Annotated in this window: 98 protein-coding genes and 1 tRNA gene (1 of these 99 cut by a window edge); 51 read left to right on the forward strand and 48 right to left on the reverse strand. The window is 73.4% G+C overall.

From position 1 onward, the window contains the following. Together OG435_RS11235 and OG435_RS11240 are read left to right on the forward strand one after the other, a co-directional pair. Window positions 1-656: the 3' portion of an aldo/keto reductase gene (locus OG435_RS11235; RefSeq protein WP_266876676.1), read on the forward strand. Its footprint begins 337 nt before the window's first position; the window shows 656 of its 993 coding nt (coding positions 338-993); its start codon lies off the left edge, out of view; the stop codon is at window positions 654-656. Beyond that, window positions 653-3,202: a helix-hairpin-helix domain-containing protein gene (locus tag OG435_RS11240; RefSeq protein WP_266876677.1), complete on the forward strand. Its 2,550-nt coding sequence runs from the start codon at window positions 653-655 to the stop codon at window positions 3,200-3,202. The genes OG435_RS11235 and OG435_RS11240 overlap by 4 nt, the downstream gene beginning before the upstream one ends. Window positions 3,203-3,278: 76 nt before the next feature. On the opposite strand, the gene OG435_RS11245 is transcribed toward OG435_RS11240, so the two are convergent. Further along, window positions 3,279-3,965 (reverse strand): hypothetical protein, encoded by a 687-nt coding sequence (locus tag OG435_RS11245; RefSeq protein ID WP_266876678.1) that lies wholly within the window; start codon window positions 3,963-3,965, stop codon window positions 3,279-3,281. Between the two features lie 47 nt (window positions 3,966-4,012). On the opposite strand from OG435_RS11245, the gene OG435_RS11250 reads away from it, so the two are divergent. Then, entirely contained in the window at window positions 4,013-4,201 is a 189-nt protein-coding gene (locus tag OG435_RS11250; RefSeq protein ID WP_266876679.1) for a DUF5703 family protein, read from the forward strand. Window positions 4,202-4,398: 197 nt separating this feature from the next. On the opposite strand, the gene chpH is transcribed toward OG435_RS11250, so the two are convergent. Both chpH and OG435_RS11260 read right to left on the reverse strand, forming a co-directional pair. Then, window positions 4,399-4,632, reverse strand: coding sequence for a chaplin ChpH (chpH, locus tag OG435_RS11255; RefSeq protein WP_266876680.1), 234 nt, complete (start codon window positions 4,630-4,632; stop codon window positions 4,399-4,401). Window positions 4,633-4,801: 169 nt separating this feature from the next. Next, entirely contained in the window at window positions 4,802-6,127 is a 1,326-nt protein-coding gene (locus OG435_RS11260) for a M20/M25/M40 family metallo-hydrolase (RefSeq protein ID WP_266876681.1), read from the reverse strand. A 168-nt stretch (window positions 6,128-6,295) separates the two neighbouring features. On the opposite strand from OG435_RS11260, the gene OG435_RS11265 reads away from it, so the two are divergent. Then, window positions 6,296-6,383 (forward strand) — tRNA-Leu (locus OG435_RS11265). A 92-nt stretch (window positions 6,384-6,475) separates the two neighbouring features. Then, complete coding sequence (locus OG435_RS11270) at window positions 6,476-6,835, forward strand: zinc ribbon domain-containing protein YjdM (RefSeq protein WP_266876682.1); 360 nt, start codon at window positions 6,476-6,478, stop codon at window positions 6,833-6,835. A gap of 79 nt (window positions 6,836-6,914) precedes the next feature. Here OG435_RS11270 and OG435_RS11275 read toward each other — a convergent pair whose 3' ends face one another. Then, window positions 6,915-8,486, reverse strand: a complete 1,572-nt coding sequence (locus tag OG435_RS11275) for an APC family permease (protein WP_266876683.1) — start codon at window positions 8,484-8,486, stop codon at window positions 6,915-6,917. Window positions 8,487-8,636: 150 nt separating this feature from the next. Further along, window positions 8,637-9,584 carry a hypothetical protein gene (locus OG435_RS11280; protein ID WP_266876684.1) on the reverse strand — a complete coding sequence of 316 codons (948 nt, stop codon included), beginning with the start codon at window positions 9,582-9,584 and terminating at the stop codon, window positions 8,637-8,639. Window positions 9,585-9,812: 228 nt separating this feature from the next. Here OG435_RS11280 and OG435_RS11285 point away from each other — a divergent pair, with 228 nt between their 5' ends. Continuing rightward, complete coding sequence (locus tag OG435_RS11285) at window positions 9,813-10,238, forward strand: ASCH domain-containing protein (RefSeq protein ID WP_266876685.1); 426 nt, start codon at window positions 9,813-9,815, stop codon at window positions 10,236-10,238. Window positions 10,239-10,328: 90 nt separating this feature from the next. Here the strand turns inward: OG435_RS11285 and OG435_RS11290 are convergent, their stop codons facing one another. Beyond that, complete coding sequence (locus OG435_RS11290; protein ID WP_266876686.1) at window positions 10,329-10,553, reverse strand: DUF6243 family protein; 225 nt, start codon at window positions 10,551-10,553, stop codon at window positions 10,329-10,331. 130 nt (window positions 10,554-10,683) lie between these two features. Beyond that, window positions 10,684-12,339 (reverse strand): FAD-binding dehydrogenase, encoded by a 1,656-nt coding sequence (locus tag OG435_RS11295; RefSeq protein ID WP_266876687.1) that lies wholly within the window; start codon window positions 12,337-12,339, stop codon window positions 10,684-10,686. A gap of 82 nt (window positions 12,340-12,421) precedes the next feature. Here OG435_RS11295 and OG435_RS11300 point away from each other — a divergent pair, with 82 nt between their 5' ends. The 8 genes from OG435_RS11300 (at window position 12,422) to OG435_RS11335 (ending at window position 20,241) form a co-directional block, all read left to right on the forward strand. After that, window positions 12,422-12,943, forward strand: a complete 522-nt coding sequence (locus OG435_RS11300) for an NUDIX domain-containing protein (protein ID WP_266876688.1) — start codon at window positions 12,422-12,424, stop codon at window positions 12,941-12,943. Window positions 12,944-14,115: 1,172 nt separating this feature from the next. Further along, window positions 14,116-14,514 (forward strand): YidH family protein, encoded by a 399-nt coding sequence (locus OG435_RS11305; protein ID WP_266876689.1) that lies wholly within the window; start codon window positions 14,116-14,118, stop codon window positions 14,512-14,514. Window positions 14,515-14,521: 7 nt separating this feature from the next. Continuing rightward, window positions 14,522-14,866 carry a DUF202 domain-containing protein gene (locus OG435_RS11310; RefSeq protein ID WP_266876690.1) on the forward strand — a complete coding sequence of 115 codons (345 nt, stop codon included), beginning with the start codon at window positions 14,522-14,524 and terminating at the stop codon, window positions 14,864-14,866. Between the two features lie 775 nt (window positions 14,867-15,641). Then, window positions 15,642-15,938 (forward strand): hypothetical protein, encoded by a 297-nt coding sequence (locus OG435_RS11315; RefSeq protein ID WP_266876691.1) that lies wholly within the window; start codon window positions 15,642-15,644, stop codon window positions 15,936-15,938. An 83-nt stretch (window positions 15,939-16,021) separates the two neighbouring features. Then, complete coding sequence (locus OG435_RS11320) at window positions 16,022-16,933, forward strand: MBL fold metallo-hydrolase (RefSeq protein ID WP_266876692.1); 912 nt, start codon at window positions 16,022-16,024, stop codon at window positions 16,931-16,933. A 139-nt stretch (window positions 16,934-17,072) separates the two neighbouring features. After that, complete coding sequence (locus OG435_RS11325) at window positions 17,073-18,146, forward strand: phosphotransferase family protein (RefSeq protein ID WP_266876693.1); 1,074 nt, start codon at window positions 17,073-17,075, stop codon at window positions 18,144-18,146. Between the two features lie 10 nt (window positions 18,147-18,156). Beyond that, the gene (locus OG435_RS11330; protein WP_266876694.1) at window positions 18,157-19,377 is read left to right on the forward strand and encodes an acyl-CoA dehydrogenase family protein; all 1,221 of its coding nucleotides are present in this window, start codon (window positions 18,157-18,159) and stop codon (window positions 19,375-19,377) included. Window positions 19,378-19,614: 237 nt separating this feature from the next. Beyond that, window positions 19,615-20,241 carry an acetate uptake transporter gene (locus OG435_RS11335; protein WP_266876695.1) on the forward strand — a complete coding sequence of 209 codons (627 nt, stop codon included), beginning with the start codon at window positions 19,615-19,617 and terminating at the stop codon, window positions 20,239-20,241. Here OG435_RS11335 and OG435_RS11340 read toward each other — a convergent pair. Continuing rightward, window positions 20,238-20,636 (reverse strand): MerR family transcriptional regulator, encoded by a 399-nt coding sequence (locus OG435_RS11340; RefSeq protein ID WP_266876696.1) that lies wholly within the window; start codon window positions 20,634-20,636, stop codon window positions 20,238-20,240. The genes OG435_RS11335 and OG435_RS11340 overlap by 4 nt on opposite strands. Window positions 20,637-20,731: 95 nt before the next feature. On the opposite strand from OG435_RS11340, the gene OG435_RS11345 reads away from it, so the two are divergent. Then, entirely contained in the window at window positions 20,732-21,910 is a 1,179-nt protein-coding gene (locus OG435_RS11345) for an alkene reductase (RefSeq protein ID WP_266876697.1), read from the forward strand. Here the strand turns inward: OG435_RS11345 and OG435_RS11350 are convergent. The 3 genes from OG435_RS11350 to OG435_RS11360 all read right to left on the reverse strand — a co-directional run bounded on the left by OG435_RS11350 (window position 21,849) and on the right by OG435_RS11360 (window position 25,171). Then, a complete protein-coding gene (locus OG435_RS11350; RefSeq protein WP_266876698.1) occupies window positions 21,849-22,457 on the reverse strand; it encodes a TetR/AcrR family transcriptional regulator in 609 nt (202 codons plus the stop codon). The two genes, OG435_RS11345 and OG435_RS11350, sit on opposite strands and share 62 nt — an antisense overlap. Before the next feature lie 63 nt (window positions 22,458-22,520). Next, on the reverse strand, window positions 22,521-24,410 hold the full coding sequence (locus OG435_RS11355; protein ID WP_430625608.1) for an AMP-binding protein: 1,890 nt from the start codon (window positions 24,408-24,410) through the stop codon (window positions 22,521-22,523). Further along, window positions 24,407-25,171 (reverse strand): SDR family oxidoreductase, encoded by a 765-nt coding sequence (locus OG435_RS11360; protein WP_266876699.1) that lies wholly within the window; start codon window positions 25,169-25,171, stop codon window positions 24,407-24,409. Before OG435_RS11360 ends, OG435_RS11355 begins: the two co-directional genes overlap by 4 nt. Before the next feature lie 123 nt (window positions 25,172-25,294). On the opposite strand from OG435_RS11360, the gene OG435_RS11365 reads away from it, so the two are divergent. The 4 genes from OG435_RS11365 (at window position 25,295) to OG435_RS11380 (ending at window position 29,951) form a co-directional block, all read left to right on the forward strand. Next, window positions 25,295-26,677 carry an exo-beta-N-acetylmuramidase NamZ family protein gene (locus OG435_RS11365; protein WP_266876700.1) on the forward strand — a complete coding sequence of 461 codons (1,383 nt, stop codon included), beginning with the start codon at window positions 25,295-25,297 and terminating at the stop codon, window positions 26,675-26,677. Window positions 26,678-26,743: 66 nt separating this feature from the next. Continuing rightward, window positions 26,744-28,120: a serine-threonine protein kinase gene (locus tag OG435_RS11370; protein WP_266876701.1), complete on the forward strand. Its 1,377-nt coding sequence runs from the start codon at window positions 26,744-26,746 to the stop codon at window positions 28,118-28,120. A 152-nt stretch (window positions 28,121-28,272) separates the two neighbouring features. Further along, window positions 28,273-28,950, forward strand: a complete 678-nt coding sequence (locus OG435_RS11375) for a hypothetical protein (protein ID WP_266876702.1) — start codon at window positions 28,273-28,275, stop codon at window positions 28,948-28,950. A 197-nt stretch (window positions 28,951-29,147) separates the two neighbouring features. Next, entirely contained in the window at window positions 29,148-29,951 is an 804-nt protein-coding gene (locus OG435_RS11380; RefSeq protein ID WP_323187816.1) for a 3-keto-5-aminohexanoate cleavage protein, read from the forward strand. Here the strand turns inward: OG435_RS11380 and soxR are convergent. Next, window positions 29,929-30,375, reverse strand: a complete 447-nt coding sequence (gene soxR, locus OG435_RS11385) for a redox-sensitive transcriptional activator SoxR (RefSeq protein ID WP_266876704.1) — start codon at window positions 30,373-30,375, stop codon at window positions 29,929-29,931. The two genes, OG435_RS11380 and soxR, sit on opposite strands and share 23 nt — an antisense overlap. 163 nt (window positions 30,376-30,538) lie before the next feature. On the opposite strand from soxR, the gene OG435_RS11390 reads away from it, so the two are divergent. Next, window positions 30,539-31,000 (forward strand): MaoC family dehydratase, encoded by a 462-nt coding sequence (locus OG435_RS11390; protein ID WP_266876705.1) that lies wholly within the window; start codon window positions 30,539-30,541, stop codon window positions 30,998-31,000. 41 nt (window positions 31,001-31,041) lie between these two features. Here OG435_RS11390 and OG435_RS11395 read toward each other — a convergent pair whose 3' ends face one another. The 3 genes from OG435_RS11395 to OG435_RS11405 form a co-directional block, all read right to left on the reverse strand. After that, the gene (locus OG435_RS11395; protein WP_266876706.1) at window positions 31,042-31,680 is read right to left on the reverse strand and encodes a TetR/AcrR family transcriptional regulator; all 639 of its coding nucleotides are present in this window, start codon (window positions 31,678-31,680) and stop codon (window positions 31,042-31,044) included. Window positions 31,681-31,742: 62 nt separating this feature from the next. Beyond that, a complete protein-coding gene (locus tag OG435_RS11400) occupies window positions 31,743-32,054 on the reverse strand; it encodes a YiaA/YiaB family inner membrane protein (RefSeq protein WP_266876707.1) in 312 nt (103 codons plus the stop codon). A 70-nt stretch (window positions 32,055-32,124) separates the two neighbouring features. Beyond that, window positions 32,125-33,276, reverse strand: a complete 1,152-nt coding sequence (locus OG435_RS11405; protein ID WP_266876708.1) for an acyl-CoA dehydrogenase family protein — start codon at window positions 33,274-33,276, stop codon at window positions 32,125-32,127. 77 nt (window positions 33,277-33,353) lie between these two features. Between OG435_RS11405 and OG435_RS11410 the strand changes: the two genes are divergently transcribed. Further along, a complete protein-coding gene (locus OG435_RS11410) occupies window positions 33,354-34,010 on the forward strand; it encodes a TetR/AcrR family transcriptional regulator (RefSeq protein WP_266876709.1) in 657 nt (218 codons plus the stop codon). A gap of 228 nt (window positions 34,011-34,238) precedes the next feature. Here the strand turns inward: OG435_RS11410 and OG435_RS11415 are convergent, their stop codons facing one another. The 4 genes from OG435_RS11415 to OG435_RS11430 form a co-directional block, all read right to left on the reverse strand. Beyond that, window positions 34,239-35,318, reverse strand: coding sequence for a Zn-dependent alcohol dehydrogenase (locus OG435_RS11415; RefSeq protein ID WP_266876710.1), 1,080 nt, complete (start codon window positions 35,316-35,318; stop codon window positions 34,239-34,241). Window positions 35,319-35,359: 41 nt separating this feature from the next. After that, on the reverse strand, window positions 35,360-36,772 hold the full coding sequence (locus OG435_RS11420) for an aldehyde dehydrogenase family protein (protein ID WP_266876711.1): 1,413 nt from the start codon (window positions 36,770-36,772) through the stop codon (window positions 35,360-35,362). A 90-nt stretch (window positions 36,773-36,862) separates the two neighbouring features. Beyond that, a complete protein-coding gene (locus tag OG435_RS11425) occupies window positions 36,863-38,314 on the reverse strand; it encodes a CitMHS family transporter (protein WP_266876712.1) in 1,452 nt (483 codons plus the stop codon). 74 nt (window positions 38,315-38,388) lie between these two features. Next, window positions 38,389-40,788, reverse strand: coding sequence for a molybdopterin oxidoreductase family protein (locus OG435_RS11430; RefSeq protein ID WP_266876713.1), 2,400 nt, complete (start codon window positions 40,786-40,788; stop codon window positions 38,389-38,391). Between the two features lie 672 nt (window positions 40,789-41,460). Here OG435_RS11430 and OG435_RS11435 point away from each other — a divergent pair. Beyond that, complete coding sequence (locus OG435_RS11435; RefSeq protein ID WP_266876714.1) at window positions 41,461-42,825, forward strand: AMP-binding protein; 1,365 nt, start codon at window positions 41,461-41,463, stop codon at window positions 42,823-42,825. On the opposite strand, the gene OG435_RS11440 is transcribed toward OG435_RS11435, so the two are convergent. The 4 genes from OG435_RS11440 to OG435_RS11455 form a co-directional block, all read right to left on the reverse strand. Beyond that, window positions 42,826-43,446, reverse strand: a complete 621-nt coding sequence (locus OG435_RS11440; RefSeq protein WP_266881634.1) for a TetR/AcrR family transcriptional regulator — start codon at window positions 43,444-43,446, stop codon at window positions 42,826-42,828. Between the two features lie 49 nt (window positions 43,447-43,495). Next, window positions 43,496-44,953: a hypothetical protein gene (locus tag OG435_RS11445; RefSeq protein WP_266881636.1), complete on the reverse strand. Its 1,458-nt coding sequence runs from the start codon at window positions 44,951-44,953 to the stop codon at window positions 43,496-43,498. A gap of 505 nt (window positions 44,954-45,458) precedes the next feature. After that, on the reverse strand, window positions 45,459-46,679 hold the full coding sequence (locus tag OG435_RS11450; RefSeq protein ID WP_430625609.1) for a hypothetical protein: 1,221 nt from the start codon (window positions 46,677-46,679) through the stop codon (window positions 45,459-45,461). Then, complete coding sequence (locus OG435_RS11455) at window positions 46,676-48,862, reverse strand: right-handed parallel beta-helix repeat-containing protein (protein WP_266876715.1); 2,187 nt, start codon at window positions 48,860-48,862, stop codon at window positions 46,676-46,678. The genes OG435_RS11450 and OG435_RS11455 overlap by 4 nt, the downstream gene beginning before the upstream one ends. 161 nt (window positions 48,863-49,023) lie before the next feature. Here OG435_RS11455 and hmgA point away from each other — a divergent pair, with 161 nt between their 5' ends. Beyond that, window positions 49,024-50,349, forward strand: coding sequence for a homogentisate 1,2-dioxygenase (gene hmgA / locus OG435_RS11460; RefSeq protein WP_266876716.1), 1,326 nt, complete (start codon window positions 49,024-49,026; stop codon window positions 50,347-50,349). Window positions 50,350-50,359: 10 nt separating this feature from the next. Beyond that, window positions 50,360-51,160 (forward strand): GntR family transcriptional regulator, encoded by an 801-nt coding sequence (locus tag OG435_RS11465; RefSeq protein ID WP_266876717.1) that lies wholly within the window; start codon window positions 50,360-50,362, stop codon window positions 51,158-51,160. 30 nt (window positions 51,161-51,190) lie between these two features. Here the strand turns inward: OG435_RS11465 and OG435_RS11470 are convergent, their stop codons facing one another. Beyond that, a complete protein-coding gene (locus tag OG435_RS11470; RefSeq protein ID WP_266876718.1) occupies window positions 51,191-51,352 on the reverse strand; it encodes a hypothetical protein in 162 nt (53 codons plus the stop codon). A 176-nt stretch (window positions 51,353-51,528) separates the two neighbouring features. Between OG435_RS11470 and OG435_RS11475 the strand changes: the two genes are divergently transcribed. Further along, window positions 51,529-52,662 carry a type ISP restriction/modification enzyme gene (locus OG435_RS11475; protein ID WP_266881640.1) on the forward strand — a complete coding sequence of 378 codons (1,134 nt, stop codon included), beginning with the start codon at window positions 51,529-51,531 and terminating at the stop codon, window positions 52,660-52,662. 280 nt (window positions 52,663-52,942) lie between these two features. Here the strand turns inward: OG435_RS11475 and OG435_RS11480 are convergent, their stop codons facing one another. Next, the gene (locus tag OG435_RS11480; RefSeq protein ID WP_266876719.1) at window positions 52,943-53,668 is read right to left on the reverse strand and encodes a TetR/AcrR family transcriptional regulator; all 726 of its coding nucleotides are present in this window, start codon (window positions 53,666-53,668) and stop codon (window positions 52,943-52,945) included. Between the two features lie 70 nt (window positions 53,669-53,738). Here OG435_RS11480 and OG435_RS11485 point away from each other — a divergent pair, with 70 nt between their 5' ends. The 3 genes from OG435_RS11485 to OG435_RS11495 are packed head-to-tail and all read left to right on the forward strand — an operon-like array spanning window position 53,739 to window position 56,787. Beyond that, entirely contained in the window at window positions 53,739-54,773 is a 1,035-nt protein-coding gene (locus OG435_RS11485; protein WP_266876720.1) for an ATP-binding cassette domain-containing protein, read from the forward strand. Continuing rightward, a complete protein-coding gene (locus tag OG435_RS11490; protein ID WP_266876721.1) occupies window positions 54,770-55,558 on the forward strand; it encodes an ABC transporter permease in 789 nt (262 codons plus the stop codon). Before OG435_RS11485 ends, OG435_RS11490 begins: the two co-directional genes overlap by 4 nt. Window positions 55,559-55,590: 32 nt before the next feature. Next, window positions 55,591-56,787: a CaiB/BaiF CoA transferase family protein gene (locus OG435_RS11495; protein WP_266876722.1), complete on the forward strand. Its 1,197-nt coding sequence runs from the start codon at window positions 55,591-55,593 to the stop codon at window positions 56,785-56,787. A gap of 74 nt (window positions 56,788-56,861) precedes the next feature. On the opposite strand, the gene OG435_RS11500 is transcribed toward OG435_RS11495, so the two are convergent. Next, window positions 56,862-57,131 (reverse strand): hypothetical protein, encoded by a 270-nt coding sequence (locus OG435_RS11500; protein WP_266876723.1) that lies wholly within the window; start codon window positions 57,129-57,131, stop codon window positions 56,862-56,864. Window positions 57,132-57,431: 300 nt separating this feature from the next. On the opposite strand from OG435_RS11500, the gene OG435_RS11505 reads away from it, so the two are divergent. Next, on the forward strand, window positions 57,432-59,126 hold the full coding sequence (locus OG435_RS11505; RefSeq protein ID WP_430625610.1) for a serine/threonine-protein kinase: 1,695 nt from the start codon (window positions 57,432-57,434) through the stop codon (window positions 59,124-59,126). A gap of 5 nt (window positions 59,127-59,131) precedes the next feature. On the opposite strand, the gene OG435_RS11510 is transcribed toward OG435_RS11505, so the two are convergent. Continuing rightward, the gene (locus tag OG435_RS11510; RefSeq protein WP_323187817.1) at window positions 59,132-59,938 is read right to left on the reverse strand and encodes an SGNH/GDSL hydrolase family protein; all 807 of its coding nucleotides are present in this window, start codon (window positions 59,936-59,938) and stop codon (window positions 59,132-59,134) included. Window positions 59,939-60,150: 212 nt separating this feature from the next. On the opposite strand from OG435_RS11510, the gene OG435_RS11515 reads away from it, so the two are divergent. Both OG435_RS11515 and OG435_RS11520 read left to right on the forward strand, forming a co-directional pair. Continuing rightward, window positions 60,151-61,251 carry a DUF5925 domain-containing protein gene (locus OG435_RS11515; RefSeq protein WP_266876725.1) on the forward strand — a complete coding sequence of 367 codons (1,101 nt, stop codon included), beginning with the start codon at window positions 60,151-60,153 and terminating at the stop codon, window positions 61,249-61,251. A 96-nt stretch (window positions 61,252-61,347) separates the two neighbouring features. Next, complete coding sequence (locus OG435_RS11520; protein ID WP_266876726.1) at window positions 61,348-61,944, forward strand: FABP family protein; 597 nt, start codon at window positions 61,348-61,350, stop codon at window positions 61,942-61,944. Between the two features lie 100 nt (window positions 61,945-62,044). On the opposite strand, the gene OG435_RS11525 is transcribed toward OG435_RS11520, so the two are convergent. Beyond that, on the reverse strand, window positions 62,045-62,437 hold the full coding sequence (locus OG435_RS11525) for a GntR family transcriptional regulator (RefSeq protein WP_266876727.1): 393 nt from the start codon (window positions 62,435-62,437) through the stop codon (window positions 62,045-62,047). Between the two features lie 71 nt (window positions 62,438-62,508). On the opposite strand from OG435_RS11525, the gene OG435_RS11530 reads away from it, so the two are divergent. The 3 genes from OG435_RS11530 to OG435_RS11540 all read left to right on the forward strand — a co-directional run bounded on the left by OG435_RS11530 (window position 62,509) and on the right by OG435_RS11540 (window position 65,245). Further along, a complete protein-coding gene (locus OG435_RS11530; protein WP_266876728.1) occupies window positions 62,509-63,441 on the forward strand; it encodes a GNAT family N-acetyltransferase in 933 nt (310 codons plus the stop codon). A gap of 17 nt (window positions 63,442-63,458) precedes the next feature. Next, window positions 63,459-63,941 carry a DUF402 domain-containing protein gene (locus tag OG435_RS11535; protein ID WP_266876729.1) on the forward strand — a complete coding sequence of 161 codons (483 nt, stop codon included), beginning with the start codon at window positions 63,459-63,461 and terminating at the stop codon, window positions 63,939-63,941. A gap of 251 nt (window positions 63,942-64,192) precedes the next feature. Then, window positions 64,193-65,245: a lytic polysaccharide monooxygenase auxiliary activity family 9 protein gene (locus tag OG435_RS11540; RefSeq protein ID WP_266876731.1), complete on the forward strand. Its 1,053-nt coding sequence runs from the start codon at window positions 64,193-64,195 to the stop codon at window positions 65,243-65,245. A gap of 67 nt (window positions 65,246-65,312) precedes the next feature. Here the strand turns inward: OG435_RS11540 and OG435_RS11545 are convergent, their stop codons facing one another. Continuing rightward, window positions 65,313-66,173 (reverse strand): esterase/lipase family protein, encoded by an 861-nt coding sequence (locus tag OG435_RS11545; protein WP_266876733.1) that lies wholly within the window; start codon window positions 66,171-66,173, stop codon window positions 65,313-65,315. Between the two features lie 245 nt (window positions 66,174-66,418). Between OG435_RS11545 and OG435_RS11550 the strand changes: the two genes are divergently transcribed. The 3 genes from OG435_RS11550 to OG435_RS11560 are packed head-to-tail and all read left to right on the forward strand — an operon-like array spanning window position 66,419 to window position 69,376. Next, entirely contained in the window at window positions 66,419-67,522 is a 1,104-nt protein-coding gene (locus tag OG435_RS11550; RefSeq protein ID WP_266876734.1) for a DUF3533 domain-containing protein, read from the forward strand. After that, window positions 67,519-68,184, forward strand: a complete 666-nt coding sequence (locus OG435_RS11555) for an acetate uptake transporter (protein WP_266876735.1) — start codon at window positions 67,519-67,521, stop codon at window positions 68,182-68,184. The genes OG435_RS11550 and OG435_RS11555 overlap by 4 nt, the downstream gene beginning before the upstream one ends. A 7-nt stretch (window positions 68,185-68,191) precedes the next feature. Next, window positions 68,192-69,376, forward strand: a complete 1,185-nt coding sequence (locus OG435_RS11560; RefSeq protein ID WP_266876737.1) for an AAA family ATPase — start codon at window positions 68,192-68,194, stop codon at window positions 69,374-69,376. Between the two features lie 36 nt (window positions 69,377-69,412). Here the strand turns inward: OG435_RS11560 and OG435_RS11565 are convergent, their stop codons facing one another. The 4 genes from OG435_RS11565 to OG435_RS11580 all read right to left on the reverse strand — a co-directional run bounded on the left by OG435_RS11565 (window position 69,413) and on the right by OG435_RS11580 (window position 74,131). Then, window positions 69,413-70,672 carry a vWA domain-containing protein gene (locus OG435_RS11565; RefSeq protein ID WP_266876739.1) on the reverse strand — a complete coding sequence of 420 codons (1,260 nt, stop codon included), beginning with the start codon at window positions 70,670-70,672 and terminating at the stop codon, window positions 69,413-69,415. Then, window positions 70,669-71,931 (reverse strand): AAA family ATPase, encoded by a 1,263-nt coding sequence (locus tag OG435_RS11570; RefSeq protein ID WP_266876741.1) that lies wholly within the window; start codon window positions 71,929-71,931, stop codon window positions 70,669-70,671. The genes OG435_RS11565 and OG435_RS11570 overlap by 4 nt, the downstream gene beginning before the upstream one ends. Window positions 71,932-71,997: 66 nt before the next feature. Then, window positions 71,998-73,434, reverse strand: coding sequence for a hypothetical protein (locus tag OG435_RS11575; RefSeq protein ID WP_266876743.1), 1,437 nt, complete (start codon window positions 73,432-73,434; stop codon window positions 71,998-72,000). Window positions 73,435-73,603: 169 nt separating this feature from the next. Next, the gene (locus OG435_RS11580) at window positions 73,604-74,131 is read right to left on the reverse strand and encodes a MarR family winged helix-turn-helix transcriptional regulator (protein WP_266876744.1); all 528 of its coding nucleotides are present in this window, start codon (window positions 74,129-74,131) and stop codon (window positions 73,604-73,606) included. A 97-nt stretch (window positions 74,132-74,228) separates the two neighbouring features. On the opposite strand from OG435_RS11580, the gene OG435_RS11585 reads away from it, so the two are divergent. Further along, entirely contained in the window at window positions 74,229-75,746 is a 1,518-nt protein-coding gene (locus tag OG435_RS11585; RefSeq protein WP_430625611.1) for an MFS transporter, read from the forward strand. 105 nt (window positions 75,747-75,851) lie between these two features. On the opposite strand, the gene OG435_RS11590 is transcribed toward OG435_RS11585, so the two are convergent. Together OG435_RS11590 and OG435_RS11595 are read right to left on the reverse strand one after the other, a co-directional pair. Continuing rightward, complete coding sequence (locus OG435_RS11590; RefSeq protein ID WP_266876746.1) at window positions 75,852-77,504, reverse strand: amidohydrolase; 1,653 nt, start codon at window positions 77,502-77,504, stop codon at window positions 75,852-75,854. A gap of 135 nt (window positions 77,505-77,639) precedes the next feature. Then, the gene (locus tag OG435_RS11595; protein ID WP_266876747.1) at window positions 77,640-79,037 is read right to left on the reverse strand and encodes a purine-cytosine permease family protein; all 1,398 of its coding nucleotides are present in this window, start codon (window positions 79,035-79,037) and stop codon (window positions 77,640-77,642) included. Between the two features lie 215 nt (window positions 79,038-79,252). Here OG435_RS11595 and OG435_RS11600 point away from each other — a divergent pair, with 215 nt between their 5' ends. Beyond that, window positions 79,253-79,810 carry a TetR/AcrR family transcriptional regulator gene (locus OG435_RS11600; RefSeq protein ID WP_266881644.1) on the forward strand — a complete coding sequence of 186 codons (558 nt, stop codon included), beginning with the start codon at window positions 79,253-79,255 and terminating at the stop codon, window positions 79,808-79,810. Window positions 79,811-79,946: 136 nt separating this feature from the next. Here OG435_RS11600 and adhE read toward each other — a convergent pair whose 3' ends face one another. Further along, complete coding sequence (adhE, locus tag OG435_RS11605; RefSeq protein ID WP_266876748.1) at window positions 79,947-82,583, reverse strand: bifunctional acetaldehyde-CoA/alcohol dehydrogenase; 2,637 nt, start codon at window positions 82,581-82,583, stop codon at window positions 79,947-79,949. Window positions 82,584-82,883: 300 nt separating this feature from the next. Between adhE and OG435_RS11610 the strand changes: the two genes are divergently transcribed. The 7 genes from OG435_RS11610 (at window position 82,884) to OG435_RS11640 (ending at window position 94,140) form a co-directional block, all read left to right on the forward strand. Then, window positions 82,884-83,786 (forward strand): alpha/beta fold hydrolase, encoded by a 903-nt coding sequence (locus tag OG435_RS11610; RefSeq protein WP_266876749.1) that lies wholly within the window; start codon window positions 82,884-82,886, stop codon window positions 83,784-83,786. 569 nt (window positions 83,787-84,355) lie between these two features. Beyond that, the gene (gene fxsA, locus OG435_RS11615; RefSeq protein WP_254384685.1) at window positions 84,356-84,520 is read left to right on the forward strand and encodes an FxSxx-COOH cyclophane-containing RiPP peptide; all 165 of its coding nucleotides are present in this window, start codon (window positions 84,356-84,358) and stop codon (window positions 84,518-84,520) included. A gap of 29 nt (window positions 84,521-84,549) precedes the next feature. Next, the gene (fxsBH, locus tag OG435_RS11620) at window positions 84,550-86,832 is read left to right on the forward strand and encodes a radical SAM/SPASM protein FxsBH, inactivated beta-hydroxylase extension form (protein WP_266876750.1); all 2,283 of its coding nucleotides are present in this window, start codon (window positions 84,550-84,552) and stop codon (window positions 86,830-86,832) included. Continuing rightward, entirely contained in the window at window positions 86,829-87,680 is an 852-nt protein-coding gene (locus OG435_RS11625; RefSeq protein WP_266876751.1) for an aminoglycoside N(3)-acetyltransferase, read from the forward strand. Before fxsBH ends, OG435_RS11625 begins: the two co-directional genes overlap by 4 nt. A gap of 43 nt (window positions 87,681-87,723) precedes the next feature. Next, window positions 87,724-89,151 (forward strand): TIR-like protein FxsC, encoded by a 1,428-nt coding sequence (locus OG435_RS11630; protein ID WP_266881646.1) that lies wholly within the window; start codon window positions 87,724-87,726, stop codon window positions 89,149-89,151. After that, window positions 89,135-93,151 carry an FxSxx-COOH system tetratricopeptide repeat protein gene (gene fxsT, locus OG435_RS11635; RefSeq protein ID WP_266876752.1) on the forward strand — a complete coding sequence of 1,339 codons (4,017 nt, stop codon included), beginning with the start codon at window positions 89,135-89,137 and terminating at the stop codon, window positions 93,149-93,151. The genes OG435_RS11630 and fxsT overlap by 17 nt, the downstream gene beginning before the upstream one ends. Before the next feature lie 92 nt (window positions 93,152-93,243). After that, entirely contained in the window at window positions 93,244-94,140 is an 897-nt protein-coding gene (locus OG435_RS11640) for a DUF4231 domain-containing protein (protein WP_266876753.1), read from the forward strand. Between the two features lie 19 nt (window positions 94,141-94,159). On the opposite strand, the gene OG435_RS11645 is transcribed toward OG435_RS11640, so the two are convergent. From OG435_RS11645 to OG435_RS11665, 5 genes are all read right to left on the reverse strand, one after another. Next, window positions 94,160-94,639: a hypothetical protein gene (locus OG435_RS11645; RefSeq protein ID WP_266876754.1), complete on the reverse strand. Its 480-nt coding sequence runs from the start codon at window positions 94,637-94,639 to the stop codon at window positions 94,160-94,162. A 117-nt stretch (window positions 94,640-94,756) separates the two neighbouring features. Then, a complete protein-coding gene (locus OG435_RS11650) occupies window positions 94,757-95,581 on the reverse strand; it encodes a S1 family peptidase (RefSeq protein WP_266881648.1) in 825 nt (274 codons plus the stop codon). 198 nt (window positions 95,582-95,779) lie between these two features. Beyond that, complete coding sequence (locus OG435_RS11655) at window positions 95,780-96,649, reverse strand: DUF1684 domain-containing protein (protein WP_266876755.1); 870 nt, start codon at window positions 96,647-96,649, stop codon at window positions 95,780-95,782. A 187-nt stretch (window positions 96,650-96,836) separates the two neighbouring features. Continuing rightward, window positions 96,837-97,721, reverse strand: coding sequence for a S1 family peptidase (locus OG435_RS11660; RefSeq protein ID WP_266876756.1), 885 nt, complete (start codon window positions 97,719-97,721; stop codon window positions 96,837-96,839). A 374-nt stretch (window positions 97,722-98,095) separates the two neighbouring features. Continuing rightward, window positions 98,096-99,265, reverse strand: coding sequence for a DUF5685 family protein (locus OG435_RS11665; RefSeq protein WP_266876757.1), 1,170 nt, complete (start codon window positions 99,263-99,265; stop codon window positions 98,096-98,098). 282 nt (window positions 99,266-99,547) lie between these two features. On the opposite strand from OG435_RS11665, the gene OG435_RS11670 reads away from it, so the two are divergent. Beyond that, on the forward strand, window positions 99,548-100,000 hold the full coding sequence (locus OG435_RS11670) for a cell division protein SepF (RefSeq protein ID WP_214947996.1): 453 nt from the start codon (window positions 99,548-99,550) through the stop codon (window positions 99,998-100,000). Window positions 100,001-100,069: 69 nt separating this feature from the next. Here the strand turns inward: OG435_RS11670 and OG435_RS11675 are convergent, their stop codons facing one another. Beyond that, window positions 100,070-101,239, reverse strand: a complete 1,170-nt coding sequence (locus OG435_RS11675) for an acyl-CoA dehydrogenase family protein (RefSeq protein ID WP_266876758.1) — start codon at window positions 101,237-101,239, stop codon at window positions 100,070-100,072. A 142-nt stretch (window positions 101,240-101,381) separates the two neighbouring features. On the opposite strand from OG435_RS11675, the gene OG435_RS11680 reads away from it, so the two are divergent. Beyond that, a complete protein-coding gene (locus OG435_RS11680; protein WP_266876759.1) occupies window positions 101,382-102,374 on the forward strand; it encodes a helix-turn-helix transcriptional regulator in 993 nt (330 codons plus the stop codon). A 335-nt stretch (window positions 102,375-102,709) separates the two neighbouring features. On the opposite strand, the gene OG435_RS11685 is transcribed toward OG435_RS11680, so the two are convergent. Together OG435_RS11685 and OG435_RS11690 are read right to left on the reverse strand one after the other, a co-directional pair. Beyond that, the gene (locus OG435_RS11685; protein ID WP_266876760.1) at window positions 102,710-103,912 is read right to left on the reverse strand and encodes a phosphatase PAP2 family protein; all 1,203 of its coding nucleotides are present in this window, start codon (window positions 103,910-103,912) and stop codon (window positions 102,710-102,712) included. A 271-nt stretch (window positions 103,913-104,183) separates the two neighbouring features. Further along, complete coding sequence (locus OG435_RS11690; RefSeq protein WP_266876761.1) at window positions 104,184-105,308, reverse strand: hypothetical protein; 1,125 nt, start codon at window positions 105,306-105,308, stop codon at window positions 104,184-104,186. 243 nt (window positions 105,309-105,551) lie between these two features. Between OG435_RS11690 and OG435_RS11695 the strand changes: the two genes are divergently transcribed. Beyond that, entirely contained in the window at window positions 105,552-107,252 is a 1,701-nt protein-coding gene (locus tag OG435_RS11695) for an MFS transporter (protein ID WP_266876762.1), read from the forward strand. Between the two features lie 378 nt (window positions 107,253-107,630). On the opposite strand, the gene OG435_RS50110 is transcribed toward OG435_RS11695, so the two are convergent. Next, window positions 107,631-108,386 (reverse strand): transglycosylase family protein, encoded by a 756-nt coding sequence (locus OG435_RS50110; protein WP_323187818.1) that lies wholly within the window; start codon window positions 108,384-108,386, stop codon window positions 107,631-107,633. Window positions 108,387-108,672: 286 nt separating this feature from the next. Here OG435_RS50110 and OG435_RS11710 point away from each other — a divergent pair, with 286 nt between their 5' ends. Together OG435_RS11710 and OG435_RS11715 are read left to right on the forward strand one after the other, a co-directional pair. Continuing rightward, entirely contained in the window at window positions 108,673-109,467 is a 795-nt protein-coding gene (locus tag OG435_RS11710; protein ID WP_266876763.1) for a hypothetical protein, read from the forward strand. Between the two features lie 233 nt (window positions 109,468-109,700). Further along, window positions 109,701-110,195, forward strand: coding sequence for a hypothetical protein (locus OG435_RS11715; RefSeq protein ID WP_430625612.1), 495 nt, complete (start codon window positions 109,701-109,703; stop codon window positions 110,193-110,195). Window positions 110,196-110,221: 26 nt separating this feature from the next. On the opposite strand, the gene der is transcribed toward OG435_RS11715, so the two are convergent. The 3 genes from der to cmk all read right to left on the reverse strand — a co-directional run bounded on the left by der (window position 110,222) and on the right by cmk (window position 113,109). Then, a complete protein-coding gene (gene der, locus OG435_RS11720) occupies window positions 110,222-111,682 on the reverse strand; it encodes a ribosome biogenesis GTPase Der (protein ID WP_266876765.1) in 1,461 nt (486 codons plus the stop codon). Between the two features lie 75 nt (window positions 111,683-111,757). After that, window positions 111,758-112,405 carry a lysophospholipid acyltransferase family protein gene (locus tag OG435_RS11725; RefSeq protein WP_266876766.1) on the reverse strand — a complete coding sequence of 216 codons (648 nt, stop codon included), beginning with the start codon at window positions 112,403-112,405 and terminating at the stop codon, window positions 111,758-111,760. Continuing rightward, the gene (gene cmk, locus OG435_RS11730) at window positions 112,402-113,109 is read right to left on the reverse strand and encodes a (d)CMP kinase (protein ID WP_266876767.1); all 708 of its coding nucleotides are present in this window, start codon (window positions 113,107-113,109) and stop codon (window positions 112,402-112,404) included. The genes OG435_RS11725 and cmk overlap by 4 nt, the downstream gene beginning before the upstream one ends. Window positions 113,110-113,186: the final 77 nt, after the last annotated feature.

Consider the following 113,186-nt stretch of genomic DNA (forward strand, 5'->3'; position numbering starts at 1 on the left):
ACACGGACTACGTCGACCTCTGGCAGGTCCACGCCTTCGACCCCTGGACCCCGCTGGAGGAGACCCTCCAGGCGCTGGACATCGCGGTGAGCAGCGGCCGGGCCCGGTACGCGGGCGTGTCGAACTTCAGCGGCTGGCAGCTCGCGAAGGCGGCGACCTGGCAGCTCGCGGCGCCGGGGGTACGGACCCGGCTGGCGTCGACGCAGATGGAGTACTCCCTGCTCCAGCGCGGCGTGGAACGGGAGGTGGTCCCGGCCGCGCTGGACCTGGGCCTGTCCCTCCTCCCCTCCTCCCCCCTGGGCCGGGGCGTCCTGACGGGCAAGTACCGGGCGGGCACCCCGGCGGACTCCCGGGGTGCCTCGGAGACCCTGGCCGCGTTCGTGGACCCCTACCTGGACGAGGCGGCGAGCAGGATCGTGGACGCGGTGGCGACGGCCGCGCACGGCCTCGCGGTGACCCCGCTGCAGGTGTCCCTGGCCTGGGTCCGCGACCGCCCCGGGGTGGCCGCGCCGATCGTCGGAGCGCGTACGTCGGCGCAGCTCGGGGCGGCCCTGTCGGTGGAGGCCCTTAGTCTTCCGGAAGAGATCCGCCAAGCGCTGGACGACGTCTCGGCGCCCGTCCACCGCTATCCCGATCAGGACTGGAGCACCTTGTGAGCGACCCCGCTGCCGCGGCAGAACCGGCCGACCCGGCCCGGGAGCACACCCCCGCCGCCGCGGAAGCCGCCCCGACCCCGGAGCCCGGCGAGCCCAACGCCACGGACGCCCCCCAGCCCGCCGAACCCGAACCCGGCACCCCGCAACCGGAGGCAGCACCCTCCGGCGACGCGGAAGATGGCAAGGCGGAGGAGGCCGACGCGGAAGACGGCGACGCGGAGGACGGCGACGCGGACGCCGAAGCCGCGCCGCCGGGCGAAGCCGAGGACGAGGACGGCGACGCGCAGCCGGTAGCCGCACCGTCCGGCGAAGCCGAGGACGGCAACGCGGGCCCGGAAGCCGCACCGTCCGGCGAAGCCGGGAGCGGGGACGGGGGGCCGGGGGCGGAGCCCCCGGTTTCGGGAAGGGGCGGGGTGGGGGAAAGCCCCGCAGGGCCCACCACCGGCGACGCTGATGCCGAGACGGACTCGACGGACGCGGAAGCGGAAGCGGAAGCCGCTGACGGGACCGGCGCACACGCCGCCGCGGGCAGGGCCGCCGAGGCCGTGCCCCAACTCAGCGAGGCCGCCGCGGAACTGGCGGCCCAGAAGATCGAGCGGGAGCGCATCGCCCGCCGCAAGGCGGAGCGCGAGGCCCCCGTGGAGGCCGGCGCCAAGCTCAGCGGCACGGCCGCCGACCTGCTGGCCGCCGTACGGGCCGTGGAGAGCGGCGGCAAGCCCCCCGCCCGGTTCGACGCGCCCCCGGCGCCCCGCCGGCCGGAGCCCGCCAAGGCGCCCGCCCCGGCGCGCACACCCGCCCCCGCGCCGCAGACGCAGACGCAGGCGCAGGCGCAGGCGCAGGCCACCGCCCCCTCCCCCGACGCCGTCCAGGCGATCCGCGCCGTCCTGGCCAGGGGCGGAGCCCCCGAGGCCCTCGCCCCGCAGGCCGCCGCCGCCCTCGGCGAGGACGCCGCCGCGCAGCTGGCCGAGTCGCCCTGGCGGCTGCTGGCCGTCGCCGGGGTCCGGCCGACCCAGGCCGACGGGTTCGCTCGCGCCCTGCTCGGCGCCGAGACGACCGGCCCGGGGGACGAGCGGCGCGCCGCCGCCCTGGTGGGCTGGCTGCTGGCGCAGGCCGCCGCCAAGGGCCACACCGTGCTGGAGGCGCCCACCCTGGAGTCGGCCCTCGCCCAGTACGGCGTACCGGATCCCGCGGAGGCCCTGGAGGCGGCCGTCGGCGAGGGCGCCGCGCTGGCCTTCGAGGAGCCGGTCGGGCCGCCCGTAGCGGAGGACGAAGAGCAGCCCCCGGGGGCACCCCCGGGCGGAGCCTGGGGGAGGGTCCTGGTGGGCCTGGAGGGCTCCGCCATGGCCGAGGAGAGCCTCGCCGAGGGCCTGGCCCGGCTCGCCAACACCTTCACGGACCCCGCCGACTGGGACAAGGCCGCCACCGGCCCCGGCGCCGAGCTGATCCGCGCCGCCGCCGGGCACGGCCTGGTCACCCACACCGGCGGCGAGGCCGCCCGCGCCGAGCCCCGGGCCCTGCTCACGGCCGCCCGGGAGTTCGGCCTGCGGGCGGTCCTGGCCGCGCACGCCCCCGCCGAGGACGCCGTCACCGTGGCAGGCCTGCTGGCCGGCGCCGAGGGCCCGGGCCGGGACGCGGACGGGCAGTTCGCGCTGGACCTGCTCATCGTGCTGGACGCCCCGCAGCTGGACGTGGAGACGGCCGCCGCGCTGGTGGAGTCCGTCCCCGACGGGGCCCGCCTGGTGCTGTCCGGCGACCCCGCGGTGCTCGGCTCCGCCGGGCCCGGCCGGGTCTTCGGCGACGTGCTCGCGGCCCGTGCCTGCCCGCAGCTCGTCTCCCGGATCCCTGACCCGGGTCCGATCGGCGAGTTGGTCTCGGGGATCGGCGTCGGGGAGCTGTACCAGGTCGACGCCCCCGGCAAGGAGGTCGTCATCGTCCCGGTCCGCGACGCCGGGGAGGCGGTGCACCGCACGGTGCAGCTGGTGGCCGAGTCGGTGCCCCGCGCCTTCGGCATCCCGGCGGACGCCGTCCAGGTGATCACCCCCGGGCACGGCGGCCCGGCGGGCACCCGCGCGCTCAACGCGGCCCTCAAGGAGCGGCTGAACCCGGGCCCCGGCCGGTTCGGCGGCTTCGACCCCGGTGACCGGGTGGTCCACGTGCCCTCCGCCGGGCGGGCGCTGCCGGCCCGGGTGGTGTCGGCCGATGCGCAGGGGCTGCACCTGGCCGGAGCCGCGGGCGCGCGGATCGTCGTACCGAAGGAGCGGGTGGAGTCACAGGTGCGGCACGGCTGGGCCGTGACGGCGCACCAGGCCGTCGGCTCGCGCTGGCCCGCGGCGGTCGTGGTGCTGCCCGGGGACGCGGCTCAGGCCCTGTCCCGGGACTGGGTGTACACGGCCTTCGGCCGGGCCGAGCGGCACCTTTCGGTGGTGCACGGGGTGGACCAGGCCCTGCCGCGCGCGGTCGCGGAGGTCCCGGCGAAGCCCCGTATGACCCGGCTGACGGGTCTGCTGCGGGCGCTCGTGCAGTCGGCGTCCGCGCAGTCCGAGTAGCGGACGTGCCGCGGCCCCCGTCCCGGGTGGGACGGGGGCCGCGGTGCGTTCCGTACGAGGTGTCGGTCGGGTCGGGTCAGGCGGTGGTCAGGCCGCGCTCGGCCGGCCGGGCGTCCCCGGCCTCCTCGTCGTCACTCTCGTCGGCTTCGTCGCCGTCGTCGCCCTCGTCCTCGTCGAAGACCGAGCTGACGTCGAACCGGTGCATGACGTCCTGCGGATCGATGTGCCCGAAGGGCGAACCGAGCCACTCCCCCGGTTCCGCGACCTCCTCCGAAGCGGCGATCCACAGGGTGGAATCGCCCTCCTCCAGACCGAAGTCCTTGGCCCGGGAGGCGATTTCGTCGGGCTCGTACTCGCCGAAGAGCACGCCGAGCGCGTCGGCGGTGCCGCCGTCGTGGTCGAGTTCGGCCTCGCGGTCGTGCGCGACGACGCGTTCGGCCTGGGCGATCAGGCGCGCCGGCTCGACGACGGCGTAGTCGCGGCGGATGAGCACGCTGAAGGCGGCGGGTTCGGCGGGGCCGGTGTACGGGAGCCCGTCCTCGGGAGTGGGGATCTCGAACGGGGTGACCTCGTCGTAGCGGTCGTAGAGGAGCTCGTCGTACTCCTCGGCGGCGGCGGCGAGTTCGTTGAACGCGGCGTAGACGTCCGGGTCATCGTCCCCGATCCTGCTCTCGACCGCGGCGAGGTGACGGTCGAGCGCGGCCTTGACCGCCTCGGCGGCGGCGCGTACCTCGGCAACAGTGGGCAGAGCGGCATCAGACATAGTGCAGACGCTATCCGTAGCGGGGCTCTCGCGGCACAATAGATGCGATGCCGGAATACGAATTTGTCGACTTGTACGTGCCCCGCGGGGTTCCACGTCAGGAAACGACCCGCCTGCTGACCGAACACGCCGAGTACGGGCACTGGGAGCTCGACCGGCTGTCGCTGTTTCGGGACGGCAGTCGCCGCGTGCGACTGCGCCGCCGGATCATCCGCCAGGTCCGCGCGACCTGGTGACGCGGGCCCCTGGGGCGGGGCTCGTGTCGTGAGGAACCGTCAGGCCGCGTCCCGCGCCCGGCGGTGGAGCGAGGCGCCGGTCTGCGGCATGCCCGCGGCCAGATGCCCGGGCTCCGGCGAGGACATCGCCGGAGCCCGTGAAACCCGACGGCCCCGGAGCGCTGGAAAGCGCTCCGGGGCCGCGGACTTCAGATACGTCAGGCGTTGACGCAGGTGTTGCCGAAAGCCGGGTTCAGCAGGCCGATCACGGAGATCGTGTTGCCGCAGACGTTCCCCTGAACGTGGACCGGAACCTGGACGACGTTGCCGGACAGGACGCCGGGGGAGCCGATGGCCGCACCCTGGGCACCCGCGTCGGCGACAGCCATACCCGCACCCGCGAGAACCAGACCACCGGTGACAGCCGCAGCAGCGGCAACCTTCTTGAACATTGTTCCTCCTAGTAGGCAAGCGCGGTCCCAGCCGCGGACCGCACCACCTGTAACGAGAAGGGATCACCGGGGCTACGAGCGTATGAGCGCATTCACTCTTCTCAGTGCTTTCCGCACACCTTCCCGATTCTCGTGCGTTAGCTACGCCCGGCTCTGAGCGCCACCCGCCTCAGGACTCGTCGATGAACCGGTCGAGCACCCGGACGCCGAACTTCAGACCCTCCACCGGCACCCGCTCGTCCACGCCGTGGAACATCCCGGCGAAGTCCAGCTCCGGCGGAAGCTGGAGCGGGGCGAAGCCGAAGCAGCGGATGCCGAGGTCGTCGAAGGACTTCGCGTCCGTACCGCCGGAGAGCATGTACGGGACCGCGCGGGCGATCGGGTCGTGCGCCTTCAGGGCGGTCTGCATGGCGTCCACGAGCTTGCCGTCGAAGCCCGTCTCCAGGGCCTTGTCCGCATGGACGTCCTCGCGCTTCACGCGCGGCCCGAGGATCCGGTCGAGGTCGGCGAAGAACTCCTCCTCGTAGCCCGGCAGGAAACGGCCGTCCACGTGGGCGGTGGCCTGGCCGGGGATGACGTTGACCTTGTAGCCGGCGCCGAGCATGGTCGGGGCGGCGGAGTTGCGCAGGGTCGCGCCGACCATCTTGGCGATGCCGCCGAGCTTGGCGAGGGTGGCGTCCATGTCGTCCGGGTCGAGCGGGGTGCCCAGCGCGTCCGAGAGCTCGTCCAGGAAGTGCCGGACGGTCTTGGTGACCCGTACGGGCCACGTGTGGCGGCCCAGGCGCCCCACGGCCTCGCAGAGCTCCGTGATGGCGTTGTCGTTGTTGGTCATGGAACCGTGGCCGGCGGTGCCCTCCACCGTCAGGCGCATCCAGTGCATGCCCTTCTGGGCGGTCTCCACCAGGTACAGCCGCAGGTTCTCGTTCACGGTGAAGGAGAAGCCGCCGACCTCGCCGATCGCCTCCGTCACCCCCTCGAAGAGGTCGGGGTGCTTGTCGACGAGGTAGCGGGCGCCGAAGGTGCCGCCCGCCTCCTCGTCGGCGAGGAAGGCCAGCACGATGTCGCGCGGGGGCTTGCGCCCGCTGCGCATGCGGTCGCGTACGACGGCCAGCGTCATCGCGTCCATGTCCTTCATGTCGACCGCGCCGCGGCCCCACACGCAGCCGTCGGCGATCTCGCCCGCGAAGGGGTCGTAGGTCCAGTCGGCGGCATTGGCCGGGACCACGTCGGTATGCCCGTGGATCAGCAGCGCCGGCCGCGAGGGGTCCTCGCCCTCGATCCGCGCCACGGTCGAGGCGCGCCCCTTGTGCGATTCGAAGATCTGCGGCTCCAGCCCGACCTCGGCGAGCTGCTCGGCGACCCACTCGGCCGCCTTGCGCTCGCCGGGCCCGGAGTGGTCCCCGTAGTTGCTGGTGTCGATCCGGATGAGGTCCCGGCAGAGGTCGACGACCTCGTCCTCGCCGGAGACGGTCCTGCCCGCGCCCGATTCGCTCACGCTGCTTCCTCCCACTGATCAGTACCGAACTGACTCCATCCTCACCCCCCGGGCCGCTTCCCCCAAGGGCGATCCTCGGCCGCCGGGGGGTGTGATCGAGGACCCCGGAATGTTTGGTAATGTTTTCCACGTCGGAACGGCCCGCGAGGGACGCGAGACAGACACCTTGTCCGGGTGGCGGAATGGCAGACGCGCTAGCTTGAGGTGCTAGTGCCCTTTATCGGGCGTGGGGGTTCAAGTCCCCCCTCGGACACCAAGCGAAAACCCCACTTCACGTGGGGTTTTCTGCGTTTGGCGGCACCTTCGGCGCGGAGCGGCCCGGTGGGCGGTTCGGTCTATTCTGTCCGGGTGAACGAGAATCTTCCCCCTTGCCCCAAATGCTCCTGCGCGTACACCTACGAGATGAACGCGCTCGTGGTGTGCCCCGAGTGCGGTCACGAGTGGGTGCCCGCCGAGAGTGACGCCGAGGGCGGCGCGGACGCCGGTGCGCAGGTCGTGAAGGACGCCGTCGGGAACGTCCTGAACGACGGGGACACCGTGACCGTCGTGAAGGCGCTCAAGGTCAAGGGCAGCCCCTCGGGGATCAAGGCCGGTACCAAGGTGCGCAACATCCGGCTGATCGACGGGGTCGACGGGCACGACATCGACTGCAAGATCGACGGATTCGGGGCCATGCAGCTGAAGTCCAGCGTGGTCAAGAAGGCCTGAGCCGCCGCCTGGTCGAAGACGGAGAAGAGGGGCCCCGCCGTGGCGGGTCCCCTCTTCCTTTTCGTACGTGCGGTACGGGTCAGCCGCGCGGGGCCGGGGCCGCGTCGTCGGCCGACTCCGCCGCCTGGTCGAGGCGGAAGGCCTCGTTGCCCAGGCCGATGCGGGCGTGCACCGCGGGGCGGCCGGAGCGCAGGAAGAGCCCGTACGCCAGGCCCACGACCGCGGCGGCGCCGATGATGCCGGGCAGGGCCCAGCTCAGCGCGGACCCCTCCGCGGCGCCGACCAGGACGCCGAAGTCCTTGACCGTGTAGACGGCGATGGCGAGCAGGGCGAGGCCGGCGAGACCCGCCGCGCCGAGCCGCCAGACCTGGGCGCCGGCGGTGCCGCGGCGGACGAAGAAGGCGATGACCGCGAAGGAGGCGGTGGCCATGAGGAGGGTCACGCCGAGGGCGCCGACGCTGCCCATCCAGGTGAACAGGTGCAGGACGGGCACGGTGGGGTCGCCGGCCGGCGTGTCGTCGGTGAGGGCGAAGGCCAGGACGACCACGACGGAGATCACGGTCTGCAGCAGCGAGCCGGTGGCGGGGGCGCCGGTGCCCGCGTTGGTGCGGCCGAAGGCGGCCGGGAGCAGGCCCTCGCGGCCCATGGCGAAGGCGTAGCGGGAGACGACGTTGTGGAAGCTGAGCATCGCCGCGAACATGCCGGTCACGAAGAGGACGTGCAGGACGTCGGTGAAGGTCGTGCCCAGGCGGCTCTCCGTGAGCTGGAAGAGCAGGCCGGGGCCGGCCTCGGCGGAGGCCTTGACCACCTCGCCGGGGCCGGTGGCGACGGAGAGGGCCCAGGCGCTGAGGGCGAAGAAGAGGGCGACGAAGCCGACGGCGAGGAACATCACCCGGGAGACGACGATGTGGGGCCTGCTGGTCTCCTCGGCGTACACCGGGGACTGCTCGAAGCCGACGAAGGCGGCGATGCAGAAGCACAGGGCGGTGCCGAGGCCCGCGCCGGTGAGGGTCTCGGGGTTGAAGGCGTGCAGGGAGAGGCCCTCCGGGCCGGGCTTGCCGAGGGCGGCGACGTCGAAGACCACGACGAGGAGGACCTCGATGAGCAGGAGGACTCCGAGGACCTTGGCGTTGAGGTCGATCTTCAGCCAGCCGAGTGCGCCGGTGAGGACGACGGCCGCCAGGGCCGGTATCCACCAGGCGAGTTCGGTGTCGAGGTAGGTGGCGAAGAGGCCGGAGATCTCGAAGCCGAGGATGCCGTACACGCCGACCTGCATGGCGCTGTAGGCGACGAGGGCGACGAACGAGGCGCCGGCGCCCGCGGTGGGGCCCAGTCCGCGCGCGATGTAGGCGTAGAAGGCGCCGGCGTTGTGGACGTGCCGGCTCATCTCGGCGTATCCGACGCTGAAGAGGGCGAGGACGGCGCCGAGGATCACGAACAGCAGGGGCTGTCCGACGATGCCCATGACCCCGAAGGTGGTGGGCATGACGCCCGCGACGACCATCAGGGGGGCGCTCGCGGCGAGCACGGAGAGGAGCAGGCCCGCGGTGCCGAGGCGGTCGGCGCGCAGGGCGCGGTCCTGGCCCTTGTACGTGGGGATCTCGGCCTGGCCGGCCGGGTCGGTGAGCGTGGTGGATCTGCCCGTCGGCATGGCGGGGTGTCCTTTCGGGGTGGGGACTGAGCGGCACGTTCTGAGCGGTACTGGCGGGGTGGTACTGACTGAGCGGGACGTGCTGGGCGGGGCAAGTCGAGCGGGGCGAGCTGGGCGGGACGGGCGCGGTACCGGTCGGGTCCGGCCGGGTCAGGCGGTGCCGAGCGCGGCGCTGCGTGCGGCGAGGAAGGCCTTGTGCGGGTCGCGGTCGGGGTAGGACCACGGGGCCTGGGTGGCGTGGCTGCCGATGCGCTGGAAGAGCGCGGCGGCCTCGGCGGAGCGGCCCTCGCAGAGCTTGGCGTGGGCGAGGAAGTTGAGGTCCACCCGGTTGCGGGGGTGGTCCTCGCGCTCCCACTCCAGCCACCAGTCGAAGGCGGCGCGCAGCACCTGGCGGGCCCGGCGGCCGGACCAGTGCTCGGCTCCGGCGTCCGGGCCGTGGCCCTGCCCGGCGGCGAGGACGCGGTAGCGCTCGGCGTGGGCGATGACGGGGAGGACGGCGAGCGGGGAGTCGGCCGGGGACTCCTCGGCGGCCCAGGCGGCGAAGTCGTAGACCTCGTGGAGCGGGTCGTGGCCGGCGGCCGGGGACCGTTCGGCCAGTCGGGAGACCATCAGGTGGTGGGCGTGGTGGTGTTCGCGGTGGCGGGCCCGGACCTGGTCGAAGTGGCGGCTGAACTCCTCTTCGGTGCCGAAGACCCGGGTGAGGAGCAGCAGGCCGAGCCAGGGGGTGGGGTCGGCCGGGAGCAGGGCCGCGGCGCGGCGGCAGGCCTCCTCGGCGGCCTCGGGGGTGCCCTTGCGGCGCAGGGCGCCGAAGACGGACGCACAGGCGAAGAGGGTGACGGCGTCGGCGCTCTCCGGTTCGGCGAGGAGCCATTCGCGGGCCCACGCGGTCGCGGCCGGGGTTTCGGCGAGGACCACGAGCCGGTGCCCGCGGCGGTCCCAGTCGTCTCCCGTGGCGACGAGGAGGGAGCGGGCCTTGACCCAGCGGCCCTGGGTGAACTGGGCGCGGACGTCGACGAGTTCCGTGTCGCAGAGGGCGGGGTCGAAGAGCTGTGCGTCCCGCTTGCGGGCGCGGCCGAGGGGCGGCGGAGGGGGCGACATCCGCGGGTTTCCCTCCAGGACGCGGGCGGTTGGACGGTGTGGCCGGAAGATCACGCACAGCAAAGCGGTACGCACAGCTCCGAGTCAAGGTCCAGTCCACCGCGTGGCTCGTTTCAACTGGTCTTTCACACGGGCGAGTTGATGGGGTTGTTCCGGTTCGCGGCAGGTTGTCGGCAGGGCGCGTCCCGGTTCGGGCCGGATCGCGCGCAGGGCCGTAGGCTGACCGGCATGACGGGCTACGAAGATCTTCCTCCCATCGAGTTCGCCTTCCCGGGGCCGCTGCGCGACAGCCTGGTGGCGGCCGTCCTGAGCGGCGCCAAGACCACGACCACGGCCGTCCTGGCCGACTACGAGGCGGCGGGGGACCCGCTGCCCGTGGCGGGCGAGCGGATGGTGATCGTGGACTCCGGCGGGCGTCCGGTGGGTGTCCTGGAGGTGACGGACGTACGGGTCCTGCGGCTGGCGGACGTGGACCTGCGGCACGCGCTGGACGAGGGCGAGGGGTTCACGTCAGTGGCCGAATGGCGCTCCGGCCACGAGGCTTTCTGGCACGGTCCGCAGATGCGCGAGGCCGTCGGCGACCCGGACTTCACGGTCGACGACGACACCCCGGTCGTGGCGGAGCGGTTCCGGCTGGTGACCCGTCTGCCCTGAGCGCGGCCGGGTACGACGACGGCAGGGCCCGGACCGCTTGTCGCGGTCCGGGCCCTGTCCGGTGCTGCGCCGCCCTACGGCGGCAGTGGCTCAGCTCTGTGCGGTGGCGTCGCCCGGCTGCGCGGAGCCTTCGGCGGCGCCCTCGAGGCCTGCCTTCTCGCGCATCTTGCGCAGCAGCTCGGCCTTACGGTCGGCCGCGCCGCTGCGGTCGAGATTGCGGTGGGGGCCGTTGTTCTGGCGTTCGGCGCGCGACTGCCGCTTGCGCTGGCCGCCGCCCTGGCCCACGGGGTTGTTGATGTTCTTGCTGACGGTCATGACAAAGACGGTACCCCGTCCCGTCGGCCTCGCGGACCAGCCCTTGTCCCGCCCCGGCCGTGGCCGTCCCCGGCACCGGTCAGGACGCGGCGCCGGTCAGGACGCGGCGCCGGTCAGGAGACGGTGCCGGTCAGGAGACGGATGCCGCCGCCGCGCGGCCGGCCGCGCGGCCCGAGAAGATGCAGCCGCCGAGGAAGGTGCCCTCCAGGGCCCGGTAGCCGTGGACGCCGCCGCCGCCGAAGCCCGCGGCCTCGCCCGCCGCGTAGAGGCCGGGGAGCGGTTCTCCCGTGGCGGTCAGGACGCGCGAGGAGAGGTCGGTCTCCAGGCCGCCCAGGGACTTGCGGGTCAGGATCGAGAGCCGGACGGCGATCAGCGGGCCCGCCGCGGGGTCCAGGATCCGGTGCGGGGCGGCCGTGCGGATCAGTTTGTCGCCGAGGTACTTGCGGGCGCCGTGGATCGCCGTGACCTGCAGGTCCTTGGTGAAGGGGTTGGCGATCTCGCGGTCGCGGGCGACGATCTCGCGCCGGACCGTCTCCTCGTCGAGGAGTCCGTCCTTGGTGATCGCGTTCATGCCGCGCACCAGCGCGGAGAGGTCCTTCTCGACCACGAAGTCGGCGCCGTTGTCCATGAAGGCCTTCACCGGCCCGGGGACGGCCTGGCGCGCCCGGTCGATGACCCCGCGGACCGACTTGCCCGTCAGGTCCGGGTTCTGCTCGGAGCCGGAGAGCCCGAACTCCTTGCCGATGATGCGCTGGTTGAGGACGAACCAGGTGTGGTCGTGGCCGGTCTTCATGATGTGGTCGAGCGTGCCGAGGGTGTCGAAGCCCGGGAAGAGCGGTACGGGCAGCCGCTTGCCGGTGGCGTCCAGCCAGAGCGAGGACGGGCCTGGCAGGATGCGGATGCCGTGCTTGGACCAGATCGGGTTCCAGTTCTCGATGCCCTCGGTGTAGTGCCACATCCGGTCCTTGTTGATGTGGCTGGCGCCCGCTCCTTCCGCGATGCCCAGCATCAGGCCGTCCACGTGGGCCGGAACCCCGGAGAGCAGCCGCGCGGGCGGGGTGCCGAGGCGGGCCGGCCACTGGGCCCGTACGAGGTCGTGGTTGCCGCCGATGCCGCCGCTGGTCACGATCACGGCCTGGGCGCGCAGGGAGAACTCCCCGGTGGCCTCGCGGCCGCTCGCGGTGCCGCGGACGGCGTCGGAGGGGGCCAGGACCTCGCCGGTCACGGTGTCGAGGGTGCCCGCCGTACGGGAGAGCCCGGTGACCCGGTGGCGGAACTTCAGCTGGACCAGCCCGCGGGCCACCCCGGCCCGTACCCGGCGCTCGAAGGGCTCCACGAGGCCGGGGCCGGTGCCCCAGGTGATGTGGAAGCGGGGGACGGAGTTGCCGTGGCCGTTCGCGTCGTAGCCGCCGCGCTCCGCCCAGCCGACGACGGGGAAGAAGCGGACGCCCTGGGCGTGCAGCCAGGGGCGCTTCTCGCCGGCCGCGAAGTCCACGTAGGCCTCGGCCCAGCGGCGCGGCCAGGCGTCCTCCTCGCGGTCGAAGCCGGCGGTGCCGGACCAGTCCTGGAGGGCCAGCTCGCGGGTGTCCTTGATCCGCATGCGGCGCTGTTCGGGCGAGTCGACGAAGAACAGGCCGCCGAAGGACCAGTGGGCCTGGCCGCCGATGGACTGCTCCGGCTCCTGGTCGAGCAGGATGACCTTGCGGCCGGCGTCGACGAGCTCGGCGGTGGCCACGAGGCCCGCGAGCCCGGCCCCGATCACGATCACGTCTGCGTCGTACGTCATGTGGAACCCGTCCTCCGTCGGTGGTGGGGCGATCCTTTGCTACGGAGCGGTAACCAGTCAACAGGAGCGGAGAGATCACGGCATGAGCGCGGCCGACGAGGTACTGGACGTGGTCGACCGGGAGGACCGGGTGACGGGGCGGGCCCCGCGGGGCGAGGTGTACGCGGCGGGGCTGGTCCACCGCTGCGTGTTCGTGCTGGCGCGGGACGGGGAGGGGCGGATCTTCACGCACCGGCGGACGGATTCGAAGCTGGTCTTCCCCTCGTCCTACGACATGTTCGTGGGCGGGGTGGTCGGCGCGGGCGAGAGCTACGCGGAGGCGGCGCTGCGGGAGGCGGAGGAGGAGCTGGGGGTGACCGGGCTGGAGCAGCCCGAGCCGCTGTTCAAGTTCCTGTACGAGGGCCCGGGCGGGGCCTGGTGGAGCTACGTGCACGAGGTCCGCTGCGCACTGCCGGTCCGGCCGCAGACCTCGGAGGTGGCCTGGCACGCGTGGCTCCCCGAGGAGGAGGTGACCCGACGGGTCACGGACGGCTCGTGGCCGTGGGTACCGGACGGCCTGGAGGCGTACCGCAGGCTGCGGGAGTTCCGAGCGGGGCGCCGGTAGGGCGGCGCGGGGGCGGGTTCACTCGGAGTGCGGGGTGGCGCCGAGGGCGGGTCGGGCATGCCCGGGGCGGGGTCGCGCGGGGCGCGGGGCTCCGGTAGGGGCGGCGCGGGAGCGGGTTCGCTCGGAGTACGGGGTGGCGCCGGGTCGCCTGGGGCGGGGGTCGCGCGGGGCGAGGAGTTCACGCAAGGCGCCGGTCGCCCTTCCGCCGGGTCGGCCCGGCCGGGCCGGGGCGCCCGTGCCGGTGGCGGGTGGCCCCGCGCCGGAGGCCGGTGGGCCCGCACAGGAAGCCGGGGGCGCCGTGCCGGTGACCGGTGGGCCCGCGCAGGGGGGCGGGTGGACAGTGCCGGAGGCCGGTGAGCCGCGCAGGGGCAGGTGGACGGTCCCGAAGGCCGGTGCGCGGTGCCGGAGGCCAGTGGGCCGCGCCGGAGGCGGGTTCGCGCAAGGCGCGGGGTTCGCGCAAGGCGCGGGGTTCGCGCAAGGCGCGGGGGCCGGGGGCGCCGTGTCGGGGGCGGGTGAGCCGTACCCGAGGCCGGCGGCCCGCACCGGAGGCGGGTTCACGCAAGGCGCGGGGCGGCTCTGCCGCCGGGGCCGGGTGAGCCGTGCCGGAGGCCGGCGGGCCCGCACCGGAGGCGGGTTCACGCAAGGCGCGGGGCGGCTCTGCCGCCGGGGCCGGGTGAGCCGTGCCGGAGGCCGGCGGGCCCGCACCGGAGGCGGGTTCACGCAAGGCGCGGGGCGGCTCTGCCGCCGGGGTCGGGTCGGCCCGGCCGGGGGGCGCGGTGCTGGGGGCGGGTGGGCCCGCCCCGGAGGCCAGCGGGCCGTGCCGCAGGCGCGTTCACGCAAGGCGCCGGTCGGCACCTGCCGCCGGGGCCGGGTACGCGCTACCGGGGGCACCGTGCCGGGGGCGGGTGAGCCGTGCCGGAGGCCGGTGGGCCCGCGCTGGACGGTGGTTCACGCAAGACGCGGGGCGGCCCTACACCCGGGGTCGGGTCGGCCCGGCCGGGGCGCCGTGCCGGGGGCGGGTGGGCTCCCGGGGGGGCGGCGGGGCCGTGCCGCAGGCGGGTTCACGCAAGGTGACGGTCGGCCCTGCCGTCGGGGCCGGGTGACGACCTGCCGAGGGCGCCGTGCCGGGGCCTCGGGCGGCCGGGTGGGTGGGGCGACAGTAGATTGGGCGGGTGATCGACTTCGTCAAGGACGTGCGGCTGTGGTTCGCGCCGGCTCGGGTGAGGGACGAGGGCGAGACCCCCGACTACCGCTTCTCGCTGGCCAACGAGCGGACCTTCCTGGCCTGGATCAGGACCGCCCTGGCCCTGATCGGCGGCGGGTTCGCCGTGGACCAGTTCCTGCCCGAGCTGCGGTGGGCGGTGCGCGTGGGGATGGCCATCGCGCTGCTCGCGGTGGGCGCGGCCTGCTCGCTGCGCGCGGTGAACCACTGGGTGCGGTGCGAGCGGGCCATGCGGCGCGGTGAGGACCTGCCGATGTCCCGGTTCCCGGTGGTGCTGAGTCTGGGGGTGGGGCTGGTCGCGGTGGCGATGGTGGTGGTCGTCCTGCTGGGCTGGACGAAGGGGCGGTGAGCGGACGGTGAGCGCCTCGGCCGACGCCGCCGACCGCGAGGGCCCCGGCGGGCGCGACGCGGGACTGCAGCCCGAGCGGACCCGGCTCGCGTGGCGGCGTACGACGCTGTCCTGCGCGGTGGTGGCCGTACTGGCGCTGCGCCAGGCCTTGAACGCGGCGGACGGCTCCCCTGTGGCGGTCGCCGGGGGCGGGGTGATCGCTCTGCTCTGGCTGGCCTTCATGTGGGTGGCCCACCGACGGGTACGGGAGCTGGCGGCCGCGCGGCCGCCCGGACTCACGACGGGTACGGCGCTGGCGGCTACGGCCTGCGCGGTGGGCCTCGCGGTGTTCGCGATGACGGTCATCGCCTGAGGGCGCGGTCCCGCCCCGCCGCGCGCGACACTGGGCCCTGCGGGCTCGGAGGCCCGAGTCCCGTCCGACCTCGGACGGCGGGTTCGGAGCCCCGATCCCCGCGGCCTCGGGCTGCGGGTTTGGAGGATCGCGTCCCACGCGGCCTCGGACGGCGGGCTCGCAGTCCCCGGTCCCGCGCCGCCTCGGACGGCGGGCCCGGAGGCCCGACTCCCGTCCAGCCTCGGACAGCGGACTCGGAGGATCGCGTCCCGCGCGGCCTCGGTCAGCGGGTTCGCAGGCCCCGGTCCTGCGCGGCCTCGGGCAGCGGGCGGCGGGCAGCGGGCTGGGAGCCCCGGTCCCGCGCGGCATAGGGCTACAGGTTTGACGGATCGGGTCCCGCGCGGCCTCAGACAGCGGGTTCGCAGGCCCCGGTCCCCCGCGGCCGTCCGGCCTCGGGCTCGGAGGCCCGACTCCCGTCCGGTCTCGGGCGGCGGGCGGCGGGCGGCGGGCTCGGAGGATCCGGCCCCCCGCGGCCTCGGGATTCGGGCACGGAGGCTCCGATCCCGCACGGCCCGGGCTGCGGGCTTGGCGGATCGGGCCCCGCGCGGCCTCGGCTACGGGCTCATAGGCCGACTCCCGTCCAGCCTCGGACAGCGGACTCGGAGGCCCAGGTCCGGTCCGGCCTCGGGGCTGTGGGCTCGGGTGGGAAGGGTGTTGGGGCGGTCTTTCGCGGCGGGCGCCACTAATGGGGGACAGATCGGCCGTTAAGGGGCCATCTCCACTATTGTCGGGCGTCATGACCACCATGCATCAGGAACACCCCACGCACGAGCACTCCCACGGGTCCGACTGCGGCCACACCCCGGTCCAGCACGGTGACCACGTCGACTACGCGCACGACGGCCACCTGCACCGCGAGCACGCCGGGCACTGGGACGAGTGCGAGCCCGCCGGGCACGCCGAGCACTCCGCCCACGCGCACGCGCACGGCGCGGACTGCGGTCACAAGTCCGTCCAGCACGGCGACCACGTCGACTACCTGCACGACGGGCACCGACACGCCGAGCACGATGGGCATTACGACGACCACTGACGGCGGCTGACGCCCCCTCCCCGCGCGGTCCGGTGACTGGCAGGATGCCGAACGCCCGTCACCGTGACTCGGGGAGAGTGCAGATGCCCGCCGAAGAGCCGTACCTCGTCCAGCCCGCGCCGGGGGTACACGCCTACGTGCAGCCGGACGGCGGCTGGTGCCTGAACAACGCCGGCTTCGTGACCGGCGGCGGCCGGACGCTGCTCGTCGACACGGCGGCCACCGAGCGGCGGGCGCTGGCCCTGCGCGCGGCGGTGCTGGCCGCCGGGGCGCCGCTCCCCCGCACGGTGGTCAACACTCACCACCACGGCGACCACACCTACGGCAACGGCGTGTTCGCCCCGGAGGCGCTGGTCCTGGCGCACGAGAACGCGCGCTCCGAGCAGCTCGCCGCGGGGCGCCAGCTGGAACTGATCTGGCCGGCGAACGACTTCGGCGCGCTGGACATCACCGCGCCCGATCTGACGTACCGCGACCGGATGACGCTGCACGTCGGGGAGACCGAGGTGCGGGTCCTCCATCCCGGCGTCGCGCACACCACCGGCGACTCCATCGTGTGGCTGCCCGGGCAGCGGGTCGTCTTCACCGGCGACCTGGTCTTCGCGGAGGGCACGCTGTTCCTGGCGATGGGCTCGCTGGCCGGTTCGCTGCGGGCGCTGGAGCTGCTGCGCTCGCTGGGCGCGGAGACGGTCGTACCGGGCCACGGCCCACTGACGGATCCCGGGGCGTACGAGGCCACCGAGCGCTATCTGCGGTACGTGGCCGAGCTGGCCCGGGAGGGCCGCGCGAAGGGGCTGACCCCGCTGGAGGCGGCCCGGCGGGCCGATCTCGGCGAGTTCGGCGCCTGGCGGGAGAGCGAGCGGCTGGTGGCCAACCTGCACCGGGCGTACGCGGAACTGGCCGGGGAGCCCGAGGGGGTGCCGCTGGACATCCTGGCGGTGCTGCGGGACATGACCGTCATGAACGGCGGGACGCCCATCCTCTGCCACGCCTGACCGGGCGGCGGGCGCGGCGGGCCGGATCCGCGCACTTCGCGCACTCCGGCCCCTCCACCCACTGGACGGCATACCGACTGGTCGGCATGATGGTGGGCGTCCGTTCCGTCGTCGTCAACTCCGCACGGAGGCGCGCACCATGACCTCAGCTCCCTCCCCAGCCCCCTCCGAAGGCCCCTCCGGCCCGCCGGGGCTCGATCTGGAGCGGCTGCGCGGTCATCTCGACCGGGCACTGCCGGGCCTGACGGCCGGGCCGCTGACCGGCCGGCTGATCGAGGGTGGCCGCTCGAACCTCACGTACGAGGTGGGCGACGGGAGCTCCCGCTGGGTGGTGCGCCGGCCGCCGCTGGGGCACGTACTGGCCACCGCGCACGACATGCGGCGCGAGCACCGCGTCATCGCCGCGCTGCACGGCACCGCGGTGCCGGTCCCCGAGCCGCTGCTGCTGTGCGAGGACGAGGCCGTGCTGGGGACGCCGTTCTACGTGATGGAGTACGTGGACGGGGTGCCGTACCGGACTGCCGGGCAGCTCGCCGCGATCGGCCCCGAGCGGACCCGGCGGGCGGTGCTGGGCCTGGTGGACACCCTGGTCGACCTGCACGCGGTGGACCCGGAGGCGGTGGGCCTGGGCGACTTCGGGCGGCCCGAGGGGTTCCTGGACCGGCAGCTGCGCCGCTGGGGCAAGCAGCTCGCGGCCTCCCGGGGGCGGGAGCTCGCCGGGATCGACGAGCTGCACGGCGCCCTGGGGCGCGCCCTGCCCGACTCCCCCGCGCCCACGGTGGTGCACGGGGACTTCCGGCTGGACAACGTGCTGATCGGCGCGACCCCGTCCGGCACCGACGAGATCCGGGCGGTGCTGGACTGGGAGATGTCCACACTGGGCGATCCGCTGACGGACCTCGGGCTGCTGGTGATGTACAGCTCCGACCTGGGGCTGACCGACTCCCCGGTCAGCACGACCAGCGGGGCCCCCGGCCATCCGGCGCCCGCCGAGCTGATCGAGCGGTACGCGGCCCGCTCGGGCCGGGACGTCTCGCAGGCCGCCTGGTACACGGCCTTCGCCTGGTTCAAGCTCGCGGTGATCCTCGAGGGCATCCACTACCGCTTCACGCTCGGGCAGACCGTCGGCGCGGGCTTCGACCGGATCGGCGAGCTGGTCCCGGTCTTCATCGAGCACGGTCTGACCACACTCCGGCAACCGCACGAAGGCTGAGGAACCCCCGATGGACTTCGCATTCGACGCCCGTACCGAGGAACTCCGCGGACGGCTCCTCGCGTTCATGGACGAGTACGTCCACCCGGCGGAAGCCGTCGCCGCCGAGCAGCGCGCGCGGCTGGCCTCGCCCTGGGACACCCCGGCCGTGTTCGGTGAGCTGAAGGCCGAGGCGCGCCGCCAGGGGCTCTGGAACCTCTTCTTGCCGGACCGCGAGTACGGCGCCGGGCTGACCAACCTCCAGTACGCCCCGCTCGCCGAGATCACCGGCCGCAGCCCGCACCTGGCGCCGACGGCGACGAACTGCGCCGCTCCGGACACCGGGAACATGGAGCTGCTCGCGCAGTTCGGGAACGAGGAGCAGAAGAAGCAGTGGCTGGAGCCGCTGCTGGCCGGGGAGATCCGGTCCGCGTTCGCGATGACCGAGCCGGAGGTGGCCTCCTCGGACGCCACGAACATCGAGACCCGCATCGAGCGTTCCGCGAGCGGCGACGAGTACGTGATCACGGGCCGCAAGTGGTTCATCTCCGGAGCCATGAACCCGGACTGCAAGATCTTCATCATCATGGGCAAGACCGACCCCGGGGGCGCCGACCCGCGCCGCCAGCAGTCCATGGTCCTGGTCCCCCGGGACACCCCGGGGGTCGAGATCCGGCGCGCGATGACGGTGTACGGGTACGAGGACCACGACCACGGCGGTCATGCCGAGGTGGTCTTCGACGGGGCCCGGGTGCCGGCGGGGAACCTGATCGGCGAGGAGGGCGGCGGCTTCGCCATCGCCCAGGCCCGCCTCGGGCCGGGGCGGATCCACCACTGCATGCGGCTCATCGGGATGGCGGAGCTGGCCATCGAGCTGATGTGCCGGCGTGCGGTGGGCCGTACCGCCTTCGGCAAGGAGCTGGCCGCGCAGGGCGTCGTACAGAACTGGATCGCGGACGCCCGGGTCACTGTGGAGCAGCTGCGGCTGCTGGTGCTGAAGACGGCCTGGCTGATGGACACGGCCGGCAACCGGGGTGCGCACACCGAGATCCAGGCCATCAAGATCGCGACCCCGCGGGCGGTGGTGCGGATCCTGGACGACGCGGTGCAGCTGCACGGCGCCGGCGGGGTGAGCCAGGACTTCCCGCTGGCCGAGCTGTGGGCGGCGGCGCGGACGCTGCGGCTGGCGGACGGGCCGGACGAGGTGCACCAGCGCTCGCTGGCGCACCGAGAGCTCAAGCGCTACCGCTGACATGGTGGGCGGGGGGTGCGGGACCCCGCCGCCGGCCCATCGGGCCGCGCGCGGGGCCCGCGGCGGCCCGGTCGGGTGGCCGGCGGGCCTGCGGCCGGGTCGCTTCGCGCTGACAAAGGGGGTCCCGTCGGCCGGGCCCCCGAGGGCCCTTCGGCCCGTACAGAACGGCCCGAAGTGGTCCAGACCAGCCCGAGATGTCCGATATCTTGGAGTGTCCCCCACTGAAAGTGTCCCGTCATGCCCAGCACCACCCTGGCCGCCCCCGCCACCGCACAGCAGGCCACGGCCACCCCCGCCGCCGCGCCGCAGGCCATGGCCAACCCCGGGCCGCTCGGCCTGGCTGCCTTCGCCCTCACCACCTTCGTGCTCAGCCTCTTCAACTCGGGGCTGATCTCGAACATGGCGCTCAGCGCCGTCGTGCTGCCGCTGGCTCTGTTCTACGGCGGCCTCGCGCAGTTCGTCGCGGGCATCCTGGAGTTCCGCCGGGGCAACACCTTCGGGACCACGGCGTTCGTCTCGTACGGCGCGTTCTGGATGTCCTTCGCCGGCTACGTGAAGTTCGTCGTCCCCACGCTGCCGGCCGACCAGGCGCACGTGGCGACCGGCTGGTTCCTCGTGGCCTGGTTCATCTTCACCGCGTACATGTCGATCGCCGCCATGAAGCTGGACGTCGCGCACCGCGTGCTGTTCGCCTCGCTGGCGCTGACCTTCCTGTTCCTCGCCCTCGGCGACCTGGCGCAGAGCACGGCGCTGACCCACACCGGCGGCTTCCTCGGCCTCTTCACCGCGGGCGTCGCCTGGTACATCTCCTTCGCGGTGGTCGCCAAGGAGACCTGGGGCCGCGAGGTCGCACCGCTCGGCTAGGAACTCTCCACGGCCATGGGCCCGCCGGCGGTCGCGGTACGGCCCGCCGCGGCCTCGATGACCTCATCCAGCACTTCACGGGACCGGAGCAGATCGGCGATCAGCCGGTCGATCCGGTCCCGTTCCGTTTGCAGCTCGGCGACGAGCGCGGGCGTGGCCCGTACGTTCGGCCCGCCGTCCGCGTCGCGCATGCAGGGCAGGATCTGCCCGATCTTCGCGCTGTGCAGTCCGGCCGCGTAGAGCTCCTGGATCCGGATGACCCGGTCCACCGCCCGCTCCGTGTACGCGCGGTGGCCGCCGGGCGTCCGGTCGGAGACCAGCAGTCCCTGGGTCTCGTAGTACCGCAGCGAACGCTCGCTGACCCCGGTGCGCGCCGCCAACTCCCCGATCCGCATGTGCACTCCGTCCCGTGTCCGCGCCCCGTGTCCGCGCCCCGCGCCCCGCGCCCCGACTTGAATCTGACATCGACGTCAGGTTTTACGGTACCGGCATGACGCAGACACAGCAGGTCCCCACCGCATCCCGGCTCTTCGAATCCGCCCGCCTCGGCGGCCTGGAGCTCCCCAGCCGCCTGGTCATGGCGCCGCTGACCCGCCATCGGGCCGGGGCCGACGGAGTCCCCGGGGCCCTCATGGCCACCTACTACGCCCAGCGCGCCTCGGCCGGTCTGATCATCGCCGAGGGCACCACGCCCAGCGCCGTGGGGCAGGCCTACCCGAACATCCCCGGCATCCACTCCGCGGAGCAGATCGCCGGCTGGCGCCGGGTGACCGACGCGGTGCGGGCGGGAGCCCCCGGACCGGGCGGCGGCGCGGCGATGTTCCTCCAGCTCGAACACGGCGGCCGGATCGGCCACCCCGACACGAGCGGTCACGTACCGCTCGCGCCCTCCGCCGTAACGCTTCCCGAGCCGCTGCACACGCCCGGCGGGCTGCGGAACGCCGCCACTCCGCGCGCCATGACGGCCGGGGACATCCGCGCCACCGTCGCCGACTTCGCGACCGCGGCCCGCAATGCCGTGCAGGCCGGGTTCGCGGGGGTGGAGGTGCACGCCGCCAACGGCTTCCTGCCCCACCAGTTCCTGGCGCGGGGCACCAACCTGCGGACCGACGAGTGGGGCGGACCGGTGGAGAACCGGATCCGGTTCACCGTGGAGGTGGTCCGGGCCGTCGCCGGGGCCGTGGGCCGGGAGCGGGTCGGCGTACGGATCTCGCCCGGAGTGGGCGTCAACGGCATCGAGGAGGGCGACACCGGGGAGATCTACCCGGCGCTGCTGGCGGCCCTGGCGGAGATCGACCCGGTCTATCTCCACATCCTCTACGCCGACCAGGAGCGCTCCCGCTTCCAGGAGCACCGCAAGGCCTGGCCGGGCACGCTGATGGCCAACCAGCTGCTCTCCCGGGAGCAGTTCGAGGCCGACGGCGGCAAGGCCGTCGCCGAACGCCTCCTGGCCGAGGGCGCCGACCTGGTCTCGCTGGGCCGGGGCTTCCTCGCCAACCCCGACTTCGTGGAGCGGCTGCGCACCGGCGCCCCGCTCAACGGGCTCCGGCCGGAGCTCATGATGCACGTGTCCGGGCCGGAGGGGTACACCGACTACCCCGTGCTCGCTAGGGGCGCAGCGCCCGCATCAGCAGGTCCGCGAGGTGGTCGGCTACCTGCTGCGGCGTGAGCGGGCCGTCCTCGCGGTACCAGGTCGACAGGTGGTGGACGGAGCCGAAGTGGTAGTCCACCACCAGGTCGGCCGGGGTGGCGTCGGAGAAGACCCCGGCGGCCTGCCCCTCCTCGACCAGGGCGCGGAAGCGCTCGTGGTAGCGGCGGCGCTCGGAGCGGACCTGCTTGAACTTCTCCGGGCTCAGCTGGTGCATGGAGCGGAAGAAGATCGCCGCGTCGTCCAGGTTCTCGATCGTGGTGACCACCACGTCGGCGGCGGCGGCGCGCAGCCGCTCCTCCACCGGGGCGTCGGAACCGGCCACCGCGTCGAGCCGCTGCTGCTGGAGCCGCAGCATGCGCGCGTACACCTCGTGGAGCAGGTCGTCCTTGGACCCGAAGTAGTGGTAGAGCGCGCCCTTGGTGACCCCGGCCGCCTCGACGATCTCCTGGACCGAGGTGCGGTCGTAGCCGCGTTCGGCGAACAGCCTGGTCGCGACGGCGAGCAGCCGGCGCGGTACCGGGGCCTCGTGCGCCCCGACGGTCTCCGTCGTGGTCTTGGCGGCCATGGCTGTCGCCTCCCTTTCGTGGTCCTCGCGTGTGCGGGCGGTACGGACGCGGTCCGGCTGTTTTCAGCCGTGGTCGCGTTCCCGTAGTTCCCGTCGCAGGATCTTGCCACTGGTCGTCTTCGGAAGGACAGGCAGGATCTCCACCCGGCGCGGGTATTTGTACGCGGCGAGGCGCTCGGCGCAGTACGCGGACAGCTCCGCCGGGTCGGTTTCGGCCCCGGGGCGCAGGCTGACGTAAGCCTTCACGCTCTCCCCGCGGTAGGGGTCCGGGATGCCGACGACGGCCGCCTCGCGCACGGCGGGGTGGGTGTAGAGCACGTCCTCCACCTCGCGCGGCCAGACCTTGAAACCGGAGGCGTTGATCATGTCCTTCTTGCGGTCGACCACGTAGAGCCAGCCCTCGGGATCCATGAACCCGACGTCTCCGGTGCGCAGTTCGCCGTCCGGGAAGGCCTTGGCGGTGTCGGCGGGCAGGCCCCAGTAGCCGGGGACGACCTGGGGGCCGCGGACGGCGATCTCGCCGGTCTCCCCGAAGGGGACCTCGGCGCCGCTCTCGTCGAGGATCCGTACGAGGGTGTCGGCGCCGGGCACGCCCACGGAGAGGGTGCCCGAGGCGGGGTCCACGGGGGCTTCGAGGTGGACGGGCACGGAGGCGCAGGGGGCGGTGCACTCGGTGAGGCCGTAGCCGTTGCGCAGGTAGAAGCCGTAGGCGGCGCGCAGGCGTTCGACCAGGGCGGGCGGCAGCGGGGCGCCGCCGGAGGAGACCACCCGGAACGAGGCGAAGTGGTCCGGGGTGGCCCCGGGGTGGGCGGCGAGCGCCATGAAGGCGGTGGCCGGGCCCACGGTGTAGGCGGGGCGGTGCTCGAGGAAGGCGTCGAGGACGGCGCCGGCCTCGAAGCGGTGGGCGAGGATCAGTGTGCCGGCGTTGGTGAAGCAGGCGGCGAGTTCGCACACCATGCCGGTGATGTGGAAGAGCGGGGCGAGCGCGAAATAGCCGGACCCCTCGGGGAGGGGGTGCCCGGTCACCTGGCGGACGGCGTTGTGGGTGAGCGCGCCGTGCGGGTTCATGGCGCCCTTGGGGGTGCCGCTGGTGCCGGAGGTGTAGCTGATGAGGGCGGTGTCGGTGGCCGTGAGCTGGGGGTCGGGCGGCGCGGGGTGGCCCTGGCGGGCCACGGTGAGGAGGTCGGCGGGGGCTGCCCCGTTGGGGCCCGGCGCCTCGTCGGCGGGGGCTGCCCCGTCGGGACCGGGTGCCTCGTCGGAGGGGGCTGCCCCGTCGGGCCCCGGTGCCTCGTCGGCGGTTCCGGCCTCGTCGGTGGGGGGCTCCGTGCGGCGGAAGCCGGTGGGGGCGCTGTCGGGCGCGGGGAAGACCCGGGGGTCGTTGCGGGTCTGGAAGTCCGTGTCGTGCGCCGTCAGGGCGACCCGTACGCCCGTCCCCCGTACCGTCTCGCCCAGGTACGCCTCCCAGGCGCGGGCCTCGCAGACCAGGGCGGTGGCCCCGGAGTCGCGCAGGACGTGGCCGACCTCGCCGGACTTGTACATGGGGTTGAGCGGGACCACGACCGCCCCGGCCTTCCAGGCGGCCAGGACGGCGAGCACGAAGTGTGGGGTGTTCTGGAGCATGACGGCGACCCGGTCCCCGCGGCGGATGCCGCGGGCGGCGAGGTGTCCGGCGAGGGAGCCGGAGAGTGCGTCGGCCTCGGCGTAGGTGAGGCGGCCGTCGAAGTAGGCGAGCGCGGTGTGGCCGGGGGCGCGGGCGACGGCGGCGCTGAAGGCGTGCAGCACGCTGGGCGGGGGCGCGATCGGGGCCCGCTGGACCGGGCTGAGCAGACCGAGCCAGGGCTTGGCGGCGTAGCGGGAGGGCGGGGCGGGGACCGCCGGGGCCGAGGCGGAGGCCGCCGGGGCCGGGGCGGATGGGGCCGGCGGCGGGGCGGGGAGCGGGGTGTCTGCGGTCACCGGGTCTCCCACTTGCGCTGGAGGTGGTTCATGCCGCTCAGCCAGCGGTCCGGGTCGGTGGCCCGGGCCGCGGAGAAGTCCGCGACCTCGGGGTGCGGGAGGATCAAGAACCGGCCCTTCTCCATGCCGTCGAACAGTGCGTCCGCGACCGCTTCCGGCTCGATCGCGGTGGGCGCGAGGACCAGCTCGCCCGCCGATCCGGCCGCGGTGAGCATGTCGGTCCGGACCCCCTGCGGGCAGATGGCGTGGACCTGGAGTCCGCGGTGGCGGTAGGTCAGCGAGAGCCATTCCGCGAAGGCGAGCGCGCCGTGCTTGGTGACACTGTACGGGGCAGCTCCGATCATGGTCAGCAGACCGGCGGCCGAGACGGTGGACACGAACCGGCCGCTGCCGCGCTCCAGCCAGTCGGGCAGCAGCAGCCGGGCGGCGCGGACGTGGGCCATGACGTTGACGTCCCAGGCCGCCTCCCAGACGGCCTCGTCGGCGAAGGCGTCGCCGCCGGAGGCGAGGCCCGCGTTGGCGCAGTAGACGTCGACGCTGCCGCCGAGCGCCTCGCGGGCCTGCGCGACCACGGCCGAGGCGTCGCCGGGCACCGCGACGGCGCGGGCGCCGATCGCCTCGGCGACCGAGGCGGCCTTGGCGGGGTCGAGGTCGTTGACCGCCACGGTCGCCCCCTCGGCGGCGAAGCGGTGGGCGAGGGCGGCGCCGATGCCGCCGCCCGCGCCGGTGACGACGACTCGCTGGTCCTGGAACGCGTTCACGGGTCCGCCCTTCGTGGGGTGGTGCCTTGGCGTCCGCACGGTGTGCCGCCGCCTGCCGGGTTACGGGCAGACTAACCAGTCGGTATGTCCCGGTGGAAGGGTGCGGAGCCCTACTTTGGCGCGATGAAGCTGTCGCGACGCGGGTTGCTGGGTCTGGCCGGGGCGGCGGGGGCCGCGGGCACCCTGGGGGCGGTTGCCCCCAGGGCTGGGGCGGCGGGGGCGGGGGCGGTGACCCCGGGCGCCCCCGGCGCAGGAGCCCCGAGCGCGGGTTCCCCGGGCGCAGCGGCCCCGGCAGCAGGGGCCCGCGGGCCCGAGGCCCGGGGTGCGGCAGCCGGGGGCGGCGCCGGCGGCCGGGTGCGGACCGGGATCGAGGGGCTGGCCGCGGACGGGTACGCCGCGCTGGCCGGGCAGCGGGTCGGGGTGGTCACCAACCCGACGGGGATCACCGCGGACGCCCGCCACCTGGTCGACGTCCTGCACGCGGACCGACGCGTGGACCTGGTCGCGGTGTTCGGCCCCGAGCACGGCTTCCGGGGCACGGCCCAGGCGGGCGGCTCGGAGGGGGCCGGGCGGGATCCGGCGACCGGGCTGCCCGTGTACGACACGTACGGCAAGAGCGGGCAGGGCCTCGCGGACGTCTTCACGGCGGCCGGGGTCGACACCGTCGTCTTCGACATCCAGGACGTCGGCGCCCGCTTCTACACCTACATCTGGACCCTCTACGACTGCATGCGCGCGGCCGCCCTCGCCGGGAAGGCGGTGGTGGTGCTGGACCGCCCCAACCCGGTCGGCGCCCTGCGGGCGGCCGGGCCCGTCCTGCAGCGCCCGTACGCGAGCTTCGTGGGCCGGGAGCCGATCGCGCTGGCGCACGGAATGACGGCGGGCGAGCTGGCGGGGCTCTTCGCGGGCGAGTTCCTCCGGGGAGCCGGCGTCGCCCCGCGGCTGGAGGTGGTGCGGATGGCCGGGTGGCGGCGGGAGTCCTTCTTCGAGGGGACCGGGCTGCCCTGGGTGCCGCCGAGCCCCAACATGCCGACGCCGGGCACGGCCCTCGCGTACGCCGGGACCTGTCTGTTCGAGGGGACGAACCTGTCGGAGGGGCGCGGTACCACCACCCCCTTCGAGCTGGTCGGCGCGGAGGGCGTGGACCGGCGGTGGGCGGAGGCGGCGAACGCGCTGGAGCTGCCCGGGGTGTGGTTCCGGGAGGCCTATTTCACGCCTTCCTTCTCCAAGCACGCCGGGAAGACCTGCGGCGGGGTCCGGCTGCTCGTCCACGACCGGGAGGCCTTCGATCCGGTACGCGCCGGAATCGGGCTGCTGGTCACGGCGCGGCGGGTGTGGAGCGGCTTCGCGTGGCGTTCCGACCAGTGGATCGACCGGCTGACGGGCTCGGACCGGGTCCGGCTGATGGTCGACGCGGGGGCGGGCGTGGAGGAGATCGCGGCCGACTGGGCGGCCGGGCTGGCGGGGTTCGCGGCGGTACGGGAGGAGTACCTGCTGTATCCGTGAACCGGTGGGTGCGCAGGGGCTGGCCCGGCGGCCCGTTCCGCAGGATGCTGCGGGCAGGGACACGGCGTGGAGGGGGACGTCATGGTGCACATCGGCGGGGTGGTGCCCGCGGGGGCGAGTCAGACGGCGGCGGTGATCGGGGCCCGGCCGTACGTGGAGCTGACCTTCGACGCGCAGGGCGACGCGGGCCCGGGCGCCCGGGAGGCGGTCTTCGGGATCGAGGCCACGGACCTGCTGGTCTTCGCCCACGGATGGAACTCCGACCGGTCGACCGCGATCCGGCTCTTCGACCGGTTCTACGCCCCTTTCGCGGATCTGGTGGGGACCGGGGTGCGGCTGGGGTACGTGGGGGTCGTGTGGCCCTCGATCCGGTTCGCGGACGAGCCGATACCCGACTTCGACCCCGCCCTCGGTGCCGTGGGAGGGGCGGGGGAACCGGGCCACGGCACGGCCCTGGACCCGGTCACCCGGCGGGCCCTCGGGGCGTTCTGGCCGGGGCGGGCGGCGGAGCTGGACCGGATCGCCGAGCTGCTGGAGGAGCGGCCCGAGCACGAGGGCGGCTTCACCGAGTTCGGCGCGCTCGTACGGGAGCTGGCCGGCGTGGACGGGGTGGGCACGGGCGACGACCTGGCGGCGGCCTTCGCCCCGCGCGAGGTGCCGGACTTCCTCGGCGGGGACGTCCTGCGGGTGTGCCGGGAGTTCACCGACGCCCTGGCCGAGGCGGGCGCCACGTTCCCCGGGGGCCCGCGGGACTTCCCCGGCTTCTCGGCCGGCGGCGGGCTGCGGACACTGTGGAACGGCGCCAAGGAGATGCTGCGCCAGGCCACGTACTACCAGATGAAGGCCCGGGCCGGGGTGGTCGGCGAGCACGGCCTCGGGCCGCTGCTCGCGGAGCTGGCCGGCCGCCGCCCGGCCCTGCGGGTCCACCTCATCGGCCACAGCTTCGGCGGCCGGGTGGTCTCCTTCGCGCTGCGCGGGCTGCCGTCCGGGGCAAGGAACGTGAAGTCCCTGACCGTCCTCCAAGGGGCCTTCTCCCACTACGCGTTCGCCGACAGCCTGCCGCACGACCGGGGGCGCGGGGGCGCCCTGCGCGGACTGCAGGCCAGGATCGACGGGCCGCTCACGGCCTGCCACTCCCCCTACGACTCCTCCCTCAAGGTGTTCTATCCGCTGGCCTCCCGGATGGCCGGCGATTCGGCCGGTCTCCTCGGTTTCGACGAACGGTGGGGCGCGATCGGGCACGACGGGGTGCAGGGGGTACCGGGAACCCCCCGGCTGACCCTGGACGCGGCGCTGGGGGGCGGCCTGCCCGCGGCGGGCTGCGTGAGTGTGGACGCGGGTTCCGTGGTCCGGCGCGGAGGCGCCCCTTCGGGGGCGCACAGCGACATCTGCCACGAGGAGTTGGCCCGGCTGGTGGTGGTCGCGGGGCGCATGGGGCGCTGAGTTCTGGCCATGTGCCACCCGTACGCCTCGACCGCCCCCGCATGCGCCCGCACCAGGCCGGGCATGTTGGGCACACGGCGCCGGTCCTGTGGGGAACACAGCGCGTCGGGCACGGCGCCCGGTGCTGGGCGCTCGGCGGAGGTGAAGGTGTGATGGCGGGATTCCGGAGTCTGGCCCATCAGGTGCGCGACGCGCGCAACGACAGGGCCCTGCGGCGTCATTCGCTGCGCCGCTGCCTGGAGCGGTTCGCCCCGTACGGGCACCGCGCGACGTGGTGGCACCTGTGCGACCGGCACGGGATCGGCCCCGAGGACCGGGCCGCGGACCCGTCGCGGCTGGTGGCCGCGCTGGAGGAGCTGGAGGAGGCGCGGGCGGTCTGGCTTGCGTACGAACGGCAGTTCGCGGAGCGCCGGAGGCGCGAGAAGCACGACGGGCAGCGCCGGCCCGAGTGGGCCTGGAGCGGCAGCGGGGACGCGGTGGTGCGGTGCGCCGATCCGGACGTGCGGCCGCAGGGGGCGCTCGGCGAGGTGCTGAGACGGCTGGTGGAGGCGCTGGAATCGGAGCCGGGCACGGGGTGTCCGGTGTGCGGGGCGCGGGAGTTGCACTGGCCGGTGCGGGTACCTCCGGCGGTGGCGGCGAAGGCCGCGGCCCGGGCGTCGGGCCCCGGCACGGCCGGCGGGCCCGGCAGACCCGGCGGGTCGTCCGGCGCGCCGTCCCATGCCGGATGGGCGTGGGACGGGCCGGTGTGCGCGGGCTGCGGAATCGTGGTGCCTAGACCGGCGCTCGCGCGAACAGCGCTGCAGGGGGCCGACCTGGCGGGGGCGGCGTGAGCGGGGCAGGGGCCGGGAGCGGATCGGGAGCCGGGGCGGGGGCCGGAGCCCGGGCAGAGGCGGGGAGTGGAGTGGGAGCCGGGGCCGGAGCCCGGGCAGAGGCACGAAACGGAGCGGTAGCAGGGGCCGGAGCCCAGGCAGGGGCCGGAGCCCGGGCCGGAGCCCGGGCAGGGGCCGGAGCGGGGCCGACTCTCGTGGTGGCGTTGAACGGGGCCCGGGGGGCCGCCGACGGGGCGGCCGTACCCATGAGTCCCGAGGACCTGGTGGAGGCCGCGGTGGCGGCGGTGGCCGCCGGGGCCCGGGAGGTGCTGGTCCACGCGCGCACCCCGTGCGGCCGCGAGAGCCTCTCGCCCCGGGTGGTCGGGCCGCTGCTGGAGGCCCTGCGCGAGGCGGGTCTCGGGTGCGGGGCCCCGGTCCCGGGCGGTCGCGGGCCCGGCGGCGGGGTGGCGGGCTCCGCGGCGGCCTCCGCTGCGGTGGGCACGGCCGTGGCCGTGCCCGTGAGCGTGGCCGTGAGTGTGGGGTCCGAGCCGGATCACGCCGGGCGGCTGGCGCGGGTGCGGAGCTGGACGGTGCTGCCCGACCGGGCGGTGGTGCGGTTCGCGGAGCCGGGTGCCCGGGAGCTCGCCGAGGCGCTGCTGGAGCGCGGGGTCGCGGTGGACGCGGAGGTCCCGGTGGGCGGGGATCCCGGCCCGCCCGCGCGGTTCCTCGCCTGGCCGGTACAAGATCCCGCGCGGGTCCGGCTCCTCGTCGAGCTGGGCTCCGCCGACCCGGGGCCGGTCGCCGAGCTCCTGCGCCGGCTGCCCCCGGTGCCGGTGCTGCTGTTCGGGCGGGAGGCGGCGGCCTGGCCGGCGCTGCGGCTGGCCGCGCGGTACGGCACCGGGGCGCGGACCGGCGTAGGAGACGTGCTGCACCTGCCGGACGGGCGGGCGGCGCGGTCGAACGCCGAACTGGTCGCGGCGGCGGCCCGCGCCCGGGAGGTCACAACAGCCGGGAGCCGGTGAGGCGTTCGCCGAAGATGTCGTCGGGGTTGGAGAGCGCGCAGTTCTCCAGGGACAGGCAGCCGCAGCCGATGCAGTCGGTCAAATGGTCGCGCAGGCGACCGAGTTGGGCTATGCGCTGATCGAGCTCCGTGCGCCAGCTCTCGGAAAGCCGGGCCCAGTCCTCGCGGTTGGGGGTACGGCCTTCGGGGAGCTGGGCGAGTGCGTCGCGGATGCTCGCGAGCGGGATGCCGACGCGCTGGGCGGCCCGCACGAACGCCACGCGGCGCAGCGCGTCGCGGGTGTAGCGGCGCTGGTTGCCGGAGGTGCGGCGGCTGCTGATCAGGCCCTTGGCCTCGTAGAAGTGCAGGGCGGAGACGGCCGCGCCGCTGCGGGCGGACAGCTGGCCGACGGTGAGTTCATGGACCTTCTCGGGAATCTGCGGCACACCGCCGAGGGTAATCGGCCGGGCCGGGATCCGGAGTCGGGCACGTCGCCGGCAGTTGTCGACGGCCGGCGACGGTCATCGACGGCCGTTGACGGTCGTTGACAGATCCATGACGGCCCCAGCATGCTGAGCAAGCGCTTATTCGCCAGGGAGAGGTACGGGTATGTCCGAGCCGAGGATCTTCACGTCCGCCGAGGAGCTCACCGCCGGGATCGGCGCACCGCTCGGCCCGAGCGAGTGGCTGGAGGTGGACCAGAAGCGGATCGACCTCTTCGCGGACGCCACCGGGGACCACCAGTGGATCCACGTGGACCCGGAGCGGGCGGAGTCCGGACCCTTCGGTTCCACGATCGCGCACGGCTACCTCACACTGTCGCTGCTGCCGAGCCTGGTGCCGCAGATCATGCGGGTCGAGGGCATGCGGATGGGCATCAACTACGGGGTCGACAAGGTGCGTTTCCCGGCGCCGGTGCCGGTCGGTTCGCGGCTGCGCGCGACCGCGCTGATCACCGAGGTCGTGGAAGTGGGCGGCGGCGTCCAAGTGTCGGCCACCGTGACCGTCGAGCGCGAGGGCGGCGAGAAGCCCGTGTGCGTGGCGCAGTCGGTGTCCCGCTACTACTTCTGACCCGCGGCCAGTTCCGACCCGCGGCTCCTTCTGACCCGCGGCTACTTCTGAACGGCTTCCGGCCCGCCCGCGCCCACCATGCGGAGCACGAGACCGGCGTAGAGCGCGCCGACCTCGTCGGGCGTGCGGCTGCCGTCCGCGCTGAACCAGCGGGCGACGTCGATGCAGAGCGACAGCACGGCGAGGGTGGTGCCGGGGACGTCGGGGACGAAGAACTCCCCGGCCTCGACCCCTTCGGCGAGGATGCGGCGGATGGCCGCGTCGCTCCGCCGGCGCAGGGCCACGATCTCGGAGCGGTGCTCCGGAGCGAGAGCATCGAGCTCGTACTGGACCACGCGCGCGGTGGTGTGATGGGCCGCGTGCCACCGCACGAAGGACCGTACGGCCGCGTCGAGCCGGTCGGCGGCGCTGCCGGGCCCGGAGGCCGCGGTGTCCAGGATCTCCAGGGCCTTGTCGTGGCCGATCCGGCTGATCCGGTGGAGCAGCTCTTCCTTGGTCTTGTAGTGGATGTAGAGCGCGGCCGGGCTCATGCCGGCCCGCCCGGCGATGTCCCGCGTGGTGGTGGCGTGGTACCCGCGCTCCGCGAAGGCCTCCACGGCGGCGACGAGCAGCCGCCGCGCGGCGTCGGGGGTGACCTCCGACCACGGCCGGTAGCCACCGGTCTCCTCCACGCTGTCCATCGCTCGCCACCCTCTTCGGCCCGTAGGAATGAACAACACCTTACCGGAGGGTGAGCAAGCGCTTAGCGATCCTGCGGGGCGGACTGCTTCGGGGTGGCGAAGGGGTCGTAGCTCGTCATGATCTTCTCCATGCGGGCCTGGTCGACCCGGCTGACGATCTGGGTGACCTCCTGGCGGTCGCGGATCACCTTGGCGAGGGTGAAGGCCGAGGTGGTGAGGTAGAGGACGGCGATGCCGAGGAAGGCGCGGACCCAGCCGTCGGCCTCCATGTTGTAGATCCCCAGGGAGACCGCGCTGATGGCGACGCCGAAGGAGGCGACGGCCTGGCCGTAGTAGGCCCCGGTGTTCTGCTGCTTGACCTGTGTCTCGTTCATGGGTCCAGCTTCGGGCGCGCCGGGCGTCGGGACATCCGCGCGCGTACTCACGTACGTACTCAGAAAACCCTCAGAAGGCCGAAACCCCCGTGCGGGCACGGCCGATGAGGAGCTTCTGGATCTGGCTGGTGCCCTCGTAGAGGGTCATCACGCGGGCGTCTCGCAGCAGCTTTCCGGCCGGGTACTCGTCGATGTAGCCGTAACCGCCGTGCACCTGGAGGGCGTTGCTCGCGGCGCGCACCGCGGCCTCCGAGGCGAAGAGCTTGGCGGTGGAGGACTCGGTGGCGAACGGCTGCCCGCGGTCGATGAGATCGGCGACCCGCCAGGTCAGCAGCCGGGCCGCGTCCACGTCGACGGAGATGTCGGCGATCAGCTCCTGGACCAGCTGGTGGTGGGCGATCGGCTTGCCGAACTGCTCGCGCTGGGCCGCGTAGGAGACGGCCGCGTCCAGCGCGGCCTGGGCGATGCCGACGCAGCCGGCGGCGACGGACATCCGGCCCTTCGCGAGGGCCGACATGGCGACGGAGAAGCCCTTGCCCTCGGGGCCGAGCATCGCGGAGGCGGGCACGCGCACCCCGTCGAGGGCGAGTTCGGCGGTGGCCTGGCCGCGCAGGCCCAGCTTGCCGTGGATCTCGCGGCGGGTCAGGCCGGGGGCGTCGGTGGGCACCAGGAACGCGGAGATTCCGCGGTGGCCGGGGTCCTCGTTCGTGCGGGCGAAGAGGAGGACCACGTCGGCCCAGGTGCCGTTGGTGATGAACATCTTGCTGCCGCTGATGACGTACGCGTCATCCTCGCGCCGGGCGCGGGTGGTGAGGGCGGCGGCGTCGGAGCCGGTACCGGGCTCGGTGAGGCCGAAGCAGCCGAGGGCCTCGCCGGAGCACAGGCGGGGCAGCCAGGCGCGCTTCTGCTCCTCGCTCCCCCAAGCGGCGACGGTCTTGGCGACCAGCCCGAGGGAGACGGAGACGATGCCGCGCACGGCGGAGTCCCCGCGGCCGAGCTCCTCGGTGACCAGGACGTAGGAGAGGTGGTCCCCGCCGGAGCCGCCGTACTCCTCCGGAACGGTCAGGCCGAGGAAGCCGACGGAGCCGAGCTTCTTGACGATGGCCCGGTCCACGCTCTCGGCGCGGTCCCACTCGGCCGCGTACGGGGCGATCTCGCGCTCGGTGAACGCGCGGGCCAGATCGCGGACCGCGGACTGCTCCTCACTGAGCTCCAGATTCACCGGGCACCTCCGGGTGGGGACGGGGACGGGATCGGCCGTTAATTACCACCGCTAGTTTAAATGCGGCAGGCCTTACTATGTGGCGCATGGCCAGACCGCGCAAGCCCCTCCTCAGCAGATCCCGCATCGTCGAAGCGGCGGGCGCGCTGGTGGACGGCGAGGGGCTGGAGGCCGTCTCGACGCGACGGCTGGCGGCGGCGCTGGGGGTCAGCGGGCCGTCGCTGTACAACCACTTCCGCACGAAGGACGAGATCCTGGACGCGGTCGCGGACGCGGTGAGCGCACGGGTCGACCTGTCGATGTTCGAGCCCGGGGACGGCCGGGAATGGCAGGTCGCGCTGCGCGACTGGGCGCACTCCTACCGGGCCGCGCTGTCCGACCATCCGAACATCGTGCCGGTGCTGGCGCGCGGACCTGGCCGCAGGCCGGCCGGACTGCGGGTGGCGGACGCGGTGTTCGGGGCGATGACCGCGGCGGGCTGGCCGCCGGCGCAGGCGACCCGGATCGGCGCACTGATGCGGTACTTCATCCTCGGCTCGGCGGTGGGTTCCTTCGCCGGGGGTTTCGTGAACGACGAGACGGCATACGACCCGTCGGACTACCCGCACCTGGGCCAGGCCCACCTGCTGGCGGAGCGCCAGCAGGAGGTCGACGAGGGCGCCTTCGAAACGGGCCTGGCGGCACTGCTGGACGGCCTGGCCCTCCAGTACGCGGCGCTGCGGGAGAGCGCCTGACGGGCGGCCCCGGGGTCTTTCAGCCGTCCGACGCCTGAGGACCGGGGTCCGGGGTGCAGCCCCAGGGGGTCCGGGCGCAGCCCGGGGCCCCCTCCCAGCCCGTCCGGCGCTTGAGGACCGGGGTCCGGGCGGAGCCCGGCTGGGGGTCCCCCCGGACGGAATCTGGGGGATGCTGGAAGGGCGGGTAGGGGAACTCCGCCCCGCGGCCTCCCCGGACTCGGCCGGGTGTTAGAAGATCACCAGGGAGCGGCCGCCCTTGCCCGCCAGCATCGCGTCGAAGGCCGCGGGAATGCCGTCGAGGGTGATGCGGTCGGTGACGAGGGCGCCGAGGTCGAGGCGGCCCGCGCGGACGTGGGCGGCGATCACCGGGAGGTCGCGGGCGGGGTCGCTGTTGCCGTAGACGCAGCCGGTGAAGGTGCGGGCGAAGTGGAAGATCTCCAGGGCGTTGAAGGTGACCTGCTGCTCCTTGCCCCCGATGCCGACGACCGTCGTACGGCCGCCGCGCCGGGTGGACTCCCAGGCCGCCCGGATGCTCGCGGCCCGGCCGGCGCATTCGACGGCCACGTCCGCGCCCTGGCCGCCGGTCAGTGCACGGATGTCCTTGGGGGTGGTCTCGGAGGCGAGCAGGAACTCCGTGGCCCCGGCCGCCCGGGCCAGTTCCTCCTTGTCCGGGGAGACGTCGACGGCCACGATCGGGCCCGCCATCGCGATCCGGGCCGCCTGGACGGCGGCCAGGCCCACCCCGCCGACCCCGAAGACGGCCACCGACTCGCCGGGGCGGACCTGCGCGCTGTGGTGGACGGCTCCGTAGCCGGTGAGGACCGCGCAGCCGAGCAGTGCGGCCTCGGCGAGCGGGATTCCGGCGGGGGCGGGCAGGACGCAGTGGGCCGCGACGACCGTCTCCTCGGCGAAGGCGGCCACGTTCAGCCCGGGGTGCAGCTCGGCACCCAGGGCGTCGTGGGCGTACACCGCCCCGACCCCGGTGAGCGCCTTGGCGCAGAGCCAGACCTCGCCGATCGAGCAGTGGTGGCACTGTCCGCAGGACGGGGCCCAGTTGAGCACCACCCCGTCGCCGGGCGCGACGTGGGTGACCCCTTCGCCCACGGCGAGGACCGTGCCCGCGCCCTCGTGGCCGAGGACGGCGGGTACGGGGACCCGCATGGTGCCGTTGGTGAGGGAGAGGTCGGAGTGGCAGACCCCGGCGGCGGCGAGCCGCACCCGGACCTGGCCGGGGCCGGGTTCGGGCAGCACGATGTCCCGTATCTCCAGCGGGGCTCCGACGGCGGGCAGGATGGCGGCGCGGACCATGATCGTCGTCTCCGTGTGTGCGAGGTGGTGGGAGAAGCGGGCTAGAACTGCAGGGACTTGGTCTGGAGGTACTCGGCCAGGCCGTGCGGGCCCAGCTCGCGTCCCACGCCCGACTTCTTGTACCCGCCGAAGGGCGCCAGCGGGTTGAAGCGACCCCCGTTGATGTCCACCTGGCCGGTGTCCATCAGGCGCGCGAAGGCCACGGCCGTCTCCTCGTCCGCCGCCCAGACCGCCCCGCCCAGCCCGTAGTCGGTGCCGTTCGCGATGGCCAGGGCCTCTGCCTGGTCCTCGTAGGACAGGATCGACAGCACGGGGCCGAAGATCTCCTCCTGGGCGATGGTCATCCCGGGCGTGACGTCGGCGAAGACGGTCGGGGCGATGAAGTACCCCTGCTCGTGCGGCGCCTCGGGGCCGCCCGCGACGAGGCGCGCGCCCTCCTCCACGCCCTTGGTGATGAAGCCGCGGACGCGGTCGCGCTGCTTGGAGCTGACGACCGGGCCGAGGCGGGTGCCCGGGTCGAGGGGGTCGCCGGAAGCGTACTTGGCCGCGGCGGCGGCCGCGAGGGAGACCGCCTCCTCGTACTCGTCCCGGTGGACGAGCATGCGGGTGAGCGCGTTGCAGCTCTGGCCGGCGTTGTTCATGACGTGGCCCACGCCCGCGGCGACGGCCTTGGCGAGGTCGGCGCCGGGCAGGATGACATTGGCCGATTTGCCGCCCAGCTCCAGGGCGACCCGCTTGACGGCGGCGCCGGCGGTGGCGCCGATCTGCTTGCCGACGGCGGTGGATCCGGTGAAGGAGACGAGGTCGACTCCCTCGTGCGCGGCCAGGGCCTGGCCGGCGACCGGTCCGGTGCCGGTCACCAGGTTGAAGACCCCGGCCGGGATCCCCGCCTCGTGGACGGCGTCGGCGAAGAGCTGTGCGGTCAGCGGGGTGTCCTCGGCGGGCTTGAGGACGATGGTGCAGCCGGCGGCGAGAGCGGGTGCCACCTTGGCAACGATCTGGTGCAGCGGGTAGTTCCAGGGGGTGATCGCCCCGACGACGCCGACCGGCTCCAGCAGCACGGTCGAGTTCCCGATCCGCTCCTCGAAGGCGTACGAGGCCCCGAGCTCGGCGTAGGAGGAGGCCACGGCGATCGGCGCCCCGACGTGGACCATCTCCGAGAACCCCAGCGGCGAGCCCAGCTCGGCGGTGATGGTCCCGGCTATCTCCCCCTTGCGGGCGACCAGTACGTCGCGCAGGGCCCCGATGAGGGCGGCCCGCTCGGCCGGAGCCGTGGCCGCCCAGGCCGGGAAGGCCGCGCGAGCCGCTCGTACGGCCGCGTCCACGTCCTCGGCCGTACCGGCCGGGACCGAGGCGATGGGCCGCTCGTCGGCCGGGTTGAGGACCTCGATGCGGTCGTGGCCGAGGGCGGCCCGCCACTCGCCGCCGATGTACATCCCGTCGTGGGCCTTCATGGCAATCCTCCCGAGCACGCGCGAACCTGACGTCGCCAACACCCTACAAACTAGCGCCGGTAGTTTTGTGTGCGCCAGGGGCGGACGGGGTCAGATGATGCCGAAAAGCATCCCTGCCGCCAGGACCACCAGCGAGGTCAGGGCCGCCCATTTCACGGTGAACCGGGTGTGGTCGCCGAACTCGACCTTGGCCATGCCCACGAGGACGTAGACGGCCGGAACGAGCGGGCTCGACATGTGCAGGGCCTGCCCGACCAGGGAGGCGCGGGCGATTTCGAGCGGGGAGACCCCGTGCGCGGCGCCGGCCTCGGCGAGGACCGGCAGGACGCCGAAGTAGAAGCCGTCGTTGGACATGAAGTAGGTGAGGGGGAGGCTGAGCAGGCCGGTGACCAGGGCCATGTGCGGGCCCATGCCCTCGGGGACGGCGCCGACGAGCCAGTCGGCCATGTGCTTGACCATGCCGGTGCCGGTGAGGACGCCGGTGAAGACGGCTGCGGCGAAGACCATTCCGGCGACGTTCAGGACGTTGTCGGCGTGGGCCGCGATCCGGGCCTTCTGGTCCGGCATGTGGGGGAAGTTGACGGTGAGGGCGAGGGCGGCCCCGAGGAGGAAGAGCACCGGGATCGGGAGCAGTTCCATGATCATGGCGGTGAGCAGGGCGACGGTCAGGCCCGCGTTGAACCAGTAGAGGCGGGGACGCAGGGTCGGACGGTGCGGGTCGAGCCCCTGGAAGCCGTCCCCGGCGGGGGCGGTCTCCGCGGCGGGGGCGCCCTCCCCGGCGGGGCCGGACGGGGCGGAGCCGGTGGAGGGAGCACCCGTGCCCCTGCCGGGGGCCGGGCCCGTACCGGCGGCGGGACCCGTACCGGCCGCGACCAGGAGTTCCTCGGCCGGCGCCGCCGACCGCCCGGTGTCGCCGGGGAGGGTCAGCAGGCCGAGTCGGCGGCGTTCCTTGATGCCGAGGACGTAGGCCAGGACGAAGACGGCGAGCAGACCCACGGCGAGCGCGGGAATCATCGGTACGAAGATGTCACCGGCGTCGAGCTTGAGCGCGGTGGCGGCGCGGGCGGTGGGGCCGCCCCAGGGCAGGGTGTTCATGACGCCGTTGGCGGTGGCCGCCACACCGGTCATGACCACCAGGCTCATCCCCAGGCGCTTGTAGAGCGGGTACATCGCCGAGACGGTGATCATGAAGGTGGTCGAGCCGTCACCGTCGAGCGAGACGATGGCGGCGAGGACGGCGGTGCCGACGACGACGCGCATCGGGTCGGCCCTGCAGAAGCGCAGGATGCCGCGGACGATCGGGTCGAAGAGGCCGACGTCGATCATCACGCCGAAGTAGACGATGGCGAACATCAGCATCGCGGCGGTCGGCGCGAGCTTCCCGACCCCGTCGATGACGTAACCGCCGAGCTGCGCGCCCTGACCGGCGAACACGCAGAACAGCGCGGGGATGAGGACGAGCGCCGCGATGGGCGACATTTTCTTCAGCATGATCAGGACCAGGAAGGTCGCGATCATGGCGAAGCCGAGGAAGGTCAGCATGTGGGGGAACCTAGGTGCCTCCTCCGGGGGTCAACAAGACGTCCGAGCGTGAGCAATACGAGCAAAACCCCAGCTCAGGGGATGGGTGTCAGTTCGACGGGGAAGCCGTTGAGCACGGCCGTCCCGGAGAGCGGGTCGAGTCGGCTGCCGTCGAGGAGCTGGTTGACGTTGACTCCGGGCGCGGCGGCGGCCACCGACAGGCGGGTGCCGGAGCGGTCGTGACCCCAGCCGTGCGGGAGGCTCACGACTCCCGCACGGAGAGTGTCGGTGACCTCCACGGGAACCTCCAGGCTGCCCCCGTCGGCGGTGATGCGGGCCGGGTGCCCGTCGGTGAGGCCGAGCCGGGCGGCGTCGTCCGGGTGGACCTGGAGGGTGCAGCGGTTGGAACCTCCGGCGAGGGCCGGGACGTTGTGCAACCAGCTGTTGTTGGACCGCAGGTGGCGGCGGCCCACGAGCACCAGGGCGGCGGGGCGTTCGGCCAGCGTCCCGCGCAGCCTGGGGAGTTCGGCCGCGATCGGGTCCGGCAGGAGCTCGATCCTGCCGCTGCGCGTCCCGAGCAGGCCGGGGAGCCGGGGCCGCAGCGGGCCCAGGTCGATTCCGTGCGGGTGCGCGCGCAGTCGCGCCAGGCCGAGGCCGCCCGGGGCGGAGGGGTCCGGGGCGTTGGAGTCCGGGGCGCCGGACTCCGGGGCGTTGGAGTCCGGGGCGTTGGAGTCCGGGGCTTCGGGGCTCGGGGCTTCGGGGCCCGGGACCGGGATCGCCGCGCTGTCGGGTGTGCCCGCGCTGGTTCCCGTAGCGGCGCTTCCGGGCAGGTCGGCGGCCTCGGCGAAGCGGTCTCCGTAGGGGCCGAGCCGGAGCATCAGGTCGAGGCGGCGCTCGGGGCCGCTGTCGCCCACGAGCAGCCCGGCGAGGCGCGCCGGGTCCTGGCCGCGCAGGGGGGAGTCCGGGTCGGCGCACTCCCTGGCGAGGGTGGTCCCGATGGCCAGGTCGTCCACGGCGACCGGGGCGGTTCCGTGCATGCCGGAGACGGCGAGCACGAGACGGGCCTGGATCTCGCACTCGTCCATGTGCCCTTCCTCGAGCGGGACGGCGGGCGGCGAATAGCGGACCTGGTTGCGGATGGCGAAGGTGTTGAAGGCGAAGTCGAAGTGGGCGCTCTGCGAGGGCGGCGGCGGGGGCAGCACCACGTGGGCGTGGCGCGAGGTCTCGTTGAGGTACGGGTCGACGCTGATCATGAAGTCGAGCCCGGCCAGGGCCGCGTCGAGGCGCCGGCCGTCGGGGGCGGACAGTACGGGGTTCGCCGCGATGGAGACGAGGGCCCGGATCCGCCCCTCCCCGGGGGTGTCGATCTCCTCCGCCAGGGCGGACAGCGGGAATTCGGCCTTGGCCTCGGGGTGGCCGCTGACCCGGCTGTGCCAGCGGCCGAGGCCGAAGCCCTTGCCGGGTCCGGCCGGCCGGGGTGCGCGGTCGGTCGCGGACAGCGGGAACAGGGCTCCGCCCGGCCGGTCGAGATTGCCGGTCAGGACGTTCAGTACGTCGACCAGCCAGCTGGCGAGCGTGCCGTACTCCACGGTGCAGCTGCCGATCCGCCCGTAGACGGCGGCGGTCGGCGCGGCCGCGAGGTCGCGGGCGAGGGCGCGGATCTCTTCGGCCGTGAGGTCGCAGGCGGGGGCGACGGCCTCGGGAGTGAAACTACCGAGCGCTTCGCGGAGTTCCCCGATCCCCTGCGTGTGTTCCGCGAGCACGCCCGGATCGGCGAGCTCCTCGGCGAGCAGGGTGTTCGCCAGGGCCGCGAGCAGCAGGGCGTCGCTGCCGGGGCGCGGTGCGAGGTGGCGGTCGGCGAGTTTGGCGGTACGGGTGCGGCGCGGATCCACGACGACGAGGGTGCCGCCCCGGGCGCGGAGCGCCTTGAGGCGCCCGGGGAAGTCGGGTGCGGTGCACAGGGAGCCGTTGGACTCGACCGGATTCGCCCCGAGGAGCAGGAGGAAGTCGGTGCGGTCGAGGTCCGGGACGGGGATGGCGAAGGGATCCCCGAAGAGCAGCCCGCTGGAGACGTGTTTGGGCATCTGGTCGAGGGTGCTGGCGGTGAAGAGGTTGCGGGTGCCGAGGGCCTTGAGGAGCAGCGGGGGGTAGAGCTGGCCCGCCATGGTGTGGACGTTCGGGTTGCCGAGGACCACGCCGACGGACTGGGGCCCGTGCGCCTGCACGAGGGCGGGGACCGCGTCGGCGATGGCCCGGAAGGCCTCCTCCCAGGTGGCCTCGCGGAGACGGCCGTCGCGTCGCACGAGGGGGGTGCGCAGGCGGTCGGGGTCGGCGTCGAGGCCGCCGAAGGCGGCACCCTTGGGGCAGATGAAGCCGCGGCTGAACACGTCGTCACGGTCCCCTCGGGCTCCGGTGACGGTGGTGCCTTCGATGGTGAGCGTGAGCCCGCAAGTGGCTTCGCAGAGGGGGCAGATGCGCAGGGCGGTGCGGGGCATGGGCCCTCCAGGGGCAACAGGCTGCGGCACGGGGCACGGGCACCGGACCCGCGCGAGCGGCACCGAGCATACCGACCGGTAGGGACGGCGGGGAGGGTCCGCGACTGACGGAATCCGGGGACGGGGTCGGAGCGGGGCGGGCCCGGGGGCCGGGTCGGGACTGCCGGGAACCACCGGGACCGTTGCCCGGGCCGAGTCCAGCGCCCAGGCCCGGGCCGGGGCCGGTGCCCGGGCCAGGGCCGGTACCCAGGCAGGGGCCGGGGCCGGGGCCGGGTCGGGGTCGGGGGCGGGGTCGGGGTGGGACAAGGGCCCGGGTCAGGGCCGCCGAGACCCGCCGAGGCCGTTGCCCGGGCCGGGGCCGGGCCGGGGCCGGGCCGGGGCCGGGCCGGGCCGGGGCCGGGGCCGCTCGGGGAGGCGACGAATGGCCGCGGAGAACGGCGCGAGCCGATGCACGGGGAAAAGTCTCCGCCGGGGTGCCTCCGTAAGGAGCCGGCTGGCCGCGCATGCTCTCCCCGCCCGGTCGCGCATTCGCGCATTCGCGCCCGCCACCGGATATCCCCCACCGTTCACGCTGGTCAGCGGCCCCCGTTGGGCCTTCCGCTGACGCGATTCAGCGCCCTTGGTCGGGAAAGCGCATTGCCCCCCGGGGGCGGGGACGGATTGGATCGCCGAATGACATCCATGCTCGACGGCTGTACGCCCTGGCCCGAGGAATTCGTCGACTACTACTGGGCGTCCGGCCACTGGCGGGGCAACACGCTGGACAACCTGCTGCGCGGCTGGGCCGTGCAGTTCGGGCCGCGGACCGCGCTCGCCCACGGCGACACCCGCATCACGTACGCGGCCCTGAACCGCCGGGTCGGCCGCATGGCCGCCGGGTTCCGGCTGCGCGGCCTGCGGCCCGGGCAACGGGTCCTCGTCCAGCTGCCCGACGTACCCGAGCTCGTGGTCACCGTGTTCGCCCTGATGCGCGCCGGCGTGGTCCCCGTGATCTGCCCGATCTCGCACCGTGTCGCCGAGGTGTCCCACGCCGTACAGGTATCCGAGGCCACCGGCTACATCGGCCCCGCGACGTACCGCGGCTTCGACCACACGGCGATGGCCGCCGACATCGCGGCCCGAGGCCCCTTCCTGCGCCGGGTGTTCACCTTCGAGGCGCCGGGCTCCTCGGACCCGTACGGCGGATTCACGACCGACCCGTCGGGCTGTCACTACTTCCCGCTGCACTCCCTCGACTCGCCGCCCGAGCCGGCGCTCGCGCTGAGCGCCGGGCAGGTGGCGTTCTTCCTGGTCACGGACGGCGCCGGAGAGGCGCCCAAGCTGGTTCCGCGCACCCACAACGACTACGCCTACCAGGCGCGGGCCGCGGCCGAGCTGGTGGCGCTCACCCAGGACGACGTGTACCTCGCCGCGCTGCCCTCCGACCTCAACCTCAACCTCGCCTTCGGCGGGCCCGGCATCATCGGCACCTTGACCTTCGGCGGCACCATCGTCCTGGTCGAGGACCCGGAACCCGCCGCGCGCCTGGCGGCCGTCGCGCGCGAGCGGGTCACCGTCGCCGCGCTGACGCCGGACACCGCCCGCCTCTGGCTCGACGCACGTACAGAGGCCGGCGCGGACGTGAGCAGCCTGCGGCTCGTTCAGATCGGCGGCAGCACGCCACCCCTGGACCGCGCGACCGCCGAACGGGTGGGCTCCGAGTGGGGCTGCCGCCTCCAGCAGGCCTTCGGTACGGACGAGGGGCTCCTCACCCTCACCCGGCCCGGCGATCCCGACGAGACCGTACTCACGACGCAGGGCCGTCCGCTCTCCCCCGACGATCAGATCCGCGTCGTCGACGTCGACGGCGGGGAACTCCCCGACGGGGAACCGGGCGAACTCCTCGCCCGCGGCCCCTACACCGCACGCGGCTACTACCGGGCGCCCGCCCTCAACGCGCGCTCCTTCACCGCCGACGGCTACGCGCGCACCGGCGTCCTCGCCCGGCGCACACCGGACGGCAACCTGGTGGTGACCGGCCGCCTCCGGACGGCCTGATCAGTCCAGGACGCGTGCGAGGTAGGCGTGCATCATCGCGCGGGTCTCGGCGACGATGTCGGGGTCGCCGGCCGGGTCGTTGCGGAAGGCGAGCTGGATCAGGGCGTCCGTGGCCTCGACCGCGATCAGGACGGACCGCTCCAGGACGGCGTCCTGGGTGAGGCAGAGGTGGGCGCCGAGCAGTTCGGTGAGGCGGACGGCGACCAGGTGGTTGGGGTCGGACGCGGGCCCTTCGGACGGCGGCGCCGGCACCCCGAAGTCGACGAGGGCGAAGCCGGGCACGCTGCGCTTCATGACCAGGTACTCGTCCAGCACCGCGTCGACGACCGGGCGCCAGTCGGTGCCGGGGAGGTCCGCGAGCCGCTGCTCGATGCCGTCGGCGTACCGGTCGAGGTTGCGGTGGGCCAGGGCGATGGCCATGGCCCGCTTGTTGCCGAAGAAGCGGTAGACCGAGCCGATCGGCACACCGGCCCGCAGGGCCACGGCCCGGGTGCTGAGGTTCTCGTAGCCGGTCTCGTCGAGGAGTTCCGCACAGGCGTCGAGGATCCGGGCGAGGCGGTCGGCGCTGCGCTGCTGGATCGGTGTCCGGCGCAGGGGGTGGGCTGGGGGCACGGGGTCCATCATGCCGCTCCTGGGTCCACGGGTCTGCGGCGGTACCGGTTCGGCCGTCTCAGTTCAGCAGCAGGCTGAGGCCGCCCACCGTGTACGTGATCATCAGCGCGAGCATCGGCAGTTGCCCGGCGACGGCTTTCGCGGGCGGGAAGAGGCGTACGGAGCGGTCGTGCGCGGCGATCACTCCGAGCACGTGACCGGTCACGACGGCGATCACCTGGAGGGCGGCGAGGCCGCCGGGACCCAAGGGGGACAAGGGTTCGGGGGCGTTGTCAGTGCCCACTGCCATGATTACCGTGCGTGGTCCTTCGGTGACCAGGAGGGAGAAATAGTGGGCGACGAGATAGCCGAGGGCGATCGGTACGAGTGAGTGCGCGAAGGCGGTCAGCGGGCCGGGGTGCGGGCCGCAGACGAGGCGGGTGAGCGCCGCGCAGAGGCAGTAGAGGGTGGCGACGAGCGCGATGGCTCCGAGCAGTCCGAGGGTGGCCGCCGAGGTGCGGCCGAGGGGGGAGGTCTGGATCGCGTTGATCCACGAGGGGTTGTCGGAGAAGCCGTCGTAGGCGGTGGATCCGAGCAGGACGCAGACGGTGGCGACGAGTCCGGGCCGCTCGGGCGTCGCGTCGAGTCCGTGGAAGGGGTTACGGAGGACCAGGCGGCCGTCGCTGCGACGACCGAGGGGGGAGAGCCGGGCCAGGAGGGCGGAGTACGCCTCGAAGGCGTCCGCGTCGTCGAACCAGCCTTCGCCGTAGCGGGCGGCGAGCAGGAGCTGGACGGCGGCGTAGCCGGTCAGGGCGATCAGGAGGGTGGTGGTGGAGGCGGGGTCGGGAGAGACGAGCTCGAGCCAGGTGAAGGCGAACAGCCCGGCGGCGGCAGGCCATTGCCCGAGCCGGGCGGGGAGCGGGCGGTGCGGTCGGGCCTTCGGTCCGGGGGGCGGCGGGAGCGGGGGCTCCGGGCTGGACGGATCCGGCACCACGGCGAGGTGCGGTGACGGGCGGCGCGGGCTCCGGGAGTTCGCGGCGGCCGTGGCGGCGGCGCCGGCGGCAAGAGCGGTTGCCGGACGGGCCGTACGGAGCCTCTGCGACAGCCTGGCGAGGAGCCGGTGCAGGGTGCGGAGCGGGTTGAGGAGGCGCCAGACGGGGCCGAGGAGGAGGGAGGCGGGGACGAGGCCGACCCAGAGCAGGACGTAGACGGCGCCGGGTGCGGGGTTGCGGGCGGGGTCGTCGGGGCCGAGGAGGAGGTGCAGGAGGACGGCGAGCGCGGCCGCGAGGCCGAGCCCGCGCAGGGCGGTGCGGGTGGCCGGCGCGTCGGCCACCCGCTGGATCCCGGCGGGCAGGGCCAGACCGGAGCGGTCGCCGCGGAAGCGGGAGGCGGACCAGAGGAGACCCAGTGCGAGGAAGGAGACGAAGAGCGCGGTGAAGGCGCCGGCGAAGGCGTAGAACGGCGAGATCGGCAGATCGTGCTGCGAGCCGATGCCGTGCGCGAGCACGGTGAGCGGACCGGCCGGGTGAAGGACCACGCCCTGCCCGGCCCCGCCACCGGCCGCCACGTACTCAAGGGCCTCCGGCCCGTACCCGGTCACCTCCGCACCCCCGAGCCGGGATCCGGGGCCGGGGCCGGGGTCCGGCCCGGAGCCAAGGTCCGGCCCGGGACCAGGGTCCCGCCCGGAGCCAAGGTCCGGGCGGGAGCCAAGGTCCGGCCCAGAGCCGGGGTCCCGCCCGGAGCCAAGGCCCCGCCCGGGACCGGCGATTCAGTCCTGGCCACCGACGCGGCCTGGATCTGGCCCGGAGCCAGGGTCCGGCCCAGAGCCAAGATCCGGCCCAGGACCGGGGGCCGACTCGGGACCGGGGGCCGGCCCAGGACCGGGGGCCGACTCGGAACCGGGGGCCGACTCGGGACCGGGGGCCGGCCCAGGACCGGGGGCCGGGTCGGGGGCAGGGGTCGGGTCGGGGGCGGTGGTGTGGGACGGGCCATCGGTGCGGCGGCCTGGGGCTGGGGCGGCTCCGCGTGGCGGGGTGGTGGGGTCATCGGACGAGGAGTTGGGTCAGGACGAGGTCGGACTCGTGGGTCTCCACCTCGAAGAGGCCCGTGCGGTCGGCCGTCAGGGTCAGGGTGGCCTCCTGGCCTGCCGGCAGGGTGAGTTCCTTGTCGAAGCCGTGGACGTGCAGGGTGTCCGCGCGGTCGCTGGTGACCCGTAGGGCCACGCGTTCGCCTCGGGTCAGCTCGACCCGGCCCGGGGCCGGGCTGACCTTGCCGTCCCGCACGGTGATGGTCACCGTGCGGTCGGCCCGCTCCGCCTCCGGGGTCCCGGGTGGCGGTGCGGCCGGGGTGTGGGTGTGGGTGTGGGTGGACGGGCCGGATTCTGCGGCGAGTTCGAGGGTCGCTTCGACCGGCTTGCCCGCCACCGCCCAGGCCGTGTGGTCGTCCGCGTAGAGGCGGACCGTCAGGGTGTGCGTGCCCTCCGGCACCTGCGCGGCGGGCAGGTGGAACCAAGGGCCGTACAGGCGCGCCAGTTTGCGGCCGTCCAGCTCTAGGTGCGCATGGCCGGCGCCCGGGAGGGCGGCGCCGCCGGTGCTGTCGGGGGTGAAGCGGAAGTTGGTCACCGCCAGTTGGAGGTTCCAGCCGTCCTCGGAGTCCGGCCGGGCGGTGAGCCGGACCTCCGGCGCGCCCTCGGCCGGGACCTCGCGGAGCCGGTGGCCCGCGCCGTCGTCGGCGGTGAGCAGGGTTCCGACCTTCCCGGAGGCCTGCTCGTGGGTGGTGCCGGGCTTGTGGTGGGTGGTGGCCCGCCCACCGCAGCCCGTCGCCGCGCCGCCGGCCAGGAGCAGGGCCAGGGCGAGCAGCGCCGCCGCGCGGCCCGTCCGGCGGGACGGACCGGACGGATGGGACCGGCGGGGCGGCGTACCGCAGACGTCGCACCAGATCCGACTGCCGGGGCGGTCGCCCGGGTGCCCCGCGTCGCCCAGGTGCGCCGGGTGCCCCGGGTGGCCCGGGTGGCCCACGTGGCCCACGTCGCCCATGTGGCCCACGTCGCCCCCGTCGCCCCCGTGGCCCGCGTCGCCCGGGTGGCCCGGGTGGCCCGGGTGGCTCGGGTGGCCCGGGTGGCCCGGGTGGCTCGGGTGGCTCGGGTGGCCCGGGTGGCTCGCGTGGCCCCCGTCGCCCGCGTGGCCCCCGTCGCCCGGGTGCGCCGGGTGGCCCGGGTGCCCCGCGTCGCCCGGGTGCGCCGGGTGCCCCAGGTGGCCCGTCACGGCTGGTCTCCCCTGGCAGGGGCGCCGCCCGCGGCACCGTCCGCGCCCGCGGCCTCGCCCGAGGCTTCGGCCTCTGCGCTGCGCGTCGGGGGCGGGCCCGCGGGGACGGGGACCCGGTCGCCGGCCGGATCGCCGCCCGGGCCTGCCGGGCGGGCCGGGGTGCCGCCCGTCAGGCCCGGGCGGGCGGCTGCGATGACGGCCCAGAGGACCCAGATCACCGCGACGAGGGACCGTATCCAGGCGGGGCCGAGCGGGATCCAGGGGATCATCAGGACGGCCTTGTCGAAGGCGTCGAGGAGGGTGAGCGCACCGAGGAGCAGGGTCAGGCGGGCGAGCCAGGGCCGGGTGGGGCGCAGGGCGAGGCCGGTGCCGGTCCACCCCAGGCCGAGGCAGAGCAGGGCCAGGGCCGGGACGAAGGTGCCGACCAGGCCCATCGTGGAGCCGGCCACGTCCAGGGCCAGGCCCGCGAGGCCGAGCAGCGCCGCCACCGCGGCCGGGCGCGAGCCGCGCAGCCGGCGCCACCACAGGAGGCCGCCGACCAGGAGAAGGACCGCCGCGACGGCGAGGGCGAGCTGGGTCTCCACCCGCTGCAGGCCCCGGGAGCCGTACCAGTCGCAGCCGGCCGGGAGTTTGCGCGCCTGGACGCTGTAGTCGGCGCAGACGAGGAGCTGGGCCAGCTTCACCGGTTCCCCGGCCAGCCGGGCCGAGGCGCCGGAGACCGCGCCGCGGCGCTCCCCGCACTGCGGGAGCGTGCCCGGGGTGGAGCCGTCGGGGCCCTGCTGCCAGCAGTTGCCCCGGCCCTGGCCGTCCCACCACACGTCCATGCCGTTGGGGCGGGAGGCCCCGGACTTGTCCTTGCCGATGATGTTGCCGGCGTAGCGGTTGTGGTGGGAGGTGTCGGCCTGCTTGGACAGCTTCTCCTCGCCGCGGATGAAGGCGGGCACGGCCGAGAGGAAGAAGCCCGCGCGCTTGTGGCCGTAGACCCAGTTGTTCTCGTAGAGGTTCCAGTTGCCGCCGGCGGTGATGATGCCGGTGCCGGGGGGCATGGAGATCTGCGGGCAGACCACGCCCTGCTCGTAGCCGCGCTCGACGGGCGGTTTGGCGCAGGTGCCGTCCGCGACGTAGTGGTAGTAGTCGGCGTTGTTGTCGTGGATCAGGTTGCGTTCGAAGCGGGCGTGGTTCTGCGGGAGTCCGGGGTGGCCGGGGAAGGCGCTGTCCATCGAGGCCCCGCCCATGTTCTGGTCGAACTCGTTGTCGTGCACGTACACCGAGTCGCCCGCGGTACCGGAGTAGCCGACCATGTTGTGGTGGCTGCGGCAGCCGGTGATCTCGATGGAGTAGCGGGGGACGTCGTAGCCGCGGCCGTCGTTGATGTTCGAGGCGCTGCCGGGGTAGATGCCGGAGTCGCCGTTGCCGTAGGACTCGCAGTTCTTGTACAGCCCGTGGTCGCTGGCGAAGGTCAGGAAGCCGTACTCGTCGTTCCAGCGGGTCAGCACGTCGTCGATGACGAAGCCGTCGCCCGCGAGGACGTAGAGCGAGTTGAAGGTGGTGCGCTGGGCGGTGAAGTTGCGGAAGTAGATGCCGTTGGACTTGTCCGCGCGGATCCCGTTCAGCTTCTGGTACTTGGCGTCGATGACCACGTCCTGGCGGGAGGCTCCGGTGCCTTCGATCTGGAGGTCGGTCTTGCCGAGGATGGCCACGAGGTTCTGGTTGTGGCGGCAGGCCACCTGCTGCTCGTAGGTCAGGATCTGGTAGCCGAGCGAGGAGTTGGGCGCCTTGAGCGCGGCGCACTCCCCGGTCGGCGCGGGGAGCGAGGGCTCCTCCTCGTAGAGGCCGGGGAGGATCGCGATGTTCATCCCCGGTCGGTCCACGGCGTCGACCGCCGCCTGGAGGTCGCGGAAGCCGTTCTTCTCGCAGCGTTCGTAGAGGGCGAGGTTGCGCTGCTTGAGGGGGTCGGGGAAGGCGGATATCCGGCGTTCGAAGGCAGGCCGGTCGGTCTTGCAGACGATCAGGTCAGGCTCGCCCGCGCGGTAGACGGGTACGGAGCCGGTGCCGTCGGGGAGCTCGACGGGGCGCTCCTCGTGCGCGCTCGCGGCGGGCGCGGCGACGAGGAGTGACAGAAGCGCAAGGAGGGCGGCGAGGAGCGCCGCCGGCACGGCAGGAAACCTGCGGGTCCACGACATGCGCGTGAGAGTAGAGCAATGTTCATCTTTTGGGATCCCCTCGCGCAGGAACAGGCCTGCGCAGACCCTTCCGCCGACCGACCGGAATCTTCCCGTTGACGCACGAGCCCAGGAATCCTACTGTCAGGCATAGGATTCCTTCGGCAGACCGGGAGCGTGCAATGAGCGGCGGCAGCGAGCAGGCCAGGAAGACGGCGGAGGGGCTGGAGTACCTCACCGGCTTCGGCAACGAGCACAGCTCGGAGGCCGTGCCCGGAGCGCTGCCGATCGGGCGGAACTCGCCCCAGCGCTCCCCCCTCGGCCTCTACGCCGAGCAGCTCAGCGGCAGCGCCTTCACCGAGCCGCGTTCCCACAACCGCCGCTCCTGGCTCTACCGGATCCGGCCCTCGGCCGCGCACCCGCGCTTCACCCTGGCCGCGGACAACGGCGCCCTGCGCTCCGCGCCCTTCACCGAGGCCCCGGCCGACCCGAACCGGCTCCGCTGGAACCCGCTGCCCGACCCGGCGCCCGGTACGGACTTCCTGGCGGGCCTGTGGACCCTCGGCGGCAACGGCGACGCCACCCAGCGCTCCGGCATGGCCATCCACCTCTACTCCGCCAACGCCTCCATGACCGACCGGGTGTTCAGCGACTCCGACGGCGAGCTGCTGATCGTCCCCGAGCGCGGTGGCCTGCTGCTGCGCACCGAGTTCGGCCTGCTGAGCGCCCGTCCGGGCGAGATGGCGCTGATCCCGCGCGGGGTCCGCTTCCGCGTGGAACTCCAGGACGAGACCGCCCGCGGGTACGTCTGCGAGAACTACGGCCGCCCCTTCGAGCTGCCGGACCTGGGCCCCATCGGCGCCAACGGGCTCGCCGCCGCCCGCGATTTCCGCGCGCCCGTGGCCGCGTACGAGGACGGCGAGCGTCCGACCGAGGTGGTGAACAAGTTCTGCGGCAACCTCTGGACCGCCACCTACGACCACTCCCCGCTCGACGTGGTCGCCTGGCACGGCACGCACGTCCCGTACGTCTACGACCTGCACAGCTTCAACGTCCTGGGCTCCATCAGCTACGACCACCCCGACCCGTCCATCTTCACGGTCCTGACCTCGCCCTCCGACACGGCGGGCCTGGCGGGCGTGGACTTCGTGGTCTTCGCGCCGCGCTGGCTGGTCGGCGAGGACACCTTCCGCCCGCCGTACTTCCACCGGAACGTGATGAGCGAGTACATGGGGCTCATCGAGGGCGCCTACGACGCCAAGGCGGAAGGCTTCGTCCCCGGCGGCGGCTCCCTCCACAACATGATGTCCGCGCACGGCCCCGACCGGGAGACCTTCGACCGGGCGAGCGCCGCCGAGCTGAAGCCGCAGAAGATCGACGACGGCCTGGCCTTCATGTTCGAGACCCGCTGGCCGATCACCGCCACCGCCCAGGCGGCCGGCGCGGACCACCTCCAGAGCGGATACGACGACGTCTGGCAGGGGCTCCAGCGCCACTTCCGCGCCTAACATCACGAGCATGCCGCGCGGCGCCACCGCCGTGCCCACCCCGTCCTTCGGAGATCCACCCGTGACCGCCTTCGCCCCCGACTCGCTGGTACTGAACCGGAAACTGCCGCTCTGGTACCAGGTCTCCCAGTCGCTGCGCGCCTCGATACTCGGGCGCACCGCGGACGCCTCGCTGCGCCTGCCCACCGAGGAGCAGCTCGCCGAGCACTACGGGGTGAGCGTGCTGACCATGCGGCAGGCGCTCAAGGAACTGGAGACCGAGGGCCTCATCAGCCGCCACCGGCGGCGCGGGACCTTCATCGAGCCGGGGGCGCTGCGCGGGGCCCCCGTCCAGCTCCTCGGCTCGGTCGACGCGATCGTGGCGCAGCAGTCGGGCGACCTCACGACGATCCTGGGGCACGAGCGGACGGCGGTGCCCGGGGAGCTGCTGGAGCACTTCCCGGACACCGCCGAGGTGGTCACGTACCGCAGGCTCCGCCGCGACAGCGAGAGCGGCGAGCCGACCAACTGGGCGGAGAACGCGGTGCGTCCGGAACTCGCCGACTCCATCGACCTTGCGGATCTGGTGCGTTGGCCGATGACCAAGGTGCTGCGGGACATCGCGAAGGTGGACATCAGCCGGATCACCGACACCGTGGAGGCGCGGCTCGCCGATCCGCTCACGGCCGAGCTGCTCCAAGTGCCCCTGCTGAGCCCGATCCTGCACTACACGGGCGTCACCTACGACGGCTCCGGCCGGGTGGTCGACGTGGCGCGGATCCGCTACCGCGGGGACCGGTTCTCCTTCACCGTGACCGTCGACGCACACTGAGCCCGACTACTCGACGCACACTGGGCCCGACTACTTCTGGTCGTCCTCCGTTCCGCGCTCGCCCTCGGCCTGGGACGGCGTGGTCCGCTGCGTCTGCGCGTGGCGGAGCTTCTTCTGCTTCGCGTCCAGGTCCTCGTCGAGCCGCTCCCCCTCGGCCTGCGACGGGGTCGAGTACTCGTCGTACTGGCTCATGTCCGCCTCCCGGTTCGGGTCACCCGCTTCGGCCCGGTCCGTCCGGATCCGGGCAGATCCCTACATAGGGAGCCTAACGCTCCGGCCTGGACGCGGCCCGGTCACCGGGTGGCGTCGCTACCATCGGCCGGGTGAGCGCTGACGCATCCCCGCGGGACCCGCTGCTGGACGATCTGATGCCCTGGGCCGTGAGCTCCCTGCGCCTGGGCCGGGCCTGGATCGCGGCCCCCGATCCGGCGACCCTGCGTGCCCGGTGGGCCGCCCTGGCGGCCGCCGAGGGCGCCGAACGGGAGCGACTGTTCCGCCCGACCCGGGCGCGGACCCCGGGGGCCGGGGCGGCGGCCCTGCCGGGTCAGCGGGCCGGTTCCACGGCCCGCTTCGCGGACACTCCCGGGCCGCGCCCGGACCCCGTACGGATCCTGCGCGAGCCCTTCGACGAGCAGTGGCTGCTGCCCGACCAGCGGCTCATCGACCTGGCCCGCCCGGAGCTGTGGCGGGTGCTGGACGAGCAGCAGCTGTTCGTCGTGGAGCCCGCGCAGCCGGCGGAGCTGCAGGTCACCGCGCACCTCCCGGCCGGCCGGCTCGGCCGGATCCGCCCGCTGCACCGCCGCCCGGGCGGCGCCGAGCCCAATCTCGCCCCCGGGCTGCAACAGCTGCTCGGCGAGCGGTACGGCACCTGGGTCACCCCCGAGGACGTGCTCTGCTGGATCCTCGCCGCCGGCCGCCCCGGCCCCCGGGGGTACGAGGTCCCCCTCACCGCCGACGCCGCGCGCTGGCGCGCCGGGCTGGAGCTGGGCCACCGGGTGCTCTCCGTCCGGCTGCGCGGGGCCCGCGGCGGCGAGGCGCCCCGGCTGCCCGGCGGGCGCCGGCCGTACGTCCGCTCGGCGCTGCCGGCGTGGCCGCGCGAGCTCTCGTACGACCCGGAGAGCGAGACCCTCATGGTCGGGAGCGGCAGCGTGTCGCCCGTTCCGGCCGGGGCGTGGGAGTACGAGGTCCAGGGCGTCCGCGTCCTGGAGTCCTGGTTCACCGCCCGGCTCGCCCACCGGGACCCGGAGGCGGAGGGCCTGGACGCGATGGGCCCCGCCGAGTGGCCGCAGGGCTGGACCTCGGAGCTGCTGGCCCTGGTGACGACCCTGGCGCTGCTGTCCGAACTGGAGCCGGAGCGGGCGGCGTTCGAGGTGGGGCCCGCGCTGGCCGCCGCCGAGCTGCGGGCGGGCGGGGTGCTGCCGCCGCCGGACTGGGCCCGGCGGCCGGCCTCGGTCCTGGACCACCAGGAGGAGGGGCCGGGCGGGCAGTTCGCGCTGCTCTGAGGCGCGGGGGCCTCGGGGTGAGGGGCCCTGCGGGGCTATCCCCTACCCGCCCTTCCACCGTTCCCCGGGCTCCGCCCGGACCCGCGCCTCAAACGCCGGCGGGGCTGCGTGGGCCCCGGGCTCTGCCCGGGGCCGGTCCTCAAACGCCGGTGAAAACAGGGCCCCGGGCTGCGCCCGGACCCCCTGGGGCTCCGCCCCAGACCCCGGCCCTCAAACGCCGGACGGCCGAAAAGACCAACCGTCGGCGGCGCCGGATGGCCCCGCCAGGTGCGACCCGAGGTCAGGCCCCCCAGGCCCCCAGCAGGCGCGATACCGAGCGGTCGAACACCGCGGCCGGGTCGGCCAGTTCGCCCGGGACGCCCGGTGCGGTCGCGAGGACGCCCGCCAGGAGGGGGTACTCCCCCGTCATCAGCCGGGAGCCGAGCCAGGCCGCCCGTACGGCCTGTTCCTCGGCCTCGCTCCAGGGGAGTTGGCGGGCCCGCTCGGCCAGGGCCAGCTCGCCCGCCACGAAGGTGGCGACCGTGCCGTTGACCGCGGCGATCAGCTCCAGCTTCTCCGCGCCGGAGGCGTTCAGCGGGGCCAGGCACTCCAGGCTGTACTCCAGGTACCGCAGGGCGTTCGGGCCGAAGCCGTGGGCCGGGCTCAGCAGCCGGGGCAGCCAGGGGTGCCGGTGCATGACGGCCCGGGTCTGGCGGGCCAGCGCGAGCTGGTCGGCGCGCCAGTCGCCGGCCGGCGGCGCGAGGTCGTACTCCCCGCTGACCGTGTCGACCATCAGCTCGTACAGGTCCTCCTTGCGCGGCACGTAGTTGTAGAGGGACATGGTGCCGGCGCCGATCCCGGCCGCCACGCGCCGCATCGAGACGGCGTCGATCCCCTCCTCGTCGGCGATCCGCACCGCCTCGGCGGCGATCGAGTCGCGGCTGTGGGCGGGCCTGGGGCCGCGGCCGGCCCGCGGCGGGCGGGCCCAGATCACTTCGGGTTCAGCGGAGCGGCCGCTGGGTGTCATCGCTCATCACCTCGTCCATCCCCACCATCGTAGTTACGTACGGCGTACGTAGTCAGGTAGGGTGCGCCGCATGACGACTACGTACGCTGTACTTAGTGAAGGTCTGGAGAAGAGGTACGGCTCGGTCCACGCACTGCGGGGCCTCGACCTCGCCGTCCCGCCGGGCACGGTGTGCGGCCTCCTCGGCCCCAACGGCGCGGGCAAGACCACCGCCGTCCGGATCCTCACCACGCTCACCACCCCCACGGCCGGCCGCGCCCTCGTCGCGGGCCACGACGTGACCCGGGACCCGGCCTCCGTCCGGCGCTCCATCGGGGCCACCGGCCAATTCGCCTCGGTCGACGGGGATTTGACCGGAGCCGAGAACCTCCGGCTGTTCGCCCGCCTCGCCGGACTGCGCGGCCGGGCCGTCCGGGACCGCGCCGACGAGCTGCTGGAGGGCTTCGGCCTCACCGAGGCCGCCGACCGGGTGGCGGGCACCTGGTCCGGCGGGAGGCGCCGGCGCCTCGACCTGGCCGCCGGACTGGTCACCCGGCCCCGCGTGCTGTTCCTCGACGAGCCCACGACCGGCCTCGACCCGGCGGCCCGCGAGCAGATCTGGAGGGCCGTACGCGACCTCGCGCACGAGGGGACCACCGTGCTCCTCACCACCCAGTACCTGGAGGAGGCCGACCGGATCGCCGACGACATCGTGGTCGTGGACCACGGCCGGGCGGTCGCCACCGGCACCCCTGCCGAGCTCAAGGCCCTGATCGGCGCCTACGCCGAGGTCTGCGTCGACGGGGCAAAGGCCCTCGCGCACGCGGCCGCCGTACTCGACCGGCTGACGGGGGGCCTGCCCGCCCTGGACCACGAGCGCCTCACCGCCGGCGCCACCGTCCTCGACGCCGGACTCACGCTGCCGCAGATCGTCCGGGCGCTCGACGCGGCCGGCATCGCCGTCACCGACGCGAGCCTGCGCCCGCCCACCCTCGACGAGGTGTTCCTGCGCCTCACCGGAGCCCGCCCCGCCACCGCACCCACCGACGCCAACGCACCCACACACGACAACGCCCCCGCACCCGCCCCCGCACCCGCCCCCGCACCCGAGGAGAACGCCGCATGAGCACCCTGCTGTCCGACGGCGGCGCCGTCCTCACCCGCCAGCTGCAGAAGGCCCGGCACAACCCCGGCCTGCTGATCCTCACGCAGACCATGCCGGTCACCATGCTGCTGTTCTTCGGCTACGTCTTCGGCAGCGCGCTCGCCATGCCCGGTTCCGAGTACCGGCAGTTCCTGGTCCCGGGGCTGCTCGCCGCCACCGCCGCGAACGGTCTGATGGCCGGCATGTTCACGGCCGCGCAGGACGCGCACCGCGGGGTCACCGACCGCTTCCGGACCCTGCCGATGAGCCGGAGCGCGGTTCCGCTCGGGCAGACGGCCGCGGACGTGCTGACGACCGGCCTCTCGATGGTCCCCCTGATCCTGGTCGGGCTGGCCATGGGCTGGCGTGCCGAGAATGGGCTCCCGGGGGCGCTCGGGGCCTTCGGCATCCTCCTGCTGTTCCGCTTCGCCACCGCGTGGGCGGGGACGTACCTCGGCCTGCTGAGCAGGAGCGAGGAGGCGGCGGGGCAGCTCGGGGGCGCCACCTTCGTCCTGCCGTTGCTCTCCAGCGCGTACCTGCCGACGGCCGGGCTGCCGGGGTGGCTGCGTACGGCCGCCGAGTGGAACCCGATCAGCGCGGTCGCGGCGGCGGTGCGCCGGCTCTGCGGGAACGCGGGCGGCGAGGCCGCCGCGGACGCCGCCTGGCCGGTCGCGCACCCGGTCGCCGGGGCGCTGCTGTGGTCCCTGGTCCTGCTGGCCCTGTTCGTACCGGCGGCCACGCGCCGGTTCGCGCGCGGCCAGGAGTGACAGGCCGCGCGACACCGGGTAAGCAGGGGCCCATGGTTACCGATCCCCTTCCCCTCGACGGCATCACCGTCGTCTCCGTCGAGCAGGCCGTCTCCGCGCCCTTCGCGACCCGTCAGCTCGCCGACCTCGGGGCCCGGGTGATCAAGGTCGAGCGGCCCGACGGCGGGGACTTCGCGCGCGGCTACGACACCGCCGCGCAGGGTCTCGCCTCGCATTTCGTGTGGGCCAACCGGGGGAAGGAGTCGATCGCGCTCGACCTCAAGGACCCGCGGGGCCGCGAGGTCCTGCACGGTCTGCTCGACGGGGCCGACGTGTTCGTGCAGAACCTGGCGCAGGGTGCCGCCGCCCGGCTCGGGCTCGACTCGGCCGCGCTGTGCGCCCGCTACCCCCGGCTGGTCGCCGTGGACGTCTCCGGCTACGGGCCCGAAGGCCCGTACGCCCACAAGCGCGCCTACGACATGCTCGTCCAGTGCGAGGCGGGCCTGGTCTCGGTGACCGGCACCCCGGAGCAGCCGGTCAAGGCGGGGATCCCGGCGGCGGACATCGCGGCCGCCATGTACGCCTTCTCGGGCGTGCTCGCCGCCCTGCTGCGGCGCGGGACCACCGGGCGCGGGGGCAGGGTGGAGGTGTCGATGCTCGACGCGCTCGCCGAGTGGATGGGACATCCGCTGCACCACACCATGCACGGCGGGGAGCAGCCGGTGCGGACGGGCCTGGCGCACGCCGTGATCGCCCCCTACGACGCCTACCCGACGGCGGACGGGGACCGGGTGCTGCTGTCGGTGCAGAACGACCGGGAGTGGCGGCGGCTTGCCGAACAGGTGCTGGAGCGGCCCGACTTGGCCGAGGACCCGGGGTTCGCGACGAACTCCGCGCGCACCGCGAACCGGGAGAAGACCGACGCGGTGGTCGCCGAAGCGCTGGGCCGGCTCGACGCGGACACGGCGATCGAGCGGCTGGAGGCGGCGGGCATCGCCTGCGCGCGGCTGAACTCGGTGGCGCAGCTCGCCGCGCACCCGCAGCTGGAGGCCCGGGACCGCTGGCGGGAGGTGGGCTCGCCGGCGGGCCCGCTGCGGGCCCTGCTGCCGCCGATCGGACTGCCCGGCGGCGCGGCACCGCACATGGGTGCGGTGCCCGCGCTCGGCGAGCACACCGAAGCCCTGCTGCGCGCCCTGGGGATGACGGGCGAACAGATCACGGCATTGCGCCGGGACGGCGTGGTTCGCTGACTGGGCAGGGTTGACCGGGCCGGGAACGGAGCGGCGGCGCCGCGGGGGCGGACGCGCCCCTGCAGAGCTGCCGCCTACGAACGGCGGCTGCCGAAGAGGGTCCGCCGCAGCCTGCGCAGCGGCGCGAAGAGCGAGACGCGCGCGCTCCGGCTCCGCAGCCGGTGCGTGTGGTCGCGCGAGGTGAGCTCACGCATGAGCAGCGTCGCCTCGGCGGCCTCGCGGTGCGGGACGGCGGGGCCGCCCAGCACGGCGAGGTGACGGTCGAGGCGCGAACTGGTCGCACCGCTCCCGCATGTGATGGCAGGCACGCGAGGCGGCCTGCTGCGCATTGCTATCTGTTCCATGTCTCTCCCCACCCGTACGAGGGCACCCGGCCCACCGGGCAGGGTAACCCTATCGTCCCCACGTCGCGCACGGGTATCCCGGTCGTGTGAATTGCCCGTGCGGCGAGCGGGAGTTGACGATTACTCAGCGGAGTCGTCCGTCACTCTCCGCACAGCGTGGCAGGGCTGGCCGGCGGGATCGGGGAGACATGGAACCGCATCGGCGCCGACCGCGTGACTCCTGTCGCGACCGGAGCCACGGCGCGCGCTCTGCGCTAACTTGGAGTGATCGTCCGGTAACGCTCTTGGGGGCGCGCGTGAATGAGGCTTTCGGTGACTGAGTCGGCGGCGGACGGGGACGGCGCCGGCGGGAGGGTCATCGCCGGACGGTACCGCCTGCTGGGTCCGCTCGGCCGCGGCGGGATGGGCATGGTGTGGCGGGCCCTGGACGAGGTCCTGGGGCGCGAGGTCGCCATCAAGGAGGTGCGCGCACCCGCCGGGATGGACGAGGCCGAGGTGACCCGGATGTACCGGCGCCTGGAGCGGGAGGCCTGGGCCGCGGCCCGCGTCTCGCACCGGGGCGTGGTCACCGTCTACGACGTGGCCACCGAGGACGGCCGGCCCTGGATCGTGATGGAGATCGTACGGGGCCTCTCGCTCGCGGAGGTCCTGGAGGCCGACGGGCCGCTCACCCCGCAGCGGACCGCCCACATCGGCGAGCAGGTGCTGGCCGCGCTGGGCTCCGCGCACGAGGCGGGGGTGCTGCACCGGGACGTCAAACCGGGCAACGTGCTGATCGCCAATGACGGCCGGGTGGTGCTCGGGGACTTCGGGATCGCGAGCCTGGAGGGCTCCACCGCCATCACCATGACGGGCGAGGTGGTCGGCTCGCCCGAATTCCTGCCGCCCGAGCGGGTGTTGGGGCGCGAGCCCGGGCCCGGGTCGGACCTGTGGGCGCTCGGGGTGACGCTGTACCTGGCCGTGGAGGGGACCCCGCCCTTCCACAGGGAGTCCCCGGTGGCCACGCTGCGGGCGGTGGTGGACGAGGACTTCCCGCCACCGCGGCGGGCCGGACCGCTGACGCCCGTACTGGAGGGGCTGCTGGTCAAGGACCCCGAGGAGCGGCTGTCCGCGGCGGAGGCGGCCCGGATGCTGCGCGTCGTGGGCGCGGGCGGGACCGTACGGGCCTCCGGCGGGCCGGTGTCGGGTCCCGCGGCGGCTCCGGTGCGGGGCTCCGAGGACCCGACCTCGGTGGCGCATCACGGGTACGGCCACCCCACCCCGCCACTGCCGGTGTCCGGCCCCGGGACCGGGGCAACGCGCACCGTTCCCCCGGAGCCCGAACGGAACGCGGCCGGGATGGTGCTGGCCGGCGGGATCGTGGTGCTGCTCGCGGTGGTGGTCCTGCTGGGCTGGCTGCTGCTGAAGGACCGCGACACGGGCGGGGACGGCGGTGACGGGGCGACGCCCGCCCCGACCCTCACGCAGAGCGCTTCGCCTTCGCCGACCCCTTCGCCGAGCGCGTCCCCCTCGCCTTCGCCGTCCGCCTCCGCCTCACCGTCGGCCACGCCGCCGGGCGTCACCCTGTCCGCGGTGCGGGCCGTCCGTGACACCTACAGCGGCGCGTGCCCCGCGCCCGGCGCCGAGGCGCCCGCCTTCACCGCCACCGTGGCGGTGGACCGTACCCCGGCGGTGGTGGAGTACCGGTGGGCCACGCGCAGCGGGCAGACCTCGGGCCCCGGCTGGCAGACCCTGGCCTATCCGGCGGGCGGGCCCGGGAGCGTGAAGCTGGACCACACGGAGCTGACGCACTATCCGGACGCGACCTTCGAGGACGCGGTGCGCCTCGAAGTCCGGAGCCCGTCGGCGGTGGCTTCGGACTGGCTGGAGTTCTCGGTGACGTGCGAGGAGGAGGAGACCCCGACGGGCGGGGCCTCCTCCCCCAGTGCTTCCGGTGGCACACCCGGACCGACCGCTTCCCCGTCACCGAACCCGGGGCCTACGGCAAGTCCGTGACGGGGTCAGGCCGCGCCGGTGAAGACGGGCAGGTAGCCGCCGGACTGTCCGGCGGCGGTCGGGTGGTAGGACTCGCCGATGTTCAGCCAGTTGAGGCTGTGCAGCCACTCGCTGCCGGAGCAGATCTCGTGCCCGGTGAAGGCGCCGGCGACCGAGGCGAAGGCGAAGCCGTGGTTGGCGGCGCGCTTGGCGATGGCGGCGTTGAGGTAGTCGGAGGCGCCGTTGATGGCCGCGCGCTCGCCCTCCGACAGCCCGGCCACGCAGGTGCCGTTCAGCTTGTAGAAGCGGGGATAGCCGAGGACGACCACGCGGGCGCCCGGGGACCGGCTGTGGATGGCGTTGTAGACCGTGTCGAGCTGGCCGGGGAGGGTGGAGTCCACGTACGCCTTGGCCTGGTTGACCCGGCTGACGCAGGTGGCTTCGGACTGGAGCACGCAGGTGGTCATGACGTCGGAGAATCCGGCGTCGTTGCCGCCGATGGTGATGCTGACGAGGTCGGTGCCGGCGTTCAGCGGTGCGAGCTGGCCGCTCATCACGTCACCCGTACGAGCACCCGAGCAGGCGGCGAAGGAGAAGGTCTGGGGGGCGTGTGCGGCGGCCCAGAGGGCCGGGTAGGCGCGGGTGGTGCGCTTGCAGTTCCCGCTGGCGCTGTCGTAGTTGCCGGCGCCGACGCCGGAGGAGTAGGAGTCGCCGAGGGCGACGTAGCCGAAGTCGGCGGCGGCGGTCGCCTGGCCGGCTCCGAACAGGGCCGCGCCCGCGGCGAGTAACAGGGCAGAGGCCAGTGCGGCGAAACGAGGCATTCTCGTGCTCATGTGTGCGGCTCCTCGTGGGGGGTTACTCCGGAGTTACTCCTGAGTCCGTGGTACAAGGAGCCGAGGCCCGCTGGAAGTGTTCATGCCAAGAATGTTCGGGGCAGACATGCGGCGCGAATCTTCACCCGCACGGCGTTTGAAGAGGGAATCCCGCCACCCGTTCCGGCGAAACACGGGTGCAGGAGGGCAGTTCGTGCCGGATCATGGGCGCCATGCCAGCCAACCCTCAGGACGCACTGCCGATCCGGCTCAACGTCGACGACAGCGACTCCCCGTCGGACGTCGTCGACGCGCTGTTCCTCGGCCGCTTCGCGTCAGGCGAGCAGCCCTACTCGCACAGCGTGTCGATCGACCGGGTCAAGCCGGGCGTGACCCTGTTGCCCTCCGGGGCAACGGTGTTGCGCTCCGCCCGGGACAGCGACCGCAGCGCGACGCTCGCCGAGGGCCAGGGCTGGACCATGCTCGTCTCCCGCTGGAGCCGGGGGGCGGACGTCACGGTGACGGCGATCAGCGACGAACTCGCCGCCCTGACGCTCGAGGAGGCGACCGAGGGCGCGCAGGACGAGCCCGAACCGCAGCCCGAGAACGTCGCGATGGGGTTCTGGTACGTCTCCCCGCGCCGCGGTCCGTACCGCACGACCCGTCAGATCGCGGCCGGCACCTGGGAAGAGGTGCGGCCCAATTACACGGCTCCGGTGGCCGGGGCGATGGACCGGCTGATGAAGGTCACCCCGGACGACATCGCCGGCCGGCTGCTCCTGCTGCACGGCCCTCCGGGCACCGGGAAGACCTCCGCCCTGCGCACGCTCGCCCGGTCCTGGCGGGACTGGTGCCAGGTGGACTGCGTACTGGACCCGGAGCGGCTGTTCAACGACATCGGCTACCTGATGGACATCGCGATCGGCGAGGACGAGGGCACCGCGAAGAGCCGCTGGCGGCTGCTGCTCCTGGAGGACTGCGACGAGCTGATCCGCGGCGAGGCCCGGCACACCGCCGGGCAGGCGCTGTCACGGCTGCTGAACCTCACGGACGGCCTGCTCGGGCAGGGCCGCAACGTCCTGGTGGGCGTCACGACCAACGAGGACCTGGAGCGGCTCCACCCGGCGGTGGTCCGGCCGGGGCGCTGCCTCGCCCGCATCGAGATCGGCCGGCTGACGCACCGTGAGGCGGTGGACTGGCTGGGCACCGACGAGGGCATCTCCCGCGAGGGAGCGACGCTGGCGGAGCTCTACGCCCTGCGCCGCGGCGCGTCGGGCCCCGCCGCCCTGCTGCCGCCGCAGGGCCAGGACACGGAGGCGGGGATGTACCTGTAGGTGCGGCGCACGAGCGGCGAGGACAATGGGGGTGCGGCCGAAGGCCCCCACCGGCCGTGCGCACCTGCGGGGGACCCACGAACAGGAGAACGCACCGTGCTCGAACCGGCGCAGGAGAACCCCTTCCCCGACAGCCACGTCCTCGGCGAGGGACCCGAGCCGCACCCGCAGCTCCAGCCGGTGCTCGGCCTCATCGGACGCTGGCACGGCCGGGGCAGCGGCGAGTACCCGACCCTGGAGCACGGGTTCCGGTACGAGCAGGAGATCACCTTCAGCCACGACGGCCGGCCCTTCCTCGCCTACGAGTCCCGCGCGTGGCTGATCGACGACTCCGGCAAGGCCGTGCGCCCCGCGGGCCGGGAGACCGGGTGGTGGCGGATCCTCCCGGACGCCTCGGTCGAGGTCACGCTCGCCCACCCGACGGGCATCGTCGAGACGTACGTCGGCCAGGTCTCCCGTGCGGACGGCGCCGACGGTACGGACAGTGCTGACGGCTCGCACGGTGCCGACGGCACGCGGATCGAGATGGCCACCGACACCGTCGGGCTGACCCCGCGGGCCAAGGAGGTCACCGGCATGCGGCGCCGGTACGCGCTCCAGGACGGCGGGCTGACGATCGTGCAGGAGATGGCCGCGGTGGGGCAGCCCATGCAGCACCACCTCCAGGCCGTGCTGTACCCGCGCGCCAACTGACCGGCGGGGCAGCGCCCGTACGCCGGTCCGCGTCTCGGCCGGACCGGCCCGTGTGTCGGCCCAGGTGCCGGCCAGGTGCCGGCCCCCGTACCGCTCCGCCTCAGTCCGCGTACCGCGCGCGCAGCGCGTCCAGCGCCGCCGCGGTGGCCTCGTCGAAGGTCAGGCCCAGCCGCCGCGCCCGCTCCGCGTAGGCCTGCGCGGCGGTGGCCGCCTCGCGGGCGGGCCCGTCGCCGACCGCCGCCACGAAGCTGCCCGCCCGGCCGCGCGTCTCGATCACACCGTCCGACTCCAGCGCCCGGTAGGCCTTCGCGACGGTGTTCGCCGCCAGCCCCAGCTCTTCCGCGAGCCCGCGGACCGTCGGCAGTTTGAACCCGGCGGGCAGCCGGCCCGCCCGCGCCCCGGCGGCGATCTGAGCGCGCAGCTGCTCGTACGGGGCGGCGGCGCCCGCCGCGCCGTCGATGCGGATCTTCAGGTGCGGAGAAGTCGAGGTCACGCGGCCGATTGTCCCCCATCCGCCGGGAAATTCGCAGGCGCGGGGCCCCCGGTGGCCCCTACCGTCGCCACGTGATCACAACCATCCGGGATCTGCGCCCGAACGACCCGGCCGACGCCGAGCACGTCGTACGGGTGCGCCGCGCCGCCCTCCCCTTCATGATCGGTACCGCCCGCGGGGTCGCCTTCGAGGTGGCCTCCGCCCACCCCGACAAGCGCTACCGCCTCCTCGTCGCCGAGAACGCCGACGGCCTCGTCGTCGGCACCGCCCAGGTCGGCATCGTCCACGACAGCACCGAGCCCGGCCAGGGCTTCGTCAACGCCTACGTCGACCCGGCCCACCGCGGTCTCGGCGCCGGGGCCGCTCTGCTGGGCGCGGCCGAGGAGCATCTGGGAGCCGAGGGCGCGAAGGAGGCGTACGCCTGGGTCCTCGACGAGCCGGCGCACCGCGCGTTCGCCGAGCGGCACGGCTACCGCGCCTCCCGTTCCGCGCACTTCCTGCGCCTCGACCTCGCCACGGCCGCCCTGCCGTCGCTTCCCGGGAACCTCCCGGACGGGGTCGAGCTGCGCGCCGGCTCGGCCTTCGCCGCCGATCCGCGCCCGCTCTTCGAGGCCGACGCGGCGGGGACCCTGGACGAACCGGGCGATGTCGCGGTGGAGTTCGACGACTACGAGGACTGGCTGCGGAACACCTGGGAGCACCCGTACCTCGACCGGGAGCTCACCACCGTGGTCCTGGTGGACGGCGAGGTGGCGGGCTTCACCGCCGCCCACACCGACGGGGCCGGACGGTACTCCTCGGCGATGACCGCCACCCTGCGCCCGTTCCGCGGCCGGGGACTGGCCCGGCTGGCCAAGACCGACTCGCTGCTGCGGGCCCGCGCGGCCGGCTGCACCGAGGCGTTCACCGGGAACGACACCGGCAACACCCCCATGCTCGCCGTCAACGCCCGGTTCGGGTACGAGGTCTGCGCCACGGAGACCCGCTTCACCAAGCAGCTGTGACAACGGGAGACATCACGATGACCGACCGACTGACCGTCACCCTCACCAAGGCGGGCCGTACGAAGATCCGTTACCCGGCCGAGCTGGTGGCCGACACCGGCACCCGCATCACCGTACGGGCCCCCTGGGCGGCCCCGGGGGTACGGGACTTCGGCTTCGTCCGCTTCGAGCCGGGCGACGTGTTCACCGAGCACTTCTGGCGCGACCGCTGGTACGCGGTCAAGGAGGTGCGGACCGGTGAGGGCGTCCTCAAGGGCTGGTACTGCGACGTCACCCGGCCGGCCTCGGTGGAGGACGGGGTGATCCTGGTCGAGGACCTGGACCTGGACCTGTGGGTGTCCGCCGACGGGAGCTCCGTACTGCGTCTGGACGAGGACGAGTTCGCCGCGAGCGGGCTCGCCGACACCGATCCCGAGGCGGCCGCCCAGGCGGTACGGGCCCTCGACGCCCTGGAGGCCCAGGCCCGCTCGACGGCCGGCCTGTCCGCCCTGCCGGCCTGATCCGGCGGCACCGCGACCGTGTCACGCGGGCTTTCTGTAGGCCCGCTTAGTGGCTCCTTAAGTGCGCCCTAAGGATCGGCTCCGGGGCCTCGAACCCCGTGGAACCCGGCTTCCCGGCAGTTAGTTTGGCTGGGCCAGGGAGGGCCGGAGGCGGCGCCGCGGACCCGTGAGGGAGCGGCGCCGCACAGCCCCGGTCCTCCGGCGCACCCACGACTCGCGCAGCCCTGTGCCGTGCCCAGAGGAGATCCACCATGCCCGCACGCCGTACCGCCGCCCGCATCGCCACCGGACTGGCCCCGCTCGCGGTGGCCGCGTACGCCGTCGTCCCCGCGGCCGCCCACGGTTCGATGACGGACCCGGTCAGCCGGGTGGCGGCGTGCTACGCGGAGGGCCCGGAGTCCCCGAAGTCGGCGGCCTGCAAGGCGGCGGTCGCGGCGAGCGGGGTGCAGGCGTTCTACGACTGGAACGCGGTGAACATCGCCAACGCGGCCGGCCAGAGCAAGGCGCTGATCCCGGACGGACAGCTCTGCTCGGCGGGCAACGACAAGTACCGGGGCCTGGACCTGGCGCGCGCGGACTGGCCGGCGAGCCCGATGGCCGCGGGAGCGCACACCTTCCGCTACAAGGGGACCGCCCCGCACAAGGGCTCCTTCGAGCTGTACGTGACGAAGGACGGCTACGACCCGTCGAAGCCGCTGAAGTGGTCCGACCTGGAGTCGGCGCCCTTCGCGAAGGTCACCGACCCGGGGATGCGAGACGGCGACTACGTCTTCTCCGGCACCGTCCCGAACAAGACCGGACGGCACCTGATCTACAGCGTCTGGCAGCGCTCCGACAGCCCGGAGGCCTTCTACACCTGCTCCGACGTGGTCTTCGGGAAGGACAACGGCGGGGGTGGCACCGGAGGTTCGGGCGGCACGGGCGGCACCGGGGGCAAGCCCACCGCCGAGCCGAGCTCGAAGCCGACTTCGAAGCCGAGCACGATGCCGACGTCCGTGCCCTCGGGGCGGCCGTCCACGCTTCCCTCGGAGATCCCCTCGGCCCCCACCGACGAGCAGATCTCGCAGGGCGCCGGGAAGTCCACGGTGGAGCACGGCGGCCACGGGGACAACGACCCGAAGACGAACGGCGGCACCGTCCCGTCCCCGACCCCCTCGCAGAGCGGGACCGGACTCGCGGAGACGGGCGGCAGCAGCGCCACACCGGTGATCGCCATCGGCGGGGCCGGCGTCCTGGCCGCGGGTGCGGCCGTGCTGTTCGGGCTGGCCCGCCGCCGTGCGACCCCGGGCCGCCACGGCCGCTGACCGGGACGGACGAACGGGCGGCCCGCACCGCGGGCCGCCCGCCGCCGTCAGAAGCAGACCGCCGCCGTCAGGAGAAGACCGACGCGCAGGTGGTGCGCTCGGCGTGCGCCGGGTCGAGGGCGTTGGCCGCCTCGTGCCAGGCGATCCGGTCGGTGAGCCCGATGGCCACGTGCTCCGAGAGGTCCACCGCGCACAGGTCCTGGAGCAGCACGTTGCGGACGTTCGGCCCGGTGAGGAACTGGCTCCGGTACGGGGTGACCACCTCGTCGTACCGGGTGGCGATCACCGTGTACGCGACTCCGGGGACGGTGTCCCCGCCCGCGTTCAGCTTGTTCTGGAAGGCCGATCCGGCGATCTGGTCGGCGAGGCCCGGGGTGGCCTCGCTGATCAGGTCCCCGGCCCCGGGGAAGTACGGGAGGAGCTTGGTGAGGCCGAGCAGGGTCGTCCCGTGGTTGTCGGGGGCGAGTCCGACCAGGGCGTTCACCTTGGCGGCGCCGCCGAGGAACTTCAGGTAGTAGCGCGGCATCATGCCGCCCTGGGAGTGGCCGACGACATCGGTCTCGGCGGCCCCCGTGGCGGCGAGGACCTTGTCCACGAAGACGTCGAGCTGGCCGGCGGACCGCTCGATGGGGCCGAGCCCGTTGAAGAACGGGACGCCGGGCAGTTGCCCGTAGTCGAGGGAGTAGACGCAGTAGCCCCGGTGGACGAGGTACGGCGCGAAGCCGAGCCAGTTGTCGACGGAGTTCCCGAAGGTTCCGTGGACCAGGACGACGGGGCGGGGGTGGGCGGCGGACGGTTTGCAGGACCAGTTGTTCCAGCCGCTGCTCGGCGCCGGGGCGGCCTGGGCCGCTCCGGTGGGGGCGACGAGCGCGGCGGCGGCCAGGGTGAGGACGGCCAGGGGGCGGAGCAGGCGTCTCCAGGGCAGCATCGTGTGATCTCCTTGCGGCTCAAGGGGAGTAACGAGGGATGGCGCGGGAAGTACGTGGGGGTGCATCCCGTGATCCGGATCACAAGGGGGTGCTGCAGCCGCTAAATTACGGGCGAGTAGCAAAACTGGGAAGTTACGCGGCGGTAAAAAATCCACGCTCCCGCCTGGTGGTCCGCTCCGACGGCCGTCATCCGTTCGGCTCTCCCCTGCTGCGCCGGACGCCCCGTAGGCCGAGCGTGTGAGACATGACTCAGCCCACCCACACAGACCCAGGGCAGTCCGGCGGCTTCCTCGCCGAGATCAAGGACGCCGTCACCACCCGGGCCGCTCTCCTGGTCCTGGGCGTACTGGCGCTCCAGCTCGCCTTCATCACCTCGTACGTCGGGGCCTTCCATCACCCCAAGCCCAGCGAGATCCCGATCGCCGTGAGCGCCCCCGCCGCACCGATCGCCGAACAGACGGCGAAACAGCTCTCCGCGCTGCCGGGCAAGCCTCTGGACCCCCGTGCCGTACAGGACGAGGCGACGGCGCTGCGGCAGATCAAGAACCGGGACGTGGACGGCGCGCTGATCATCGACCCGGCCGGCAAGACCGACAGGCTGCTGGTGGCGAGCGGCGCCGGGGCCTCCCTGTCGCAGGCCGTCGAAGAGGTCGTCGGCCTCGTCGAGAAGGCCCAGGGCCGCACCGTGACCGTGGAGGACGTGGTCCCGGTCGCCGCCGGCGACGGGCGCGGCCTGAGCTCGTTCTACCTGGTCGTCGGCTGGTGCGTGGGCGGCTACCTGTGTGCGGCGATCCTCGCGATCAGCGCGGGCGCCCGGCCCGCGAACGTCCACCGCGCCGTCATCCGGCTCGGCGCGCTGTTCGTGTACGCCGTGGCGGCCGGACTCCTCGGCGCGGTCATCGCGGACCCGGTCCTGGGCGCGCTGCCCGGCAGCATCTGGGGCCTGTGGGGGCTCGGCTCCCTCATCGTCTTCGCCGTCGGCGCGATCACCCTGGCCTTCCAGGGCCTCGCGGGCGTGGTCGGCATCGGCCTGGCGATCCTGCTCGTGGTGGTGCTCGGCAACCCGAGCGCCGGCGGCGCCTATCCGTACCCGCTGCTGCCGCCGTTCTGGAAGGCCATCGGCCCGTGGCTGCCACCGGGCGCGGGCACGTACGCCGCGCGCTCGATCGCGTACTTCAAGGGCAATGACATCACCGGCCCGCTGCTGGTCCTGAGCGGCTGGGCGGTGCTCGGCTCCGCGATCACGCTGGCCTGCGCGGCGGGCCGCAAGGGCAAGGCGGGCGCGGCCGTGGGCAGCGGACTCCCCGAAGGGCCGGACGCCCTGCCGGAACGGGAAGTCGTGCGATGAACAATCCCGTCCACGTCCGCAACCGCATGGGCCCGGCCGAACAGGCCGTCTCCGTCAAGCGGATGGAGCCCAGCGCGCAGGCGCAGCTGGGCCCCCTGGGCCTCACCGGGTTCATCGTCGTCACCACGCTCGCCACCGGCATCGACGCGGGCATCTTCCCCGAGCACCTCAGCCACTCCGTGCTGCCGCTGGTCGGCTTCTTCATCGGCGGGCTCGCCCAGCTGCTGGCCGGGCTGTTCCAGGCGCAGCGCGGTGACACCTGGCACGCCACGGTCTTCGGCGGCTTCGGGCTGTTCTGGATGTCGAAGGCGCTCCTGATCCAGTGGGTGCTGCCCGCCACGGATCCGGCGCTGCGCGGTGACGTGAGCGCGCTGTTCACGCTGCCGTGGGTGTTCGTGGTGTTCGTGCTGTGGATCGGCAGCTGGCGGATCCACCTGGTGCTGCTGTCCACCTTCACCTGCGTGCTGGTGGTCTTCGTGGCCATGACGGTCAGCGGGTTCACCGGCTCGGTGATCTGGAGCCGGATCACCGGCTGGAGCGGTCTGCTGGCCGCGCTCGGAGCCACGTACCTGCTCGCCGGGCAGATCATGGCGAGCACCTGGGGCCGCCAGGTGCTGCCCATGGGCCGCTTCCTCGCCCCCGAGGAGCACCCGGAGGCATGACGACGCCGTGATCACGACGCTCGCGGTGGAGAACTACCGCTCCCTGCGCAAACTGATCGTCCCCCTCGGCCGGCTCACCGTGGTGACGGGCGCCAACGGCACGGGCAAGTCCAGCCTGTACCGGTCGCTGCGGCTGCTGGCCGACTCCGCGCGGGGCGGGGCCGTCGCGGCGCTGGCCCGGGAGGGCGGACTGCCCTCCACCCTGTGGGCCGGCCCGGAGAAGATCGGGCGGGCGGTGCGCGAGGGGCGGTACGCCGTCCAGCCGACGGTCCGCTCCGAACCGGTGAGCCTGCGGCTCGGCTTCGCCGGGGAGGAGTTCGGCTACGCGGTGGACTTCGGCCACGCGCAGCCCGCCCCGAACTCGCTCTTCGGGCTGGACCCGGAGATCAAACGGGAGTGCACCTGGGCCGGGCCGGTGCTGCGCCCCGCCGCCCTGCTCTCGGACCGCGCCGGGCCCGCCGTGCGCACCCGTACCGCGGACGGCGGCTGGCACCGCACGCAGGGCGTGTTGCGCCCGTACGACTCCATGCTCAGCGAGCTCGCGGACCCGCAACTGGCCCCCGACCTGCTGGCCCTGCGCGAACTGATCCGCTCCTGGCGGTTCTACGACCACGTCCGCACGGACTCCGACGCACCGGCCCGCACCCCGCGCGTGGGAACCCGTACGCCGGTGCTCGCCGCGGACGGCTCCGACCTGCCGGCCGCGCTCCAGACGATCCGGGAGACCGGCGACCACGCGGCGCTGGACACCGCCGTCGAGGCCGCCTTCCCGGGCAGCCGGGTGGCGGTCGCGGAACGGGACGGCCGCTTCGAACTGGAGCTGCACCAACACGGGCTGCTGCGCCCGCTGGGCGCGGCGGAACTCTCCGACGGGACGCTGCGCTACCTCTTGTGGACGGCCGCCCTGCTGACCCCGCGCCCGCCGGCCCTGATGGTGCTCAACGAGCCGGAGACCAGCCTCCACCCCGACCTGCTGGCCCCGCTCGCGGACCTGATCCTGACGGTGGCCCGCACCACCCAGACGGTGGTGGTCACCCACGCCACCCCGCTGGCCGAGGCCCTGGCGTCGGGCGTCCACCGCCAACGCGTGGACCTGCGGACCATCACCCTCCTCAAGGACTTCGGCCAGACCGAGGTCGCGGACCGCGAGGGCCCCCTGGACGAACCCCTCTGGTACTGGCCGAAGCGGTAACCCCGCCGTCCGGGTCCCAGCCGATCCGTCCGGGTCTCAGCCGATCTCCACCACGCGGGCCCATGCGGGCGGCAGGTCCGGCACGTAGTCCGGGTCGTCCTCGTCCCACGAGCCGTCCGACCTGCCCCGGCGGAACAGCCCCACCACCGTCCGGCACGGCGGCCGCACGTCCGGCCAGGGCGTCTGCCCGTCGGTCAGGACCACGATCACGTCCGGTCGGGGCTTCGACCGCAGCGCCGTGGCGAAACCCGTCCGCAGATCCGTACCCCCGCCCCCCAGCAGGGGGATGCCCTCGGCGCGGCACAGCGGATGGGCGATGCGGGCGGACGCGTCGCACGGCACCACCGTGACCAGGTCCCGGCGCCCGCCCACCGCACGGGAGATCGCCGTGACTTCCAGGAGCGCGCTGCCCAGTTCGGCGTCGCTGACGGAGCCGGAGGTGTCGATGACCACGCTGACGCGGGGCGGCCCGCGCCGCAGGCTCGGCAGCACGGCGCCCGGCACCCCGGCCGACCGCCGCGAGGGCCGGCTGTACGTGTAGTCGTCGCCGGCGCCGGATCCCGAGGTCGCCGACCGGACGGCCGCCCCCAGCAGCTCGCGCCACGGTTGCGGCGGGTGGAACACCTCCTCCGCCCAGCGCTTCCAGCCTCGCGGCGTACCTCCCGGCCGGCCGGTGATGCCCTGCGCCACCCGGAACCGGACGGCGTCCCGCTCCTGTTCGCTGAGGCCGTCCGCGCCGTCCGCGCCGAGGTCCCACTCCCGTTCCAGCCCGTCGGCGCCGCTCCCGCAGTCCAGCCATGCCATGTGCTGCGTGTGCGGCCCGAGCCCGAACTGCGTCAGGTACTCCTCCATGAGCTCCCCCTCCGGCAGTCGCACGTCCGCCGGCTGGACGGCGCCCCCGGGCCGGACCAGCCCGTCGCCGTACGCGTCGTCGTTGATCTCGAAGTCGGCCGCGATGTTCATCCGCAACCGCTCCCCCGGTCCGGTCAGCCCCTCCTCCCGCGCGACCCGGTCCGCGCGCCCGTGGTGGTCGCGCAGCAGGTGGGACACCTCGTGCACCCACACCGCGGCGAGTTCCTCCACGGGGGTGCGGTCCACGAAGCCCGGCGAGACGTAGCACCGCCAGTACCGGTCCACGGCCATCGTCGGGGTCCGGCGCGATTCCACGACGTGCAGGGCGAACAGTGCCGTGGCCAGGTACGGCCGCACGCGTACGGCGTGCAGCCGGGCGGCATAGAGCTTGTCCAGGTCCAGGGTCACTGGCGGTGCGAGGGCCCTCGGCGGTGCGGGCGTCATCGCCCGACCTTGACGGGTCCGCCCGGCCGGGCGGCCGACCGGACAGCCGCCCGGTCGGCTCGCCGGGACAGGGCCACGGTCCCGGCGAGCCGGTCGATCGCCTCCGGAACCTCCCAGTCCTCGCGGCGCAGAGCGGCGAGCGTGCTCGCGGGGACGACCACCAGGTCCGGTGCGCCGGTTTCCAGTGCCCGGGCCAGGAGCGCCCACGCCGCGTCCCAGCGGGACTTCTCCGGCCGCCCCCGCACCGCCTCGACCACACCGTCGAGCACGGCTTGGCGCAGGTCCCCGCGCTCGGGCAAGGCGGCGCCCGCCGGGTCGGCGAGCAGGGACTCCGGGTCCGGGAGGTCCATCCGGTCCAGGCTCGCCAGCAGTTCGAGTCCGGGACCGTCCCCGACGGTTCCCCTGACCAGCAGGGACAGCACTTCCCGGGAGGAGCCGGCCGCGGTCGCGAAGGCGATCAGACAGAGCGTCATCTCCCAGCTCCGCGGGGAGGGCCAGGGGCCGCCCCGGCGGGTTTCGCCCGACGGCAGTCGGTGGACAAGCTTGGGCCGGGCCGCGAGCAGCCCGCACACCGCGCGGCGGGCGAAGTCCACCGATTCCGGGAGCCGTTCGGGGTCGAGCCGGGGCAGGGTGGCGCGGGGCCAGGTCCCGCCGAGGCCGCGGACCACCACCTCCTGGTCGTGCGTCCACTGGAGGTGGACGAAGCGGTTGGCCAGCGGCGGGCTCAGCTCCCAGCCGTCCGCCGCGGAGGACCGCGGATTGGCGGCGGCCACGATCCGGACCTCGGGCGGCAGCCGCAGGGCGCCGATCCTGCGCTCCAGTACGAGGCGGAGCAGGGCCGCCTGCACGGCCGGCGGGGCGGTGGACAGCTCGTCGAGGAACAGCAGCCCCCGGCCGGCCCGTACCAGGCGCACCGCCCAGTCCGGCGGGGCCATCGGCACCCCCTGCTCCTCGGGATCGTCCCCGACGATGGGCAGGCCGGAGAAGTCGGACGGCTCGTGCACGCTGGCGATGACGGTGGTCAGCGGCAGGTCCAGGGATGCGGCGAGCTGGGTCAGGGCCGCGGTCTTGCCGATCCCCGGCTCACCCCACAGGAGGACGGGCAGGTCGGCGGCCACGGCCAGGGTGAGGGCCTCCAGCTGGACGTCGGGGCGCGGTTCGGTCGTCGTATCGCGCAGGAGGGCCAGCAGCCCTGCGGCGACGTCGAGTTGGGCGGTGCCGGACGGGGCGGACGGGGCGGACGGGGCATAGGAACGCATGGGGAATCACCTTTGGGTGTGCGGCGGGAACGGGAAGGGTGGAAGGGGGTGGTGCGGGAGGCCGGGTCAGCTTCGGTGCGCTTGCCGCGGACGCGAGCGCTCGGTGCGGCGCGGACGGGGAGAGCGGTAGCCGCCGTGGGTGGGACCGGCCGGCGCGGCCAGGCCCGCCCGGAACAGTCCGTAGGTGACCCGCCGGAGCGCGGCCGCCTCCAGTTCGTCCCGCAACGGGCCGTCGCGCAGCAGCGCTCCGGGACCGAGCAGTCCTTCCACGACGGCCAGGGCGCCGGCGGTGTCGCCGTGGTCGAGGCGTTCCCGGACGCCGGAGAGGGACTCCGGACGGCGGTGCGCCTCGTCGATGGCCCGCAGGCAGGGCAGGGGCGTACCGGTCAGTGCGACCAGCAGCTCCTCGCGGCGGATCTCGGCCGGGTCGTGATCCAGCGGGGCGAGTACCCCGTCGACGAGGCCGATCCGGTGCCGGGCACCCCGGCAGTCCACCAGGCGCGGCCCCCTCGCCGGGTCCGCGGCTCCGCCGGGCCGCGGCGGCGACCAGTCCGGTACGAGGGCCCGGCCGACCAACGGGTGCAGCCGGCCGGCGTCGATCGCCCCGGTACGGAGCAGTTCCAGGTCGGGCAGCACCCAGGTCGCCGCGTCGGGCAGCACCGGCGGGGCGGGCGCGCCCGCTTCGGTGGGCGCGGCCGCGGAGATCCGCCCGGCCCCGGCCCCGCTCACGCCCTCGTCGCCGTCTCCGCGCAGGTGCACGTACAGCCGGTGCCGGGCCCCGAGCCGCACGCTGACCGTTCCGCCGGGGCGCCCCTCGGCGCGGAGCACGATCTCCGCCTCGGCCGCCCACCGGTCGACGGCGCAGCGGGGCACCGCGGGCAGCGGCCCCGGCAGGCCGGGATCCGGCTCGGGATCCGCTTCGCCGGGCTGCCGGTCGGCCCCGGACCTGGAGCGTAGCTCGTCGCTCCGGCGGGCGTCCCAGAGGTGGCGGTGCAGGTCGAGGCGGAACCGCGGATGGGGGTGCGGATGGGGATGCGGACCGGCCCCCGGAGGGCGCCGGGCGGCGTCCTCGGAGCGGGCTCCGTCCCAGAGGGCGAGGCTGATCCGCTGTCCGTACTCCGCCCAGGCGGGCGGAGTACGGACCACGAGGTGGACCGGGCGTGCAGCGCCGGGCCCCGCGTCCCCGTACCGGGCCAGCCCGATGGTCAGCCCGGGGCGCAGCAGTCCGTCCGGGGCGATCCTCGGCAGGTGCCAGCGCAGCAGGTCCGGGGCCAGGTGGCGCAGATCGGCCCGGATCCGGGCCGCGAGGTCGCGGCCGTGGGTGCGCGCCAGGAGGCGCAGGTCGAAGTCCACGTCGACGCCGGCCGCGGCGCACGCCCCCGCCCAGTCACCGGCGGAGCGGCGGGCGGTCGCGGTCTCGATCATGGACGGCGGCACGGCGAACTCGCGCACGCGCAGCCAGAAGGACGGGTGGGAAGCCCCGTTCGCGAACTGAGTGAGCATCAGCACTCACCTTGCGCGGACGGGACCCCCGATCTGTGTGTACGGAAAGTCGTCATCGCGGCGAGACTAACTCCCCTTCCCCGCGGCCCGCCAGGCATTTCCCGCCAGCCCGCTCGGCCCGCCCGGCCCGCCCGGCCCGGTGGGGCGAGCGGCGCACCGGCGTCGCCGGTCAGGGCGTCCGGTCGTCAAGGGTGGTGCGGGGCGAGCTCGGCGCCACCACGTCCTGATCGGCCAGGTGGTTGTCCATGGCGGTGGTCAGGTCGGCCATGAACACTTCGAACTGTTCCAGGAGTTGGGGCGGGTAGTGCGACATCGCGGCATCGAGGCGGTGGGCGAGCGGGCCGAAGAACTCGTCCGCCCGCTCCTGGATGTGCCCGCCGCTGCGCAGCGTGACGATGCGCCGGTCGGACTGCTCGCGGGCGCGGGTGATGTGCCCCGCCGCTTCGAGACGGTTCAGGAGCGCGGTGGTGGCGCCCGTGGAGAGGGAGATCCGCTCGCTCAGCCGCGCGGGTGACAGGGGGGTGCCGCGCTCCTCGGCGGCGGCGATCTGCAGGACCGCGGTGGCGTCGGTGGAGTGCAGTCCCAGCCAGGCGGCGAAGCGCCGGCTGAGCTCGGCGTAGTGCCCGCCGTAGGTCCTCAGCGATTCCATCAGCCGCTCACGCTGCTCCGCGACACCGTCGCGCACGGCTTCCTCCATGTCGACCCTCCACCCTTCTCTCTTGCCGCGCGGTCCGCGCACCCGGCTTTGACAACCTACCGCCACCACTTTACCTTCATGGTGGAATTACTTCACCATGGAGGTATCTGGCGTGCGTGACCCGTCCCCCACCCCTGACGATTCGACCGGGCCCTACCGGTGGCGATGGCTGATCCTGGCGGTGATGATCGTCGCGGAGATCATGGATCTCCTGGACGCCTCGATCGTCAACGTCGCCGGGCCCGACCTGGAGAGATCACTCGGTGCCGGTTCCGTCGGACTGCAATGGGTGATCGGCGGCTACGCCCTCACCCTGGGCGCCGGGCTCGTGCTCGGCGGCCGGCTCGGCGACCGCTACGGCCGGCGCCGGATGTTCCTGATCGGCCTGGCGGCCTTCACCGCGGCCTCGCTGCTGTGCGCGATCGCACCGAACATCGAGTCGCTGATCGCCTTCCGCCTGCTGCAGGGCACCGCCGGAGCGATGCTGCTGCCCCAGGGCCTGGGCCTGCTGCGGGAGAACTTCTCCGGCCCCGAACTCACCAAGGTCTTCGCGATCTTCGGACCCGTGCTCGGCCTGGGCGGCATCATCGGCCCGGTCCTGGGCGGCTTCCTGATCGAGGGCGACTTCTTCGGCCTGGGCTGGCGGTCGGTGTTCCTGATCAACCTGCCCATCGGCATCACGGCACTGGTCATCGCCGCGAAGTTCGTCCCCAGGAAGGCTGGCGACCGCACCGTACGGGTCGACATGACCGGCGCCGCCCTGGTCATGGCGTCCTGCGCCCTCCTGGTCCTGCCACTCAACCAGGGGCAGGAGAACGGCTGGCCGCTGTGGACCTGGCTGTCCATGGCCGCCTCGGCGATCGGCTTCGCCCTCTTCGCCCTCCAGCAGCGCCGCACGGCCGCCGCGGGCCGCGAGCCGCTGGTGACCCCGGGCCTGCTGCGCAAGCCGGCCTTCACCGTCGGACTCGGCGGCATCGCCCTGTTCTTCGGCGGGCTCATCGGCACCCAGCTCGTCCTGACCCTGTTCCTGCAGATCGGCCGGCACTTCACCGCCGGCGCCGCGGGACTGGGCAACCTGCCCCTCGCGGTGGGAACCGCGATCGGCGGCGCCATCAGCGGCGCGTTCCTCGCGGACCGGATCGGCCGCAAGGTGCTGCAGATCGGACCGCTGGTCCAGCTGGCCGGCGCGGCCGTGCTGTGGTTCGAACTCGATGCCCTCGACGCCGCCTCGTTCTCGATCTGGGACATCGTGCCCGGCACGGCGGTGGCGGGCATCGGCGCCGGCATGGTGATCGCCGCCCTGTTCAGCTTCGTCCTGGCCGCGGTCGACGACGACGAGATCGGATCCGCCTCCGGCGTCCTGTCGGCGGTCCAGGCGGTCGGCGGCTCCATCGGCGTCGCGGTCTTCGGCTCGGTGTTCTTCGCCCGGGCCGAGACCGGCGACTTCACCGGCGGCTTCCACCGCGCGCTGATCGTCCAGGCATGCCTGCTGGTGGCCTTCCTCGCGATCACCTTCCTGCTGCCCGCGAAGAGCCGCCCCGAAGAGGAGCCGCATGGCACCACCCCCGACACCGCGGCCGACGGCTCCGGCACCCAGCAGCGCCTCAACGCCTGAGATCCGTCCGGGGACCGCGCGCACCGAGCGGCCCCCGGACGGACCGCGCGGCCGGCCGCGCGCCGTACCACGCACCGGGGCCGCCCGGCCGGACGTTGCGCCCGCCTACCCGGCCCGGTGGACCACCTCGCCCGCGACCACGACCGTTTCGGCCACCGTTCCGGGGATCTGCTCCGGGGCCACCGCGAGGATGTCGCGGGACAGCACCACGAAATCGGCCGCCTTGCCGACCGTCAGCGAACCCCGGTCCTGCTCCAGGAAGTTGGCGTAGGCGGAGCCCATCGTGTAGCCGTACACCGCCGTCCGCGCGTCCACCGTCTCCTGCTCCTGCCACGGGTCGCCGCCGCCCAGCGGGCGCCGGGTCAGCGCCGTGTAGATGCCGATCATCGGGTCCATCTCGGCGACGTTCCAGTCGCTGGAGAAGGCCAGGACCGCGCCCGCCTCGGCGAGGCTCCGCATCGGCCACGCCTTGTGCCAGCGGCCCTCCCCCACGTTCTCCGCCCAGTCCTGGCCCGGACCGGCGATCTCGGGCGCGCAGTGCCGGGGCTGCATGCAGGCCACCACGCCGAGCTGCTCGAAGCGCGGTACGTCCTCGGGATCCAGGCATTCCACGTGCACCACCTGGTGGCGGGCATCGCGCGGGCCGTTCACCGCCCTCGCGTGCTCGACGGCGTCGAGGACGGTGCGGATGCCCCGGTCGCCCGTGGCGTGGACGAAGCACTGGAACCCGCGCGCGTCCAGCCGGGCGAGGAGCTCGGCGAACTCCTCCGCCGGGTAGAAGGTCTCGCCCCGGTGCGCCCCGCAGCCGGTGTACGGCTCCAGCAGCGCGGCCGTGCGCGGCTCCACCACGTCGTCGATGTAGAGCTTGAGGGGGCCGACCCGGAAGCGGTCTCCGGCATGCACCTTGGCCGCCGCCTCGAAGAGGTCGAGGTCCTCCTCGGTCGTACCGCGCGGGTGGAACAGCGCGGCGACGATCCGCGAGCGCAGCTGGCCCTCGGCGCGGGCCCGGTCGTACAGCTCCAGGTCGTCGAGGGAGTTCTGCGGCTCCACGACGGTGGTGATGCCGAAGCCGATCGCGTCGTCGAGGCTCTTGGCGAGGCGCCCGTACTGGCGGTCCGGGGAGGCCCATGGCACGCCCAGGTCGCGCAGGGCGCGGTGGCCGTCGCGGGAGAGCCCCTTGATGGCGAAGTCCTTGACGAACCCGGTGGGTTCGCCGGTCTGCGGGTCCACGGCGGCCGTACCGAAGGGCAGGTCGGTACGGTCCTTCGCGACCCCGAGCCGGCGCATGGCCGCCGTGTTCAGCCAGGCCGTGTGGACGTCGTACGAGAGCACGATCGCGGGGACGTCCCCGGTGACCGGGTCCAGGTCGGCGGCGGTGGGCATGCGCCCGCCGGGGATCGCGGAGTAGTCGAAGGCCTCGGCCTCGATCCACTCCGCGTCGGGGTTGGCCTCCCGCCACTCGCCGATCCGGTCGAGGATCGCCTCGAGCGTCCGCACTCCGGCGAGCTGCACGCACGCGTCGTCGGAGCCGAGCCGGACGTGGTTGTGGGCGTCGATGAAGCCGGGCAGCACCAGCCGGCCGCCCGCGTCGATCCGCTCGGTGCCGGGGCCCGCCCACTCGGCGGCCTCCGCGTCCGGGCCGACCCAGACGATCCTCCCGCCGCGCACGGCGAGGGCCTCGGCCTCGGGCAGCTCGGGGTCGACGGTGTGGATGCGGGCTCCGGTGAGGAGGAGATCGGCGGGGGCGGGGTGCGACATGGGGTGGTGCTCCTGTGCAGAGGGGGTACGGAGAGAGAGGCGGCCGGGAGCCGAGGCTCAGGCCGGCCGGGAGGGCCGGGAAGGCGGCGGAAAGGGGCCAGAGGAGCCGGGAAGGCCCGGGCAGACCCGGCAGGCCTAGGCGGCCGGCGCGTACGCGGGCACCCGCCGGGCGAGGGCCCAGTACGTGAGCCCGGAGACCACCGAGCCGAGCAGCGTGAGGTCGGCGCCGCCGAGCGGGGCCACGAGCGGCCCGGTCCACAGCTCGGAGTCGCAGGTCAGGGCGGCGAAGGCCATCCCGGCGAGCAGGGCGGCCATACCGGCCGGGTGGTAGCCGGAGCGGTACCAGTAGGCGCCCCCGCTCCCGGCGTGCAGCGCGTCGGAGTCGTAGCGGCAGCGGCGCAGCAGCATGTCGGCGAGGAAGACGCCGCCCCAGGGGGCGAACACGATGATCAGCAGGGAGAGGAAGGACAGCAGCGAGGTGGTGAAGTCGGTGAGGAAGAGCGCGGCGAGCGATCCGGCGGCGGTGACCGCGGCGCTGATCACGATGGCGCGGGCCCGGCTCCACGGGATGCCGAGGACCTGGAGGTTCAGACTGGAGGAGTAGAGCGTGATGATCGAGTTGGTCACGGAGCCGCCCAGGACCAGGGCCAGGAACAGCGGCTGGAACCAGCCGGGGAGCAGGCTCTCGGCTCCGGCGACGGCGTCGGTCATATCCGTCTGGGTGGCGGCGGCCACGCCGGCGATGCCGAGGGCGACGGAGGAGACGAACCCGCCGAGCGCGCCCATCCAGGTGATCGACTTCAGCGAGGTGGTGCGGGGCAGGTAGCGGGTGTAGTCGGCGGGCATCGGCAGGTACGAGAAGGGCCCGGCGAGCATCACGACGAAGGCCAGGCTCCAGCCGGACAGGCCCGGGGCCAGGGCGCCGGCCGGGGCGGTGGTCTCGGTGCCGGGGAGGACGAAGACCAGCAGGGCGCCGAAGCCGACGGCCAGGACGTAGGCCATCCAGCGCTCGGCGAACTGCACGGTGGCGTGGCCCCACATGGCGACGGCGAAGGTGAGCGCGAGGGTGATGCCGAGCGCGAGGGCCCGGATCAGGGTGCCTTCGCCCAGGCCGACCTCGGCGAAGAAGACCTCCAGCGCCAGGGTGCCGACGACGGTGTTGACGATGGTGTAGCCGATGCTCACCACCCAGTTGAGGACGCCCGCAGGCCAGTTGCCCCGTACGCCGAAGGCGGCCCGGGAGATGACCAGGGTGGCGGTGCCGGTGCGGATGCCGCTCAGGCCGGCGGCGCTGACCGCGAAGAAGGACAGCCCGCTGATCACGACCACCGCGGTGGCCTGCCAGAAGCTGAGGCCGAAGGCGACGGCGAGGGCTCCGTTGATCACGTAGGTGAAGGTCAGGTTCGAACCGAACCAGAGCCAGAAGAGGTCCTTGGCATCGCCGTGGCGCTCGGCGTCGGGGATGGGGTCGATGCCGTGCGTCTCGACTCTGAAGACCTCGTCGACGTCGGCCGTCGTCTCCTGGTGTGCCATGCGCCTTGCCCCTGACCTTCGACCCGGTGAACCCGTGAACAGACCTTGAACATCGTTCTAAGTTCTTGAATGGCATTCAAGATGCGCTCCCGACCCGGACCCCGTCAAGACCCTGTCCGGGATAGGGTCGGCCCACGAAGATCGGGAAGGCGGCACGGGTGGCGGGAGCGGCGGGAGCGGCACGGCGGCGCGACGGGCGGATCGCCCAGGAGCGGATGCTGGAGGAGGCCATGACGGCCATCGCCGAGGACGGGCTGGCGACGCTCACCATGTCCGCGCTCGCCGAACGGCTCGGCACCAGCGGCGGCCACATCCTGTACTACTTCGGCAGCAAGGACCGACTGCTGCTGGCCGCCCTGAACTGGAGCGAGCAGCAACTGGCCACGGAGCGAGCACAGTTGCTGAGCCGCAGGGTCACCGCCCACCGCAAGCTCGCGCTCTTCCTGGAGCTCTACCTGCCCCGCGGCCCCCGCGATCCGCGCTGGACGCTGTGGATCGAGCTGTGGGCCCGCATCCCCTCGAACGAGCCGCTGCGCGCCGCCCAGCAGGAGATCGACGACGGCTGGCAGCGGGACCTGGAGGCGCTCCTCGCCAAGGGGGTGGAACAGGGCCGCTTCGCCGCCGCCCTGGACGTCCCCGCCCGGGCCTCGGAGCTGCTGGCGCTGCTGGACGGGCTCAGCACCCGGGTGGTCCTGGGCGAGCGCGGGGCCGACCGGGCCACCTCCCTGGAGCGCGCCCGCTCGGCGGCGGCCCTGCTGATCCCGCACACCTGAGCCCGCACACCCGAGCCCGGCACCCGCGCCCGGCACCCGGCCCCGGCCGGCATCCGGACATGTGGAAAGCCCGCCCGGGCCTTAGCGTCCCGGGCGGGCTTTTCCGCTCCTTAGCGGAGGTTCTTCGGAAGAAGTGCTACTTCTTCTTGGCGGCGGCCTTCTTGGCCGGGGCGCCCTCGGCGTTGCCGTAGTACGCCTGGCGCATCAGCTGCTTCAGGTCGTCGATCATCGGCATCCGCGGGTTGGCGGGGGCGCACTGGTCGGCGTAGGCGTTCATGGCCTGGGTCGGCAGGGCCTCGATGAAGGCCTGCTCGTCCACGCCCTCCTCGGCGAAGGAGGAGGTGATCCCGCACTTGCTGCGGAGCTCCTCGACGGCCTTGGCGTAGGACTCGACGCCCTCGGCGGCCGTGGCGGCCGGCAGCCCCAGCATCTTCGCGATCTCCTGGAAGCGCTCCGGCGCCCGGTAGACCTCGGCCTTCGGCCACGGGGTGGCCTTGTGGGTGACCGTGCCGTTGTGACGGATCACGTGCGGCAGGAGCAGCGCGTTGGTGCGGCCATGGGCGACGTGGAAGGTGTTGCCCAGGGTGTGCGCCATGGCGTGGACCATGCCCAGGAAGGCGTTGGCGAAGGCCATGCCCGCCACCGTGGAGGCGTTGTGCATCTTCTCGCGGGCCTCGGGGTCGTTCGGACCGTCGACCACGCAGCGCTGCAGGTTTTCGAAGATGAGCTTGATGGCCTGGAGGCACAGACCGTCGGTGTAGTCGTTCGAGTACGCGGAGACGTAGGCCTCGGTGGCGTGCGTCAGGGCGTCGAAGCCGGAGTCGGCGGTCACCTTGGGCGGGAGGCCCATCGGCAGCATCGGGTCGACGATGGCGACGTTCGGGGTCAGCGCGTAGTCGGCGAGCGGGTACTTCTGGGCCGCGGCCGGGTCGGAGATGACGGCGAACGGGGTGACCTCGGAGCCGGTGCCGGAGGTGGTCGGGATCGCGACCATCTTGGCCTTCTCGCCCAGCGAGGGGAACTTGTAGGCGCGCTTGCGGACGTCGAAGAACTTCTCCTTCGTGTCGGCGAACTCCACCTCCGGGCGCTCGTACATCAGCCACATGATCTTCGCGGCGTCCATCGGCGAGCCGCCGCCGAGGCCGATGATCGTGTCGGGCTCGAAGTCGCGCATCATCGCGGCGCCGGCCTGGACGGTGGAGAGCTCCGGGTTGGGCTCGACGTTGTCGATGATCTGGATCGACACGGCGCCCTCGCGGGCCTGCAGGATGTCGACGACCTTCTGCACGAAGCCGATGGAGACCATCGTCTTGTCGGTGACGATCGAGACGCGGCTGATGCCGTCCATCTCACCGAGGTAGCGGATGGAGTTGCGCTCGAAGTAGATCTTCGGCGGGACCTTGAACCACTGCATGTTGGTGTTGCGCCGTCCGATCCGCTTGACGTTGATCAGGTTGACCGCGGTGACGTTGTTCGACACCGAGTTGTGTCCGTACGAGCCGCAGCCCAGGGTGAGCGAGGGGAGGAAGGCGTTGTAGACGTCGCCGATGCCGCCGAAGGTGGAGGGCGAGTTGGCGATGACGCGGATCGCCTTGACCTTCTTGCCGAACTCCTCGACGAGCTCCTCGTCCTCGGCGTGGATGGCGGCGCTGTGGCCCAGACCGTGGAACTCGACCATCGCGGCGGCCAGTTCGAGGCCGTGCTCGGTGTCGGAGGCCTTCAGGGCGGCCAGGATCGGGGACAGCTTCTCGCGGGTCAGCGGCTCGTTCTCGCCGACCTCGTTGCACTCCGCGAGGAGGATCGAGGCCTCGGCCGGGACGGTGAATCCGGCCTGCTCGGCGATCCACTGCGGGGACTTGCCGACGACCGCCGGGTTCAGCTTGGCGCCGTTGGCGTCGGCCGCGTAGGCGGTGGTGCCGAAGACGAACTGCTCCAGCTTGGTCTTCTCGGCGGCGGAGACCACGTGGGCACCGAGCCGCTTGAACTCGGCGAGGCCCGCTTCGTAGATCTCGGTGTCGAGGATGACGGCCTGCTCGGAGGCGCAGATCATGCCGTTGTCGAAGGCCTTGGAGAGCACGATGTCGTGGATCGCGCGGCCGAGCTTGGCGCTCTTGTGGACGTACGCGGGGACGTTGCCCGCGCCGACGCCCAGGGCCGGCTTGCCGCACGAGTACGCGGCCTTGACCATGGCGTTTCCGCCGGTCGCGAGGATGGTGGAGACGCCCGGGTGGTTCATGAGGGCTCCGGTGGCCTCCATGGAGGGGGCGGTGACCCACTGGACGCAGTCGGCGGGAGCGCCGGCGGCGACGGCGGCGTCGCGGACGATGCGGGCGGCCTCGGCCGAGCAGTTCTGCGCGGAGGGGTGGAAGGCGAAGATGATCGGGTTGCGGGTCTTCAGGGCGATCAGCGCCTTGAAGATCGTGGTGGAGGTCGGGTTGGTGACCGGGGTCATCGCGCAGACGACGCCGACCGGCTCGGCGATCTCCGTGATGCCGTTCAGCTCGTCGCGGCGGATGACGCCGGCGGTCTTGAGCCCGCGCATCGAGTTCACGACGTGCTCGCAGGCGAAGAGGTTCTTGACGGCCTTGTCCTCGAAGAGGCCGCGACCGGTCTCCTCGACCGCCAGCTGGGCGAGCTCGCCGTGCTGGCTGAGCGCGGCCAGCGAGGCCTTCTTGACGATGTGGTCGACCTGCTCCTGGTTGAACGACGAGAACTGGTCGAGCGCCTTGAGCGCCCCCTGGACCAGTCCATCCACCATCTCGTTCGCCTGCATGGCAGGAACTCCTTCATTTCGACTCAACCTGAACCGCTTTCCTGATGACTCAATTCGACACCCAAAAGCGGAAGCCGCGCCGCCGAAAAAGCCCTTATCCACCAGGTCGAAGTGCTGTTCACACCTGTTCACACCCCCTCCACCACCCCTCTGACCTGCATAGATACCTCAGGACCAAAGACCCCTGTGCGCTTGTGAAAACTTTCACAAGAATTTCTGACGAAGTGCGCCCTACCGCGCTCCTCCCCCAGCGAGCACAATCACCGTGACGAGTCGCGTCGACCGTGAGGGAGGGAGCGCGTGCGCAGTCAGGTGCGCGTCGCGGACGGACGGAATCTGACGGTGGAGCGCTGGGGCGACCCGCACGGCAAACCCGTTTTCCTGCTCCACGGCATGCCCGGCAGCCGGCTGGGGCCCGCCCCGCGGGGCATGGTCCTCTACCAGCGCCGGATGCAGCTCATCGCCTACGACCGCCCCGGCTACGGGGGCTCCGACCGCCATCCGGGCCGTACCGTCGCCGACGTGGCCACGGAGGTGGCCGCGATCGCCGACTCCCTGGGCCTGGACACCTTCGCCGTGGCCGGCCGCTCCGGCGGCGCCCCCGGCGCGCTGGCCTGCGCCGCCCTGCTCCCGCACCGGGTCACCCGGACCGCGGCCCTGGTCTCCCTGGCCCCCCGGGACGCGGAGGACCTGGACTGGTTCGAGGGCATGTCCCCCTCGAACATCCGGGAGCACTCCACCGCCGGACGGGACCCCGAGGAGCTCGCCGCCCGGCTGATCCCGCGCGCCGCCGGGATCGCCGAGGACCCCGGCCGGCTCCTGGACGAGCTGCGCCGCGAGCTCACCGACAGCGACCGCATGATCGTCGCCGACGCGGGGCTGCGGGCCATGCTGCTGCGCAATTACCGCGAGGGGGTCCGCACCTCCGCCTACGGCTGGATCGACGACGCCATCTCCTTCAGCAGCCCCTGGGGCTTCGACCCGGCCGACATCCGCTGCCCGGTGCTGATCTGGCACGGCGAGCTCGACGTGTTCTCCCCCGTCGGCCACTCCCGCTGGCTGGCCGGCCGCATCCCGGGCGCCACCACGAACATCGACCCGGCCGCCGCGCACTTCGCGGCCCTGCGCGCCCTGCCCGACGTACTGACGTGGCTGCTCAGGGAGGTGCCCGCACCTCCCCTCAACGAGCAGCAGCCGGCGTAGAGAGGGTTCGACCGACCGCGGGGTCACCGTCCAGGCCGGACACCAGCGCATGGGCGGCGACATCCCACCACCGATGCGCTCCCCGGATCTTCAACTCCGCACCCTGGCAAAGAAGTACGCGCTCCGGACCGGCGGAACCAGCGGCCTGAACGCCGTCCGCGAGGTCACCCTGACGGTCGACCCTCCCTCACCGGAGTCGACTGCCCCCGGTGAGGAGCGGCGAACGTGGAGACCGCATGGAGACATGGAGCGAGGTCAGAAGCCCGGAACCTGCCGCAGCACCGTCCCGCCGTCGCCGCCGTCGCGGGGTGACGGCAGGCGGCCGCGGCCGGCCTGTGAATAGAAAGGATCTTACCTTGAGGCAAACGGGCGAATGCCGGGCCCGAATGAATTCGATCATGTTTGCCACAGGCGCCCGATCGGCCCTGCACAGGACATCACTCTGTAACAACGGCCTGGGCAGTTCGGCACGCCGATCACCGATCGGGAAGGTAAAGTCCGCGCCAGACACTGGCTTCTCGCCAATGTCAACCCCTCCCATTCCCCATGACCTCCCCGAGGACGGCGTCATGAACACCTCCGCAACCCACCCGGCCAGCACCGTCACGGCCACCCGCGTCCCGCTCGACCGGATCGATGTCCGCGGTGCGCGCGCGGCCGCGACCCTGGGTCGCGTCCTCCCGACGGAATCCGGCCGAAAGGTTCAGACGCCCATCTTCAACTCTGCACTCTGACGACTAAGTCGGAGCTCTAGACTGGTGGAATGACCGGCCTGATCGCTTTTCGCGAGATCGTCCTGAAAGTTCACAGCAGATGCGATCTTGCTTGTGATCATTGCTATGTCTACGAACACGCAGATCAGAGCTGGCGCGCCCGGCCGAAGGTGATCTCCCCCGAGGTGATCGCACAAACCGCGTCGCGGCTCGCCGAACACGCAAGGACACACGCACTCCCCTCCGTCACGGTCATCCTTCACGGAGGGGAACCGCTTCTCGCGGGCACCGCCCGCCTCCGGCTCGTGTGCGAGGAATTCACCCGCGCCCTCGACGGCATCGCCGCCCTCGATCTGCGCATGCACACCAACGGCCTTCAGCTCAGCCGCCGTTACCTGGACCTCTTCGTGGAATTCGGCGTCAGCGTCAGCGTCTCCCTCGACGGGGACCGCGCGGCCAACGACCGCCACCGCCGCTTCGCCGACGGACGCACCAGCCACCCCCTGGTCCTGGCCGCCGTGGACCTCCTGCGCACCGAGCCCTACCGCCACCTCTACCAGGGCCTGCTCTGCACCATCGACGTGGCCAACGATCCCGTGGCCGTCCTCAACGCCCTCGTCGAACTTGCCCCGCCGCGCGTGGACTTCCTCCTCCCGCACGCCACCTGGCAGACGCCCCCGGTCCGCCCCGACGAGGCCCCCGACACCTACGCGCGCTGGCTGCTGCGGGTCTTCGACCACTGGGAGCGGCTCGGCCGCCCGGTCCCCGTACGGCTCTTCGACTCCCTGTTCTCCACCCTGGCCGGCGGTCCCAGCCTCACCGAGTCCCTCGGCCTCGCGCCCACCGATCTCGTCGTGGTGGAGACCGACGGGAACCTGGAGCAGGTCGACTCCCTGAAGAGCGCCTTCGAGGGGGCCGCCGCCACCGGGTTCAACGTCTTCGACCACGCCTTCGACCTGGTCGCCGCCCATCCCGGGGTCCGCGCCCGGCAACTGGGCCTGGCCGGCGTCAGCGACACGTGCCGCCGGTGCCCCGTCGTACGTTCGTGCGGCGGCGGGCTCTACACGCACCGCTACAAGGCCGCTCCGGGCGCGGAAGCCGCAGCGGAAGCCGCCGGGGACTTCGACAACCCCTCGGTCTACTGCACCGACCTGCGCGAGCTCGTCGACGGCGTGGAGGGGCGTACGAGCACCCGCGCGAGCGCGCCGGAACTGTCCGACCCCACCGAGCTGGCCGCCGCCCAGGAGCAGCTCACCCGGGACCTGCTCGCCCTTCTGAACGACCGCCGCACGGGTGATTCCGACTGGGACCGGGCCTGGGGGGTGCTGGGCGCCGTGGAGCGGGCCGGGCGGGCGGGCGCGGACGCGCTGGACGCCGTACTGGCCCACCCCTTCACCCGGACCTGGGTCATGGCCTGCCTCGACCCCGCGCAGGCGGGCCCCGCCGCCCCGCAGGCGGCCCGCAGGCTGACCGCACTGGCCGCCGCCGCCGTGCTGCGCGGCCGGCTCGACCTGCCCGCCGAGGTGCTCTACCGGGACGGCGAGGTGTACCTGCCGACGCTCGGCCTGCTGCGCCTGGGCGAGCCCGGCACCGAAGGGCGGGCCGCGCTGCGCGCCGCCGACGGGGGGTACGCCGTCCGCGAGGAGGGCCGCGCCGAGCACCGCTTCGGGCCCGGTGCCAGTGACGCGCGCTGGCAGCCCGTACGCACCTGGTCGCCCGGGCCGGACGCGGCCCCGGTGGCGCTGGAGGACCTGGATCCGCACCGCAACTGCTTCGCCCGCCCGCCCAGGCTGCGGCTCGGCGCCGGGGAGGCCGAGGAGTGGCGGGGGCGCCTCGACGCGGCGTGGGCGCTGCTGCACGCCTCGGTGCCCGAGTTCGCGCGGGCGGCCGCCACCGGGCTGACCACGCTGACCCCGCTCGCGGGCGGTCCGCGGACCGCCGACTGGGGCGAGGCCGGGCGGCACGGTCCGGGCGCGCTCGGAGTGCCGTACGCGGCGGGGGTAGCGGAGACCGCGCTCGCGCTGCTGACCGGGCGGCGGCGGGCCGGGCTCCAGGCGCTGACCGAGGTGGCCGACCTGTACGCGCTGGACGGGGAGTGGCAGCACCCCTCCCCGTGGCGCGAGCGCCCGGTCCCGGTGTCGCGGCTGCTGGCCGACGTCCACGAGCGGGTGGCCGTGGAGGCCTACCGGCGGGCCACCGCGGCGGCGGAGCCGGGCGGTCTCGACCGGATCAACCGGGCGCTGGACCGGCTGTCGGGGGCGGCGGAGCTGACGAGCACCGGCAAGCGTCTCGTGGAGCAGCTCCGCTGGGAACTGAAGGCGGTCGACGCGTGACGGGGGGCCCCGCCGGCCCCCTCCGGGGCCTCCCCGGCCCCCTCACCGGCCTCGCCGCCTCCCTCCGCGCCCTCGGTGTGCGCCCCGGCATGCGCCTCCTGGTGCACGCCTCGCTCCGCGGCACCGGCCTGCGCGCCGAGGAGCTGCGGGACGCCCTGCTCGCCGCCGTCGGGGCGGGCGGCACCCTCGCGGCGCCGGCCTTCACCCCGCAGAACTCCAAGTCCTCCACCGCGCACCTGGCACGGATCGCGGGCCTCTCCGAGGAGGGCGTACGGGCCTTTCGCGCGGGGATGCCCGCCTTCGATCCGGAGCACACCCCGAGCCACGGCATGGGGGTCCTCGCCGAGGCGGTGCGCACCGCCCCGGGAGCGGCCCGCAGCGGGCATCCGCAGACCTCTTTCGCCGCGGTCGGCGCAGGTGCCCGGGAACTGTGTGCGGGGCACCCGCTGACCAGCCATTTGGGTGAGGAATCACCCCTGGGAAAGATGTGCTGGGAGGGGTGGAAGGTACTCATGATCAATGTGGGATTTTCCGTATGCACCGCTTTCCATCTCGCGGAGTATCGAATTCCGAAGCCCCCCTTGCGCATGTACGAGTGTGTGGTGAAGGTGAACCTTCCGGGGTCTTCAGGGGGGCAGCCCTGTCACGGAAAAGAGGCGCCTAAGCGGGAAGGGTGGACCGCGTACGAGGACATCGCGCTGGATGACAGCGATTTCGCCGAGATCGGCAGGGCGTTCCCGGAAGACCGGATGCGCCGGGGGTGGATCGGCGGAGCATCGACCATGCTCTTCGCCCTTCCGCATGCCGTCGATCACGCGCTTGAATGGATGACCGAAAACAGACGCTGATTGACTGAACGATGAGGGGATGTGGCGGAGCAGCTCCGGAATGATGTTTCTTCGCTCGCATCTTCGGGACGGGGGTCGTGTGCCCGCATCAGTGCAGCCGTACTTTTTTCTCAGTTATGCGCATACACCGAGGTTCGGGGCGGGAGGACCAGACCCGGACATGTGGGTGGAGCGGCTTTTCCGCGACCTCTGCAGCCATGTCATGGCACTGACGAACCTGCCCGCGGGAGCCGAGGCCGGCTTCATGGACCGGGAGATACGCAGCGGTGAGGGCTGGTCGGAACGACTCGGGGCGGCTCTCGCCACCTGCCGGGTCTTCGTCCCCCTGTTCTCGCCGCGCTACTTCGCCAGCGAGATGTGCGGGAAGGAATGGTTCGCCTTCGCGCAGCGCACCATCCACCACGTGGCACTCAGCAATCAGCCCGCCGAGGCCATCGTTCCCGCGTTATGGGTGCCGGTACCGCCCTCCCAACTACCCCTTCCCGCCGAGCGGTTGCAGTTCAACCACAACACCTTCGGCGAGCGGTACGTCACCGACGGGCTCTACGGCCTGATCAAACTGCGGGGCTACGCCGAGCAGTACGAGAGCGCCGTGTACGAACTCGCCAAACGGATCGTCCGGGTCGCCGAGACCGTCCGGCTCGACCCGATCCGGCCGCTCGACTACCGCCTCGTGCCCAGCGCCTTCGGCTCCCCGGGCAGCACTCCCGGGCCCACCGCCCGCACCCTGCACGTCACCGTGGCCGCCGCCTCCCGGCACGATCTGCCCGAGGGCCGCAGCCCCGAGTACTACGGGGACAGCGCGCTGGACTGGAACCCGTACCACCCGGTCTCCCAACGGCCCATCGCCTACGTGGCCGAGGACCTGGTCCGCAACCTCAACTACCAGACGACGGTGGGCTCGTTCGACGACGAGGCCGGTCACTTCGACTCCAAACAGCCGCCGACCCGGCCCGAGATCCTCATCGTGGACCGGTGGGCGGTGGAGGACGAGCAGCGCCGGCAGCGCCTGGCCGCCTTCGACCAGGAGTCCCGGCCGTGGATCAACGTGGTCGTGCCGTGGAACCGGTACGACCACCAGAGCCGCGCGAAGGAGAGCGAGCTGGCCCACCGGCTCGAGGACACCATGCCCGTCAAGATGAGCCAGGGCCGGGCCGCCTGCCGGGCCGCCGCCAACGGCGTGGCCAACATGGAGACGCTCGGGCAGATCCTGCCGCAGGTGGTCGAGGCCGCCGCCCAGCAGTTCCTCAGACACGCCCAGGTCTATCCACCGGCCGGCAGCCCCGCCGCCGGAACCGAACGGCCCCGGCTGCTCGGTCCGATGGGGATGAACGGGCCGCCGGCTCCACCACCGGCCCCCTTCCCGCCCACCGTGGGCGACACGGGCGACGGCTCCGGGCCGAGCGAGCGGGCCGGACTCACCGACAGCAACGACAACGACCGGGGGGACGCGGATGACATCGAGTCGTGACAGCCAGAGCCATGACAGCCAGCACGACAGCCGTGACGAGCACCGCGAGGGGCGCATCGTCACCTTCTACTCCTACAAGGGCGGCACCGGCCGCACGATGGCACTGGCCAACACCGCCTGGATCCTCGCCGCCAACGGCAAGCGGGTCCTCGCGGTGGACTGGGACCTGGAGGCTCCCGGCCTGCACCGCTTCTTCCACCCCTTCCTGGACCCCTCCACCCTCGGCGCCACCACCGGGGTCATCGACCTGATCAGCGAGTACGCGTGGGCGGCCACCAGCCCGGTGCAGCGCGCCGACGACTGGCACAAGGACTACGCGCGGATCCAGCCGCACGCCGTCTCGCTCACCCCCGAGACCCTCGGCTGGGAGTTCCCCGACGGCGGGACCCTCGACTTCGTCTCGGCGGGCCGGCAGAACCGCGAGTACTCGGCGACCGTCTCGACCTTCGACTGGGACAACTTCTACGACCGCCTCGGCGGCGGGCTCTTCTTCGACGCCTTACGGGCGGACATGAAGCGGAACTACGACTACGTCCTGATCGACAGCCGCACCGGCCTCTCCGACATAGCCGACATCTGCACGGTCCACCTGCCCGACGTCCTGGTCGACTGCTTCACCCTGTCCGACCAGTCCATCGACGGTGCGGCCTCCGTGGCCCGGCAGATCGACGAGCGGTTCAACGACCGCGGCATCAAGATCTACCCGGTCCCGATGCGCATCGACGAGGGCGAGAAGGAGAAGGCCGACGCGGGCCGCGCCCTGGCCCGGATCAAGTTCGACCGCTTCCCCAACGGCCTGATCGGGGACGACCTCACCTCCTACTGGGGCGCGGTGGAGATCCCGTACCGCCCCTACTACGCCTACGAGGAGACCCTGGCCACCTTCGGGGACGAGGCCGGGCTCACCAACTCCCTGCTCTCCGCCTTCGAACGGCTCACCGCCGTCGTCACCGAGGGCGACGTCACCTCCATGCCGGCCATCGGCGAGGAGGTGCGCCTGCGCATCCGCGACGCCTTCACCCGGCGCCGCCCCGCCCTGCCCGCGGACCTCTTCCTCTCCTACGTCGCCGAGAACCGCATGTGGGCCGACTGGATCGAATCGGTGCTCACCCGGGCCGGCTTCCGGGTCGTCCCCCGGGACGTCTCCGCCGAACGGACCCCGGACGCGGCCTCGGGGGACACCCTGGGCGGAGCCGGCATCAGCGTCGACAACGCCGCGCGGACCGTGGTGCTGCTCTCCAGCGCCTACCTCAAGTCCGCCCGCGCGGTGGACGTGTGGGAGCGGGCCGCGGCCGAGGACCCGACCGGGGGCCGGCGCCAGCTGGTGCCGCTGCGGGTGGGCGACGTACGCCTGTCGACCCCGTACATCGACCGCAATCCGGTGGACCTGTTCCGCCTCGACGAGGTGCACGCCACGACCGCGCTGCTGCGCGCGGTGGAACGGCCGATGGCGCTGCCCGACACCGTCGCCAGTGCCTCCGCGCCCGGCCCCCGCTTCCCGGGGACGGTCCCGAAGATCTGGAACGCGCCGCCCCGCAACCCCGGGTTCACCGGCCGCTCCATCGTGCTGGAGCGGATGCGCGACCAGCTCGGCGGCGGCATATCCGTGGTGCTGCCGCAGCCGCAGACCCTGTTCGGGCTCGGCGGCGTGGGCAAGACCCAGGTGGCGCTGGAGTACGTGCACCGGTTCATGGCCGACTACGACCTGGTCTGGTGGATCTCCGCCGAGCAGACCGACGACGTGGTCGCCGCCCTCGCGGAACTGGCCGTACGACTCGGCGCGCAGACCGGCGAGGACATGTCGGCCGCCTCCCAGGAGGCGATCGACCTGCTGCGGCGCGGGGTTCCCTCCTCGCGCTGGCTGCTCGTCTTCGACAACGCCGACGACCCCGAGACCCTCAAGCGGTACTTCCCGCCGGGCGGCCCGGGGCACGTGCTGGTCACCTCCCGCAACCAGTCCTGGTCCCAGTACGGCGACGCCCTCCCGGTGGACGTCTTCCTGCGCGAGGAGTCCATCGAGCACCTCCAGCGCCGGGCCCCCGGGCTCAGCAAGGAGGACGCCGAGCAGGTGGCCATCGCGGTCGGCGACCTGCCGCTGGCCGTCGAGCAGGCGGGCGCCTGGATCGCGGAGACCGCGACCCCGGTGTCCGCGTACATCGAGCAGCTCGCCCAGCAGGCCGCCCGGGTGCTGGCGCTGAACCAGCCGCCCGGCTACCCGGAGCCGGTGGCCGCCACCTGGAACGTCTCCATAGAACGGCTCCAGTCCCGCTCCCCCGCGGCCGTACGGCTGCTCCAGCTCTGCGCGTTCTTCGCGCCCGAGCCGATCTCGGCGAACCTGCTCTACAGCAAGGAGATGATCGACGCCCTGAAGCCGTACGACTCCTCCCTCCAGGAGAAGCTGGTCCTGGGCCGGGTCATCCGGGAGATCGGCCGGTTCGCCCTCGCCAAGGTCGACCAGGTCAGCAACAGCATCCAGGTCCACCGCCTGGTGCAGGCCGTGATCCGGGCGCAGCTCTCCGAGGAGGAGCAGCGCGAGGCCCGGCACGCGGTGCACCGGATCCTGGCGGGTGCGCGGCCGGACGACGACGAGCCGATAGACAACCCGGAGACCTGGCCGCGGTTCAACACCATCTGGCCGCACCTGACCCCCTCCGAGGCCCGGTTCTGCAAGGAGCCGGAGACCCGCCGGCTGCTGATCGACCGCGTCCGCTACCTCTGGAAGCGCGGTGACTTTAAGGCCGCGTACGCGCTGGGCGAGGAGCTGCGCGAGACCTGGCGCGAGACCCTGGGCGGCGACGACCTCCAGTACCTGTACCTGCGCTTCCACCTCTCCAACATCCTGCGCTCGCAGGGCCGGTTCGTGGAGGCGATGGAGCTGGACGAGGGCACCCTGGAGCGCCAGCAGGCGGCGCTGGGCGTCTCGCACCCGCACACCTACATGACCACGAGCGGTCTGGCGATGGACCTGGGCGCGCTCGGCCGCTACGGCGAGGCGATGGAGCTGGCGAACGCCGCGCACGAGGGCTTCGGGCAGATCTTCCACGAGGCGCACCCGCGCACCCTGGCCGCCGCGAACAACCTGGCGCTGAACCTGCGCATGATCGGGCAGTACGCGCGGGCCAGGGAGATCGACCAGGAGGTCTTCGACCGGCGCACCGAGGTGCTGGGCACGGACCACCCGTACACCCTGTCCTCGGCGCAGAACCTGGCGCGCGACCTGCGCGAGGTGGGCCGGTACGACGACTCGGTGCAACTGCTGAGCCGGACGTACGAGATCTACAAGCGGACCCTGGGCCGGGCCTTCCCCGGCACCCTGTCGGCGGCCAAGAACCTCGCGGTCTCCCTGCGCAGGGCGGGGGACGTGGAGGACGCGCTGCGGCTGACCACGGCGACCCGCAACCGATACCGGGCCAAGTACACCTCGGTCAACCCGGACCTGCTGGCCTGCGAACTGAACCTGGCCGCCGACCTGTTCGCGACCGGGGACCCGGGCGGTGCGCGGGACCTGGCCCAGGAGGTGGTGGACGAGTACGTGAAGGTGCCGGGCGAGCGGCACCCGTACACCCTGGCCGCGGTCAACAACCTCGCGGTGTTCCACTGGGGCACGGGTGCGGCGGACACCGCCGACACGATGCTGCGCCAGACCATCCACCACATGCGCGAGGTGCTGGGCGACAACCACCCGCACACCATCTTCGCCAACCTCAACCTGGCCAACGCCCGGGCCGACCTGGGCGATCCGGAGGGCGCCCTGGAGCTGGAGCGGATCTCGGTGATGCGGCTGCGCGAGGCGCTGGGCGTCCACCACCCGGAGACCCTGGCGAGCTCCTCCAACATGGCGGTCAGCCTGGACATGATGGGCCGCAAGGAGGAGGCGAACCGGGTACGGGCCGAGGCGGTGGCCGAGCTGACCCGGCTGCTCGGCGAGGACCACGGGCTGACCCGGTACGCCCGCGACGAGCGCCGGGTCCACCGGGACTTGGAGCCGCTGGCGGTGTGATCCGCGGGGGCGGCTCCCGCCGGGAGCCGCCCCCGCACCTCCCCCGATCCATGGACGAGCAGCAGACTGGGGGGTTCGCTGTGAGTGACAGCATGACCTTTCGCAACGAGGACCTGCCGGCCCTCTTCCACCACACCGACCAGGCGGCGATCTCCCGGCAGCGGGAATCCACCCAGGCCACGCGCGCCCAGCTGATGCTGCTCGTCGTGGCCGCCGCCGTCGCCGCCCTGCCCGCGGGGCCCAAGCTCGGCTCCGCTTACCTGTCGGGGCTCCTCAGCGTGCTCGCGTACGCCGGGGTGCTGGGCGTGGGCGTACGGGCCACCCGGCGCCGGGCGCGCCCGCAGTGGCAGCTCAACCGCAGCGCCGCGGAGTTCATCAAATCGCTGGCCTGGCGGTACGCCGTCCACGGCGCACCGTTCGGCAGCGAGGTCCCGGGCGTCGAGGAGACGTACCGGACCCGGCTGGAGGCGGGACTGAACGAGCTGCGGAAGATGGGCTGGGAGGATCCGCGGACGGCCGGGCCGGTGCCCGAGGGCGGGGAGATCACCGGGGCGATGTTCCGGCTGCGGGGGCTGGACTACCAGGTCCGCCGGGAGACGTACGTCCGCGACCGGCTGATCGAGCAGCGCAACTGGTACCAGCGCAAGACGGAGGTGTCCCGGCGCGCCACGGCCCTGTGGTCGTGGTCGATCGTGCTGCTGACCCTGCTGGCGCTGCTGTTCGCCCTCTTCGGGGCGTTCGGTTCGGGTCCGGGGCCGGCGCTGACCGGGCTGCTGAGCGCGGCGGCGACGGCCGGCATCGCCTGGAACGAGGTGCGGCGCCACCATCCGCTGATCGAGGCGCACACCCTGATCGAGCAGGACCTCTCCGCGATGATGGTCGTGATGCAGACGACGATCACGGAGACGCAGTGGCCGGCGGCGGTCTACGAGACCGAGCGGTACGTGTCCCCGCAGCACACGGACTGGCTGGCCCGGCACAGCAGTTGACCCGGGGGCGGGCGTGGCCTCAGTCCCGGGTCACGCCCTCCCGCCAGATCACGGTGACGGGCTTGCCGAGCTCGCGGGCGTAGGCGACGATCTCCGCGGTGCCGCCGTGCCCGCGTGCGGGCAGGCCGTCCCAGACGGCGACGAGGCGGTCGCAGGAGTCGGCGATCCAGGTTCCGGCCGCGTAGTAGGCCTCGTCGGTGGAGCGGGCGAAGTCCATCCGGACCTCCTGGGCGGCCCGGCGCTTGAGCCCCAGGTACCGGTCGAGCGCGCCGGCGTCCTCGAAGCCCTCCTCGTAGTCCCCGCTGGGGATGACCACGGTGAGGTCCGCGCCGCATTCCAGCGCGATGGCGGCGAACAGCTGGTCCGCTCCCTCGGCGAGGCTGGAGAGGGCCTCCAACGGCCCCTCGTGGCCACCGAGTACGGCCCGCAGGCCCTGCTCCACATGGCCGAGCAGCTCGTCCGGAATCGACCGGTGCCCGGTCACGCCGATTCGCTTCATGCAGAAACCCGCTCCCCCCGTGGACACGAACGCCCTGGACATCCTCCCAGAAGGCGGGAGGACGTCCAGGGGTGCGGCGGGGGCGCACGGGTCCGTGGTGCGGCCCCGGAGCGGGGGCTAGTACACGCTCACGCCGTACGCGTTGAGCGCCTCGACGACGGGCTGGAAGAACGTGGTCCCGCCCGAGGTGCAGTTGCCGCTGCCGCCGGAGGTGAGGCCGACCGCGCGGGTGCCGGAGTAGAGCGGGCCGCCGCTGTCACCGGGCTCGGCGCAGACGTTGGTCCGGATCATGCCGTAGACGACGTCGCCGCCGCCGTAGTTCACGGTGGCGTTGAGCCCGGTCACCGTGCCGCTGTGGATGCCGGTGGTGGAGCCTCGCCGGGTGACGGCCAGGCCGTTGGTGGCGTTGATGGCGCTGGTGATGTCCTGGCTGCCGACAGTCCCGGGGTGGGCGACGGCGGCGTTGTCGTAGCGGACGAGTCCGTAGTCGTTGTTCGGGAAGCTGGAGCCCACGGTGGGGCCAATGACGGTGGTGCGGGCGGAGTTGCTCCACCAGGTGCCCGCACCGTCGGTGCAGTGTCCGGCGGTCAGGATGTAGTAGGTGCTGCCGCTGCGGACGTTGAAGCCGGCCGAACAGCGCCAGCCGGAGGCGTAGATGGCGTCGCCGCCGGAGATCAGCTTCCTCAGCTTGCCGGGGGTGCGCTCGATGCGCAGGGCGGCCGCGTTCGCTCCGGCCTCGCTGCGGATCCTGGCGATGCTCGCCGCCGAGACGGTGGAGTCGGCGGTGACCACGAGGGTGCCGGTGGCGGGGTCGGTGTGCCAGGCGGTACCGGCCACGTCGGCGCGCAGGACCGAGGCGCCGGCGGAGGCGAGCCGGTCGGCGCTGAAGCCGCCGTCGGCGTGCGCGGCCGTGGGGGCGGCGAGGGCGGCCACCGCGGCCATGCCGGTGGCCACGGCGAACAGCCTGGAACGGATGATGCTCTTGATCGTCACTTGTCGTCCTCCCGAGTGGGGTTCGGAGGCCCGGCGGGGTGGGGTGGTGCCGGAGCCCGTGGAGGGCGGCCGGGGGCGCGGCGGACGAGATGGCGCTCGACGTGCCCCTGACAAGCCCCGAGAGACGCTGACGGGAGTCTCCTGGTGTCAGATACCGCTAGCAAGGGCGCCTTTCAGCCGCCTCTCGCCCGCCTCGATCCCGAAGGGCAGGGTGTTGCCCGGCGGAGGGAAGGGGCAGACGAAGTGGTCCACGAAGGCGCACGGCGGGAGCTGGACCCGGTTGAGGTCCACGGTCACGGAGCCGTCCGCGGCGGGGGTTCCGGGCTTGAGGAAGCGGAACCGGTAGCTGGAACGGCCTGCGGTGGCATCACCGATGACCGCCCAGAGGCTGCCGTCCTCCTCGTCCACCACGACCCGCAGCGTGTGCCGGGCGCCCGCGAAGGCGAAGCTCAGCTCCCCGCCCAGGCCGAGCCCGCGCACCCGCCCGTCCGCGTTCTCGACCTGGACCGTCCGGTCCTCGCCGTACGGGGTGAACCGCCCCGGGACCGCGTACGCCGGGTCGTACGGGGTCGCCTCGATCCCGGTGAAGGCCGCGCGGCCCGGTGCGGCCGGGTCGAACACCCGTACCGCCCATTCCCCTTCGCGCCGGATCACGACGAGCCGCACCTCCCCGGCGCGGAGCCTGGAGTGCGAGGGCGGGGCCCCGTCGGCGGCCAGGACGGCGGAGCCGGTGAGGGACTCGCCGTCCAGGGCGATCCCGTCCCCCGGAACGGCGGTCAGGGTCACGCCTCCGCCGCCGGCCCGCCAATGCCCCGGAACGGCCGGAATTCGACCTTCCGGGTAATCGGCGAGCCAGTGGGTGCCCGTCAGCGCGAGCGGCCCGTAGGGGGCGGACACGGTGGCCACCCGATGCTCGTGCCACTGCTTCCAGGCCGCGGCCGGATCCTCTGTGCCGTCCGTGGCACCGACGGCTTCGATTCCGTCGGTGCGGCCGGTGCCGGCTGCGTCAGCGCTCATGCCGCTCAACCCTTCCACACGGGCCCGGCCGGAAACCGGACGGTACGCCGTCCGGGCCTGTGCGCGTCCGGAAACACGGATGCCCCGGACACCCTCCCCACAGGGGGAGGACGTCCGGGGCGGTGTCGTGCTCGCGCGCGTCCGGTGGACCTGACGCCCGGACCCTGGGGCCCGGGGCGCCCAGGGACTAGAAGACGCTGACGTTGTACCGGGAGAGGGCTTCCTTCACGGGCTGGAAGTAGGTGGTTCCGCCCGAGGTGCAGTTGCCGTTGCCGCCGGAGGTGAGGCCGACCGCGTGGGTACCGGAGTACAGCGGGCCGCCGCTGTCGCCGGGCTCGGCACAGACGTTGGTCCGGATGAGGCCGTAGACGATCTCACCGTTGCCGTAGTTCACGGTGTAGTTCAGGCCGGTCACCTTGCCACCGTGGATACCGGTGGTGTTGCCGCGCCGCTTGACGGACAGGCCGACCTTGGCGCTGATGGCGTCCTTGATGTCCTGGCTGCCGACAGCACCCTTGTGCGACAGGGACTTGTTGTCGTAGCGGACGATCCCGTAGTCGTTCGTCGGGAAGCTGCTGCCGGCGGTGGCGCCGATCTTGGTGGAGCCGCTGGAGTTGGCGTACCAGGTGCCCGCACCGTCGGTGCAGTGGCCCGCGGTCAGCAGGTAGTAGATGCTGCCACGGCGCACGTTGAAGCCGAGGGAGCAGCGCCACTGCGAGGTCCAGATGCCGCTGCCGCCGGTGATCAGCTTCGACAGCTTGCCGTGGGTCCGCTCGATGCGCACCGCCGAGGCGTTGGCCCCGGCCTCCTTCTTGATCTTCTCTATGTTCGCGTCCGAGACGGTGGAGTCCGCGGTGACCACGAGGGCCCCCGTGTTCGGGTCCGTGCCCCAGGCGGTGCCGGCGACGTCGGAACGCAGCAGCGAGGCCTCCACCGCGGCGAGGCGCTCGGCGTTGACGCTGCCGCCGCTCGGGGCCTCGGACGCCGACGCGGGAACCGCGAGGGTGGCCACGGCGGTCAGCCCGGCGGCCACGGCGATGAGCCGGGAACGGAAGTTGCGCTTGGTCGTCACTTATTGTCCTCCCGAAGGGAATCGAAGCCCGGGGCTGGTGCAGTGCCCGGGATCGTGCGGGTAGCAGGGACCACGCCCGACAGATCGCCGTTCGCCGTGCCCCTGACAAACCCGGTAAATGCTATCGAAGAATTTCTGCCGTCAGCCCCGCCCGGCAAGAGCCGATTCCAGCCACTGTCCGCTTACGTCCGACCGACTCGACCGACATACTCCCTTGCCGCAGACCAGGTCTTGTCACCGCCCCCCGCCCACCGGCTGCCCGAACGGCTGGAAATCGCCCTACTGAATCACCGATGCGAGGGGCCGGGCCAAGCCCGTACCAAACCGGAACCAAGCCGTCACCAAGCCGGGGCCGAAGCCGGGCCGAAACGTCCTCAGCAGCCGTCACAGGGACAGCAGCAGCAGTCCCCGCAGCCGCAGTCGCTACAGCAGTCGCAGCCGTCGCAGCAGTCCCCCGCGTCGCACCACGGGTCCTTCCTCTCGCGGGACCACGGACCCTCGTGCTCCGCGCAGCACAGCTGGCAGGTGCAGAACAGCCCCACGGCCACCGCACAGCCCGGCAGCAGGTCCCGGCGCGGCCTGCGCGGAGGCGCCGGCGGCGGACCGAAGTCCACCGGGGGCGGACCGAAGGAGCCCACGGGGGCCCCGCCCGTCCCCACGTGGGCGGTATGGGCGGTATGCGCGCAGCCCGCGGTCCCGAAGGCCCGGTCCACCGAGGTGCGCAGCTCGTGCACGAGCAGCCGGTGAGCGAGCCCCGCGTCGGCGAACTCCACCTCCCGCAGTGCCAGCCGGATGCCGCGCAGCGCGTCGTCGCACAGCCTGCGCGCCTCGCCGCGGGGGGTCCCGGTGGCGGTCAGCGGGTTCCAGGCGCCCGCCGCCGCGTCCGCCGCCTGGTCCTCGACGGCGTCCAGCAGGTGCGCGAGCCGCCCGAAGTAGCGTCCCGCCTCGGCGAGCGCGGGGGCGTTGCCTGGCCGTCCGGCGAGGGTCGCGGTATGGGCGAAGGCGGCGGCCGTGGCGGTCTCGGTCGGCTCGGTCACCACGAGCACCGGCGTGCCCGCTCCGGCCAGGGTCTCGATGCCCGCCTGCCGGTCGACGGCGTCGACGAGCACGGCCGTGTCGAAGCCGAGCGAGGCCCCGGTACGGGCACCCGCCCGGTCCCAGCCACGGGCCACCCGGCGCGCCGCGAGCGCGATCGGGGCGCGGGCCAACAGCCCGTCCCGGTCGGCCACGTGGTCGCGCACCTTCGCGGAGGCCAGGACCAGCGAGACGGCGGCGGCGAGCCGCGCCCCCTCGCCGTTGGCCACGGCCGCGGTGCGCATGCCGCGCAGTGGACAGGGGCCGGCGGTGCGCCGGGAGCCCGGGGCGGGACCCGACTGAGCCTCCGTCAGAACGGAGACGAGCAGCCCGTCGTAGTTGGTCACGATCCTCGCGAACTGGCCGTGGTCCCCCCGAAGTGCCAGGCACAGCCCGCAGAGATGGGCCATCCACTCCGTCTTGAACCGTTCCCCCAGCCGGTGCGTGCATGGTCTGACGATGCCGAACAAAACGATTCCCCCGTGTGTCATACGCGTGCTGACGGGCATGGTAGCGAGACCGGCCGTCACCCGTACGCCCCCGGCAGTCACCCGTACGGCGGCGCCGGTCGTATTTTCACTCAGTCAGCAGCGGTAGCCGCCCGGATCCTTGACGGTGCAACGGATGTTCTGCACCAGTACCGTCACGAAACCCCTGCGCGGCGCCTATCCACTTGGCGCGTTGTCAGCATCATGGACGACGATAGGAACGCGGAAGAGAAGACAGACTGACCGCGATGAAAGGAGGCGTCCATGGGTTCGGTGCGCAAGGCGAGTGCCTGGCTGGGTCTCGTAGAGGACAGCGACGACGAGCGTTACTACGACGACGACTACGCGGAGGCCCCGCAGGGGGGTTCGGTGGTCGGCCCCGGCGAGCAGTGGGTCACGGACCCGCGCGTCAAGGTGGCGTCGGAGTCCGCCGTCGAGCAGGGCCGCCGCATCGCGACGGTCACCCCGGACGGCTTCCGCGACGCCCGCGGCATCGGCGAGCTGTTCCGTGACGGTGTCCCGGTCATCGTGAACCTCTCCTCGATGGACCCGGGCGACGCGAAGCGCGTGGTCGACTTCGCGGCCGGTCTGACCTTCGGCCTGCGCGGTTCGATCGAGCGGGTGGCGACCAGGGTCTTCCTGCTGACCCCGGCCGACACCCAGATCGTGAGCGGCGAGTCCGGCGGCCGCTCGCGTGACTTCTTCAACCAGAGCTGAGCAAGGCCCTCACCGGCCGCCTCCGGCTTCCTTCCGGCCCTCCCGGCATCCAGTGGGCCCCACCCGGCCCTAGCGGAAGGCGTCGAGCCCGGTGAGCGCCTTGCCCAGCACGAGCTGGTGCATCTCGACGGTCCCCTCGTAGGTGAGGACCGATTCGAGGTTGGTGGCGTGCCGCATGACGGGGTATTCGAGGGAGATCCCGTTGGCACCGAGGATCGTCCGCGCGGTGCGACAGATCTCGATGGCCTCGCGGACGTTGTTGAGCTTGCCGAAGCTGATCTGCTCCGGCCGCAGGGTCCCCGCGTCCATCCGCCGTCCCAGGTGATGGGCGAGCAGGATCCCCTTGTGGAGTTCCAGCGCCATGTCCGCGAGCTTGGCCTGCGTGAGCTGGAAGCCGCCGATGGGCCTGCCGAACTGCTCGCGGGTCTTCGCGTAGTCGAGCGCCGATTCGAAGCTGGCGCGCGCCGCGCCCATCGAACCCCAGACGATCCCGTACCGCGCGTGGCTGAGACAGCCGAGCGGCCCCTTGAGCCCGGTGACGCCCGGGAGCACCGCGTCGGCGGGCAGCCGTACGTCGTCCATGACCAGCTCGCTGGTCACCGAGGCGCGCAGGGACCACTTGTGCTTGATCTCCGGGGCGGAGAAGCCCGCGCTGTCCGTGGGGACGGCGAAGCCGCGGATCCCCTCCTCGGTCTGCGCCCAGACGACGGCCACGGCGGCCACCGAGCCGTTGGTGATCCACATCTTGCGGCCGCTCAGCACCCAGTCCGAGCCGTCGCGCTTGGCGTGCGTGCGCATCGCGCCGGGGTCCGACCCGACGTCGGGCTCGGTCAGCCCGAAGCAGCCGATGAGCTCGCCGGCGGCCATGCCGGGCAGCCACCGCTGCTTCTGCTCCTCGGAGCCGTACTTCCAGATCGCGTACATCGCGAGGGACCCCTGTACGGACACCAGGGAGCGGATCCCGGAGTCGGCGGCCTCCAGTTCCAGGCAGGCGAGCCCGTACTGCACGGCGCTCGCGCCCGCGCAGCCGTAGCCCTGGAGCGACATCCCGAGGGCGCCGAGGGCGCCGAGCTCCTTGGCGATCTCCCGGATCCCGGGCAGCTCGCCGTTCTCGTACCACTCGGCGATGTTCGGCAGGACCCGGTCCGCGGCCCAGCCGCGGACGGTGTCCCGGATGGCGAGGTCCTCGGGCGTGAGGAGTTCGTCGAGCCCGAGCGGGTCGGTGGGAACGAAGGACACTGCGCCTCCTGGCAGGCCGGGATCACAAAACCTAGCGCCGCAAGTTTGTCGGTCCGCCGGTCCGCGGTCCACCCGCTTCCGGTGTGACCCCGGTCCTGCGGCGCCGGTCGTGCGGCCCCGGTCGTGCGGGCAGACTGCGGACATGCTCGATACCTCCGCGCGACTGCTGCGTCTGTTGTCCCTGTTGCAGGCCCACCGGGAATGGACCGGGGCCGACCTGGCCGGCCGGCTCGGCGTGACGCCGCGGACCGTGCGCCGGGACGTGGACCGGCTGCGGGAGCTCGGCTACCCCGTGAACGCCAGTCCGGGCACCGGCGGCGGGTACCAGCTGGGGGCCGGCGCCGAGCTGCCGCCGCTGCTGCTCGACGACGACGAGGCCGTCGCCGTGGCGGTCGGGCTGCGGACCGCCGCCGGGAACGGCGTGGAGGGCATCGGCGAGGCCTCCGTACGGGCGCTGGCGAAGCTGGAGCAGGTGCTGCCGTCACGGCTGCGGTCCCGGGTGTCCGCGCTGAACCGGTTCACCGTGCCCATGCTCCGGGGGGCGGGCGCGTCCACCGTCGACCCCTCCGTCCTGACCGAGCTGGCCGGCGTCTGCCGCGACACCGAGCGGCTGCGCTTCGGCTACCGGGACCACGGGGGAACCGTCACCCGCAGGACCGTCGAACCGCACCGGCTGGTGTGCAGCGAGCGCCGCTGGTACCTCGTCGCCTGGGATCTGGACCGGGAGGACTGGCGGACCTTCCGGGTGGACCGGATCGAGCCCAGGCCCCCGCACGGACCGCGCTTCACCCCGCGCCCGCCGCCCGCCGGGGACCTCGCCGCCTACGTCTCCCGGGGCATCTCCCAGCGGGTGTACGCGGCCCGCGCGGTCATCCGGCTGCGCGTGCCCGAGCAGGAGGCCGCGCGGATCATCGGGCCGGCCGACGGGACCCTGGAGCCGCTCGACGAGCAGAGCTGCATCCTGCGCACCGGGGCGGTCAACCTCGATGTCCTGGTGATTCACATCATGATGATCGGGTGTGAGTTCGAGGTCGTCGAACCGGCCGAGCTGACGGACCGGATCCGGGCCGCGCGAGATCGGCTCGGCAGGTCTCTGGAACCGCGTGAAGCGGCCGGAGAAGTGAAGGAGTTGTAAGGAAGCGGAGGGGGCCCCAGGTGCACTCCGGCCACAATTACGGGGAGTTCTGGAGAAATTCGAAACAGAATTCATCTCGGGCGTGTCGCCGGACGGCAAATAAAAGGTCCGGACGAACTCCACCGTGGGAGACTGTCGACAATCCGTGACCCAAGCGTGACCCGGTATGGAGGAACGTCCGGGCGCGGGGCTGACGTTCCGGCCCTTTCGCCCCCGGGCCGGCCCCGAAGGGCCGACGCGTCCACGGCGGTCCCCGGACGCACCGCGGCGGGCCCCGGTCGTCGGACCGGGACCCGCCGTGGACGTGCGAGCGGAGGGTGTGCGTACCGTCCGGCTCAGCCTCCGGCGGCCGGGCGGGGCGCCGCGCCGCGCACCGGGGCGCGCTCCGCGTGGGCCGGACGGCGGCTGCCGGCCGGGGTGAGCGGGGTCCGCTCGGAGCGGATCAGGTGCGGACGGGCGGAGAGGGGAGCCGGCCGGGCGGCGGGCTGGTGCCCGGCCGGCACGGAAGCGGAGGCGGCTGCGCCGCCGGCCGACGCCGACGCCGGAACCGGGACCTGGACCGGCTCGGCCGGCTCCGGCTGCCGCAGGACCACGGGCTGCACGGAGCGCACGGACGCCGCGGGCACGAGCTCCGCGGGCACGGGCTCAGCAGGCTGTACGGGCTGCGCCGGCTGCCGCTCGGACGGCTCCCCGGACGGCCGCTGGAGCTGCCACTTGCCGCCGGCCGAGAGCAGCGGGACGAGCAGCCCGGTGAGGGCCTCGGGCACCCGCCCGGCCTCCACGAGGCTGCGCAGCCGGGCGCGTACGTCGAAGACGTAGGCCTCGACCCTGGCGATGAGCGGCTCGAACCACGGCAGCGCCAGCAGCACCAGCAGACCGGCGAGCCAGCCGAGCAGGACGTCGCTGACCCAGTGGGTGCCGAGGTAGACGGTGGTCGCGCCGACGCTCAGGGAGACCACGGCGGAGACCAGGGAGAGCACCCGGCGGGTCACCCCCGTGGAGGCCAGGTAGGCCAGGATTCCCCAGGTCACCACTGCATTGGCGGTGTGGCCGGAAGGAAATATATCGCCGCCCGCGAAGAGCTCCGCGGAGCCGATCTGGGTGGCGTAGTGCGGACCGAGCCGGCCCAGGCCGAGCTTGACGGCGCCCACGGTGATGTTGAGCAGCAGCAGCGCCACGCCGAGGGTGATCAGCGGGCGGAGGGTGTGCTGCCGCCAGGACCGCCAGCCGAGCCACGCGGCGACCATGACCGCGGTGGGGCCGCGCTGGCCCAGGACGACGAGGTAGTCGAGGAAGGCGTGGAGCTCCGGCCACTGCTCGTACGGCCGGAAGAACATGATCTGCCAGTCGAGGCGGACGAGCCAGGTAGTGGTCAGGACCGCGACGACGATGGCGAGGTAGATGCCGAGGGTCGCCCCGAGGAGCACGACGCGGTGCCGGCTCATCCGCGGTGTTTGCAGATGAGCCGGTCGCTCTGGTTCCCTGTCCAGCCGGGCGAACACCCGCTCCAGTCTGGGCAGGATTTGGTCGGTACGCACTCAATCGACGTTACCGCGCGCGGATGGGCGGCCCGGTCGAATCGCGGGCTTTGTGATGACCATGTGATGTGGAGTTGCTCTCACACGGGACTTAATTCCCGGCATTCGTCCTTTGGTTGGAGCGGGGAAGGTCCCTTCCTCCGATCTTTTCCTCGCACACTTAGGCCGCGTTTATCACTCCCGCTCAATTGCTTTGCCCAAAGATGGAGCGGAATGATCCATTCCGTGATCGTGGAGCGCCGGGCACCGTCGCGGCCCGTCCCGGCGCGGCCTACGGAGGCCCCGAGCCGTTCAGCCAGAGGGCCCCGTACGCGGCCGAGGCGGCAGCCGCCACGCCCAGTACCGCGGCCGCCCGGCCGGTCCGCCACCGGGCCAGTGCCACCGCCGGCGGGAACACCAGCGGGAAGGCGGGCAGCAGCAGCCGGGGCTTGGAGCCGAAGTACCCGGAGGCGCACAGGGCCAGGGCCACCACGATCCCCGCGTACACCAGCAGCGGCAGCGGCTGGCGGCGGCGCACGCAGAGCGCGTACAGCCACAGCACCAGCGCGACGCCGGCGATCAGCCCGATCCCGGCGAGGAGGGTGGGGAGGCCCGGGGAGGTCAGCCGCGCCCCGATGAACCGGGCGAACGCCAGGCCGCCGTCGAAGCCGTTGCCCCAGCCGCCCTGCACGTCGAGGTACCCGGTCAGGCCGCCCCCGGTGCGCGCTCCCACCCACAGCACGTACGCCGCCGCGCCGAGCGGGGCCAGCAGGGCCCCCGCCACCGGCCGCCAGGAGCGCTCCCGGCCGCGCAGGGCCAGGGCGGCGGCCACCCACACCGCCGCGACCACGGCGGCTCCGACCGGCCGGGTCAGCCCCGCCCCGGCCGCGAGCAGGCCGGCGGTGATCCAGTGCCCGCGCAGGACCCCGTAGAGGCTCCAGGCGGCCAGTGCGGTGAACAGCGCCTCGCTGTACGCCATCGACTGCACGATCCCGACGGGCAGCGCGGCCCAGACCCCGACGGCGAACACTCCGGCCCGGCGGCCGTGGACCGACTCGGCGACCGCGAAGATCCCCCAGGCCGCGGCGAGCCCGGCGAGCGCCGACACCACCAGGCCCGCGGAGCCGTACCCGAGCCCTGTGACGGCCGAGACCAGCCGCTCCAGCCAGGGCAGCAGCGGGAAGAAGGCCAGGTTGGAGTGGACGTCGCCGTTGGGGAGCGCCACCTCGTACCCGTACCCCTCGGCGGCGATGCGGGCGTACCAGAGGGAGTCCCAGCGGGCCGAGAGCAGCGTGTGCGCGCTGCTGCCGGCCACCGCCCCCCACACCGCGAGCACGGTCAGCCCCAGCAGCCGCACCGCCACGAACACGGCCAGGGCGGGCGCGGCCCGGCGAAATCCAAGATCCTTCACGGGCATGATTATCGAGGTCCGGGGCAGCCGCGCCCGGGCAGGAGTGCCGAGGTGGGACGAGTGGCGCACACCACAGCGCGGCCGACGGCGGGATGAGAGCTTGACCACGTGTCGGAGAGCCGAACTCGCGTACGCTGACTCTTCACTCGCGTGTCGACGCCGGACCCCGTAGGACGCCACCCTCCCCACCCGTGGCGCCCGAAGCACGCTGGTCCGCCGAGTGCGAGGGATCACCTGGGAGGTACATGCATGTCGGGGACGAACGTGACCGGCGACAGGAAGCCTTCCCCCTGGCAGCGACTGCGGCGACTCGGCGCGTCCTGCGGCGGGGCCAACCGCTGGGCCGTCCTGGCGGTCCTGTGCGTGAGCCTGGTGCTCGTCGCGCTCGACGCGACGATCCTGCACGTGGCCGTCCCCTCCGTCACCGAGGACCTGCGCCCCGGCCCGATGGAACTCCTCTGGATCGTCGACGCCTACCCGCTGGTCTGCGCCGCCCTCCTCATCCTCTTCGGCACCCTCGGTGACCGCGTGGGCCGCCGCCGCGTCCTGCTCCTCGGCTACGGGCTCTTCGGCGCGGCCTCGGCCCTGGCCGCCCTCGCCGACAACGCCCAGGTCCTGATCGCCGCCCGGGCCCTGCTGGGCGTCGGCGGCGCGATGATCATGCCCGCCACCCTGTCGATCCTGCGCCAGGTCTTCCCCGACCGGCGCGAGCGGGCCCTGGCCATCGGCATCTGGACCGCCGTGGCCGCCGTCGGCGCGGCCGGCGGCCCCGTCCTCGGCGGCTTCCTGGTCCAGCACTTCTGGTGGGGCTCGGTCTTCCTCATCAACATCCCGCTCATGATCATGATCCTGCCGCTGGGACGGTGGCTGCTGCCCGAGTCCAAGGGCTCCACCGACGGTCCCTGGGACGTGCTCGGCGCGCTCATGGCCGCCGCCGGCGTGCTCGGCGCGGTCCTCGGGGTCAAGCGCCTCGGCGCGGAGCGCCAGCTCGCCGACCCGCAGGCACTGGTCCCGCTGCTGGTCGGAGCCGCGCTCCTGATCCTCTTCGTACGGCGCCAGAAGCGCCGCGCGCACCCGCTGATCGACATGCGGATGTTCTCCCGCCCTGCCTTCACCACCTCCGTGGGCTGCATCGTGCTGGCCATGCTGGCACTGGTCGGCCTGGAACTGATCGCCGTCCAGTACCTCCAGCTCGTGCTGCACCTGAGCCCCCTGGAGACCGGGCTGCGCCTGCTGCCGCTCACCTTCGCCGCGATGGCCGCGGGCGCGACCGGCTCGTACACGCTGGCCCGGACCGGCCCGCGCAGGATGGTCTCGCTGGGCTTCGTCCTGACCGCCGGCGCGGTCCTGCTCCTGACCTTCATGGGCCAGCACGACCGCCCGGTCCTCCTGACGGTGGGCTTCGTCCTGCTCGGCTTCGGCCTCCAGACCACGCTCTTCGCGGCCTACGAATCCATGCTGAGCGAGGCTCCGGCCGCGACGGCCGGCGGCGCCGCCTCGATCGGGGAGACCTCCTACCAGCTCGGCGCCGGCATGGGCATCGCGCTGCTGGGCAGCGTGATGAACGCCGCCTACGCACCGGGCCTGACCTCGGTCCCCGGGGTCTCGGAAGCCGACTCCACCGGCGCCTCCCACTCCCTGGGCGAGGCCTACCAGATCGCGGCCCGCCTCGGCGGCCCGGCCGGCGAATCCCTCTTCTCGGCCGCCCGCCACTCCTTCGTCCACGGCCTCCACGTGACCCTCCTCGTCAGCGCGGCCCTCCTCCTGGCGGGCGCCGCGATGGCCCTGAAGCTCCCCCGCGCGATGGAGTGCGCGGACGCGGAGGCTGTCCCCGCCCGCCTCCCGGTACAGCCGGGCCCCGAGCCGTCGCCCCTGTCGGCACCCACGGGCGCCCGTATCCCGGCCCAGCCCTCCCCCGACCACGACCCGGTGATCGGCCACCCTGCCTGACCCCTCCGCACGGAGGGCCGGTGCGGGTGGGTGGTCCCCGCGATGCAGTCCCCTACCCGCCCTTCGCCCGTTCCCCGGGGCTGCACCCCGGACCCCGCGGCTCAAACGCCGGCGGTGCTGAATGTGCCCGGCCTCGGCCGGACGGCGCGGAACGCCATTTCAGCCGGTCCGGCGTCTGGGGACCGGGTCCGGGCCGAGCCCAGGGGCCTCCTCCAGCCCCGCCGGCGCTCGAGAACCAGATCCGGGCCGAGCCCAGGGGCCTCCTCCAGCCCCGCCGGCGTTTGAGGCGCGGGTCAGGGCGGAGCCCTGGGAACGGTGGAAGGGCGGGTAGGGGACAGCCCCGCAGGGCCCACCCACCCCCACAGGCCCGGCGGCCCGCTACGCCCGCGCCCCCACCGGGCCGGGGCCGACGGACGGCTCCACCCGGGACGGCGCAGCCGACGACGCCGAAGGCGACGGCACGGCCGGAGCCGGCGACACCGGGGGCGGCGACACCCCCGCGGCCGGAGCCGGCGACACCGGCGGCGCCACCGGCGCGGCCACCTCCTCCCCCACAGGCGGCAGCCTCAGCAGCGTCCCGATCCGCAACACCCCCGGCCGCGCCCCGATCACCCCCCGGTTCGCCGCATAGAGCGCCTCCCACCCACCCCGCACCCGATGCCTCCGCGCGATCCCCGCCAACGTGTCCCCGCCCCGCACCACGTGCATCCGCCCCGCCAGCCCGTACCGCTTCGCGCAGACGGGCCACGCCTCCCAGCCCTGGCTCCCCAGCAGTTCCTCCCCCACCCGGATCTGCTGTTCCCGGGTGGCGAGGTCCGCCCTCGGCGCGAAGGCCAGCCCCCCGTGCTCCTCCCACGTCGGCTGCCAGAACTGCAGCCCGCCGTAGAAGCCGTTCCCGGTGTTCACCGCCCAGCGGCCCCCGCTCTCGCAGTCGGCCACGCAGTCCCAGGGCCACTGCCCGCCGGGCCCGCAGTCCACGGCCCGACCGGGCGCCCCGGGCCGCGGCGGAGGCGGCGCTGCGACCACAGAGGCCGATGCCGACGTCGACACCGGCACGAGGAGCACCAGCGCCACAGCCCCCGCCACCGCCACCGCCACCGCGCCCACCCCACCCGGAACCCCGAAGTTGCGCATCGCGTCACGCTACGCAGCCCCGTACCACCCCCCGCGCTCGCCACACCGCGCCCCGCGCGCCCCCACCCGCTCGGCCCACCGCCCAAACGACCAGCACCGGCCATCAACTGCGCACAACCAAAAAACAGTTGGCACGAAAACAACGGCCCTGTCGGACCGTTCACTCCTTCGGGGGTCCGGTTCGATTCCGTTCCCTCAAACGGCGTGACCCCGGCCGCCACTCCCCCGTTGAGCCCGGCGAGCCGGAACCCCCCGGCCCCGCACGCCTAGTCCGAGGAGCCACCCCGTGCCGCGCATGCTCGAAGTCAGTGATGAGGTACGTGCCGAGATCGGCGACGAGGAGGCCGAGCGGCTGCTCGCGGGTGACGGATCCCCGGGCAGCTACGACTGCACTTCCTGCCGCACCCCCGGGGACTCCGAGCGCGAGCAGACCAGCACCGTGCTGTTCGTCGGCGACGAGACGGCCGTCCTGGCCTTCGCCCACGCGGGCTGCATCCCCTCCCAGGTCGTCTCCGTCCCCGAGGCGGACCTCCAGGGCGCCGTCCGCTCCATCACCGGCGACAGCCCCGCCCCGTCGGCCCCCGCGGGCGACGTACCGCAGTCCGTGCCCGGCGGCCAGGCCGTCCTCGGCATCACCAGCGGCCTGATCCTGATCAACGGGGAGCTGCACCCCGCCCTCGTGGTGGAGCCGACCGCGCCCATCGCACGCCCCGGCACCACCGGCCCCGGCGACGACTTCCTCCCGCTCCTCATCGAGCAGGGGTTCATCCCGATGACCGACACCGAGGAGGTCCCGCAGGCCCTGAGCGGCTGGTCGATCCTGCTCGCCGCTGGCCAGCTGCACTCGGTGCTCCAGCCCGGTCAGATCGCCTGGTGGCAGGCGCACCGGCCACTGTCGGTCACCGACGGCTGGCGGGCCGCCGTCAACAAGACGCAGCGCGTCCTGGTGTACGCCGCTCCCGTCGGCACCATCGGCCAGCAGCCCCGCGAGGACCTGCTGCGCGACGCCCTGGACAAGGCGGCCCGCAACGGCAAGCTGGTCGCCGCCTCGATGCCGCTGGCGGGCAACCCGGGCGCCTGAGCCCCGGGCGCTCCGGGCACTCCGGGCGGGCCTGAGCCCCGGATTCCCGGGGCTCCCCCGGCCCGTCCCGCCCCCGCTCTTCCTTCCGTCCCCGAAACGGCCGTCCGACCCCCGCCAAGGGGGCCGGACGGTGTGCGCCGGGGGTGCGCGGTCCGTCCCGCGCACCCCCGGCGATCTGCGTTTTCCGCCCCGCGACCCCGCATCCGTGGGGCGCCGGTTTCGTTGGCTGATACGTGCATTCCTACGATGTCTCCCGCGCCCCGTCCTATCCGAGCAGCGTCCCCCCGATGCGCCCCGTACGGGAGCTGGGAAGCTCTCCGGCCGCCTCGCACACCCCGATCTACGACACGCTGTACTCGGAGTACCTGCGCGCCTTCCGGGCCCTGCCCGGCGACCGCACGGGCGAGGAGGACCTCGGCTTCACGGCGTTCTCGTACGGGGGCCCCTACACCGGCGCGTACGGCAGCGGCGCGGTCGGGTACGGCAGCGGATCCGCCCCGGGCTCCGCGAGCTCCTACGGGAGCGGCTGGAACGGTTCCTCATGGCAGCCGGCGGGACAGCACGCGGCGCAGCACGCCGGGCAGCAGGCGGACGCCTGGCAGCCCTCCCCCGAACCGCAGCCGCAGTACTCGTACGCCGGAGCCGGATACGCGAGCGGGCGGCAGCACCAGACCGGGATGCAGCACATCCCGGCGGCCCTGCCGCCCGCTCCGCGCCGGGGCTACTAGCCCCGGCAGGTCCTACCGAACCGCCACTACATCTTGCGCTTGTGCTGCGCACCGCGCTTCTCGCGGACGCGGACCGAGATGTGGATCGGGGTCCCCTCGAAGCCGAACTCCTCGCGCAGGCGGCGCTCGATGAAGCGGCGGTAGCCGTGCTCCAGGAAGCCCGAGGCGAAGAGGACGAACCGCGGCGGCTTGCTGCCCGCCTGCGTACCGAACAGGATGCGCGGCTGCTTGCCGCCACGGATCGGGTGCGGGTGGGCGGCGACGACCTCGCCGAGGAAGGCGTTCAGACGGCCGGTCGGGATGCGCGTCTCCCAGCCGGCGAGCGCGGTCTCGATGGCCGGGACCAGCTTCTCCATGTGGCGGCCGGTGAGCGCCGAGACGTTCACCCGGGGCGCCCAGGCGACCTGCTGCATCTCGGTCTCGATCTCGCGCTCGAGGTAGTAGCGGCGCTCCTCGTCGAGGTTGTCCCACTTGTTGTACGCGATCACGATCGCGCGGCCCGCCTCGACGGCCATGGTGATGATGCGCTGGTCCTGGACGGAGATGTTCTCGGTCGTATCGATCAGGATGACCGCGACCTCCGCCTTCTCCACGGCGGCGGCCGTGCGCAGCGAGGCGTAGTAGTCCGCGCCCTGCTGGAGGTGGACCTTCTTGCGGATGCCCGCGGTGTCGATGAACTTCCAGACGACCCCGCCGAGCTGGATCAGCTCGTCGACCGGGTCGCGGGTGGTGCCGGCCATCTCGTTGACGACGACGCGGTCCTCCTTGGCGACCTTGTTCAGGAGGGAGGACTTGCCGACGTTCGGGCGGCCGATGAGCGCGATCCGGCGCGGACCGCCGACGGCGGTGCCGAAGGTCTGCTCGGGGGCCTCGGGCAGGGCTTCCAGGACGGCGTCGAGCATGTCGCCGGTGCCGCGGCCGTGCAGGGAGGAGACCGGGTGCGGGTAGCCGAGGCCCAGGGACCACAGCGAGGCCGCGTCGGACTCGCCGCTCTGGCCGTCGACCTTGTTGGCGCACAGGACGACGGGCTTGCCGGCCTTGCGCAGCAGGCGGACGACGGCCTCGTCGGTGTCGGTGGCGCCGACCTTGGCGTCCACGACGAAGACGACCGCGTCACAGGCCTCGATGGCGTACTCGGCCTGGGCGGCGACGGAGGCGTCGATGCCGAGGACGTCCTGCTCCCAGCCGCCGGTGTCGACGACCTTGAAGCGGCGGCCGGCCCACTCGGCCTCGTAGGTGACGCGGTCGCGGGTGACGCCGGGCTTGTCCTCGACGACCGCCTCGCGGCGGCCGATGATCCGGTTCACCAGGGTCGACTTGCCGACGTTCGGGCGGCCGACGACGGCGAGGACCGGGAGCGGGCCGTGGCCGGCTTCCTGGAGAGCGCCCTCGACGTCCTCGATGTCGAAGCCCTCTTCCGCGGCGAGCTCCATGAACTCCGCGTACTCGGCATCGCCAAGTGCTCCGTGGTCTTGCTGGTCGTTCATGAAGTCCGTTCCTCGTCGTTCGTGGTGATCGGTGGGGCCCGCGCAGCGCGGTTCCACTACTAGGTCAAGTCTCGCTCAGCGCCCGGTGAGGCGCTTGGCGTCGGTCAGGTGGGCGGTCAGCCGGTCCTGGATGCGTACGGTGGCCTGGTCCAGCGCGGTACGGGTACGGCGGCCACTGCCGTCCCCGGCGTCGAAGGCATCGCCGAAGACGATGTCGACCCTGCTCCTCAGTCGCGGCAGCGCCTTGACGACGCGACCCGCGCGCTCGGTGCTGCCCAGTACGGCGACCGGCACTACGGGGGCGCCGGAGCGGACCGCGAAGTACGCGAGTCCCGCGCGCAGCGAGGCGAAGTCGCCCTCGCCCCGGGTGCCCTCGGGGAAGATCCCCAGGGCTCCGCCGTTCTCCAGGACGCCCAGCGCACGGCTGATGGCGCCCCGGTCGGCGCCGGAGCGGTCCACCTTCACCTGCCCGATCCCTTCGAGGAAGGGGCCGAGCGGGCCGACGTACGCCTCCTTCTTGATCAGGAAGTGCAGCGGCCGCGGTGCGGTGCCCATGACCATGGGGCCGTCGATGTTGTGGGAGTGGTTCACGGCCAGGATGACGGGGCCGGTGGCGGGGACCTTCCAGGCCCCCAGCACGCGCGGCTTCCAGAGGCCGTACATGAGCCCGATGCCGATCCGCCGGCCGACCGCCGCACCCTTGAGGGAGGGCGTATCGCTCACGAGCGCCCCGCCCGCTTCTCTTCCACCAGGGTCACCACGCACTCGATGACCCGGTCGAGCGTGAGCTCGGTGGTGTCCACCTCGACCGCGTCTCCGGCCTTGGCCAGTGGGGAGGTCTTGCGGCCGGAGTCGGCGGCGTCGCGCTTGATCAGCGCTTCCTTGGTGGCCGCGAGGTCCGCGGCCTCCTTGCCCCGCAGCTCTCCGCTGCGGCGGGCCGCGCGGGCCTCGGCGGAAGCGGTGAGGAAGATCTTCAGGTCGGCGTCGGGCAGCACGGTGGTGCCGATGTCCCTGCCCTCGACGACGATGCCCTCGGCTTCGTCGGCCGCCTCGGCGGCGATGGAGCGCTGGAGCTCGGTGATCAGGGTGCGCACCTCGGGTACGGCGCTCACGGCGCTGACCTTGGAGGTGACCTCCTGGGTCCGGATCGGGCCGGAGGCGTCCTGGCCGTCGACGGTGATCGTGGGGGCGGACGGGTCGGTGCCGGACACGATGACGGGCTTGCCCGCCGCGAGGGCGATCGCCTGCGGGTCCTCGGTGTCGATCCCGTTGGTGATCATCCACCAGGTGATGGCCCGGTACTGGGCACCGGTGTCCAGGTAGCGCAGCCCGAGCTTGGCGGCCACGGCCTTGGAAGTGCTGGACTTGCCCGTGCCGGAGGGACCGTCGATGGCGACGATCACGGCGGTCGGAGCTGCGGTTTCCACGGTGCGGGCACCTTCCTGGTTGCGCGTACGTGTCCGGGCGCGCCAATAGCGCCCCTCCTCCAGGTTACCGGGCTTTT

The sequence above is a fragment of the Streptomyces sp. NBC_01264 genome, assembly GCF_026340675.1.
In the GTDB taxonomy this organism is placed as follows: Bacteria; Actinomycetota; Actinomycetes; order Streptomycetales; family Streptomycetaceae; genus Streptomyces.

Bases quoted from the DNA above. Each gene is read 5' to 3' on its own strand.
- OG435_RS11245 (WP_266876678.1), bottom strand. From the start codon at position 3,965: ATGTCTGATGCCGCTCTGCCCACTGTTGCCGAGGTACGCGCCGCCGCC.
- OG435_RS11325 (WP_266876693.1), top strand. From the start codon at position 17,073: ATGACCTCAGCTCCCTCCCCAGCCCCCTCCGAAGGCCCCTCCGGCCCG.
- OG435_RS11510 (WP_323187817.1), bottom strand. From the start codon at position 59,938: ATGAGCACGAGAATGCCTCGTTTCGCCGCACTGGCCTCTGCCCTGTTA.
- OG435_RS11440 (WP_266881634.1), bottom strand. From the start codon at position 43,446: ATGGACCCCGTGCCCCCAGCCCACCCCCTGCGCCGGACACCGATCCAG.
- OG435_RS11680 (WP_266876759.1), top strand. From the start codon at position 101,382: ATGCTCGATACCTCCGCGCGACTGCTGCGTCTGTTGTCCCTGTTGCAG.
- OG435_RS11430 (WP_266876713.1), bottom strand. From the start codon at position 40,788: ATGCCCCGCACCGCCCTGCGCATCTGCCCCCTCTGCGAAGCCACTTGC.
- OG435_RS11435 (WP_266876714.1), top strand. From the start codon at position 41,461: ATGACATCCATGCTCGACGGCTGTACGCCCTGGCCCGAGGAATTCGTC.
- OG435_RS11655 (WP_266876755.1), bottom strand. From the start codon at position 96,649: ATGAGCGCTGACGCAGCCGGCACCGGCCGCACCGACGGAATCGAAGCC.
- der (WP_266876765.1), bottom strand. From the start codon at position 111,682: ATGAACGACCAGCAAGACCACGGAGCACTTGGCGATGCCGAGTACGCG.
- fxsA (WP_254384685.1), top strand. From the start codon at position 84,356: ATGAACACCTCCGCAACCCACCCGGCCAGCACCGTCACGGCCACCCGC.
- OG435_RS11645 (WP_266876754.1), bottom strand. From the start codon at position 94,639: ATGAAGCGAATCGGCGTGACCGGGCACCGGTCGATTCCGGACGAGCTG.
- OG435_RS11515 (WP_266876725.1), top strand. From the start codon at position 60,151: ATGCCAGCCAACCCTCAGGACGCACTGCCGATCCGGCTCAACGTCGAC.
- OG435_RS11490 (WP_266876721.1), top strand. From the start codon at position 54,770: ATGAGCACCCTGCTGTCCGACGGCGGCGCCGTCCTCACCCGCCAGCTG.
- OG435_RS11580 (WP_266876744.1), bottom strand. From the start codon at position 74,131: ATGGAGGAAGCCGTGCGCGACGGTGTCGCGGAGCAGCGTGAGCGGCTG.
- OG435_RS11495 (WP_266876722.1), top strand. From the start codon at position 55,591: ATGGTTACCGATCCCCTTCCCCTCGACGGCATCACCGTCGTCTCCGTC.
- OG435_RS11420 (WP_266876711.1), bottom strand. From the start codon at position 36,772: ATGAAGGCCCACGACGGGATGTACATCGGCGGCGAGTGGCGGGCCGCC.
- OG435_RS11630 (WP_266881646.1), top strand. From the start codon at position 87,724: ATGTTTCTTCGCTCGCATCTTCGGGACGGGGGTCGTGTGCCCGCATCA.
- OG435_RS11690 (WP_266876761.1), bottom strand. From the start codon at position 105,308: ATGCCCGTGAAGGATCTTGGATTTCGCCGGGCCGCGCCCGCCCTGGCC.
- OG435_RS11280 (WP_266876684.1), bottom strand. From the start codon at position 9,584: ATGTCGCCCCCTCCGCCGCCCCTCGGCCGCGCCCGCAAGCGGGACGCA.
- OG435_RS11670 (WP_214947996.1), top strand. From the start codon at position 99,548: ATGGGTTCGGTGCGCAAGGCGAGTGCCTGGCTGGGTCTCGTAGAGGAC.
- OG435_RS11340 (WP_266876696.1), bottom strand. From the start codon at position 20,636: ATGCGGATCGGGGAGTTGGCGGCGCGCACCGGGGTCAGCGAGCGTTCG.
- OG435_RS11555 (WP_266876735.1), top strand. From the start codon at position 67,519: ATGAACAATCCCGTCCACGTCCGCAACCGCATGGGCCCGGCCGAACAG.
- OG435_RS11365 (WP_266876700.1), top strand. From the start codon at position 25,295: ATGAAGCTGTCGCGACGCGGGTTGCTGGGTCTGGCCGGGGCGGCGGGG.
- OG435_RS11415 (WP_266876710.1), bottom strand. From the start codon at position 35,318: ATGGTCCGCGCCGCCATCCTGCCCGCCGTCGGAGCCCCGCTGGAGATA.
- OG435_RS11275 (WP_266876683.1), bottom strand. From the start codon at position 8,486: ATGCCGACGGGCAGATCCACCACGCTCACCGACCCGGCCGGCCAGGCC.
- OG435_RS11545 (WP_266876733.1), bottom strand. From the start codon at position 66,173: ATGCTGCCCTGGAGACGCCTGCTCCGCCCCCTGGCCGTCCTCACCCTG.
- OG435_RS11590 (WP_266876746.1), bottom strand. From the start codon at position 77,504: ATGTCGCACCCCGCCCCCGCCGATCTCCTCCTCACCGGAGCCCGCATC.
- OG435_RS11535 (WP_266876729.1), top strand. From the start codon at position 63,459: ATGACCGACCGACTGACCGTCACCCTCACCAAGGCGGGCCGTACGAAG.
- OG435_RS11455 (WP_266876715.1), bottom strand. From the start codon at position 48,862: ATGTCGTGGACCCGCAGGTTTCCTGCCGTGCCGGCGGCGCTCCTCGCC.
- OG435_RS11290 (WP_266876686.1), bottom strand. From the start codon at position 10,553: ATGACCGTCAGCAAGAACATCAACAACCCCGTGGGCCAGGGCGGCGGC.
- fxsBH (WP_266876750.1), top strand. From the start codon at position 84,550: ATGACCGGCCTGATCGCTTTTCGCGAGATCGTCCTGAAAGTTCACAGC.
- OG435_RS11315 (WP_266876691.1), top strand. From the start codon at position 15,642: ATGACCACCATGCATCAGGAACACCCCACGCACGAGCACTCCCACGGG.
- OG435_RS11480 (WP_266876719.1), bottom strand. From the start codon at position 53,668: ATGACACCCAGCGGCCGCTCCGCTGAACCCGAAGTGATCTGGGCCCGC.
- OG435_RS11335 (WP_266876695.1), top strand. From the start codon at position 19,615: ATGCCCAGCACCACCCTGGCCGCCCCCGCCACCGCACAGCAGGCCACG.
- OG435_RS11500 (WP_266876723.1), bottom strand. From the start codon at position 57,131: ATGGAACAGATAGCAATGCGCAGCAGGCCGCCTCGCGTGCCTGCCATC.
- OG435_RS11595 (WP_266876747.1), bottom strand. From the start codon at position 79,037: ATGGCACACCAGGAGACGACGGCCGACGTCGACGAGGTCTTCAGAGTC.
- OG435_RS11250 (WP_266876679.1), top strand. From the start codon at position 4,013: ATGCCGGAATACGAATTTGTCGACTTGTACGTGCCCCGCGGGGTTCCA.
- OG435_RS11285 (WP_266876685.1), top strand. From the start codon at position 9,813: ATGACGGGCTACGAAGATCTTCCTCCCATCGAGTTCGCCTTCCCGGGG.
- OG435_RS11575 (WP_266876743.1), bottom strand. From the start codon at position 73,434: ATGCTCACTCAGTTCGCGAACGGGGCTTCCCACCCGTCCTTCTGGCTG.
- OG435_RS11540 (WP_266876731.1), top strand. From the start codon at position 64,193: ATGCCCGCACGCCGTACCGCCGCCCGCATCGCCACCGGACTGGCCCCG.
- OG435_RS11300 (WP_266876688.1), top strand. From the start codon at position 12,422: ATGAGCGCGGCCGACGAGGTACTGGACGTGGTCGACCGGGAGGACCGG.
- OG435_RS11345 (WP_266876697.1), top strand. From the start codon at position 20,732: ATGACGCAGACACAGCAGGTCCCCACCGCATCCCGGCTCTTCGAATCC.
- OG435_RS11395 (WP_266876706.1), bottom strand. From the start codon at position 31,680: ATGGACAGCGTGGAGGAGACCGGTGGCTACCGGCCGTGGTCGGAGGTC.
- OG435_RS11550 (WP_266876734.1), top strand. From the start codon at position 66,419: ATGACTCAGCCCACCCACACAGACCCAGGGCAGTCCGGCGGCTTCCTC.
- hmgA (WP_266876716.1), top strand. From the start codon at position 49,024: ATGAGCGGCGGCAGCGAGCAGGCCAGGAAGACGGCGGAGGGGCTGGAG.
- OG435_RS50110 (WP_323187818.1), bottom strand. From the start codon at position 108,386: ATGCGCAACTTCGGGGTTCCGGGTGGGGTGGGCGCGGTGGCGGTGGCG.
- chpH (WP_266876680.1), bottom strand. From the start codon at position 4,632: ATGTTCAAGAAGGTTGCCGCTGCTGCGGCTGTCACCGGTGGTCTGGTT.
- fxsT (WP_266876752.1), top strand. From the start codon at position 89,135: ATGACATCGAGTCGTGACAGCCAGAGCCATGACAGCCAGCACGACAGC.
- OG435_RS11585 (WP_430625611.1), top strand. From the start codon at position 74,229: ATGGAGGTATCTGGCGTGCGTGACCCGTCCCCCACCCCTGACGATTCG.
- OG435_RS11570 (WP_266876741.1), bottom strand. From the start codon at position 71,931: ATGCGTTCCTATGCCCCGTCCGCCCCGTCCGCCCCGTCCGGCACCGCC.
- OG435_RS11565 (WP_266876739.1), bottom strand. From the start codon at position 70,672: ATGACGCCCGCACCGCCGAGGGCCCTCGCACCGCCAGTGACCCTGGAC.
- OG435_RS11320 (WP_266876692.1), top strand. From the start codon at position 16,022: ATGCCCGCCGAAGAGCCGTACCTCGTCCAGCCCGCGCCGGGGGTACAC.
- OG435_RS11475 (WP_266881640.1), top strand. From the start codon at position 51,529: ATGCCCTGGGCCGTGAGCTCCCTGCGCCTGGGCCGGGCCTGGATCGCG.
- OG435_RS11350 (WP_266876698.1), bottom strand. From the start codon at position 22,457: ATGGCCGCCAAGACCACGACGGAGACCGTCGGGGCGCACGAGGCCCCG.
- OG435_RS11465 (WP_266876717.1), top strand. From the start codon at position 50,360: ATGCCGCGCGGCGCCACCGCCGTGCCCACCCCGTCCTTCGGAGATCCA.
- OG435_RS11695 (WP_266876762.1), top strand. From the start codon at position 105,552: ATGTCGGGGACGAACGTGACCGGCGACAGGAAGCCTTCCCCCTGGCAG.
- OG435_RS11425 (WP_266876712.1), bottom strand. From the start codon at position 38,314: ATGCTGACCTTCCTCGGCTTCGCCATGATCGCGACCTTCCTGGTCCTG.
- OG435_RS11600 (WP_266881644.1), top strand. From the start codon at position 79,253: ATGCTGGAGGAGGCCATGACGGCCATCGCCGAGGACGGGCTGGCGACG.
- OG435_RS11640 (WP_266876753.1), top strand. From the start codon at position 93,244: ATGACCTTTCGCAACGAGGACCTGCCGGCCCTCTTCCACCACACCGAC.
- OG435_RS11485 (WP_266876720.1), top strand. From the start codon at position 53,739: ATGACGACTACGTACGCTGTACTTAGTGAAGGTCTGGAGAAGAGGTAC.
- OG435_RS11470 (WP_266876718.1), bottom strand. From the start codon at position 51,352: ATGAGCCAGTACGACGAGTACTCGACCCCGTCGCAGGCCGAGGGGGAG.
- OG435_RS11400 (WP_266876707.1), bottom strand. From the start codon at position 32,054: ATGAACGAGACACAGGTCAAGCAGCAGAACACCGGGGCCTACTACGGC.
- OG435_RS11390 (WP_266876705.1), top strand. From the start codon at position 30,539: ATGTCCGAGCCGAGGATCTTCACGTCCGCCGAGGAGCTCACCGCCGGG.
- OG435_RS11295 (WP_266876687.1), bottom strand. From the start codon at position 12,339: ATGACGTACGACGCAGACGTGATCGTGATCGGGGCCGGGCTCGCGGGC.
- OG435_RS11650 (WP_266881648.1), bottom strand. From the start codon at position 95,581: ATGGCCGCGGTGGCCGCCCTCGCCGCCCCCACGGCCGCGCACGCCGAC.
- OG435_RS11330 (WP_266876694.1), top strand. From the start codon at position 18,157: ATGGACTTCGCATTCGACGCCCGTACCGAGGAACTCCGCGGACGGCTC.
- OG435_RS11410 (WP_266876709.1), top strand. From the start codon at position 33,354: ATGTGGCGCATGGCCAGACCGCGCAAGCCCCTCCTCAGCAGATCCCGC.
- adhE (WP_266876748.1), bottom strand. From the start codon at position 82,583: ATGCAGGCGAACGAGATGGTGGATGGACTGGTCCAGGGGGCGCTCAAG.
- OG435_RS11375 (WP_266876702.1), top strand. From the start codon at position 28,273: ATGGCGGGATTCCGGAGTCTGGCCCATCAGGTGCGCGACGCGCGCAAC.
- OG435_RS11505 (WP_430625610.1), top strand. From the start codon at position 57,432: ATGAGGCTTTCGGTGACTGAGTCGGCGGCGGACGGGGACGGCGCCGGC.